The 115,343-nt window shown below is 40.4% G+C and carries 100 protein-coding genes, 2 tRNA genes and 1 riboswitch (1 of these 103 only partly in view); of the genes, 44 read left to right on the top strand and 58 right to left on the bottom strand.

Annotated features, from left to right (window positions below):
* On the top strand, positions 1-875 hold the 3' portion of the coding sequence (locus SAE01_RS16270; protein WP_147204847.1) for an NAD(P)/FAD-dependent oxidoreductase. The gene continues 715 nt to the left of window position 1, outside the view; only the last 875 of its 1,590 coding nucleotides appear in the window; its start codon lies off the left edge, out of view; it ends in the stop codon at positions 873-875.
* Positions 876-1,225: 350 nt separating this feature from the next.
* Here the strand turns inward: SAE01_RS16270 and SAE01_RS16265 are convergent, their stop codons facing one another.
* The 11 genes from SAE01_RS16265 to gap all read right to left on the bottom strand — a co-directional run bounded on the left by SAE01_RS16265 (position 1,226) and on the right by gap (position 12,958).
* Entirely contained in the window at positions 1,226-2,626 is a 1,401-nt protein-coding gene (locus SAE01_RS16265; protein WP_147204846.1) for an MBL fold metallo-hydrolase RNA specificity domain-containing protein, read from the bottom strand.
* Positions 2,627-2,704: 78 nt separating this feature from the next.
* Positions 2,705-4,108: an MBL fold metallo-hydrolase RNA specificity domain-containing protein gene (locus SAE01_RS16260; RefSeq protein WP_147204845.1), complete on the bottom strand. Its 1,404-nt coding sequence runs from the start codon at positions 4,106-4,108 to the stop codon at positions 2,705-2,707.
* Between the two features lie 28 nt (positions 4,109-4,136).
* A complete protein-coding gene (locus tag SAE01_RS16255; RefSeq protein WP_147204844.1) occupies positions 4,137-4,628 on the bottom strand; it encodes a hotdog fold domain-containing protein in 492 nt (163 codons plus the stop codon).
* Positions 4,629-4,735: 107 nt separating this feature from the next.
* On the bottom strand, positions 4,736-5,488 hold the full coding sequence (gene truA / locus SAE01_RS16250; RefSeq protein ID WP_147204843.1) for a tRNA pseudouridine(38-40) synthase TruA: 753 nt from the start codon (positions 5,486-5,488) through the stop codon (positions 4,736-4,738).
* Positions 5,489-5,519: 31 nt separating this feature from the next.
* Complete coding sequence (locus SAE01_RS16245) at positions 5,520-6,749, bottom strand: DUF4476 domain-containing protein (protein WP_147204842.1); 1,230 nt, start codon at positions 6,747-6,749, stop codon at positions 5,520-5,522.
* Positions 6,750-7,069: 320 nt separating this feature from the next.
* Positions 7,070-8,347, bottom strand: a complete 1,278-nt coding sequence (locus SAE01_RS16240; RefSeq protein WP_246113262.1) for a serine hydrolase domain-containing protein — start codon at positions 8,345-8,347, stop codon at positions 7,070-7,072.
* 172 nt (positions 8,348-8,519) lie between these two features.
* Positions 8,520-9,317, bottom strand: coding sequence for a TPM domain-containing protein (locus SAE01_RS25085; protein WP_147204841.1), 798 nt, complete (start codon positions 9,315-9,317; stop codon positions 8,520-8,522).
* 42 nt (positions 9,318-9,359) lie between these two features.
* Positions 9,360-9,818, bottom strand: a complete 459-nt coding sequence (locus SAE01_RS16230) for a TPM domain-containing protein (RefSeq protein WP_147204840.1) — start codon at positions 9,816-9,818, stop codon at positions 9,360-9,362.
* Between the two features lie 18 nt (positions 9,819-9,836).
* Complete coding sequence (locus tag SAE01_RS16225; protein ID WP_147204839.1) at positions 9,837-10,424, bottom strand: LemA family protein; 588 nt, start codon at positions 10,422-10,424, stop codon at positions 9,837-9,839.
* 99 nt (positions 10,425-10,523) lie between these two features.
* Positions 10,524-11,720, bottom strand: a complete 1,197-nt coding sequence (locus tag SAE01_RS16220) for a phosphoglycerate kinase (protein WP_147204838.1) — start codon at positions 11,718-11,720, stop codon at positions 10,524-10,526.
* Positions 11,721-11,944: 224 nt separating this feature from the next.
* The gene (gene gap, locus SAE01_RS16215; RefSeq protein WP_147204837.1) at positions 11,945-12,958 is read right to left on the bottom strand and encodes a type I glyceraldehyde-3-phosphate dehydrogenase; all 1,014 of its coding nucleotides are present in this window, start codon (positions 12,956-12,958) and stop codon (positions 11,945-11,947) included.
* 240 nt (positions 12,959-13,198) lie between these two features.
* On the opposite strand from gap, the gene SAE01_RS16210 reads away from it, so the two are divergent.
* From SAE01_RS16210 to SAE01_RS16185, 6 genes are all read left to right on the top strand, one after another.
* Positions 13,199-13,273, top strand: a tRNA-Glu gene (locus SAE01_RS16210).
* Positions 13,274-13,561: 288 nt separating this feature from the next.
* The gene (locus SAE01_RS16205) at positions 13,562-14,008 is read left to right on the top strand and encodes a hypothetical protein (RefSeq protein WP_147204836.1); all 447 of its coding nucleotides are present in this window, start codon (positions 13,562-13,564) and stop codon (positions 14,006-14,008) included.
* Positions 14,009-14,078: 70 nt separating this feature from the next.
* Entirely contained in the window at positions 14,079-14,534 is a 456-nt protein-coding gene (locus tag SAE01_RS16200) for a hypothetical protein (protein WP_147204835.1), read from the top strand.
* A 285-nt stretch (positions 14,535-14,819) separates the two neighbouring features.
* The gene (locus SAE01_RS16195) at positions 14,820-16,361 is read left to right on the top strand and encodes a YifB family Mg chelatase-like AAA ATPase (protein WP_147204834.1); all 1,542 of its coding nucleotides are present in this window, start codon (positions 14,820-14,822) and stop codon (positions 16,359-16,361) included.
* A gap of 99 nt (positions 16,362-16,460) precedes the next feature.
* Positions 16,461-16,682 carry a hypothetical protein gene (locus SAE01_RS16190; RefSeq protein ID WP_147204833.1) on the top strand — a complete coding sequence of 74 codons (222 nt, stop codon included), beginning with the start codon at positions 16,461-16,463 and terminating at the stop codon, positions 16,680-16,682.
* A complete protein-coding gene (locus SAE01_RS16185) occupies positions 16,676-16,981 on the top strand; it encodes a type II toxin-antitoxin system RelE/ParE family toxin (protein WP_147204832.1) in 306 nt (101 codons plus the stop codon). Before SAE01_RS16190 ends, SAE01_RS16185 begins: the two co-directional genes overlap by 7 nt.
* A gap of 6 nt (positions 16,982-16,987) precedes the next feature.
* Here SAE01_RS16185 and SAE01_RS16180 read toward each other — a convergent pair whose 3' ends face one another.
* Positions 16,988-18,025 (bottom strand): linear amide C-N hydrolase, encoded by a 1,038-nt coding sequence (locus SAE01_RS16180; protein WP_147204831.1) that lies wholly within the window; start codon positions 18,023-18,025, stop codon positions 16,988-16,990.
* Between the two features lie 271 nt (positions 18,026-18,296).
* Between SAE01_RS16180 and SAE01_RS16175 the strand changes: the two genes are divergently transcribed.
* The 4 genes from SAE01_RS16175 (at position 18,297) to SAE01_RS16160 (ending at position 23,970) form a co-directional block, all read left to right on the top strand.
* Positions 18,297-20,084, top strand: coding sequence for an ABC transporter ATP-binding protein (locus SAE01_RS16175; protein WP_147204830.1), 1,788 nt, complete (start codon positions 18,297-18,299; stop codon positions 20,082-20,084).
* Positions 20,085-20,285: 201 nt separating this feature from the next.
* Positions 20,286-22,067: an aromatic amino acid hydroxylase gene (locus tag SAE01_RS16170; protein WP_147204829.1), complete on the top strand. Its 1,782-nt coding sequence runs from the start codon at positions 20,286-20,288 to the stop codon at positions 22,065-22,067.
* A 3-nt stretch (positions 22,068-22,070) separates the two neighbouring features.
* Positions 22,071-22,778: an SDR family NAD(P)-dependent oxidoreductase gene (locus SAE01_RS16165; RefSeq protein ID WP_147204828.1), complete on the top strand. Its 708-nt coding sequence runs from the start codon at positions 22,071-22,073 to the stop codon at positions 22,776-22,778.
* Positions 22,779-22,995: 217 nt separating this feature from the next.
* Positions 22,996-23,970: a phosphatase PAP2 family protein gene (locus SAE01_RS16160; RefSeq protein WP_147204827.1), complete on the top strand. Its 975-nt coding sequence runs from the start codon at positions 22,996-22,998 to the stop codon at positions 23,968-23,970.
* A gap of 12 nt (positions 23,971-23,982) precedes the next feature.
* Here the strand turns inward: SAE01_RS16160 and SAE01_RS16155 are convergent, their stop codons facing one another.
* Positions 23,983-24,939: a CvpA family protein gene (locus SAE01_RS16155; protein WP_147204826.1), complete on the bottom strand. Its 957-nt coding sequence runs from the start codon at positions 24,937-24,939 to the stop codon at positions 23,983-23,985.
* A gap of 110 nt (positions 24,940-25,049) precedes the next feature.
* Positions 25,050-25,258: riboswitch (cobalamin riboswitch) on the top strand.
* A 105-nt stretch (positions 25,259-25,363) separates the two neighbouring features.
* On the opposite strand from SAE01_RS16155, the gene SAE01_RS16150 reads away from it, so the two are divergent.
* From SAE01_RS16150 to SAE01_RS16135, 4 genes are all read left to right on the top strand, one after another.
* Positions 25,364-27,289, top strand: coding sequence for a TonB-dependent receptor plug domain-containing protein (locus tag SAE01_RS16150; protein ID WP_170234174.1), 1,926 nt, complete (start codon positions 25,364-25,366; stop codon positions 27,287-27,289).
* A gap of 102 nt (positions 27,290-27,391) precedes the next feature.
* A complete protein-coding gene (locus tag SAE01_RS25205) occupies positions 27,392-27,676 on the top strand; it encodes a cysteine-rich CWC family protein (protein WP_147204824.1) in 285 nt (94 codons plus the stop codon).
* A gap of 60 nt (positions 27,677-27,736) precedes the next feature.
* The gene (locus tag SAE01_RS16140; RefSeq protein WP_147204823.1) at positions 27,737-28,315 is read left to right on the top strand and encodes a MarC family protein; all 579 of its coding nucleotides are present in this window, start codon (positions 27,737-27,739) and stop codon (positions 28,313-28,315) included.
* Positions 28,316-28,336: 21 nt separating this feature from the next.
* Positions 28,337-28,408, top strand: a tRNA-Arg gene (locus SAE01_RS16135).
* A gap of 81 nt (positions 28,409-28,489) precedes the next feature.
* Here SAE01_RS16135 and SAE01_RS16130 read toward each other — a convergent pair.
* From SAE01_RS16130 to SAE01_RS16105, 6 genes are all read right to left on the bottom strand, one after another.
* Positions 28,490-29,014, bottom strand: coding sequence for a hypothetical protein (locus SAE01_RS16130; protein WP_147204822.1), 525 nt, complete (start codon positions 29,012-29,014; stop codon positions 28,490-28,492).
* A 117-nt stretch (positions 29,015-29,131) separates the two neighbouring features.
* Positions 29,132-29,719 (bottom strand): hypothetical protein, encoded by a 588-nt coding sequence (locus SAE01_RS16125; protein ID WP_147204821.1) that lies wholly within the window; start codon positions 29,717-29,719, stop codon positions 29,132-29,134.
* 436 nt (positions 29,720-30,155) lie between these two features.
* Positions 30,156-31,580 carry a carboxylesterase family protein gene (locus SAE01_RS16120; RefSeq protein WP_147204820.1) on the bottom strand — a complete coding sequence of 475 codons (1,425 nt, stop codon included), beginning with the start codon at positions 31,578-31,580 and terminating at the stop codon, positions 30,156-30,158.
* 187 nt (positions 31,581-31,767) lie between these two features.
* Complete coding sequence (locus SAE01_RS16115) at positions 31,768-32,259, bottom strand: DinB family protein (protein WP_147204819.1); 492 nt, start codon at positions 32,257-32,259, stop codon at positions 31,768-31,770.
* A gap of 129 nt (positions 32,260-32,388) precedes the next feature.
* The gene (locus SAE01_RS16110; protein ID WP_147204818.1) at positions 32,389-33,357 is read right to left on the bottom strand and encodes a helix-turn-helix transcriptional regulator; all 969 of its coding nucleotides are present in this window, start codon (positions 33,355-33,357) and stop codon (positions 32,389-32,391) included.
* A 188-nt stretch (positions 33,358-33,545) separates the two neighbouring features.
* Entirely contained in the window at positions 33,546-34,634 is a 1,089-nt protein-coding gene (locus tag SAE01_RS16105; RefSeq protein ID WP_147204817.1) for an NAD(P)-dependent alcohol dehydrogenase, read from the bottom strand.
* Positions 34,635-35,035: 401 nt separating this feature from the next.
* On the opposite strand from SAE01_RS16105, the gene SAE01_RS16100 reads away from it, so the two are divergent.
* Positions 35,036-36,292, top strand: a complete 1,257-nt coding sequence (locus SAE01_RS16100; protein ID WP_147204816.1) for an esterase — start codon at positions 35,036-35,038, stop codon at positions 36,290-36,292.
* Positions 36,293-36,371: 79 nt separating this feature from the next.
* Here the strand turns inward: SAE01_RS16100 and SAE01_RS16095 are convergent, their stop codons facing one another.
* Positions 36,372-37,133 carry an energy transducer TonB gene (locus SAE01_RS16095; protein ID WP_147204815.1) on the bottom strand — a complete coding sequence of 254 codons (762 nt, stop codon included), beginning with the start codon at positions 37,131-37,133 and terminating at the stop codon, positions 36,372-36,374.
* A gap of 196 nt (positions 37,134-37,329) precedes the next feature.
* Complete coding sequence (locus SAE01_RS16090) at positions 37,330-38,484, bottom strand: glycoside hydrolase family 43 protein (protein ID WP_147204814.1); 1,155 nt, start codon at positions 38,482-38,484, stop codon at positions 37,330-37,332.
* A 492-nt stretch (positions 38,485-38,976) separates the two neighbouring features.
* Here SAE01_RS16090 and SAE01_RS16085 point away from each other — a divergent pair, with 492 nt between their 5' ends.
* On the top strand, positions 38,977-41,811 hold the full coding sequence (locus SAE01_RS16085; RefSeq protein WP_218029172.1) for a M16 family metallopeptidase: 2,835 nt from the start codon (positions 38,977-38,979) through the stop codon (positions 41,809-41,811).
* A gap of 86 nt (positions 41,812-41,897) precedes the next feature.
* On the opposite strand, the gene SAE01_RS16080 is transcribed toward SAE01_RS16085, so the two are convergent.
* Both SAE01_RS16080 and SAE01_RS16075 read right to left on the bottom strand, forming a co-directional pair.
* Positions 41,898-42,089, bottom strand: coding sequence for a hypothetical protein (locus SAE01_RS16080; RefSeq protein WP_147204813.1), 192 nt, complete (start codon positions 42,087-42,089; stop codon positions 41,898-41,900).
* A gap of 183 nt (positions 42,090-42,272) precedes the next feature.
* Positions 42,273-42,812 (bottom strand): RNA polymerase sigma factor, encoded by a 540-nt coding sequence (locus tag SAE01_RS16075; protein ID WP_147204812.1) that lies wholly within the window; start codon positions 42,810-42,812, stop codon positions 42,273-42,275.
* Positions 42,813-43,171: 359 nt separating this feature from the next.
* On the opposite strand from SAE01_RS16075, the gene SAE01_RS16070 reads away from it, so the two are divergent.
* On the top strand, positions 43,172-43,663 hold the full coding sequence (locus SAE01_RS16070; RefSeq protein ID WP_147204811.1) for a c-type cytochrome: 492 nt from the start codon (positions 43,172-43,174) through the stop codon (positions 43,661-43,663).
* Positions 43,664-43,788: 125 nt separating this feature from the next.
* A complete protein-coding gene (locus SAE01_RS16065) occupies positions 43,789-44,046 on the top strand; it encodes a hypothetical protein (RefSeq protein ID WP_147204810.1) in 258 nt (85 codons plus the stop codon).
* A gap of 36 nt (positions 44,047-44,082) precedes the next feature.
* Here the strand turns inward: SAE01_RS16065 and SAE01_RS16060 are convergent, their stop codons facing one another.
* From SAE01_RS16060 to gpmI, 4 genes are all read right to left on the bottom strand, one after another.
* The gene (locus SAE01_RS16060) at positions 44,083-45,018 is read right to left on the bottom strand and encodes a 1-phosphofructokinase family hexose kinase (RefSeq protein ID WP_147204809.1); all 936 of its coding nucleotides are present in this window, start codon (positions 45,016-45,018) and stop codon (positions 44,083-44,085) included.
* An 11-nt stretch (positions 45,019-45,029) separates the two neighbouring features.
* Entirely contained in the window at positions 45,030-46,175 is a 1,146-nt protein-coding gene (locus SAE01_RS16055; RefSeq protein WP_147204808.1) for a lycopene cyclase family protein, read from the bottom strand.
* A 169-nt stretch (positions 46,176-46,344) separates the two neighbouring features.
* Positions 46,345-46,839, bottom strand: coding sequence for a heme-binding domain-containing protein (locus tag SAE01_RS16050; RefSeq protein ID WP_147204807.1), 495 nt, complete (start codon positions 46,837-46,839; stop codon positions 46,345-46,347).
* An 8-nt stretch (positions 46,840-46,847) separates the two neighbouring features.
* On the bottom strand, positions 46,848-48,377 hold the full coding sequence (gene gpmI, locus SAE01_RS16045; protein ID WP_147204806.1) for a 2,3-bisphosphoglycerate-independent phosphoglycerate mutase: 1,530 nt from the start codon (positions 48,375-48,377) through the stop codon (positions 46,848-46,850).
* Positions 48,378-48,499: 122 nt separating this feature from the next.
* On the opposite strand from gpmI, the gene SAE01_RS16040 reads away from it, so the two are divergent.
* The 4 genes from SAE01_RS16040 (at position 48,500) to SAE01_RS16025 (ending at position 51,422) form a co-directional block, all read left to right on the top strand.
* Positions 48,500-48,877, top strand: a complete 378-nt coding sequence (locus SAE01_RS16040) for a DUF4783 domain-containing protein (RefSeq protein ID WP_147204805.1) — start codon at positions 48,500-48,502, stop codon at positions 48,875-48,877.
* A gap of 177 nt (positions 48,878-49,054) precedes the next feature.
* On the top strand, positions 49,055-49,996 hold the full coding sequence (nadC, locus tag SAE01_RS16035) for a carboxylating nicotinate-nucleotide diphosphorylase (RefSeq protein WP_246113261.1): 942 nt from the start codon (positions 49,055-49,057) through the stop codon (positions 49,994-49,996).
* A 39-nt stretch (positions 49,997-50,035) separates the two neighbouring features.
* On the top strand, positions 50,036-50,380 hold the full coding sequence (locus tag SAE01_RS16030; RefSeq protein ID WP_147204804.1) for a translation initiation factor: 345 nt from the start codon (positions 50,036-50,038) through the stop codon (positions 50,378-50,380).
* Entirely contained in the window at positions 50,352-51,422 is a 1,071-nt protein-coding gene (locus SAE01_RS16025; RefSeq protein ID WP_218029171.1) for a C-terminal binding protein, read from the top strand. The genes SAE01_RS16030 and SAE01_RS16025 overlap by 29 nt, the downstream gene beginning before the upstream one ends.
* 22 nt (positions 51,423-51,444) lie before the next feature.
* On the opposite strand, the gene SAE01_RS16020 is transcribed toward SAE01_RS16025, so the two are convergent.
* The 3 genes from SAE01_RS16020 to SAE01_RS16010 form a co-directional block, all read right to left on the bottom strand.
* Positions 51,445-52,548: an Ldh family oxidoreductase gene (locus tag SAE01_RS16020; RefSeq protein ID WP_147204803.1), complete on the bottom strand. Its 1,104-nt coding sequence runs from the start codon at positions 52,546-52,548 to the stop codon at positions 51,445-51,447.
* A gap of 34 nt (positions 52,549-52,582) precedes the next feature.
* Positions 52,583-53,128: a hypothetical protein gene (locus SAE01_RS16015; protein ID WP_147204802.1), complete on the bottom strand. Its 546-nt coding sequence runs from the start codon at positions 53,126-53,128 to the stop codon at positions 52,583-52,585.
* Between the two features lie 231 nt (positions 53,129-53,359).
* Positions 53,360-54,814 carry an NADP-dependent isocitrate dehydrogenase gene (locus SAE01_RS16010; RefSeq protein WP_147204801.1) on the bottom strand — a complete coding sequence of 485 codons (1,455 nt, stop codon included), beginning with the start codon at positions 54,812-54,814 and terminating at the stop codon, positions 53,360-53,362.
* 327 nt (positions 54,815-55,141) lie between these two features.
* On the opposite strand from SAE01_RS16010, the gene apaG reads away from it, so the two are divergent.
* Positions 55,142-55,528: a Co2+/Mg2+ efflux facilitator ApaG/CorD gene (gene apaG / locus SAE01_RS16005; RefSeq protein WP_147204800.1), complete on the top strand. Its 387-nt coding sequence runs from the start codon at positions 55,142-55,144 to the stop codon at positions 55,526-55,528.
* A 123-nt stretch (positions 55,529-55,651) separates the two neighbouring features.
* Here apaG and gldB read toward each other — a convergent pair whose 3' ends face one another.
* A complete protein-coding gene (gene gldB / locus SAE01_RS16000; RefSeq protein ID WP_246113260.1) occupies positions 55,652-56,638 on the bottom strand; it encodes a gliding motility lipoprotein GldB in 987 nt (328 codons plus the stop codon).
* Positions 56,639-56,749: 111 nt separating this feature from the next.
* Between gldB and SAE01_RS15995 the strand changes: the two genes are divergently transcribed.
* On the top strand, positions 56,750-58,432 hold the full coding sequence (locus SAE01_RS15995; RefSeq protein WP_147204799.1) for an NAD+ synthase: 1,683 nt from the start codon (positions 56,750-56,752) through the stop codon (positions 58,430-58,432).
* Positions 58,433-58,527: 95 nt separating this feature from the next.
* On the opposite strand, the gene SAE01_RS15990 is transcribed toward SAE01_RS15995, so the two are convergent.
* The gene (locus SAE01_RS15990; protein WP_147204798.1) at positions 58,528-59,373 is read right to left on the bottom strand and encodes a universal stress protein; all 846 of its coding nucleotides are present in this window, start codon (positions 59,371-59,373) and stop codon (positions 58,528-58,530) included.
* Positions 59,374-59,596: 223 nt separating this feature from the next.
* Between SAE01_RS15990 and SAE01_RS15985 the strand changes: the two genes are divergently transcribed.
* The 4 genes from SAE01_RS15985 (at position 59,597) to uvrC (ending at position 64,330) form a co-directional block, all read left to right on the top strand.
* Positions 59,597-60,175 carry an RNA polymerase sigma factor gene (locus tag SAE01_RS15985; RefSeq protein ID WP_147204797.1) on the top strand — a complete coding sequence of 193 codons (579 nt, stop codon included), beginning with the start codon at positions 59,597-59,599 and terminating at the stop codon, positions 60,173-60,175.
* Between the two features lie 19 nt (positions 60,176-60,194).
* Entirely contained in the window at positions 60,195-61,646 is a 1,452-nt protein-coding gene (locus SAE01_RS15980; protein WP_147204796.1) for a hypothetical protein, read from the top strand.
* Between the two features lie 280 nt (positions 61,647-61,926).
* On the top strand, positions 61,927-62,508 hold the full coding sequence (locus tag SAE01_RS15975; protein WP_147204795.1) for a hypothetical protein: 582 nt from the start codon (positions 61,927-61,929) through the stop codon (positions 62,506-62,508).
* A 10-nt stretch (positions 62,509-62,518) separates the two neighbouring features.
* Complete coding sequence (uvrC, locus tag SAE01_RS15970; protein ID WP_147204794.1) at positions 62,519-64,330, top strand: excinuclease ABC subunit UvrC; 1,812 nt, start codon at positions 62,519-62,521, stop codon at positions 64,328-64,330.
* Between the two features lie 320 nt (positions 64,331-64,650).
* On the opposite strand, the gene porN is transcribed toward uvrC, so the two are convergent.
* The 7 genes from porN to SAE01_RS15935 form a co-directional block, all read right to left on the bottom strand.
* Positions 64,651-65,808 carry a type IX secretion system ring subunit PorN/GldN gene (gene porN / locus SAE01_RS15965; protein ID WP_147204793.1) on the bottom strand — a complete coding sequence of 386 codons (1,158 nt, stop codon included), beginning with the start codon at positions 65,806-65,808 and terminating at the stop codon, positions 64,651-64,653.
* Positions 65,809-65,822: 14 nt separating this feature from the next.
* Positions 65,823-67,349, bottom strand: a complete 1,527-nt coding sequence (gene porM / locus SAE01_RS15960) for a type IX secretion system motor protein PorM/GldM (RefSeq protein ID WP_147204792.1) — start codon at positions 67,347-67,349, stop codon at positions 65,823-65,825.
* 55 nt (positions 67,350-67,404) lie between these two features.
* Complete coding sequence (gene porL / locus SAE01_RS15955; protein WP_147204791.1) at positions 67,405-68,175, bottom strand: type IX secretion system motor protein PorL/GldL; 771 nt, start codon at positions 68,173-68,175, stop codon at positions 67,405-67,407.
* A 118-nt stretch (positions 68,176-68,293) separates the two neighbouring features.
* Positions 68,294-69,577, bottom strand: coding sequence for a T9SS ring complex lipoprotein PorK/GldK (gene porK, locus SAE01_RS15950; RefSeq protein ID WP_147204790.1), 1,284 nt, complete (start codon positions 69,575-69,577; stop codon positions 68,294-68,296).
* A gap of 568 nt (positions 69,578-70,145) precedes the next feature.
* Complete coding sequence (locus SAE01_RS15945; RefSeq protein WP_147204789.1) at positions 70,146-70,940, bottom strand: uroporphyrinogen-III synthase; 795 nt, start codon at positions 70,938-70,940, stop codon at positions 70,146-70,148.
* Between the two features lie 26 nt (positions 70,941-70,966).
* Complete coding sequence (locus tag SAE01_RS15940) at positions 70,967-72,019, bottom strand: DUF4271 domain-containing protein (RefSeq protein ID WP_147204788.1); 1,053 nt, start codon at positions 72,017-72,019, stop codon at positions 70,967-70,969.
* Between the two features lie 122 nt (positions 72,020-72,141).
* The gene (locus SAE01_RS15935; RefSeq protein WP_147204787.1) at positions 72,142-73,935 is read right to left on the bottom strand and encodes a BamA/TamA family outer membrane protein; all 1,794 of its coding nucleotides are present in this window, start codon (positions 73,933-73,935) and stop codon (positions 72,142-72,144) included.
* A 37-nt stretch (positions 73,936-73,972) separates the two neighbouring features.
* Here SAE01_RS15935 and hemW point away from each other — a divergent pair, with 37 nt between their 5' ends.
* Positions 73,973-75,097 (top strand): radical SAM family heme chaperone HemW, encoded by a 1,125-nt coding sequence (hemW, locus tag SAE01_RS15930; protein WP_147204786.1) that lies wholly within the window; start codon positions 73,973-73,975, stop codon positions 75,095-75,097.
* Positions 75,098-75,295: 198 nt separating this feature from the next.
* Here hemW and SAE01_RS15925 read toward each other — a convergent pair whose 3' ends face one another.
* From SAE01_RS15925 to SAE01_RS15900, 6 genes are all read right to left on the bottom strand, one after another.
* Positions 75,296-76,294: an NAD(P)H-dependent glycerol-3-phosphate dehydrogenase gene (locus SAE01_RS15925; protein ID WP_147204785.1), complete on the bottom strand. Its 999-nt coding sequence runs from the start codon at positions 76,292-76,294 to the stop codon at positions 75,296-75,298.
* 74 nt (positions 76,295-76,368) lie between these two features.
* Entirely contained in the window at positions 76,369-77,754 is a 1,386-nt protein-coding gene (locus tag SAE01_RS15920) for an efflux RND transporter periplasmic adaptor subunit (RefSeq protein ID WP_147204784.1), read from the bottom strand.
* A 47-nt stretch (positions 77,755-77,801) separates the two neighbouring features.
* A complete protein-coding gene (locus tag SAE01_RS15915) occupies positions 77,802-79,223 on the bottom strand; it encodes a TolC family protein (RefSeq protein ID WP_147204783.1) in 1,422 nt (473 codons plus the stop codon).
* A 292-nt stretch (positions 79,224-79,515) separates the two neighbouring features.
* Complete coding sequence (locus tag SAE01_RS15910; protein WP_147204782.1) at positions 79,516-80,694, bottom strand: thiolase family protein; 1,179 nt, start codon at positions 80,692-80,694, stop codon at positions 79,516-79,518.
* Between the two features lie 99 nt (positions 80,695-80,793).
* A complete protein-coding gene (locus SAE01_RS15905; RefSeq protein WP_147204781.1) occupies positions 80,794-81,117 on the bottom strand; it encodes a DUF5615 family PIN-like protein in 324 nt (107 codons plus the stop codon).
* The gene (locus tag SAE01_RS15900; protein ID WP_147204780.1) at positions 81,098-81,334 is read right to left on the bottom strand and encodes a DUF433 domain-containing protein; all 237 of its coding nucleotides are present in this window, start codon (positions 81,332-81,334) and stop codon (positions 81,098-81,100) included. Before SAE01_RS15900 ends, SAE01_RS15905 begins: the two co-directional genes overlap by 20 nt.
* 51 nt (positions 81,335-81,385) lie before the next feature.
* Here SAE01_RS15900 and SAE01_RS15895 point away from each other — a divergent pair, with 51 nt between their 5' ends.
* The 5 genes from SAE01_RS15895 to SAE01_RS15875 all read left to right on the top strand — a co-directional run bounded on the left by SAE01_RS15895 (position 81,386) and on the right by SAE01_RS15875 (position 87,203).
* The gene (locus SAE01_RS15895; RefSeq protein ID WP_147204779.1) at positions 81,386-82,414 is read left to right on the top strand and encodes a quinone-dependent dihydroorotate dehydrogenase; all 1,029 of its coding nucleotides are present in this window, start codon (positions 81,386-81,388) and stop codon (positions 82,412-82,414) included.
* A gap of 101 nt (positions 82,415-82,515) precedes the next feature.
* The gene (locus tag SAE01_RS15890) at positions 82,516-83,307 is read left to right on the top strand and encodes a TerC family protein (RefSeq protein WP_147204778.1); all 792 of its coding nucleotides are present in this window, start codon (positions 82,516-82,518) and stop codon (positions 83,305-83,307) included.
* A gap of 219 nt (positions 83,308-83,526) precedes the next feature.
* Positions 83,527-84,138 (top strand): DUF3109 family protein, encoded by a 612-nt coding sequence (locus SAE01_RS15885; RefSeq protein WP_147204777.1) that lies wholly within the window; start codon positions 83,527-83,529, stop codon positions 84,136-84,138.
* A 119-nt stretch (positions 84,139-84,257) separates the two neighbouring features.
* On the top strand, positions 84,258-85,637 hold the full coding sequence (locus SAE01_RS15880; protein ID WP_147204776.1) for a LutB/LldF family L-lactate oxidation iron-sulfur protein: 1,380 nt from the start codon (positions 84,258-84,260) through the stop codon (positions 85,635-85,637).
* Positions 85,638-85,889: 252 nt separating this feature from the next.
* A complete protein-coding gene (locus tag SAE01_RS15875) occupies positions 85,890-87,203 on the top strand; it encodes a DUF7033 domain-containing protein (RefSeq protein WP_147204775.1) in 1,314 nt (437 codons plus the stop codon).
* A 78-nt stretch (positions 87,204-87,281) separates the two neighbouring features.
* On the opposite strand, the gene purH is transcribed toward SAE01_RS15875, so the two are convergent.
* The 9 genes from purH to SAE01_RS15830 all read right to left on the bottom strand — a co-directional run bounded on the left by purH (position 87,282) and on the right by SAE01_RS15830 (position 98,203).
* Positions 87,282-88,808, bottom strand: coding sequence for a bifunctional phosphoribosylaminoimidazolecarboxamide formyltransferase/IMP cyclohydrolase (gene purH, locus SAE01_RS15870; protein ID WP_147204774.1), 1,527 nt, complete (start codon positions 88,806-88,808; stop codon positions 87,282-87,284).
* A 132-nt stretch (positions 88,809-88,940) separates the two neighbouring features.
* Positions 88,941-91,028 (bottom strand): ComEC/Rec2 family competence protein, encoded by a 2,088-nt coding sequence (locus SAE01_RS15865; protein WP_147204773.1) that lies wholly within the window; start codon positions 91,026-91,028, stop codon positions 88,941-88,943.
* A gap of 172 nt (positions 91,029-91,200) precedes the next feature.
* Positions 91,201-91,839 carry a carbonic anhydrase gene (locus SAE01_RS15860; RefSeq protein WP_147204772.1) on the bottom strand — a complete coding sequence of 213 codons (639 nt, stop codon included), beginning with the start codon at positions 91,837-91,839 and terminating at the stop codon, positions 91,201-91,203.
* Entirely contained in the window at positions 91,836-93,404 is a 1,569-nt protein-coding gene (locus SAE01_RS15855; RefSeq protein WP_147204771.1) for a SulP family inorganic anion transporter, read from the bottom strand. The genes SAE01_RS15860 and SAE01_RS15855 overlap by 4 nt, the downstream gene beginning before the upstream one ends.
* A 69-nt stretch (positions 93,405-93,473) precedes the next feature.
* Positions 93,474-93,782: a hypothetical protein gene (locus tag SAE01_RS15850; RefSeq protein ID WP_147204770.1), complete on the bottom strand. Its 309-nt coding sequence runs from the start codon at positions 93,780-93,782 to the stop codon at positions 93,474-93,476.
* A 129-nt stretch (positions 93,783-93,911) separates the two neighbouring features.
* Positions 93,912-94,661 (bottom strand): 3-oxoacyl-[acyl-carrier-protein] reductase, encoded by a 750-nt coding sequence (gene fabG, locus SAE01_RS15845; RefSeq protein WP_147204769.1) that lies wholly within the window; start codon positions 94,659-94,661, stop codon positions 93,912-93,914.
* Between the two features lie 140 nt (positions 94,662-94,801).
* Entirely contained in the window at positions 94,802-95,899 is a 1,098-nt protein-coding gene (locus tag SAE01_RS15840; RefSeq protein WP_147204768.1) for a hypothetical protein, read from the bottom strand.
* The gene (locus SAE01_RS15835; protein WP_147204767.1) at positions 95,896-96,528 is read right to left on the bottom strand and encodes an ABC transporter ATP-binding protein; all 633 of its coding nucleotides are present in this window, start codon (positions 96,526-96,528) and stop codon (positions 95,896-95,898) included. Before SAE01_RS15835 ends, SAE01_RS15840 begins: the two co-directional genes overlap by 4 nt.
* A gap of 142 nt (positions 96,529-96,670) precedes the next feature.
* Positions 96,671-98,203 carry a GH3 auxin-responsive promoter family protein gene (locus SAE01_RS15830; RefSeq protein ID WP_147204766.1) on the bottom strand — a complete coding sequence of 511 codons (1,533 nt, stop codon included), beginning with the start codon at positions 98,201-98,203 and terminating at the stop codon, positions 96,671-96,673.
* A gap of 157 nt (positions 98,204-98,360) precedes the next feature.
* Between SAE01_RS15830 and SAE01_RS15825 the strand changes: the two genes are divergently transcribed.
* From SAE01_RS15825 to ispG, 4 genes are all read left to right on the top strand, one after another.
* Positions 98,361-99,194, top strand: a complete 834-nt coding sequence (locus tag SAE01_RS15825) for a penicillin-binding transpeptidase domain-containing protein (protein WP_147204765.1) — start codon at positions 98,361-98,363, stop codon at positions 99,192-99,194.
* Positions 99,195-99,261: 67 nt separating this feature from the next.
* On the top strand, positions 99,262-100,272 hold the full coding sequence (locus SAE01_RS15820) for a VWA domain-containing protein (protein WP_147204764.1): 1,011 nt from the start codon (positions 99,262-99,264) through the stop codon (positions 100,270-100,272).
* Positions 100,260-100,895, top strand: coding sequence for a tetratricopeptide repeat protein (locus SAE01_RS15815; protein WP_147204763.1), 636 nt, complete (start codon positions 100,260-100,262; stop codon positions 100,893-100,895). Before SAE01_RS15820 ends, SAE01_RS15815 begins: the two co-directional genes overlap by 13 nt.
* Positions 100,896-101,001: 106 nt before the next feature.
* Entirely contained in the window at positions 101,002-103,071 is a 2,070-nt protein-coding gene (ispG, locus tag SAE01_RS15810; protein ID WP_147204762.1) for a (E)-4-hydroxy-3-methylbut-2-enyl-diphosphate synthase, read from the top strand.
* Positions 103,072-103,296: 225 nt separating this feature from the next.
* Here the strand turns inward: ispG and SAE01_RS15805 are convergent, their stop codons facing one another.
* A complete protein-coding gene (locus SAE01_RS15805) occupies positions 103,297-104,361 on the bottom strand; it encodes a saccharopine dehydrogenase family protein (RefSeq protein WP_147204761.1) in 1,065 nt (354 codons plus the stop codon).
* 186 nt (positions 104,362-104,547) lie between these two features.
* Between SAE01_RS15805 and SAE01_RS15800 the strand changes: the two genes are divergently transcribed.
* From SAE01_RS15800 to SAE01_RS15780, 5 genes are all read left to right on the top strand, one after another.
* Positions 104,548-106,524 carry a M1 family metallopeptidase gene (locus tag SAE01_RS15800; protein WP_147204760.1) on the top strand — a complete coding sequence of 659 codons (1,977 nt, stop codon included), beginning with the start codon at positions 104,548-104,550 and terminating at the stop codon, positions 106,522-106,524.
* A 146-nt stretch (positions 106,525-106,670) separates the two neighbouring features.
* Entirely contained in the window at positions 106,671-108,914 is a 2,244-nt protein-coding gene (locus SAE01_RS15795) for a RelA/SpoT family protein (RefSeq protein WP_147204759.1), read from the top strand.
* A 265-nt stretch (positions 108,915-109,179) separates the two neighbouring features.
* On the top strand, positions 109,180-110,442 hold the full coding sequence (locus SAE01_RS15790) for an adenylosuccinate synthase (protein WP_147204758.1): 1,263 nt from the start codon (positions 109,180-109,182) through the stop codon (positions 110,440-110,442).
* A gap of 104 nt (positions 110,443-110,546) precedes the next feature.
* The gene (locus tag SAE01_RS15785; RefSeq protein ID WP_147204757.1) at positions 110,547-110,972 is read left to right on the top strand and encodes a hypothetical protein; all 426 of its coding nucleotides are present in this window, start codon (positions 110,547-110,549) and stop codon (positions 110,970-110,972) included.
* Positions 110,973-110,991: 19 nt separating this feature from the next.
* Positions 110,992-112,287 (top strand): anthranilate synthase component I family protein, encoded by a 1,296-nt coding sequence (locus tag SAE01_RS15780; RefSeq protein WP_246113259.1) that lies wholly within the window; start codon positions 110,992-110,994, stop codon positions 112,285-112,287.
* Positions 112,288-112,339: 52 nt separating this feature from the next.
* Here the strand turns inward: SAE01_RS15780 and SAE01_RS15775 are convergent, their stop codons facing one another.
* From SAE01_RS15775 to SAE01_RS15765, 3 genes are all read right to left on the bottom strand, one after another.
* Positions 112,340-113,395, bottom strand: a complete 1,056-nt coding sequence (locus SAE01_RS15775) for a transglycosylase SLT domain-containing protein (protein ID WP_147204756.1) — start codon at positions 113,393-113,395, stop codon at positions 112,340-112,342.
* 79 nt (positions 113,396-113,474) lie between these two features.
* Positions 113,475-114,860 carry an Asp-tRNA(Asn)/Glu-tRNA(Gln) amidotransferase subunit GatA gene (gene gatA, locus SAE01_RS15770; protein ID WP_246113258.1) on the bottom strand — a complete coding sequence of 462 codons (1,386 nt, stop codon included), beginning with the start codon at positions 114,858-114,860 and terminating at the stop codon, positions 113,475-113,477.
* A 65-nt stretch (positions 114,861-114,925) separates the two neighbouring features.
* Entirely contained in the window at positions 114,926-115,156 is a 231-nt protein-coding gene (locus SAE01_RS15765) for a Sec-independent protein translocase subunit TatA/TatB (RefSeq protein WP_170234171.1), read from the bottom strand.
* Between the last annotated feature and the right edge of the window lie 187 nt (positions 115,157-115,343).

Below are 115,343 nucleotides of genomic sequence, written 5' to 3'. Positions count from 1 at the left end.
TTGAAGCGGAAGCCGTTATATTGGCAACAGGACATTCGGCAAGAGACATTTTTAAACTGCTACACCGCAAAGGAATTTTAATAGAAGCGAAACCTTTTGCGCTTGGGGTCCGAATCGAACATCCCCAAAGCATTATAGACAACATTCAATATCATTCTAATAATAGGGGGGAGTTTTTACCTCCCGCCTCATATGCATTGGTTCAGCAAGTAGAGCAGAAAGGGGTTTTCAGCTTTTGCATGTGTCCCGGGGGAATTATAGCGCCGGCATCGACAGACGCGGGAGAATTGGTTGTAAACGGCTGGAGCCCTAGCAAGCGAAATAACCCTTTTGCCAATAGTGGGATGGTAGTAACCGTGGAAAATAACGATTTGGCAAGTTCAAAGGACTTTAAAGAGTATACAAAGGATAATCTGGTGGAGTATGACTCACCCTTAAACATGATGTTTTTTCAGGAGATGGTTGAGCGGAAAGCCTACGTGGGCGGCGGCGGACACTTTGTTGCTCCGGCTCAAAGAATGGAAGATTTCTGTAACAACAAGACTTCGGGCTCTTTACCCGTTTGCAGTTATTTGCCCGGAATAAGTAGCACAGATCTAAGAGGCGTTTTACCTCCCTTCATACATCAAAGCTTGCAAGAAGCTTTTAAGTCGTTCGGAATAAAAATGCGAGGTTATTTAACCAACGAAGCTGTGGTAGTCGCCACTGAAAGTCGCTCCTCTTCACCTGTGCGTATACCCAGGGATAGCACTACTTTACAACATCCTCAAGTTGAAAATCTTTACCCATGCGGTGAGGGAGCAGGTTATGCTGGCGGAATTGTGAGCGCGGCTATGGACGGTGAAAGAGTAGCATTGATGGTCGCCGCGAGATAGTATTTTCCCCGAGAGCAATACGATGGTAGAAGGCATAAAAAAAGCCGCCACAAAAATGTAGCAGCCGTTATTGCTTACACAATTTATTTTTCTATAGGATCCTTGAATTTTAAAAACAAATCGGGTACATCCTTAAACAGTATAAAGGTAGTTAGTCACTTAAGACGAACCGCAAGCATAAATACTCGTTTTGCTTGTTCAGAAAACCGATGATGGAATGGTATAACTACTTCGTAGGAAGTAGTATAAACTCGAAAGCTGGACGGGGTAGTTGCTATCGCCATGAAGGCAAATAACAAATATCTTAATAGCGAAGTAGCAATAATTGTTTCGACATTGACGGTCTGATCCTATTCAAGTTCGAATTCCTGGTGCATAGAAGGCATTTCTATTTTCTCAAAACCCTTCCTGTTTAGCCTTGCAGCTAACTCTTGTTGCACCAAATATTCGCCGTGGACTAAGAATACTTTTTTGACTTTTTCTCCATCCTGGCAGCCAATGAACCTTGCGAGATCATCCTGGTCTCCATGAGCACTGAGGCTTTTCATTTGACCCACTTCTGCCAACACGTCGCAACTGTCGCCAAATATTTCAACCTTTCTTGCCCCATTTAATAACCTGCCTCCCAACGAAGAGGTTGAGCAATAACCAGACATTAAAATAGTATTAGGCTCTTCATCAACACAACTAAAAATGTGGTGTTTAACCCGGCCGGCATCAGCCGTTCCGCTGGAGGAGATGATTACACATGGCTCTTTGTGCTCGGTTAATTGCCTGCTCTCCTCAACCGACTCAACATGTTTTAAACCCTTAAAGTGGAAGGGGTCTTCGTCAATTTTTAAAATGTTTTGCAGTCGCTCGTTGTATTCATTTGTATAACTCTTGATTACCGCCGTAGCTTTTTCGCTCAAGGGGCTGTCGACGAAATAATTCAGTTCTGGCAGGCGGTGCTCAAGTTCCAGCTGGTTTAAAGAATACAAAATTTCCTGGGTACGACCGACACTGAAAGCCGGAATAACCAGCTTGCCGCCCCTGTCAACGCAGGTCTTTTTAATCCAGCGATAAAGGTTATCTATCGTATTCGATGCAATGTCATGCGTTTTATCACCGTAGGTGCTCTCTAGAATTATATAATCAGCTTCAGGAAATTCGGCGGGAGGTTGTAGCAAAGCACTTCTGTAACGCCCTACGTCTCCACTAAAAGTGATCGAAGTAGTCTTCCCGTTTTCCGTCACTTTAAGGTTGATAGCTGCACTTCCAATCAAGTGGCCAGCATTTGAAAACATAATCTCTACGTGTTCATCAACCTTCAACCATTCGTTGTATTCGACAGTTTCAAATAGTTGCATTGCTTTCGCAACGTCTTCCATCTCGTACAAGGGAGCAACAGAGTCTATTGCCACACTACTTTTCTTATTAATAAAATCAGCATCGTGCTTTTGTATTTCAGCGCTGTCTGCAAGCAATATTTCTGAAAGATCTTTTGTTGCCGGGGTACAGAATATTCTTCCTTCGAAACCCTCTTTTACCAACTTTGGTATTAAACCTGTGTGGTCGATGTGCGCATGTGACAAAAACAGAAAATTAACTTCTTTTGGATCAAAGCCGAAGTCAGCATTTAAAGTTTCTGTCTCGTTTCCCATTCCCTGGAACATTCCACAGTCCAATAAATATTTCTTTCCGTCGTCACATATAAGTAGATGTTTTGAACCTGTCACTGATCTTGCCGCCCCATGAAAAGATAATTTCATAAATACTTGTTACTGGTAAGAAAAACATAAGAATTGAGAATTTGGTTTAATCCTATTTTGCTCTCAAAATCCTATAAACTAAACGGAAAGGTTCAGTGCATAATTCATACCCGGAATTTCTACTTCAAATCCTTTTTCTGTCAGTCTTTCGGCAAAGGCTCTTTGTACATCATATTCCCCATGTACAAGAAATAATTTTTTAACTTTTCCTGCGTCCTGCGAAGACAAGAATTGTAATAAATCCTCGTAATCGCCGTGCGCGCTCATGCCTGGCATACTACCAACTTCTGCATTTACAGTACAATCATCACCGTAAATATCTACTTGTTTTTCGCCCTTCAATAGTTTGCCGGCGAGCGAAAAAGGAGATGCATAACCGACCATCAGGATCGTATTTTTTGCATCTCCAATATTGTTTTTAATATGATGCTTTACCCTGCCTGCTTCGGCCATTCCACTTGAACTTATGATGACGCAAGGATCGTTGTAAAAATTAATCTGCTTACTTTCTTCAGCGCTTTTAATATAGTTTAATCCTTTAAAGTCCAATGGATCTTTATCGTGTAGCAAAACGTTTTGCAGCTCTTTATTAAAATTTTCCGGATGACTCTTTATGACATCGGTTGCCTCTTTGCTTAGGGGACTATCAACAAAATACTTTAATGCCGGCAGCCTGTTTTCATTGTCCAACTTGTTTAAAGCATACAGAAGTTCCTGCGTTCGGCCTACACTAAAAGCAGGAATGATTAGCTTACCTTTTTTTTGTAAGCACGTTCTTTCGATCCAGCCTAGAAAAGTTTCCGGAAGGTTTATTACCTCTTCATGCAATTTATCTCCATAGGTACTTTCCAATAAAATGTAATCTGCCTGCGGAACTTCTTCGGGAGCTTTCAATATCGCATCATTGTATCTTCCTATATCTCCGCTAAATGTGATGCGCGTTGTTTTTTCGTCTTCGACAACTTGCAGGCTTACCGCTGCACTGCCAATAATATGGCCCGCATCTGTAAACAGCACCTTTATCTCGTCGTCGATGCTAAACCATTTTCCATATTCTACCGTTGTAAAAAGCTCAAGACAACGTTTCGCATCTTCAGTTGAATACATAGGTTTAAAGAGGGGCAGGCTAAGTTTTGCTCTTTTCTTATTAATGTATTTTGTGTCTGATTGTTGTATTTCTGCACTGTCCATGAGTAATATTTCGCACAGATCTTTAGTAGCAGGCGTGCAAAAAATAGGTCCGCGAAAACCTTCATTATATAGTTTTGGTATTAAACCAGAATGATCGATGTGTGCGTGCGATAAAATAAGATAAGAAACATCTTTTGGGTGAAAACCTAAGTTGCTGTTTAGCTCGTCCGTTTGGCGTCCCATTCCCTGGAACAATCCACAATCCAGTAAAAGCCTTTTACCATTTTTTAAAGAAAGCAAATGCTTTGAACCGGTAACAGTGCGTGCTGCTCCGTGAATAGATAGTTGCATAAATGATTTTGAGGTAGAAGATAAAATATTAAGCCCTGCTTCTTGATTTGAAGCTCCAGGTACAAAAGAATTGCGCTACGATTTCACCAGATTCATTTTTTCCTGTGCTTTCACAGATTACAGATTTACTTTCATCTGAAACCAATGCGTCTTCTACTGCCTGTTGTATTTTCATCCCATCAGGGCACGTAAAGATTATTTGGCCTACAGCTTTTTTATAGAAATTTCCTTCAATCCTTACAATCAGCATACTCACTGATGGTTTTCTTTTGTACAATGCAGACATACACAAAATCCCTGTGCTTGCCTCGGCCGCCATTGATAACACAGCGAAGTACATTGATCGGAAAGGATTTTTATTGAACCATTTATAGCTGACGCCTATAGCAGCTTCTTCAGGGACTAATCTAATTAATTTCAATCCCGCAAAGAATGCAGATGGAAGTTTCGTAAGTAGAAACAGCTTGAAAGAAAAAGGGTTTGCTAGTTGCTTTTTAAAAGCACTGAATTCCGGGTTCAAATTTTAATAATTGATGAGTTTAAAGTTACTGTATTCTTTATTTGTAAGGAGCTATTCCACTGTAACCCATACGGATAACTTCACGAAGTCTTTTACCCGTGCTTGGTTTAACTGTTACCATTGTCGTCGGTAAGAAAAGGGTATTGAACTTTCACAAGAAAAAGTCCATGAGCCGGAGTTGCAAAACTTGCTTTGGTGCAGTCTTTTGCTTGAATGATTTCCTCGAATTCTTGTAAGGTGATTTTCTTTCGACCCACCAATAACATCGTTCCTACGAGGCCTCTAACCATACCGCGAAGAAACCGGTTAGCCTCGACAGTATAGGTGAGATTGCGATCCGTTATACTCCAATTGCTCTTAATGATTTTGCACTCTTTAGTTAAGACCTGCGTATTTCTTTTTGAAAAGGAAGTATAGTCGGTATGATTAAACAACGTGGCTGATGCGTGGTGCAAAAGATCTATGTCAACAGAAAAAGGATAATACCATGCCGTCTCAGTTGTGAACGGATCTTTGGTGGTGGTAATATGATATCGATATTCACGTGAAGTAGCCTGGAACCTTGAATGAGCATCTGTTGAAACAGGAAATACAGATTTAACAACGATGTCTAAAGGGAGCAGGGCATTTATGTTATAAATCAAAAAAGGGTCAAAAATGCTTTCAAGGTCGAAGTGAAAAAAATTTTGCAGCGCATGAACACCGGCGTCAGTTCGGGAAGATCCGGTTAGGTTAATGGGGGAACGGCAGACCGTTGTAAGTGCTCTTTCTACCTGGCCTTGAATAGTGTCTCCATTCTGCTGTACCTGGAACCCGGCATACCGTGTACCCTTATAACTTACCTCAAGAAAGTAACGCATGAACCGCCATTAAAAGATGAAGTGCATACTGCTACTGAAGTAAGCCTTTGAAACGATTTACAAAAGTCGGATCGATGAACTCGTCTTGTAAAGTATAGTATTGGCCCGCATCTGCCACTGAGACAAAAGAGGTCTCAAAAAACTTAAACCTTCCTTCGTCAGATAGAAATAAGGTAGAAAGTCCTTTTATCTGGCTGGTAGTAAAACACTTATTACGGTAAAATTTTCTAGCCTCAACAATCATCTTATCATCAGACGTTTCGGATGCCATCTTTTTTCTAAGCTTAGCGTAGTCTTCATCAGTAGCTATATTTTTGCAATTGCTGTTTTCCAAAATCCTGCGCTCGTCGCCAGTTGTCTTTACCGATTGAACCGTATCTTTTTTAGCACCAGACATATTGATATCCAAAAACTTTACATCGCTTTTGTTTGCAGCAGAAGTAGAAGATTTGGCTTGAGTAATTGTTTCAGTATCAGTTTTAGTGCTGCTTGTGTTAGCAGGAGATGAGTTAGCAGTATTGCTAGACGCAGGCGAAGATGGGATGATAATGTTAACTGTATCTCTTGCCTTTCCGGTTCCCTCAACATAAGATAAATGCACACCTTCTTCGCCGCTAACTTCTGACACTTTCTTTATATCATTATCCTTACCTGCTTTTGCTACTGGCTCTGGCTTTTTAGATGGCTGATCCGGAGTTGAAGTTGCTTCTGCTGTTACTTGTTTAACGGGTGGAGGATCAGCTTTTGCTATCGACTCTTTCACCTCAACATCTCTGGTAGGATTGCTAACTAAAGTGTCTACAGGCGGCTTGCTTACCGCTTGAGCAGTGTCTTTTTTCTTTTCGAAGGAGATCACTGGTGGAAGCGCTTTTGAATTTGAACTTGCATTAAGAGCCTGCGAAACAACATTTGAATTTGCTGCGGATGCCATGGTTATGTCCAGCGATTGCAAATTAAATAAGCCCCAGCCTTTTTCGTTGAAGTTCTTTAAATCAAAGCCAAGGTCTTTATTCTGAATAGCAAGATTGAAGGTCTGTTCAGGAAAGGCGTTTTGCGCAAAGCCCACTGTAAGACTATAGTTGCCATCTGCAAGCTTTGGAATGATTAAATATCCACTAGCTGTTGAACTGTACAATTTGCCATTAACAGAAACGTAAAAAGGTTGTTTAGCATCGGATTGAATAAAGACAAAATGTTTTTCCTGTGCGGAAACATTGCCCAAAAAGAAACAAAGGAAAAATATACTTAAGAAGTACTTCATCTACGTAAATTGAATAAGCGGTTTATATTGACTTATTAGTAACAAAGCTATGAAAAACCTTGTTTTTATAGTATAGCTAATAGTTAATACTCGCGGTGCTGCGTTATAGCAAAAACAGTGCTTAGGACTTATTTTGAACAAAATTTGATAGGAGCAAAAATTTCTGTTACAAAAACACAAGCTTTAGTTGTGCTTAAATAGTGTCATTTATATGTAGCATGATGCATTGCTATGAATGATCCACAGAGGTGTAAAGATTAAACGGAGCGTCGCAAGAATGTCTCTTAACGAAGATTATAGCTGGTTGAGAAAACACAACATTATTTGTTCAAACTAGCGTAGACCAGTGATTCGAATTTTGCTCCTATATCTCCGTGGGAGTTGGGACTTTGCTGAGTCATAATAAGGCAAACAAGGTGCGTTTTTGGATCGGCCCAATAAGTAGTTCCATAATAACCACCCCATGCAAAAGAGCCTTCGCTTCGTGCATTACGGCTGGCAGATTTAGCAGAAGTGAGGCCGAAACCCAAACCAAAATTATCGCTACCGTTATATAAAAAGTCAAGCTGTGGACTTGTCATCATTTCTACTGAGCGAGGTGAAAGAATTCTGTGTCTATTATAGACGCCCTTATTTAAAAGCATTTGCATGAAGACTGCGTAATCAAATGCTGTAGAAGATAAGCCGGCACCTCCCGAAAAATACTTTTTATTCATTAAAGGATAGTTGGGATCTATGTGACGAAACGTAGGACTCCATTTGATGATCCTGTGCAAAGAATCCTCTGTATAAACTGAAGCAAGGCGATTGGCTTTTGATTGAGGAAGGTTGAAATAAGTGTCCTTCATGCCTAGAGGATCGAAGATATTTTTTCTGAAAAAGTCCTCGAGGTTCGTTCCGCTGATTACTTCAACAAGGCAACCAAGAAGATCGCTGTTTAAGCCGTACTGCCATTTTTCGCCCGGTTGAAAAAGAAGAGGTTGCTTTGCAAGCACTTTCATCTTTTCTAATAAGTCTGCATTAAAGTAGCCAAGGCCAGATGGAATACCGGCTTTAGCGTAAATCGCATTTCCCCTGGCAGACCCGATATCTGCATAATCTAAACCCGAGCTATGTGTAAGTAAATCGCGGAAGGTAATATTTCTTCTTGCAGGTACCGTTGTGTAAGTAGTGTCGGCACTATTGTATTTATCTATTACAACGGGATTTCTAAAGGCTGGAATAAAGTCGGCAATCGGTTGGTCAAGTAGCAGCTTTCCCTGCTCGTACAATATCATGATGGCCACACTTGTGATTGCTTTTGTTTGGCTCATGATGCGAAAGATTGCATCACTTTTCATTGGGCTTTTTGTTTCGGCGTTTACATAGCCGTAGCCTTTATACTGCACCAGCTGGTTATCTTTTACTACCAGCGTGACCGCCCCTGTTAAATAATTTTTGCGGATGTAATCATTAAGCAGTGTATCGATTCTGTTTAAACGACTATAATCAATGGAAGAATTTTGCTTAACGACTGTTTGAATTACCTGCGCTTGTACTGATGGCAATAGAAACAGTATAGTAATGAAAGAGGTACAGATAAAAGAAAGAATTTTCATGTGGCTTGCATTATTTGATTGAAGATACTATCTAAACTAATCTTTTTGCTACCCTGATCTGAGAGAAACGGACAAGTGACAGAATCGATGTTTTTTGCACAATAACTTGTGATAGTATAAAACAAAATGCAGATGATTGCTCACCTGCATTTTATATATTTCTGTCAGATTGTTACCAACTTCCCCCGGAGCCACCGCCGCCGAAACTTCCACCGCCGAAACCACCGAAACCACCACCTCCACCACCGGAGTCTCCGCCTCCGCTCCAGCCACCACCACCTCTTCCGCCTCCGTTAAGCAGGCTACCTAAAATAGCGCCTTCAACGAAACCACCATATCCACGGCGACTAAACATTCCGCCTCCACCACCGCGGCCGCCACCTCTTCCAATAAACATTAGTACAATAATGATGATAATGATTATTCCAAAAATACTTCCTCCACCTCCGCCTGGCGAACGTTTACCTCTGTAACCTTCCGGCGCTTTGTACTCACCTGCTGCTGCTTTAAAGATGGCAGTAGTTCCCAAGTCTATTCCCCGATAGAAATCCTCCTGTTTAAAGTTTGGCTTAATTACATCTTCAATAATTGATTTACAAGTGATATCAGGTAAAGCTCCTTCCAAACCATAACCGGGAGCAATAAAAATGGTCCGATCTTCTTTCGCTATCAGAAGTACAACTCCATTGTTGGTTTTCTTGTTACCGACTCCCCACGTTCTTCCCAGTTTAGTAGCATAATCAACAGGAGCATAGTCGTTAAGTGTAGGAACTATAACCACGACAACCTGGTTGCTGGTACTATCGTCGTAAGCCACCAACTTTTGCTCAAGCGTGTATTGCTGATCCTGGGTTAGTGTCTGCGTATAATCGTTTACCAGCCTGGGCGGGTTAGGGCGAGCAGGAATATTTTGAGAAAAGGCAAAAAGAACGTGTACAAAAAAAAGTACTGTAAGTAGAAAACGCTTCATGTATTTAATAAGAAAAAATAATCCCGCAATTGCGGGATTATTTTAATTTCCAAAAATTATTTCATCCGGCAATTCATTTTTATCACTGCTTTCATAAGGGAACTCAGTTTTGAGTGCATCGCCTATGTCATAAATAACTGAACAAATGCCCCCGGTATAATCGTCTTTGGTAAACGACTTAATTATCTTTTTAACCTTGTCGTTCCAATAGCTTTCTCCAAGCCTTCGATAAATGCCCTCATCTGCAAATAGCGCCAGTTGCCTATCGTCCATTGCTAAATAAAAGAGCACTGCATTCCTGTCTTTGGTTTGATCCATTTTAAGACTAAAGAAAATTTCTTTAGCCCTGTCAACGGCGTCAACGTAGTTGCATTTGCCTTCAACAAACAGCCTTACTTCGCCACTGGTATTTTTTTCAGCTTCCTGTATGGCTTTCACCATCAACTCCTGCTGTTCAGGAGTGAAAAATTCTCTTTTTTTCGATGATGAAAACAATGACACTGTTAAAGATTGAATGTTTTAAAATTTAACTTCAGGAGCTCTTTCGGCACCGGCTTCAGCAGCAAAACCTGGTCTTTGTTTAAAGCCCATCATTCCTGCGAAGATGTTTGTAGGGAACGAACGTACTTTGGTATTGTACGTTTGCACTGCGTCGTTGAAATCATTACGCGATGTTTTGATCCTGTTTTCTGTTCCTTCTAACTGAGCCTGAAGTCCACGGAATGCATCGTTAGCCCTAAGGTTAGGATAGTTTTCTGTAACTACTAACAACCTGCCTAAAGCTTGCGACAACTGCCCTTGAGCCGCCTGGAACTGTTGCACCTTTTCTGGGCTTAGATCATTCGGATCAACCTTCATTTGAGTAGCAGATGCCCTTGCATTAATTACATCAGTTAAAGTACCACGTTCAAAGCCTGCTTCGCCTTTTACAGTATTCACAAGATTTGGTATCAGGTCTGCACGCCTTTGATAGTCACTTTGAACTTTATTCCAAGCGTTTTTAACGGTTTCATCTTGAGAGACCAAACTGTTATAGCTACCACAACCGCAGCCGCCTAATATTAAGATGGCTACAAGAATGATTATGAGTGTGAGGTTTTTTGTCATTGTTTAAATTGTTTTTTTCAATTAAGTTTTAGCGAGTTATAAATAAACTCGTCAAGCTATTGCAAAATATCTGCCATCAAAAAAATCTGCCGTTGTGTCTTAGTGTTTAATCGCTGCAATACCTGGCAACTCTTTTCCTTCAAAATATTCGAGCATAGCGCCCCCGCCTGTACTTACATAGCTTACTTTATCTGCAAGTCCGAATTGATTTACTGCTGCAACACTGTCACCGCCGCCGACCAGCGAAAAGGCTCCTTTAGATGTAGCCTCAACTATATAATCTGCAACTGCTTTCGTTCCCTTTTTGAATTTCTCCATCTCAAAGACACCCATTGGGCCGTTCCATAAAATAGTTTTGCTTTCAAGAATAACCTGCCCAAAATCCTTTATAGCTTGGTCGCCAATGTCCAGTCCCATCCATCCTTTTTCGATGTTGTCGTTACTTAGCATCTTTGTGTTTGCGTTCGCATCAAACTTGTCTGCAACAACACTGTCCTGAGGCAGATGAAATGCTACGCCTTTTGCTTTAGCTTTAGCTAGAAGTTCATTCGCAAGATCAAGTTTGTCTTCTTCACAGAGGCTGCTTCCAATTTCTTTTCCCTGTGCTTTTAGGAAAGTATATGCCATACCTCCACCGATGATAATGTTGTTTGCTCTTTCCAGGAGGTTTTCTATAATCAATATTTTATCACTCACTTTTGCTCCACCAAGAATAGCAGTAAAAGGTCGTTCGCTTTTATGCAAAACTTTTTCAGCACTTTCGACTTCATTTTCCATCAGTAGGCCGAACATCTTTTTATCGCCAGGGAAAAATTTAGCAATAATAGCTGTAGAAGCGTGTGCACGATGCGCAGTACCGAAAGCGTCGTTTACGTAAACATCTCCCAGTTTGCTTAGCTTTTCTGCGAAGGCTTCGTCGCCTTTCTCTTCTTGCTTGTAAAAGCGGAGGTTCTCTAACAAAAGCACTTCACCAGGTTCCATACCTGCAGCTTTTTTCTTTGCTTCCTCGCCGATGCAATCATCAGCAAATAAAACTGTGGCGCCATCAAGCAATTTGACTAGATGAGGAATCAAATGGCGCAACGAATATTTATCAGTTGGCCCTTCCTTTGGTCGGCCAAGGTGGCTCATCAATATAACACTGCCTCCATCACCTAAAATCTTTTTAATAGTAGGGACCGCAGCACGCATCCGATTATCGTCTGTTATTTCGAATTTGTCATTTAGCGGTACATTAAAGTCCACTCTTATTAAAGCCTTCTGGCCAGAAAAGTTATGGTTTTGGAAATTGCTCATAAAGGTTTTTTAATGGTAAAAGAAAAACCACAAAGAATACAATGAAATTTAAAAGGTTCACTCAGAATAATCTTTGTGCTCCCTTTACTCATTTCTTTGTGTCCTTTGTGGTTAAGAATTAAGAACTATCAATAATTATGTAAAAAGCCGAAGTGAGAACATACTGTTCAAGTGTGCGACGCAACAAATGTTAAATAGAATTACAAATGTTGGCTCAAAAAGGCTTACTTATTTATTAAACCCGCGAAAAACTTAACTGTGCGAACCAACTGGCTTACATAACTCATTTCGTTGTCGTACCAGCTAACAGTTTTAACTAGTTGCTTGTCGCCCATATTCATCACTTTTGTTTGAGTGGCATCGAAGAGAGAACCATAGTTGATACCGATAATATCGCTACTTACAATTTCGTCTTCAGTATAACCGAAGCTTTCATTGCTTCCGGCTTTCATTGCAGCATTTACTTCTTCAATAGTAACGGGCTTGTTCAACATTGAAACGAGCTCAGTTAAAGAACCCGTAATTACCGGAACACGTTGAGCGCTTCCATCTAATTTACCTTTTAACTCAGGCAATACAAGGCCAATTGCCTTTGCAGCACCGGTACTGTTGGGAACAATATTTTGAGCAGCAGCTCTTGCACGACGAAGATCTCCCTTTGGATGTGGAGCGTCCAGCGTGTTTTGATCGTTTGTATAAGCGTGAATGGTTGTCATAATACCACCAGCAATACCGAAAGTGTCATTTAAAACCTTCGCCATTGGAGCGAGACAGTTTGTAGTACAAGATGCGCAGCTGATGATAGTTTCGCTTCCATCAAGTATCTCGTGGTTTACGTTGAAAACAATCGTTTTCAAATCACCGGTAGCCGGAGCAGAAATAACCACACGCTTTGCACCTGCGGTTAAATGCGCCTCAGCTTTTGCTTTATCTGTAAAAAACCCTGTGCTTTCAATTACAACATCTACACCATGCTGTCCCCAGGGAATTTGAGCAGGATCTTTCTGTGCATATATTTTTACTTCTTCACCATTTACAACTATAGAATTTTCGGTGCTGGTAACTTCGCCTGTAAAGCGACCCTGAGCACTATCATATTTTAGCAAGTGAGCCAATACTTTCGGACTGGTAAGGTCATTGATAGCTACAACATCAATACCTTCCATATTATAAATTTGGCGGAAGACTAAACGGCCAATACGTCCAAAACCGTTGATAGCAACTTTAACTGTACTCATATTTTTGATTTTTCTATTTTAAAAAACTCTGCAAAATTACATTGAAAGGTGGGATAAATAACGATATTTTTTTGTCATCAACATTTGTTCCAGCCCATGCTTTTGTTGCGTCGCACAGTTGTACTTCAAATCTTTATGCATCAAAAAATAAAGTGCAGAGAAAGTATTAAAGAAACTTTTGAAAAAAATTTTGGCTGGAAAGGTGCCCCCTCCTATTTTTGCACTCCGATTACAAAAAATGGAGCGTTGGTCAAGGGGTTAAGACACCTCCCTTTCACGGAGGAATCACGGGTTCGATTCCCGTACGCTCTACCAAGTTAAAAGCCGCTGAGAAGCGGCTTTTCTGTTTAGTTTCTCATTCATTATTTTGGCAAGCTCTTCTCATTCTCTTTACACGCTAAATTTGCAACCTAATTCATTTTCGAGCGGTCTTACAAATACATTTTGTCCATTCTAATCCAATAGGGAATACCTGTTTTGCTTTTTAATCTGAAGACAGATCTCTCACTTCTCTACTGACTAACCTCTTTTATTCGCTTGGATTTTCTATTAATTGCCAACCAACACGCAACTGCAATGAAGTTCTTAATCCTCTTAATGCTTATGGCATTATCAATTATCGGTCATGCACAAACTTTTAAGGAATATTTGCCTTCATTGGTTTGTACTTTTTTAGGTGGTTCAAGTGATGGATTACGAGATGCATCAATGTATAGAATGGACGGATACGGTAAGTTTTGGAACGGTAAAAACAGTTGGAACAATAAGTACAAAAATAATGACATGAGGCAGGGACCTGCTTATTTTGGCAGCACCTCATTTCTTGCATTTACAACCGACGGTCCACATCTTACAAATATGGTTACTCACCAGTTTAATGGTATGGCAATGGCCTTTATGCCCACAGACGAAAACAAAAAACTCGGACACGTGTTTCTAAAAGTATTGGCTTATAATGCAGTTCGGCAAGCGGGACATTCTATTGTTTATGGTTTAATTTTTAAGCCCAAATACCCTGGAGACAACCCTCTTCCTTACTACAGTCACTGATTTTTCTTTCCATATTCTATAAAAAAGCGGGTTTACTTTTTGATCTACTAAACACAGATACTGATAGAATATGAAATTTATCTCCTTTATAGTTTTTATGGTAATAAGCTTTAAAGCTCCGGCACAATTCTATAACAATTTGAATGTTGCAACAGGTGTTGCGATGGGCTTAAGCGGAGGATATTCAAGTAAACAGTCGGCAATAGGCACTTTATCCGTTGGCGCCATGTTGGCAACGAGTAATCACCTTTCGCTAAACATGATTTTATTAGGCAATACAAAAAATGTCGAAATTCCTAGTATTGCGGAAGCAAGGGTTGGCCATTTCTTTAGCACTTGGGAACTATATGGCGGCGTAGGTTATCATATTGCAGGAGCTGACGATAAGGTTACCTCTAATCCTAACACAGGTATAAGACCTGCCCTTGGAATAACTAAACATTTTACCAGTTCCCCCTGGACTATCTCCGCCGGAGCCAGTGGAAAAATTTTTTCACTTCAGATAGGTTTATTTGGTGTGCGCTAAAAATTTAGATTTTTATTAATCAGTAAAAAAAAAGTGGTTGAAGGCCACCTTTTTTTGGTTTAAGATGTAGTCATCTTTATTCCACATTCAATAATATTCTTACTTTATTAATCATTGTGTCTTCGCTCTCACTCATTTGCTTTAAGATATTTAGATAAACAGGAATTATGCAACATTCGTTTTGCTGTAACAGGCCTGAACTTAGAAGCTCGTGCTTGTTTTTACAAGTAAGAACATACTGATTAGTTTTAACTACTTTGAGCTTACATTATTAATTCTCAATACATGCTGGTAAAAACGTTTGGAAGTGCAGTGTATGGAGTGGAAGCAATTAACATAACAATCGAAGTAAATGTTAGTGAAGGTCAGGGATACTTCGTGGTAGGATTGCCCGACGGAGCTATAAAAGAAAGTCAGCAAAGAATTGACAGTGCGATAAAAGATAACGGGTTTAGAATGCCGCGCATTAAGATTGTGGTTAATATGGCTCCGGCCGATATTAAAAAAAGTGGTTCTGCCTTTGACCTTCCGATTGCTATCGGAATACTTGGAGCAAGTGACCAGATTGAAAAGGCAGAGTCCCTTAAAGATTATGTAATAATGGGAGAACTAAGTCTCGATGGCGCTATTCAACCGATAAAAGGCGCTCTGCCAATTGCCATACAAGCGCGAAAAGAAGGCTTTAAAGGTTTGATTGTTCCAAAGGCAAATGCGCGTGAAGCTGGAATGGTAAATAATCTTGCAGTCTACGGAGTAACTCATCTAAAGGAAGTAATTGAATTTTTTGCTGATGAAAGTTCATTTACGCCTGTTGATGTAAATACAAGAGAAGAATTCTTCAATTCTCAATACGAGTTTGAGCTCGACTTTACTGATGTGAAAGGGCAGGAAAATATAAAACGAGCGCTTGAGATTGCAGCGGCAGGAGGGCACAATGCTATTTTAATCGGGCCACCGGGAGCAGGAAAGACAATGCTTGCTAAAAGGCTTCCAACAGTTTTACCGCCACTTAGTTTACAGGAAGCACTTGAGACAACTAAAATTCACAGTGTTGCAGGAAAATTGCCCGAGAACGCATCGCTGATAAATAAGAGACCTTTCAGAAGTCCCCATCATACAATTTCAGATGTAGCACTTGTTGGCGGGGGAGGAGTGCCGCAACCAGGTGAAATTTCCTTGGCGCACAATGGTGTGTTGTTTCTTGATGAATTGCCGGAGTTTAAACGAACGGTCTTAGAAGTGATGCGCCAGCCGATGGAAGAAAGGCGGGTGACAATTTCAAGAGCTAAAGTGGCTTTGGACTTTCCGGCAAACTTTATGTTGATCGCTAGTATGAACCCTTGCCCTTGCGGTTACTATAACCATCCCGAAAAAGAATGCACCTGTCCTCCCGGTGCTGTTCAGAAATATTTGAATAAGATTTCAGGTCCTTTGCTAGATAGAATTGATTTACACGTGGAGGTAACTCCGGTTTCATTCACTGAACTTAGCAACATAAGTAAAGGCGAGGCATCCGCATCTATCCGTGAACGCGTTATCAAAGCCAGGGATATACAGGCGGAACGTTATAAGGAAACCCCGGGAACCTATGCAAATGCTCAAATGAGCAGCAAGCAACTTCGTGAAATTTGTGTCATCAACAAGGCAGGCGAAGGTTTACTAAAAAAGGCTATGGAGAGATTGAACCTTTCAGCAAGGGCATACGATCGAATTTTGAAAGTCTCAAGAACGATTGCTGACTTAGCTGCAAGCCCCGACATAAAAGTAGAGCATTTGGCAGAGGCAATTCAATACAGAAGTTTAGATAGAGAGGGATGGGCGGGGTGAAGAAAGGATAGATTTATAAGAATTACAGTATTGCAAAATCTAATGCTTCGAAAAAAAATGTAAGGTGTAATTGAAGTAAATTAGCATAAAGTATAAATTATGGATAGCTCAGAAGTAAAAGAAAAACTTCATCAGTACATAGATAACGGGGATGACGCTCTGATACATATGATGTGGGAAATGGTGACATCCTATAACACACCAAATAATTTTTCTACTATTGAACAATATAATAGAGATATTGAAGAAAGCCTGGAGCAGTTTAAGAAAGGAGAGTTTATGAGCCAGAAAGAGGTGAAAGAACAGTCAGAAAAATGGTAAATAACCATTTTAAAGTTATTTGGGCTCGAAAAGCGACAGAACAACTGAAACAAGCCTATTTATACATTAGAAAAGACTCTTTTCAAAATGCGGAGAAAGTCAGAAAAGAAATACTAGAAGCAACTGAAAAACTAGCAGTTAACCCTGAACTAAATCCTCCTGATAAATATAAAATCAATAATGATAATTCTTTCAGGGCTTTTGAGTTATTTAGGTACCGGGTATCTTATAAGATAACAAATGCTGAAGTTATTATTGTGAGGATAAGACATACAAGCATGAGTCCTAAAAATTATTAATCTCAACTACCCGCACTTTACACCTTCCGCAAACTCCCCTACTGCGTCCTGCAGTTCATCTTTAATATTTAATCCCTCGCTTTCCTTGAAAGCTTTTTTTACCATTTTCTTATTTTCTTCAATATTAAAACTAACGAACCTTTTACTGATGTCACCCTTATCATCTCGGTTTAAGTTGTACGACCTGGCTTGAGAGGAGCACGCATAATCAAACGCATTCATAGCAACTATCTTCTGTTGTGGCCGGTTACTTGTCTTAAAAAAGATCTTCTTGTTTGTAAGATCATACACGATACTCCATTTTGTAAATCCAGGCTGTGCTACTTTGTTCAAAATATCAAAAGAGTAATCCACCAAAGGCTTGGTTGTTTTTGCTTGCTTGTATTGTTGAAGCATTGTGCATGCATTTGAAAACCTATCAAGAGAGTTGTCGTTTGTCCTTTTGTTTTTCATAGCATTTATTGACTCTTCGTAGGTACTGTTAGCTAACGCCGCATAGGGCAATTTATCATTTCGGTGAACTACCATTTTGCCTCCTAAAAGTTCAATAGTAGCAACGGCGCCTTTGCTGTCTGCAACCAGGTAATGTTGTGGTGTACCTGTCGAAGTAATTCTAACTGTTTTGTCTGTTGCCAATACTTCATCGACTGTAGCATTATTGTCAAGCTGATATTGTATCCATTGAAGTACGCTTAGTCCAGGGCGGTCATCTTTCTTTGGGTACTGACTTTCGCTAAGCCACATCAACTCTACAACGAGGCCCTTTTCATTCATTCCGCCATTTGGAAATTCTTTGCCATATTGATTGAAAGTAGTGCTTCCATATTTTGACACCCATTTCAAAATTTTTCCATCATCAAGCCGTAAAGAAGATTTAGCAAGACCGCGAAGATTGGTATTGATAGAACCTGTTCCGGTCATCCAATCGTAATTTTTACCAAATGCCATCTGGCCACTTTTTTCAAGAAAGAATGTAGTGCAAGCAGTAGTTCGTTCGATAGAAAAAGCAGCCGCTAGCATTAATACACAAACCAATTTTTTCATCGTTGAAATTAAAAAGAGTTAGTCATGTTGGACTTTCACTAAATATCAAAGTATCCTTAAAATATGTTTTTGTAGCTGAAATGTTTCAAACTGTAAAAGTGTGCGACGCAACGAAAGAAACATAGTAGTAATAAAGCCGGGCACATTAAATCTAAACATAGGTAACCATAGCTCTTGCGAAAGCGGGAAAAACAGAACGATTTGGGCGCGCTCGTTGTTCTGTTAATATTTTATTAGCTTTAATTGCAGACTTTCGCCAATTATTATTTTTATGAAACTTCTACTTCAATATCTTAAACCATTCAGGTGGTTCATTCTTCTCGCACTTTTTCTGGCCGCTGTTAACCAGGTTTTCTCATTGTTTAGTCCAATGATTATTGGTAAGATTATGGACCAACTTGCCACCCATCCCCACGCTGACGCAGCAGGAAAAACCCGTACTGAGCATGCTTATATCATGGGCGTGCTTTACTTTTTAGGGCTACTTATTGGCACCGCCATGGTTAGCCGTATTGCAAAAGCTTTCCAGGATTATGTGGTCAACGTCATCATTCAAAAATTTGGAGCTAAAATATTTACAGATGGTTTGCGGCACAGTATGCGTCTTCCTTACCAGGATTTTGAGGACCAGCGCAGCGGCGAAACGCTTTCTATACTTTCCAAGGTAAGAGCCGATACAGAAAAATTTATTGGGTTTTTCATCAACGTGTTTTTTGGCATTATCGTAAGCGTTGTATTTGTTTCGGTCTACGCGTCAAGCAAACATTGGAGCATTGTGCCGACGTATGTAGTGGGCATGTTAATACTTGCGGTAGTTACGAGCATTTTGAGCCGAAAAATAAAAGTGATACAAAAGAACATTGTGAAAGAAACGACCGTGTTGGCTGGTACTACAACTGAAAGTCTGCGGAACATTGAACTGGTAAAAAGCTTAGGACTTACTGAGCAGGAAGTAAAGCGCCTCAACAATAACACTTATAAAATTTTAGGGCTTGAATTGCGCAAAGTAAAAAGCATCCGTACCCTAAGCTTTATACAGGGCACGCTTGTAAACTTCTTGCAGCAGGTCATCAGCTTCGTGTTATTGTATCTCATTTTCCGCGACATCTTAACACCGGGACAATTCCTAGCGCTACAGTTTTACGGCTTTTTCATTTTCGGCCCAATGCAGGAGATGGGTAATATTATTATCAGCTATCGTGAGGCTGAGGCAAGTTTGCAAAACTTTCACGATCTGCTTAACAGGCCGGTAGAGGCTAAACCGGCGCAACCTTCTATTGTTGGTGGCATTAACGAGTTGGAGTTCAGAAACCTCAGTTTCAAACATCGTACAGCACAATTTAAAGCGCTTGACGATATAAGTTTTGATGTAAAAAAAGGTGAAACCATTGCTTTCGTTGGCCCTTCCGGGTCAGGAAAAAGTACGTTGGTGAAGTTGCTTGTCGGCTTGTACCGTCCGCAAGAAGGACATATTTATTATAATGGTGTGAGCAGCGACGATATAGATTTTGATGAGTTGCGGGGGCAGATTGGTTTTGTAACACAAGACACCCAATTGTTTGCCGGAACGATCAAAGAAAACCTTCTGTTTGTTAACCCAACCGCTACCGACGATGAACTGTGGGATGTACTTAAAAAGGCCAGCTGCAATTATATTCTTACCCGTGCAGAGCAAGGACTGGAAACAGTTATTGGCGAAGGTGGATTGAAACTAAGTGGTGGCGAGAAGCAACGTTTGTCGATAGCCCGGTCTTTACTACGTCATCCACATTTGCTCATATTCGACGAGGCTACCTCGTCTCTCGACAGTATTACTGAAGAAGCAATTACCAGCACGATTAAGAAAATCTCTTCGGAAAGAGAGCAGATTACGGTTTTGATTGCACACCGCCTCAGTACCATTATGCATGCCGATCGCATCCATGTTTTGGAGCAAGGCAAGGTTGCGGAAACCGGAAACCACTACGAACTGCTCGAAGAAAAAGGCTTGTATTACGCGATGTGGCGCCAGCAAATTGGAGAAAGAAAAGCTGCGAGTGCTAGTGTAGCTACGGCATAACAGAACCGGTTTTGTTAGATAGATAAGGTTGGTGAGAATATTTTAAATACCAGCTTTATCACTCCGATTGGTCATTGTTGCGTCGCATTTCGTTCATCTTATAGTAATTCTATGTAGCATTTCTCACCTCCTATTGTAAAGATCAAGGCACGCAATTTTTATACTTCCGTAGCCGGTTCTTTCAAAACCGTTTGTATTTATATGGACGAATTCAAGGATTTTAACAACGCCCAGGTTGCAAAGCTGCCACGACATCTTAAGCAATTTATTGTAGAGCAGCATTATGAAAAATATTCTTCTATCGACAATGCTGTTTGGCGGTATGTGATGCGGCAGAATTATAGCTATTTGAAGGACGTTGCTTATTATCCTTATATCCCTGGCTTGCATAAAGCCGGACTTACAATAGAAAAGATTCCAAGCCTGCAAGAAATGAATGATGCGCTTGGCAAAATAGGATGGGGTGCAGTAACGGTAGATGGATTTATACCGCCCGCAGCTTTTATGGAATACCAGGCTTACAGGGTTTTGGTAATTGCGGCAGACATCCGCCAACTGAGACATATTGAATATACCCCGGCTCCTGACATCATTCATGAATCTGCTGGTCACGCTCCTATCATTGCTGATTCTGATTATAATAAATACTTAAGTTATTTTGGTTCCATAGGTGCGAAGGCTATGTTTTCGTCGAGAGACTTCGAACTGTATGAGGCAATTCGGGAGTTATCAATTTTAAAAGAAATGCCTGACGCAGACCCTGCCAATATAGCAAAAGCACAGAAAAATGTTGAGTACTGCCAGGAAAATTTAGGCGAGCCTTCAGAGATGGCTTTGCTGAGTCGCTTGCATTGGTGGACAGTGGAATATGGACTTATCGGAACCCTTGAAAATCCTAAAATTTATGGTGCGGGTCTCTTGTCTTCCATTGGCGAGAGTGCAAGTTGCATGAAGCCGGAAGTGAAAAAAATATGGTACACCAGTGATGCAGTCAATTACACGTACGACATTACTAAAGAACAACCTCAACTCTTTGTTACCCCGACCTTTCAAAATTTGGTAGATGTGTTGGAGGCTTTTGCAAACACAATGGCTTTTAGAAGAGGCGGCGCAGAAGGCTTAGAAAAAGCTATTGAATGTAAAAATGTTTGTACGGCGGTTTATAGTTCGGGCTTGCAGGTTTCCGGTGTATTTACTGATTTTGTTTCAAAGGAAAATCATGTTCAATTCATTAAAACTACCGGCCCAACTGCGCTTTCATTCCGAAACAAGCAAATGCCAGGGCAAGACAAGCAATATCACAAAGACGGATTTTCATCACCTGTTGGCAAGTTAAAAGGATACACAAAACCTCTTGAGAGTTGGACTGCTGCAGAATTGGCTGAAACCGGAATTATTAATGGACAGCAAACAACTTTGTTTTTTGAAAGCGGTATTTCAGTTGAAGGATTGGTTTCAAACATCACAGTAGAAAACCAGCAAGTGCTTATTATAACTTTTACAAATTGCACTGTAAAAGATGAAAAAGGAAAAACGTACTTTGAACCTGCATGGGGAAATTATGACATGGCTGTAGGTGAGAAAATAGTATCAGTCTTTTGCGGTGCTGCTGATAAAGACTCTTTTGAAGAAATCCCTTTAATGTCTGATACTAAAACTTATCATCACGATTATACTAATGAGGAGAAGTTGTACCAGCAGTTATTTCAAACGGTGCGGAATGTAAGGGAGCAACATAATAACTACGAAAAGTTACCAGTGGTCTGGAGCAGTTTAAAAGACCAGTTCCGGGATGATTGGCTTTGTTCGCTAGAAGTACTCGAATTGTTTGAGCAGGAAAATATTTACACTGATACTGCTAAAGAAATAACTACTTATCTCGATCAAAAAGCCAGTACTGAACCCGGGTATAAGAAATTGATTACCGATGGTTTTTATTTGATTAAACATCCTGTAACTGAATTAGCAACACCTAAAGTGTAACGTATGAATATTGTGATAACAGGTGCAAGTAGCGGGGTAGGTTTTGAAGCTGCACTTCAGCTAATAGAAGACCCGGCAAACAAAGTGGTAGCTCTCGCGCGATCGGGAGACAAGCTGGAACAGTTGGCAGACATAGCGCAGGTGCGCCACCCTAATGGTTTTTTATTTCCAATAGAGTTTGACATCATTCACGGTGACTATGACCTGGAGTTGATACCTTATTTGACCAAAAGCCTTGGTAATGTTGATATTCTGATTAACAATGCGGGTGCCCTAATAAACAAACCATTTACTGAGTTAGACCAGCTTGATTTTGTATCGATGCTTCAAAGCAACTTTCTCGGGCATATAAAAATGATCCAAAATTTGCTTCCCCTAATGTCGATGCAGGGCGGCCACATTGTAAATATTGGTAGCATGGGCGGCTTCCAGGGAAGTATAAAGTTTCCGGGTTTGGCAGCATACTCGGCAAGCAAAGCCGCTCTTCATACTTTGACCGAATGCCTGGCTTTAGAGTTAGAGCAAAGTAAGATCAAGGTAAATTGTCTTGCGCTTGGATCTGCACAAACAGAGATGCTGGAAAAAGCTTTTCCGGGTTACCAATCGCCTGTAAAAGCATCGGAGATGGGAAAGTTGATTGCTGATTTCGCTTTAACCGGTCATCAATTTTTTAATGGCAAAATTTTACCGGTGTCTGTCACCACTCCATAGTTTGCTTTCAAGCCGCGTATAAATAACAGCACAGTATCGCGGCGTTTAGTAAAAGTTGAATAAAAAACTTACTGTACAAGTGAGTGACACAACAATGTTAAGAAGGGATTTGTCGTTTGAACAAAAATGGCTTTTAAAAAAATCTTTTTTATATTGATGCCTGCAAAAGCTACTGCTTGTGCTGGCATCTGTTTTGTAAAAATTTAGAAAAAAATTTATGAGGCTCGTTGTACGATTTATTATTGTTTTTCTTTTCATTACTCCTTTTATTGGCTTTGCACAACGGACAGACACAATAATTAACAGACTCGACAGCCTTAAAAAACAAACAGATACAACAGGGCAACATAACCAGACAGAACCTAGCTTTTACGACGAGCGTACAAGCATGGATGCGAGAGTATTTGGAACATTATTACTAGATGACTTTAAGCAACAAGCATTATCTCCATTAGATATCAACAACAAAAGAGCGTGGCTAACAGGGGCTACACTTGTTGGCGCTACGATAGGGATAAGTTTTGTTGATAAGCCAATTCAGAGATGGGCGTCGGGGCTGCGAAGAGGAAACCCCACTTTAGGCAACTACAGCAAGACAATTACGGACATAGGTGGAGTATATGAGGTAGGAACTTTTGCCGGCATCGCCGCCTATGGGTTTATTTTTAAAAACCCAAAACTTAGAACAACGACCGCTCTTGCAACGCAAGCTTATATTACTTCTACCTTCTGGTCAACACTCTTTAAAACCCTTTCGGGCCGGTTGAGACCGCATGATATAGACGCCAACTCAACTATGAATTCGTCTCGTTTTCATGGGCCTTTCTATACTATCCCTTATGGTAGCAATAGCGCTTTCCCTTCGGGGCACGCAACACTTGCTTTTGCTGCTGCACGGGTGTATGCGATGGAATATAAAAATGTTCCTGCTATTCCTATTATATCTTATAGTATGGCTACTTTAGTCAGCTTTAGCAGAATTATAGAAAATCGTCATTGGGCGACAGATATATTTGCCGGAGCTTTATTAGGATTGGCGTGCGGTACACAGGTGGTTAATAACTATCACCGTTATTCGCGCCTAATAAGGACGGGAAAGGTTAAGAAGAAAAAAGGAGACATTTCCTTAAACATCCAATACATGCCGGGTGCAGGAGGGTTGATGCCTGGCCTTGTATATAAATTCAGGTAGCTGGGGGAGTACCTAATTTCTGAAGTTTTGCGTAATCATCAATCCATAAAATCCTCCATCTAAGATGCCTATTCCTAACCGGCCAAAAGCTGGATTGAGAATATTGGCGCGATGGCCGGGAGAATTCATTAAACCCCGATGGCAAATATTTAGGGTTTGACCTAAAGCAAGGTTTTCGCCTGCAGCTAAAAATCTCACTTTCGCTTTTCTCATCCTGTCAAATGGTGATGACCCTTCCGGCGTTATGTGAGAAAAGAATCCTCTTGCAAACATATCACGCGAATGTGCGCGTGCTACCTCCAACATTTCAGGGTCGAATTTTAATGGTTTTAAACCAGCCTTTTGACGCTCCTCATTTACCAGTACCAGCATCTTTGCCTCAAGATCTTCACGAACTTTTGGGTCAGCATCCTTAAAAGGTAGCTTGATCGATTTTTCAGACTCAGGTTCTACCGTCAGTTTGTTAAGTGTCTTGTTTACTGCCTGGTCAAAAACCGGCGAGAACTTTTCATCCAGCCATTCTACTTTGTCGGCCATCTTTTCTGCAAATACGCTGTCACGAGTTTTTGCAGAAAGGCCATCTGAAAAAGGTATGGATAATAAAAGGGCAGAAATGATAGTCGCCCAAATAATGCCGTTGATTGCTCCAGGCAAAATACCTAATGCATGGTTTGCCGTACTTGCATGAGCAGTGGCCGGTACCAGCTGTAAGAGTTGGTTTACGATAATTGAGAGAAGTATTCGAATAAGTATCAAACCTATAATAAATGAAAGCGGAACTGTCCAGATGCCCAGACTTGGAGCATGTTTTTCGAGAAAGGCGGCAATGTAAGGATAGGTTAATAGTGCCAGCACTATCCCGGTTGCAAACATGAGCAGTTCAAGTGTGCCGATGATAAATCCCTTTACCCAGCCATTATATAGAGAAAAGAGAATGACGATTATAAGAAGAATGTCAACAATATTCATTGCACTTTTTTTATCAATTAAAATAAATAAAATATGATGCCGTAATTTTTTTGTGGCAGTAGAGCACGATAAATAATAGAAATAATTTTTTCCTTCCTCAAACTCGTTCCTATACATTTGCAGCGAATGGTTCCCGTATAAAAACCGGGATTAAAAGGGAAGCCGGCGAAATTCCGGCGCTATCCCCGTAGCTGTAAAGGTCCTTCAAACCCTAGTAGAGGTGTTTAAAACAACCTGATATTAAAAGCCACTGTGTAATCATGGGAAGGCTATCAGGTTGAGACCAAGCCAGAAGACCTGCCTTTCAAATTATTTAATCATCGGGCTTTCGGGTGAAAAGCAAGAGATGTAATCGCCTGGTGCGCACGGGCCTTTCCATTTCTCATTATTTCTTTTCCGAAGGTTCATAGTAAATCAAATGACTATGGCGAAGAAATTACTTACATCATTTTTTATTCTGGCAGCAATTGCCACTAACGCTCAAACAGACACACTCCACGGAAATAGGCTGGACGAGGTTGTTGTGACCGCAAACAAATACCCTCAGAAGCAAAGCACTACCGGCAAGGTGATCACTGTAATTAATAAAGATCAAATTGAGAAGAGTAGTGGTAAAACACTTTCGCAACTTCTAAACGAGCAGGCGGGAGTTACCATAAACGGCGCACTTAACAATGCTGGTGCGGTGCAAACGATCTACGTGCGTGGTGCAGCATCGGGCCGTACTTTAATCCTTTTAGATGGCATTCCTGTAAATGACCCATCTATGATTAATAACGAATTCGACCTTAATCTTTTCTCACTCGACAATATTGATCGCATCGAAATTTGTAAGGGTGCGCAGTCGACTCTCTATGGCTCCGATGCTATCGCCGGAGTAATTAATATTATCACTGTCAGCCAGGATGTGGCGAAAGCGGTAAACGTAAAGGCAACGCTGAGCGAAGGCACGTTTGGTACTTTCAAGGGAAATGTGCAGTTATTTGGAAAAAAGGATAAGTTCACTTATTCAGTTCGCCATGCGAGGCTTTTTACAAATGGCTTTTCTTCTGCTTACGACAGCACCGGCAACAAACGCTTCGACAAAGACCGTTACGATGGAAACGTGACAAATGCACAACTGTTATTTCAGGCGTCGCCAGCTTTGTCGCTGAAGTCTTTTATAATGTACAGCAAGTATAAAGCAGACATCGACGCAGGGGTTTTTACAGATGAAAAAGATTATTCAATTAGTAATAGCAGCTTTACCAGTGGCGCCGGTTTTACATACAAAAAAAGTATTGCAACTATAAACGGAACTTATCAATTTAGTCAGCTTACACGAGACTACCTTAATGATAGTATTTATAAAACAAGCACAATCTTCGAAGACAATAGATACTTTGGTAAGACACAGTTTGCCGAATTGTATACAAGTCTGAAAGTCCTTAAGCCTCTTACTTTGCTGGCTGGTGCAGACTACAGGTTTTCATCTTATGACAATCATTATTATTCTGTTTCGAGTTTTGGCCCATATAGCCCTAAACCTTTTGATGCGTCACTTCACCAGGAAGCGGTATACAGTTCAATAAATTATAGCAGCGCTAATAGTAAATTAAATATCGAATTGGGTGGAAGGATAAACAAGCACTCCAGGTATGGAACCAATAACACTTACACATTTAATCCTTCTTATGCTTTTACAAATCAAATGAGAGTATTTGCAAGTGTTGCAAGTGGTTTTAAGGCGCCGACACTTTACCAGTTAAGCATCAATGAAAACCTTAAAGCAGAGAAGTCTGTAAATTATGAAGGCGGCCTGCAGTTTAACAACGAAAAGATAAGCAGCCGTGCAGTCTTTTTCAACAGGAAAATAAACAACGGGATAGACTACAATTACATCAGCTTCAAATATTTCAATTACGTAAAACAGGTGGTAGATGGTCTTGAACTTGAAACTACTGTAAGGCCGGTTAAACAATTTACCCTTTCTGCAAACTATACCTGGATTGCTGCAGAAGAGACGACTCAAAATCGCGTTACTAATAAGGATACTGTTACCTATGATTATTCTTTACGCCGGCCTGCTCATACAATCAATGCAAGCATTGGGTGGCAGCCATCTAACCAGTTATACGTCTCCATCACGGGCAAGTATGTAAGCAGTCGCAAGGATGTAGGCGGCTATCAAAAAGCTGACGTTTTATTAAAAGACTATTTCATTGCCGGGGCTCATGCTGACTTTACTTTAAACAAGTACGTGAAGTTTTTTGCTGACAGCCAAAATATTTTCAATACAAAGTTTTTTGATGTCAGGGGTTACAATTCTATACCTGCCATGTTCAATGGCGGAGTAGTACTCAGCTGGTAATAATAGGCATTTAAAAAAGCTACCTGGTAGCAAGAGCGATGAACGAATTGCGACGCAACGCTGAACCACAAGGATTGTCTGCACGGCCAATAAAAGAAGTTTATGAGCCTGGCAGCAAACAACAATGAGGCATCGTTGCGTCGCACTCTTCAACTAAACAACTTCTTTCATCAAAAGCTTTGTATGATGCATGAAACCAAAACATGCCCTTGCTGCAATAAATCGTTTGAATGCAAGTCGGGAAGCATCACTATTTGCCAGTGCATGGAAGTGTATGTATCACAAGCAACGAGGGAATTTTTAGCAAAGCAGTATGATGAATGTCTATGTAAAGCGTGCTTAATCGAAACCGAAGAAATTTGTAGCCGAACAGGGTCGGCATTGTAATTTGAAAAATCAAAGCTTCCTCTTGCATAGGTGGTTTAATTTTGTTTCAAACAGTGGATTATGCAATTCAACCTACAACATTTTCTTACCGTCAGCTTTACCCTTTTTGCTGTTATAGATGCAATTGGATCTATACCTATACTCATTTCTCTAAATACAAAAATGGGTGGAATAAGAGAGTTTAGGGCAACCATTATTTCAGGGCTTTTTATGGTTGGATTTCTGTACCTGGGCGAACCGTTTTTAAAATTATTGGGTGTAACAATCCAGTCTTTTGCTATTGGTGGCTCTATCGTTATATTTTTACTCGGGCTCGAAATGGTGTTAGGTCACGAAATATTTAAGAGCGAAAAAGATGCCCGGGCAGGAACAGTGGTTCCTATTGCATTTCCGGTAATTGCGGGAGCCGGTACACTAACTACTGTAATGTCGCTGAAAGCAAATTTTGAAGAAATTAATATTCTGCTCGGAATTCTTGCAAACCTCGTTCTTGTGTATATCGTTTTAAAGTCATTGAAATTTATAGAAAGAGCACTTGGGGAAGCCGGCCTGATAGCAGTTAGAAAGTTTTTCGGAGTAATCCTGCTGGCGATAGCTGTAAAGATATTTGGCAGCAATATAAGTGCTTTTGGTAAGTAACTATTACTTTTGCAACCCTCCGGCCTTGTAGTACAATGGATAGTATAAGAGTTTCCGAAGCTCCAGATCCAGGTTCGATTCCTGGCGAGGCCACTACGAAAGTATCAAAACTGACAAACCCCTATAAAGTGTACATTTTATAGGGGTTTTGTGTTTTATACAAATGATTTCCTGCTACTCTTTATTAATCTCGACAACGAACTTGGGTATATTGGGAGGAAATGGGATGTTGTTTATTTCATCCAGCGCTTTTTGGTCATCTTTAAGCAGTTCCCGCAAGTGTTTCTTCCAAGGGCATAGTACGCAAGGCTCAAACTTTACAAACTCTCCTGAGGGGTTATATAAAACATATATAGGCGATAGAGAACTAAACATTCCGGATGATGAGGCAACCTGGTGGCTATACAGTTGGTACTTTCCCCCTTTAACTATGCGTAAATAAAACCCGTTGTCTGTTTTAGGTTTGACGTCCATGTACAGGTAATCATACTTTCTACCGTTCTGCGTTAAACCAAAAGCAACTAATTTCTTATCACTTGCATGATAAACCTGCTCTTCTCCCTGGTCGTTTATGACCGTTAGTTTATTGAAAAAGTTACTTGCAAGTATAAAACCTCCCGTCTTAAATTTGCACTTCACTGTATCATTATTGACTAATACAATGTAGCCGGGTATGGGATCTGCAGCCTTAGCTGCCATTGAAAAGGTTGTTAATATAATAAACAGACCGACAAATCTCATAAAGTTAGCAGCGTTCGATTTCTTAAAAGTAAGTTTGATAAAACAGTCAAACCTAAAAGATGTAATGGATGTATTTTACCTATTTGGTATAACCAGAGAAAACGATAAACCTATCGCATTTGCGGAGTAGCTGTGATTTGACTGGTCTTCATATTTCATCGCCGTGTAAGTAAGACCTACCCCCGCATACGCTATCTCAAACGTTGGTCCATTAGCTCCTTTAAAGTGATAATCTTCACCGACCCCATCAGTATTAAAACTTATGCTTTTATGCATTGATAAACCTGCACCCAAACGCAGTTTCGGAGACGCCATAAAATTTGCGGTCACAACTATTGGTACCCTTGTTAATCGGATATGTGCATTGTCAGCTGCAGTAGTAACATACTTAAAACCGACAGTGGAACGTAACAAAAATTTTTCCGCCCCCGGCATTTGAAACTGGCCTCCGACTCCGATTGATATTCCTTGGCCCGTCCGCACACCTTGCTTGTTACCGTTGGTAAAATAGACCTCCGCTATTTTATCACCTCCAACTTCTAAAGCACCATTAATCAAAAAACGAAAAGGTGACGATTTCTTTCCGGGCTGTTGCGAGAAAGATTTGGTAATAAGGGACAGGAAAAAAAGGAAAAATAGGGTTGTTTTAAAAAGAAGCCTCATAATCTCTAAAAAGTGGTATTGGTTAGTTTTTGTATCGACACGAAATTGTTATCAATGATGATCGGTTGAATCTCTTTCAACTACAACGCATATGATACTTTAATAACGCAAGACGAAAGCAATTTAGTGTCTGGAGGTATATCAAATTATAATGATGACACGGAATTAAAAAGAAGCTTTAAAAACGAGATTACTCCCTATAATTGCTGCTAAATAAGCCTTAGATTACAACCCAATTATTAACTTGATGTACGCTAACATTATCTACTATTATAGACGGGCTATTGAGTGGCTAAGGGCTAATATACAATTATAGCTAGCCCCACTTTTTCTTGTAAAGAGCTGTGTTTATTGGTTGCAAACCAAGTTGAGTTATGAATACAACGAACTTGACGGCTAATAAAGACATACCCCTCTCCCTGTTTGTCTTACTGCGCTAATTACGCTTTTGCGCAAATAGCCAATCCCATAACCCCGGTGTTTTACTAACCTGGTACCAGATATCATGACCTTCACCCTTATATTCAGTGTACCGTGGTCGTCCACCTGCTTTTTGAATCGCCGAGATCATATTGCGGGAACCGTTTACGGGAACATTCTTATCTTTTTCGCCATGAAAAGCCCAAACAGAAACATTCACAATGTTTGGTGCAAGCTGAGGATCACCTCCTCCGCAAACAGGTATGGCGGCCGCGAACATGTTGGGGCGGTTTGTAATAAAGTGCCATGTTCCATATCCGCCTCTTGATATTCCTGTTACGTAACACCTTTTTACATCTATTCCTGATTCTTGTTGCATTAGCGCATCTAGGGTTTGAAACACTAAGGTATCAACGGTAGGATAATTGGGAACACCACCCCAGCCTGCTCCGTTGGGCACATTGGGGACAAAAAGAAATGCCGGATATTTTCTCCTATTGCTGTCTTCTGAAAGTATCTCGGCTGCAGAAGCTCCTTCAATTTGCCTGATAGTATCTGTACCAGGTTGACCTCCATATGGCAGGCATACTACTAAAGGGTACTTTTTTTGAGGGTCATAGTCAACTGGCTTCAACAATCGATATCGCAACTTTTCACCTGCCGCATTAACAAAGTTTCGTGCCTGAAATTGCTCGGCCATCTTCCGGGTCTTTTCAAAATTTCTACTCGCCCAGTATACTGTTGAATAAGCCTTTCCGGCAAAGATTACTCCGAAAAACACAATTAATACAAATGCTACTACCGAAACAAAGCCAAGCAAATTGTAATAGAATTTATATTGGTTGTCATTTAAGTTTTCACCGTCTATGTCTTTTATTTCTTGTCTGAAGTTTATATTAAATAAAATAGGAACTAAACTACCGATCATGGAAAGCCAGGGGCGCACCTTATCCAAATTTGCCTTAACGATGTTATCATCAGATTTAAGATACCAGATCCCGTCGACTAAGTGCAAAACGCCTAGAATTAATATCACAATTCCGGCGCTTTTTAGCCACACTCTTTCACTGGCTCTGGAAAATATAAGACTCATACCATATAAAACACCGGCTGCCAAAGAAACAAAGACAGACGGCAAGTAGAACTTGTTGATTGCTCTTGCAGCTACCATATTATAAAAGACAATAGAAAGAAAAAGGACGGCAATAATGTGAATGATAGATGCGTAGAAGGTGAAGTGATACCTTTTTGAGTGATAATATTTTAGAAAGAATATGGATGCAATCAAGTAAGTCATATTGCTAACCAGAAACCATCCCGTAAATGACTCAAGCCCGTACATTTGACCATTAAGGATTAAATAGATGATGCTTTGTAATAAGCCGGCACCAGTTATTAAACCTGAAAAAAAACCGCCATAGAGGTAGAAATCTCGATTCATAATTTTCAGTTTAAAAGATGGTTACGTAAATAGGTTTATTGCAGCCCCAATCTACGCACAAATCACTCTTTGATGTTTTGCAGCTAAGAACCGTCCCGCGTTCTGATTTAATCATTTAAAAAAAGAGCTCGTAAAACATTGTTTCTACGAGCTCTTTCCGTTAGCGGTACCAGAAGGTTATCTAGTTCTATCTATCCCAAAAAGCAGGAGGTTCTATACCAAGTGATCGCAGGTATACATAAGCTTGTCCACGATGGTGTATTTCGTTGTCAATAAAGTAAAGAATAGATGAATAAACAGTTCCTTCATACTTACCAAAAGCAAGGATGGTCTCATGAAATCTTTCGTCAGAAAGTTGTGACCAATAATTATTTAGTTCCTCGGTAGACTTATCCCACAGCGAAAGAACCTTTGCCTTACTGTTCACTTCTTTGAGGTCTTCATCTAGTTGTTCTGTGGCACCGCGCACTATCTCTCTTATCCCCGGAACTGCAATAGCAAGAAGCTCTTTAATCATTGCTGCAAATGGGCGCATACCACCAATAGAATATTCAAAAAATTCCTTTTCCGGAAAAGCTTCTATGAGTTTGCGGGTCAGCTTTCTGTGGCCTTGCCAATGTGCTAGTAGTTCTTGAGAAGTGATAACCGAAGCAATTTGATCTGTTGTTGCAGTGTACATACTTTAAGCTTTTTTGAGGTGAATTATTTATTTACAGCAAAACTAAAAGTGGGCAGTGACAACAGTATGTCAGTAGGGTTCAACAACTTTTTTCTAATGTAAATAAGCGTCTACGTAAGAAGGAAGAGGTTATGCTATCACCATTTGCTCTTGTTCTATGTTACTTAAAATGCCGCGAGCTATCTCCACAACCAGGTTATTCAATTCTATTGGTTCAATAACCTTTGCCCGGTCACCAAACAGCATAAACCACCGTGCAAAACCTTTTAGGGAGCCGCTCAAAAATGTCATTCGTACTTTATTACCTACGACCTCCTCACTCACAAAACCGTTGTAATACTTCTGTTCTCCCAAGTATTTGAGCACGCGATTATCTACCTCAATCAACACTTTTTGCAACTGCCTTTGTTCGGTAACCCGACAGATAAAAGTCTGCAAAGGAGGATGGGCTTGCTTAATTTTTTCGTTCGAAAGCGTGATCTTATTAATCTTGTCAGTTCGAAAGTTTCTGTAATCATTTCTTAACTGACAGAAAGCGATTAAGTACCAATGACTGCCCTGGAAATAGATGCCTATTGGTTCGACATTTCGTTGTACCGATTCCCTTTTTTCTATTGAGGTATAATCGATTGTTAGAACTGAAGCGGATGCAATTGCCTTTAGGATTTTTGCAAGGTGTAATTCAGGTGGCTTTCTTTGCGCAATTGCGGGATGTGAAACCACTGCAATATGGTCGTCGATCTCCTGCAGATGATCTTTTTCTGCCAGCCTTAATACAGCTTTTATCTTATCAAGGGCAGTAGTGTAATGTTTGGACGAACTTTCATCACTCATTGATTGCATTAGCTTAGCTGCGGTTAATAGCGCAGTAGCTTCATCTTCATTAAACATAACCGGTGGAAGCTTATAACCTTCCATCAGGCGGTAGCCAACTCCGGCTTCACCTGTTACAGGCACGCCTGCCTCCTCCAAAGCCTTAATATCTCGATAAACTGTACGAAGACTAAGCGAAAATTTGTCAGCAATATCCTGCGCCTTCACCAATCGCTTCGATTGAAGTTGTATAACAATAGCAGCGAGACGATCAATACGATTCATACAGAAGTTGTACAATAAAGATAATTGTAAACAGTATGTAAGAGTTAGCTAGCCACCTTGTAAATTCTTGAAAAATTTCTTCATTCGTTGTTGCTGTTAATTGAAAACTGCAACAGGCACATTAAGGGTAATCTATAATTTACAGCTCTACCATTGCTGAGCTTGAAGGAGTAGAAATCTGGTCGCGCTTACAAACTAGCCATATCAATCACAAAACGGTATTTAACATCCTTGTTTACCATTCTTACGTACGCTTGATTGATGTCTTTTATATCAATCAACTCTACATCGGATGTTATATTATGTTCAGCACAATAGTCTAGCATTTCCTGTGTCTCTGCAATTCCACCAATGAGGGAACCGGCCAAGTTTTTACCTGAAAAAACCATTGACACCAAAGCTATTTGTGATGGAGCAGGATCAATGCCGAGGTAAACAAGTGAACCGTGAGTCTTGAGCATACCGAGATAAACGTTCAAATCATGCTGGGAAGAAATTGTATCCAATATGAAATCAAAATAGCCTGCTAGCTTTTGCACTTCTGCCTCGTCTGTTGTAACGGCGAATTTATGAGCTCCTAATGCAAGTGCATCCTGCTCCTTTGATGGTGAAGTACTTAGCAGGGTAACCTCCGCTCCAAATGAACGTGCAAATTTTATAGCCATATGTCCTAAACCGCCCAGCCCTATGATAGCAACTCTGTGATTTTTTCCTATGTTCCATCTTCGTAGGGGTGAATAGGTAGTGATGCCAGCGCATAAAAGAGGCGCTACTTTGTCCAACGGTAATTTATCAGAAACTTTTAAAACAAAATCTTCGTTCACAACAATCTGGTCTGAGTAACCACCGTAAGTGTTGTTGCCTGTTTCTTTTTCTATTCCGTTGTAAGTGTACACGGCGCCATTAAGACAATATTGTTCTTCTCCTTCCATGCAATTCGCACAAGTCCTGCAAGATTCGACGAGACACCCTACACCTACAATGTCTCCCGCACCAAACTTTTTTACCTGGTCTCCTATCCGCGTTACAATCCCAACTATTTCATGTCCGGGTACTAATGGATAAACTGAGAAGCCAAGATCATTTTTTAAAAAGTGAATATCGGTGTGACACACGCCACAATATCGAATTTCTATTAGAACGTCGCGAGGCCGAAGTGCCCTTCGTTCAAAATTCCATGGTTCTAATTGTGACGTCGAACTTTGGGCAGCATAAGCCCGGGTAGGCAAAGTTTCTGAAATTACTTCCTTAATGTCGATAGCTGAAGTTTCAAGCATGTTACTGTTTTTTTTTGTGAAGAATAAAGTTTCGGTGGTGGGTATCAGGAAGGATAGCAAGCGAGAGAAAAACAAAGTACAAAACAATAATGGCAAACGCAATTGCACCTGGAACACTTGCCGCTCCAACCTCAGAAATGTCAGAGTGATTAAGAGACCTTTGAAAGTTAAATCGAAGAACTACCGATGAACGAAATGCGACGCAACAATGATCAATCGGAGTTACCTAGGTCTGTATCCTAAAAATTTACCGTCTATTATCTGTTCAAGATACCGATGACCAAGTCTTAATACTAATGATTACAGCAGTGAGTTTCCCCCTAACTTTATTATGGTGGAATAAAAAATACTTTCCTTTCCATCCATAAACAATTTGAATTTTAAAAAGTAAGTTTCTAAATATGATAAATCCACTAGAACCAGCCTTAAGAAAACAAGCCCGTTTTAATCTCCCAAATCGATTTTTGGCTTTACAAAAATTGATTACGAAAAAGGTGCTAACTATCATCTTAACTGCAATCGTGAGTTTTGGAGTACGGGCACAGCAAAACACCGGCTTTAGGCAGGGAAGCCTTGTTTCTCCGCAGATAAGTGAAGGGAACAGTGTGACGTTTAGGTTAAAAGCGCCTCTTGCACAATCGGTGTCAATCAAAGGTGATTGGGAGGCTGACGGAGGGAAAGGCACAATGACAAAAGATGCAAGTGGTGTGTGGAGTTTTACTGTTGCCAGCCTGCCTTCAGACATGTACTTGTATACGTTTACCGTTGATAGTGTTCAGCTGCTTGATCCGGTTAATCCTTTTGTCTGCAGGGACGTTGGTAATCTTTTCAGTGTCTTAATCACGAATAATGGAAAGGGCGATTATTACAGCGTAAAAGAGGTCCCGCACGGTAGTGTGGCTCGTACGTGGTATCCTTCAACAGCATTTAAAACAAGCAGGCGGATGACTGTCTACACTCCGCCAGGATACGAAGAGAGCAAAACTAGATACCCGGTTCTGTACCTGTTACATGGCAGCGGCGGGGACGAAGAAGCGTGGGTAACGCTAGGCGCGGTACCAAGGATTTTGGACAACTTAATTGCTGAGCGGAAAGTTGAACCAATGATCGTGGTGATGCCAAACGGAAATCCTTCGAAGCAGGCAGCACCGGGAGAAACAAAAGAAAACCTGGCTTATCGACCTGTTATGAGCAATACCCTTCCCGGCTACAAAGAAGGAAGCTACGAGCTGTCTTTTAAAGAGATCGTCGATTTCGTTGATACGCATTATCGTACCCAGGCCATGAAATCTAAAAGAGCCGTTGCGGGCCTTTCGATGGGGGGATTTCATTCGTTGTTTGTTTCTGCCAACCATCCTGATCTATTTGATTATGTCGGACTTTTTTCGCCAGGCATTAATTTCAAAACAGTGAACATGAACCTTCCGGCTTACAATGATTTGGAAAACAAGCTGGCTGCACAGATGAAGAAAGGTATCAAGCTTTATTGGATGGGAATAGGCAAAACGGATATGCTATACGAACCGTTGCAGGAGTATAAAAAAATTCTAGACAAAATACATTTTCCCTATAAATATGTTGAAAGCTCGAGGGGTCATATTTGGAGCAATTGGAGAAGCTACCTGCTTGAGTTCACGCCTCTTCTATTTAAAAAATAAGTCAGTCAAAACGAACTGCTTTTCTATTATGATTTCATCAGGTTATTGCAATGTCAGCGATAGTACCAACGGCATTGCATTACCCTTTCTTTACACCTTCTACAGGTTGGAAAGTAATGGTTTGAGTCGTTTCATAAATAACAGGTTCATTATTCAATATTGCGGGATCCCATTTCGGAGACTCTCTAAGGACCCTTAATACTTCTGCTCCGCATGCCTTGCATTTGGGTGGTACTGAAACAGCTTTCAGGTTTGTAGGTATTCCGTCTTTATCAACTAAGAATTGTACCTGGACTTCATAATTGCCAGGAGGTGCGCCAACAGCTGTGGGGATTGAAGGATTTAAATTCTTTTCTAAATATTTTTTCCAACCTTCGGTGCCGCCTTTAAACTGGGCTTCGCGCTCGACGACAAAATCCTTTAACTCCTTGCCGCTTTCATCCCAGCCCTTTTGAAGTTGTATCCCTTTATCCGAATACAATGTGTATGATTTCTTATCGCCCGATTTGTGGAAATATGTTTTGTTTAAAGGCTTTCCATCCGCGAACTCGGTCGTGTAGTCCAGCTTTCCATCTTCCTTGTAATAGTTCACACTTCCAACGGCCGTTTGCAAATTTGTTTCGTTATAGTCCCCTTCCGATTTCAACACGTTCCTTTTTGTATAGTATTCCATTCCGTGCCACAGGTTCGATTGCCTGAAAAATTTTACATAACTCGCCGCACTATCTTTCGTTGTTTCCTTGCCATTTTTCGAATAATACTTGATGGTTGTATCAGACTGCGAAAAAGAAGGAGCGTAGGCAAAAGCCATCACAAAGGCAACTAACAATATTCGTTTCATAGTTCTAAAATGAGAAATAAATATAGCAAACTTTCATTGCGGCTACCCGCCTTTAACATCACTTTTGAAGTTGCTTCAACTGCTCGTTTAACGATTTAAAAACGCTTCAAGCAATAACAATTGGAACAATTCAACCGGAGCCGGAAACTATAGTAGGAGGAAAAAATGCACATTTTACTTTATATGAGAATTGCCGTTATTTCTTTTTAATCCCTGATGGTAAAGGTTGCGGTTTGGTGGTTGGACCTTCTACCACCAGGCGACCATCTTTTAAGATTTTCATACGATCAACAAAAACCACACGATTATCTCCCGTGGCTGTTGTTCGGCCATGATAAACACAAAACATTTCTTTACCATCCGGTGAATAGGTAATGCTATTGTGCCCCGTGCCAGTTACAATTCCACCCTTGTCTACATCTTTACCAAGGATAGGGTTATCGTCAGATTTTTTAAAAGGTCCCAACGGGCCTTTCGATGTTGCATACCCTACCGCATAATTTCTACCGCCGAAATAGTTGGCGGAATACATGATGTAATAGACATTGCCCTTCTTAAATATTACCGATCCTTCAGTCCACCGCCGATTGACTTCCTTCGATGTTACAGAACGACTCTCCCATTCCGCTTGTTTATCTTTCATTGTCACCGGCGGACGCAACAACAATACGGGCTCACCAATCACGCCGCTAAAATCTGGTTTTAATTCGACTCCATATACCCAACTTTCTTCGATTTCATTAAACCAGCCTTTGCTCTTTGCCCAATCAGCGACCTCACTTTTTACAGGATGTTTGTAAGCAGCGCGTGAATAATAGAGGTACAACTTTCCGTTTTTATCAAACAGCACATTTGCGTCAATAACAGGATACCCGGGATCAAATATGGGCCTGTCATTTAAGTCGATAAAAGGTCCGGTAGGTTTGTCGGCAACAGCAACCCCTATCCTGAAGTTTTCATATTCCTTCGTTGGGTTAACTTTCCATTGTGCGCTGTAAAACATATAAAACTTGCCACGTACCTCATACACTTCCGGCGCCCAATAAGCACCGTTCCATCCGGCCGTGCTATCACTCCACCCCTTCTTATTATTTGCAAACCAAACCTGTCCTTCACTTTTCCAATTGACGAGGTCGATAGACGAATAAGCCGCAAAGCCATTCTTGGCACCACCCGTTCCGTACATGTAATATTGATCACCTTTTACATACAGTACATATGGATCTCCAAACGTAACCCGCAACGGATTTTTATAAGTAGTCTCTTCTGATTTCGCTATTGGTTGAGCGAACACGCCCGCATTATTTCCTATCATAAAAACTGTCAATAAAAGTCCTGTAATTTTTTTCATTTGTTCTTGGTTAAGCTCCGTTTACTTTCAGATCAGATTGGTTTCTCGCTCTGGTTTTTACAACTGCTTCCATTCAATTAAGCCATCTCAATTTCTCAAGATGAGCTACACGAAGTTATCGCAATAGGCGCTTTAATAACAACAGCCTGAGTCAATCGTCACTGATGTACTTCACAAATACTTATTGCGCCAGCTTTCGAGCTGTTCTCAACATCATTGTGTCACTCCCTTGTACTTTCGTGCGACTATCAACAGCAGGCTTTGTCTCAATAGTCCTGTTAATTCTCTAAGCACTTCTTCCCAAACAGGAAAACAAGTGCAACGGTATTGAAGGATCAATTCAACTATTACAACTCACCAAGGTTTAAAGGATAATAAGACCGATTTCTTATTTTACTAAAAACATCTAAAAGTATACAGCTTGTATTATGAACCAACGAAAACAATAAGGCCGATCTTTTCAACTAAATTCTTTCATCTTTGCCCTCAATTATGAAGAAAACAATGCGTACATCTTACCTTCTTTTTGCTTTTGCATTGGCACTTACCTCAACTCTTGCCAGTGCACAAAAGGCTGCTGCTCCTAAAGCTACTTTTAAAGTCGATTACGAAAAGTTCACTTTGCCCAATGGGCTGCAGGTAATCTTTCATATCGATCGTTCTGACCCCGTCGTGGCTGTTTCATTAACCGCCCATGTTGGTTCTGCGCGCGAAAAACCCGGACGCACAGGTTTTGCTCATTTGTTCGAGCATCTCTTGTTTCTCGAATCAGAAAACCTTGGCAAAGGCGGGCTCGATAAAATGACGGCAAGAATTGGAGGCTCGGGCGCTAATGGATCTACTAACACTGACCGGACAAATTACCTGCAAACTGTTCCCAATGACGCGCTGGAAAAAATGCTTTGGGCCGAGGCCGATAAGTTGGGCTGGTTTATTAATACCGTTACTGAACCTGTGCTGGCAAAAGAAAAACAGGTAGTAAAAAATGAAAAGCGCCAGAGCTACGACAACAACCCTTACGGCCATACTTCGTATGTCATCGACAAGCACTTGTACCCGGAAGATCATCCATATAACTGGCAAGTGATAGGCTCATTGGAAGATCTGCAAAATGCCACACTGCCCGATGTAAAAGAGTTTTTCAGAAGGTGGTATGTACCTAATAATGTAACGCTCGTAGTAGCTGGAGACTTTGATAAACTGCAGGCGCGTAAATGGGTTGAAAAATATTTCAGCGAAATAAAAAAGGGGCAAGCGGTGACTCCTCTTGCAAAGAAACCCGGCTTAGTGAAGGAAACAACAAAGCTCTATCACGAGGATAACTTTGCGAGGTTACCTGAGCTGACTATGGCCTGGGTAACAGTTGAAGATTATCATCCGGACGCGTATCCTCTTGAAATTTTAGCTCAATATCTTTCTGATGGTAAAAAAGCTCCCCTCTACAAAGTGCTGGTAGAAGACAAAAAAGTTTCTCCGAACGTAAACATGTATAACCAAACGGCGGAGCTGGCGGGGCAAATGCAACTTTCGGTGAGGGCTTTTTCAGATAAGGATTTGGATGAAGCTGCGGCAGCTATCAACGAAGCTTTTGCAAAATTTGAAAAAGAGGGTATTTCTGATAAAGACCTTAGCCGGATTAAGGCAGGTCTTGAAACCCGCTTCTACAATTCGCTTTCCAGCGTATTAGGTAAAGGAGCTCAGTTAGCGCAGTATAATATTTTCGCGGGTAACCCGGGTTTTATTGAAAAAGATATAAACAACACACTCGCCGTGACAACTGCAGATGTAATGAGGGTGTATAACAAATACATTAAGAACAAAAATTACGTAGCAACCAGCTTCGTACCGAAGGGCAAGACTGCACTTGCCTTAGAAGGATCTAAAAAAGCAGAGGTGTCTGAAGAAGCAATTGTGCAAGGCGCCGAAGGTACCATTGATCCTTCTGCACAGGCAACGTACGAGCGTACACCTTCAAGTTTCGATAGGAGTAAAGAACCTCCCTATGGCCCTGCTCCCCGGGTAAAAATTCCGGTTGTGTGGAGCGAAAAACTAGCGAATGGGGTACGTGTTCTTGGAATAGAAAATAATGAAGTTCCGTTGGTTCAATTTGAGTTGGTTATTGATGGAGGTTTGTTACTGGAAGATCCAAATAAAGTAGGCGTATCGAACCTGGTGGCGCGAATGATGACACAAGGGACAATTAAAAAAACACCCGAGCAACTGGAAGAAGCGATTGATCAATTAGGTGCCAGTATAAATGTATTTGCCGGTGCCGAGGATATACGGATCAGGGTAAATACTTTGGCTAGAAACTACCAGGCCACACTCGGATTGCTACAGGAGATCCTACTCGAGCCACGTTGGGATATAAAGGAATTTCAATTGTTGAAGCAAAGCATGATAAGTCAAATACGGCAGCAGGAAGCCAATCCAAATGCTATTGCTCAGAATAACTACAACCAGTTGATTTTCGGAAAAGAGAATATTCGTTCAAAAAACATCTTAGGTACTATTGAAAGCGTTAACGCAATTACGCTCGACGACCTGAAAGCATTTTACGACAAAAGCATTTCCCCATCAGTTGCCCACATGCAGGTCGTCGGGTCTTTAGGCAAAACAGCCATCACGACTCCATTATCTGGTCTTATCGCAAAATGGAAAAGTAAGCCTGTAAACATTCCAGCCTATACTACGCCTAAAGCTCCGGAAAAGTCGCAGGTGTATTTTTATGATGTACCTGATGCAAAACAATCCGTCATCCGTTTTGGCTATCCTGCGCTGGCAGCTACCGACAAAGATTATTACCCCGCATCTGTTATGAATTATATACTTGGCGGAGGAGGTTTTGCATCGCAGCTCACCCAACAGTTGCGCGAAGGGAAAGGATACACTTATGGTATCAGCTCCGGCTTCTCCGGTACAAACGGCGTAGGACCTTTCACCATTGGAAGTAGTGTGAGAACCAATGCCACGTTGGAGTCTGCACAATTGATAAAGGAAATCCTGCAGAATTATGGGAAGAATTACAGTGAAAAAGATTTGGAGACAACAAAGTCGTTCCTGATAAAAAGCAATGCGAGAGCTTTTGAAACTTTGGGATCAAAACTGGCCATGCTCGAAAACATCAGCAAGTTCGGCTGGAAGCCGGATTACGTAAAGGAGCGTGAAGAGATTGTAAAAAATATGACTGTGGAGCAGATTAAACAACTGTCGCAAAAATACCTTGATGCCGATAAAATGTTCTGGTTGATAGTAGGTGATGCGAAAACTCAACTATCTAGATTGACAGCCTTAGGTTTTGGCGAACCTATACTTTTAAATAAGTAAGGCCTATTATGAATGGATGTATGAAAAAGGTGAATGCTGGTCATTCGCCTTTTTTATTAAACCCAAATCTGCATCAGTCACAAAACCTACACAGCTTCCACCAAAGCATACTCATCAGAAAAGTCCACTACCTGAGCATTAGTTGCAAGCTGTCGATATTCTTTTGCTTTCGGTAACCCTTTGATTTCCTTCTGGCTCTTGCTGGTAAGATAGTTTAAATAGAGAAAGAGAGAAATTGACGAGATCGTCATAATTGATAAGGCAAAAGTGAGTATCATAAAAAGTTTATTATTGTTTTTGTGTAATGCTTACCATTATAGCCCACATTGTAAAAATTTATGCCAACACACCTCCACCTCAAACGCCCCACATAGCTTTAAAGCATTTTCTATTCGATAACGAGAAACTTAAAAAGTTTAAAAGAGCTGAAAAAAAACTTAAAATAAAGAGAACGCCAACTCCTATCTGCTTTGAATGATATCTCTCAGTTTCACCTTTGCCCTTGTGTACTGCGATTTACTTGTGCTCTCTTTTATTCCCAATTTTCGCCCTATTTCCTGGTGAGTGAAACCGCCCACCGCATATAAATTAAAAACAGTTTTGCATCCCGGACTTATGGTATGAGAAGCTTTCAATAAATCCTTGGCATAAAGTGTTTCGAGTACGTCGAAGTGCTTTGCTACCAATAAATTCTCCAATCCTTCTAATTCCACCACATGCACCTTTTTTCGCTTAACATGCTCAATGGAGATATTTATAAAAATCCTTCTTACCCAGCCTTCAAAAGATCCATCTCCTCTATACTTGTGCAGGTTATTAAATAACCTGGCAAAACCGTCCTGTAAAATGTCTTCCACGTCGACATCGTTTTTTGTAAACCGTAAACATGTATAGCGCATCTTTATGAAGTACTTGTCATAAAGCATTTTCTGACTTTTTCTATCCCCGCTAATACAGTTCCTAATCATTAGTGTCTCACACATTCCAAAATCCTTTGTCATAATAATATTTTAGCAACTACAACAACCTCTTAAAATTTTTTTTAATTCGAGAAATATAGAGATAAAAGAAAGTGACTAAGGTTTAATAGAGCCTTCAATTATAAATGTTAATGCTCTTGGCTTTTTTAAAATCCACTTCCTGAACCTCGACCGCACAACTAAATGTTTTTCACGTGTAAAAAAAGAACCATATGTCTAAAATAAATATTACGGGGATACAGAGACATTAAATTTTGTTAAGGAAATAAGAGTTGAAGAATAAAAAAAATTAAACGGACTACCCTTTTAAAGATTCTTTTTAGTTTTTCCCTTACTTTTAAAATTATTAATAACCAATCCACTAACTAACTATCATCTTAATGAAAAAAACCCTTCTAATCGGAACACTGGTTTGTTTAATCAGTTTATCCTTTGCCTTTCAGCAGACACAAGTGAAGTATGAGAACTTGAAAGTTTTACCTAAAAACACCACGAAGAAAGAGATGGATAGTATTATGAGACACTTTTCAATGTCGCTTGGTGTAAGATGTAATTTTTGTCACGTGCGTGGTAACGATGCTCAAAGAACTATGAACTTTGCCAGTGATTCAAGCAAAAACAAGGTTATCGCCCGTAGTATGTTTAAAATGATGAACAAGATTAATAAGAAGTACTTCAAGCCAGACAATGATAATAATCAGAGCATGGCCGGTAATGTAAACCGCATTCCGGAGGTATCTTGTTACTCATGCCACCACGGAAAGGAGCACCCTGAAAACAGACCTCCCGCACCACAAGCAGCCCCCCCTGCCGGCACAGCGCCACAAGGTGCTCCAGGCGCAGCACCTGCATCAGGAGAGCGAAAGCCTTAATGAATGTTTTATAAAAAGATTGATAAAAAAGCCTGGATTGTTCAGGCTTTTTTTATTTGCCTTACCGGTTCTACCAACATCGAGGTGGCATAGGCTTTGAAAGTATCCTAGCCAAATTGCTCCTTATGGATACACAGCCTTTCTTTATTGAATATTTATACCAGGGTGATTCTGAGATTGCAGAAGTAAGGCCTTGTTGCCAGGAAAATAACGTTTTCTATTATGATATTTATATCCGAAATGAATATCAATTTACGGTAACTCCTTCGGCGGATGAAGATAAAAGCCTGTCGTGGAAAATCTCCTTAAAAAACGCTGATAAGAACATCGAGCCCGGGCTGATAGATACAATAGGCCAGCAGATTGAAAAACATTTGTTGTAAAAGCTAGCAGCAATTAAGCTCGGGTGTATATACTTTTTACACCTTCTTCGCTTTTAAACACTCGTACAATTTTTCGACGTCTTCTTTTTTACATAATTCAGTACCGGGGTTCATTGTGGTGGCAGTGCCAGCAGCTATCCCGTATTGCAATACCTCCAACCAAGTCAGCCCTTTGGTGAGAGCAAGCACCATTCCCGCAACCATACTATCTCCTGCACCAACAGTGCTTCTTTTTTTAACTGTTGGAGATGGAGACTCTATCACCTGGTCTTTTGTTATCAGCATTGCGCCTGAAGCTCCCATCGAAATGACTATTACCTCTGTTCCTCCTTTGTCGATAACGGATCTTGCTGCGGATATTACATCTTTCTCTATCAATTCTTCAACCCCGTGTAGGTTACTCAGTTCCCCCAGGTTTGGCTTTATCATAAAAACGCCTTCACTCATTGCATATCTCAATGGCTCTCCTGAAGTGTCAACTATAAGCTTTGCGTTTACCTTTTTTGCAACGCAAGCTAGTTGTCCGAAAAAATCCTCAGGCACGCCTTCCGGCAGGCTACCGCTGGCTACAATATATTCAGCACCTGAAGAATGTTGGAGTATCTCTAAACACTTTCGCCACTCAAACTTATTTAACGCAGGGCCTGGCATACCAAAACGGTATTGAGAATTGGAAGACTCGTCAACAACTATCAGGTTTTCTCTTGTCTGTCCATCGAAGGCTACCACAGAAGATTCAATTCCTTCTAACCTTAGCAGATCCTCCAAATGCTTTCCGCTATAGCCGCCCGATATATAAATAGCAGTGGATTCTCCGCCAAGCTTTTTAATGGCTCTTGAAACATTTACGCCACCACCCCCGGGTTCGAATACAGGGTTAGAGCAGCGGAGTTTTCTATCAGGTACAATCGTATTTACAGTCGTGCTTTTGTCGATTGCAGGATTCAGAGTAAGCGTCACAATTTTTTGCATCAACCTTATTTTTATTTAAATATTTCCTGCCATGCAGCTTTCATAAACACCCCTTGAGGAAGTGTTCCCATCAGGTTTATTTCGTCTTCAAAGGTCGTCTCATTATCTAGAAATCTCAACACTCTTTCTGCCGGATTTTTACCAAACAGGTCTGAAAAGATTTTGTCTCCCGCAAGTTTTTCGCCCGACAAAATGTTGAGCAACGTACTATCGTAAAAATTAAAACGCTTTTGCAACAACGACTTATTTTCGGAGACATCACCATACTGCAACAGGTCTGCTACAATCTTGTCTGAGTGCTTTTGAATGAACTGAAAAGTATATCCGCTGCTTCCTTTTGTTTGTCCGCCGGCTGTGCCGATATTAATTACCTTACCTACTCTCTTTACAAACTTCATATTTGTCATTGGTATGACTCCGTATTCCTGCTCAAGAATAGTGTAGTCCTGTAAACCCATCACGGAAGAAATATAATTCTTTAAAGCAGCGGTGTAATCCTCGTCGTTAAGAAGTTGTTTTGAAAATAAGGTATACTCGACCAAAGCTTTGGTTGGAGTAAAAGGCAGGACATAGGCGAAGGTTGTTCCATTCTTTTGATCAACCCTAAAATCCATTAGAGTTGCCTCAGTGGGTTTGAAAAAAGATTCTTTAGTTTCAATGAAAAAACCCTTAAAATGCTGCAACAGGTAATGTGCCTGCCCAGGCTGTTCAGGTTTTTGAAAAAGGATACTATTAAATACAAAATCAGCGTAGTACTGGTTTCCATCAACCACTACAAGTCCTTTACTCCCGGCGTTTCCGGCAGCTTCTACCCTTCCATAAATGAATTCGATGTTGCGGTGCTTACCGGCTTCCTCGTATACGTGCTTATAAAAGTCGATACTCCGGATCATCTTGTAGGTGTAAGGAGCAAGGTCAAGAAGGGAAGAAAACTGGCTTGAAAAGAAATTTACGTGCTGCCAACGATGGTGAACAACCGGCTCAAATAAACCTGCCTGTGTTTCCCAGAAGCACCACGTGTGGTCGTTTTCAGTCTTTGCGGCTTTATCAACTACCAATATGCTTTTGGTGTTAAAAGCAGGGTTGGTCATAAAGCGCATCAGTAGACTTAAGCCTGCCAACCCTGCACCAGATATGATATAATCGTATTGCTTCAAATTTGTTATTCCTTTTTTTGAAAAAAGCAGGCTAAAAGGTTTAGACTACGGTTGATTTCTTTTTAAAAGTACAAGTGTGCGACGCAACAACCGCTCAGCCCCAGCCCTATTGATCACTACAAAAACGTTTTTATGTTATGAATACTGTTGATATAGGGTACAAGAACTATCACTTCTTTTTTCTTACAAGGCTATCGGCCGGATACTTCATTTTCATCATATCCCTGATAGAACCGGCCCAGGCAATCAATGAAGACTTTTCCTGTTCTGTTAACTTAGCTTCTGTATGAACCAGGGTATATGACCCTAACGGCATTTCATCTTCTTTAACCAGCTCGACAATGTCTTCCATGCGGTGATACTGTTTTGAGATACGATAGGTCGCAAATTCATCGAAATTCAAACCCCTTTTTCCTTCGCGAACATGGTCGTCTAACCACCACGCTACCGGCTGAATATTGTTGTACCAGGGATACCGGGTATTGTTACTGTGACAATCGTTACAAGCCTTTTTAAGAATGGTGTCGACATCAGCAGGAACAGCGTATACAGCAGCTATACGATTGGGAGACATAGCCGATGAAGTGTTTTTGGCAGGATGAAAAAACTGTATGATAATCAACAGAACTAATAAGCCTACCAACACTTTTTTGAAACTCTTCATAAAATACTTTACACAGTGATCAGGACGTGGCCCGACATTTCTTTGGGAATAGGAATCTGCATCATAGTAAGAATAGTTGGAGCGAGGTCGCCCAATTTGCCATGTTGAATCTCGCCCTTAAACTCGTTGTCAGCTATAATAAATGGCACAGGGTTTAAAGAGTGTTGGGTGTTGGGTGTTCCATCTTCGTTAATCATGAAATCTGCATTGCCGTGATCGGCAATTATGAACACGGTGTAATTACTTTTTAAAGCTGTAGTTACCAAACGCTCCATACATCGGTCGACTGTTTCAACGGCTTTTACAACGGCGCTAAAAAAACCGGTGTGACCAACCATATCCGCATTGGCAAAATTGAGACAGATAAAGTCTGCAGTTTGGTTTTCAATTTCAGGTATGATAGCATCGGTTATTTCGACAGCACCCATCTCTGGTTGCAAATCGTAGGTAGCCACCTTTGGAGAAGGAATTAAAATGCGTCGTTCACCTTCAAACGGAACTTCGCGACCACCGTTGAAGAAAAAAGTGACGTGAGGATATTTTTCTGTCTCTGCTATACGGATCTGCTTTTTTTGATTTGCAGCCAATACTTCACCAAGTGTATTGTTTAGATTATCGGTTTGAAAGACAATATGAACGTCTTTAAAATTCCTATCGTACTCAGTAAGGGTTGTGTAACGCACCTTCAACTTCTTCATCTCGTACGCCGGAAAGTCCTCTTGTGTAAGCACCTCCGAAATTTCCCTCGGCCTGTCTGTTCGATAGTTGAAACAAAGCAATGCATCGCCGTCGTTAATTGTGGCTAAAGGTTTCTGATTAGCATCCGTTATGACCGTTGGCTTTATAAATTCATCTGTTTCGTCCCTGTCGTAAGACTCCTGAACTGCAGCTGTCGCTGATGTTGCTGTGTGTCCCTGACCTTTTGCCATTGCATCATATGCTTGTTTTATTCTTTCCCACCGCTTATCGCGATCCATGGCATAATAACGACCTATAACAGTAGCGATCTTTCCAACGTTAGCATCAAGATGCTGTTGAAGCTCGTTAATAAAACCAACGCCACTCTTTGGGTCAGTATCACGGCCGTCGGTGAACGCATGGATATAGACTTCGTTCAGTCCTTGATTTTTGCACAATGAAATAATTGCCTTTAAATGATTGATATGGCTATGAACGCCACCATCACTTACAAGGCCCATTATGTGCAAAGGCTTTTGATTGTTTTTTGCATGATTTATTGTTTCGAGCAAAACCTCGTTCTCAAAAAACTCACCATCGCGAATAGCAACGTTTATCCTTTGAAGTTCCTGGTAAACGATACGACCTGCACCAATATTCATATGTCCTACCTCGCTGTTTCCCATTTGTCCTTCGGGTAAACCCACGTCTTCACCATAAGTAACTAAAGTGGTATTTGGATACTTGTGGTACAAAGAAGAGACAAAGGGCACGTTCGCGTTTTGAATAGCATCTGCCAACTTCACCTTTCCAATTCCCCAGCCATCCATTATAACTAAAATCACTTTTTTCTTTTCCATTTTATAAAACTATTGCTTTTTAAATAATTACCTGAACTGCAAAAGTCAACTATCTTTTTGAAATTCCTCAATTTGGCATATTTTTCGCCTATAGGTGATCAATTGAATTTCAAACCTAAAATATGAAAAAGCTACTTGTAATATTCATGGTGTTTTTTGCTTCAATAGCAGCAAAAGCACAGGACGGAAGCAACCTCGTAAACGCTTTAAAATCAGCTAATGCCGAAGAAGTTTCAAGCTATTTTGATAAAATTCTGGACATAAAATTTCCTGAAAAAGACGAAATAAAAAGCATTGGAAAAAACCAGGCTGGTATAGCGTTAAAATCTTTTTTTGATAACAATAATATAAAAGGTTTCGAGCTTTCTTCTCAAAGAGAAATGGGGGGTACAATGTATATCGCGGGCAAACTCATCAACGCTGGCGAGGGATATAAACTTTCTATTATGATGCGAACCAAAGAAGGTAAGCCCCAAATAATTACGGTTAGAATTAGTTAGACTGTTGCTTTTTCAACTCTTAAAGCCTCGTTTTTATAACGGGGCTTTTTTTATGGCAGTCAGTTAGCGCGAGTAATTTTTTATTTTTTCGAGGCATCACAAGAACAGACTTCAGCATTGTTGTGTCACTCACTTTTATAGTTGATTCTTTATTCGACTTCAAGCTTATGTGTGGAGATGCTTTGTCAAAGTAGCCGCATCGCTTCTTTTATCTCTTCCGATCCCACCGTTCATGTTCCAACAGTTTGTAGCTTTGTTTTTATGAATAGTTATGATGAAATGCTACAGCATTTAATTATTGAAGCATTAAACGAAGACATAGGCGATGGAGATCATTCAACACTTAGTTGTATAGCCCCGAATGCGAGAGGAAAAGCAGTTTTAAAAATCAAACAAGATGGCGTTTTAGCAGGCCTTTCCGTTGCGGAAAAAATCTTTACACTCGTAGAGCCTTCAGTAACTTTCACTTCGTATAAAAAAGATGGCGAGTTGATGGTGTATGGCGAGAAAGCTTTTGTTGTAGAGGCAACAGTTCATACCATTTTAAAGTGTGAAAGGTTGGTGCTTAATATCATGCAAAGAATGAGTGGTATAGCAACTTTAACCCGGCAATACGCTGATACTATAAAAGATTATAGCACAAAAATTCTAGATACCCGAAAGACAACACCTAACTTCAGATTGCTTGAAAAGGAAGCCGTAAAGATTGGAGGCGGTACAAACCACCGCTACGCTTTGTACGATATGATCATGCTAAAAGATAACCACATCGATTTCGCAGGAGGTATTGAAAGCGCGATCAATAAAGCATGGGACTATGTGCAAACTAAAAAGCCAGGTCTGAAAATAGAAGTAGAAACCCGCAGTCTTGCCGACGTAAAAAAAGTAATACAGATGGGAGATGGAAAAGTATTCCGGGTAATGCTCGACAATTTTAAACCATCAGAAATAACGGAGGCAGTCGGCCTGATTAATAAAAGATTTGAAACGGAAGCAAGCGGCGGAATCAATTTGCAGAACATAGTTAAATACGCCAAAACAGGAGTTGATTACATTAGTGTAGGAGCTTTAATTCACCAGGCAAAAAGCCTTGATTTAAGTTTGAAAGCTGAGATATAAAGACTATCAGGGCCAAACAACCTTTTCAATTAAACATCAATGAACAAGAAAAATAAACCAGATAAAAGTGGTTTTGTTTTTAGCACCGATCCTAATTTTCGGTTCGAAGAAGAGCCTGAACAGGTGCAGGAAACGTTGCCTCCAAATCAACAGAAGCTCAAAGTGCGCCTTGATACAAAGCAACGTGCCGGTAAAGCAGTTACCTTAGTTGACAACTTCATTGGCAAAGAAGAGGATGTAGAAGACCTGGGCAAAAAATTAAAAAACTTTTGCGGTACAGGGGGGAGCGTAAAAGACATGGAAATAATAATACAGGGAGATCAAAGAGAAAAAGTATTGCAATGGCTAATCAAGAATGGCTATAAGAATACTAAGAAGATCTAAAAAATTCATTGAAAATATTTCAGAACGCATACGAGGACCGAAGACCAAAATGGACAAAAAGTACAAGGTTATCATCACAGACTTTATCAATGACTCTTTAGATATTGAAAAAGAAATCCTCGGCGAAACAGCAGAAGTTGTTGCATTAGACGTAAACAATGAACAGCTTTTAGAAGGTGCAATTGAAAGTGCGGATGCAGTCATCATGTATCACACCCTTTCTTTAAGCCGCGCTACAATAAACAAGCTAAAACAGTGTAAACTAATCCTGAGAGCAGGGGTTGGTTTTGACAATGTCGATCATGAGTATGCAAGATCCATCGGCATTCCTGTAGCTAACATCCCTGACTACGGATCGGAAGATGTTGCTGATACTGCCATCGGCATGATGCTCGATCTAACGCGCGGCATCTCCTTTCTCAATTCACGTTTAAGGGCGGGTATAGGAGAATGGAATTACACACAGGTCCAACCTCTGACAAGATTACGAAATCGAAAAATTGGAATTGTAGGTCTTGGTAGGATAGGAACAGCCGCTGCCCTTCGGGCGAAAGCAATCGGAATGGATGCTATTTTCTACGATCCTTTTAAACCCGACGGCTTCGATAAAGCTTTAGGAATTCAACGAGCAGCCACTCTGGAAGCGCTGCTTAAGCAAGTACAGGTTTTAACCCTACACTGCCCATTAACCCCAACTACCCATTACCTGATAAATCAAAATACCCTCGCTTTTCTTCCAAAGGGATCCTACCTGGTCAATACTTCCAGAGGTGCTGTTGTCGACACATCTGCTATTCCGGCAGCTATCGAAAGTGGCCGTCTCGCTGGAGCTGCGTTTGATGTACTGGAACAGGAACCACCGGTTGATGATGCATTAATACAAGCATGGAAAGATCCTAATCATCCCGCTTATCATAAAGTAATTATTAATCCGCATTCAGCTTTTTATAGCGAGGAAGGACTCAAAGAGATCCGGGTAAAAAGCGCTGAGGCGTGTTTAAAGGCGTTGCGTGGAGACGAGATCAGGAATGTAGTGAATTGAGAAAACAGCTGCAAGCTTTAAGCTATGAGTTTTGGGCCAGCTCAATTCCTGTTTCTTCTGCTATTATTCGCAAAGACTTTAGGACTTCTTTATCTACGGGGATGCCTTCTATTATTCTTTTCTGGTAAGCAATCCTTTCAGGGTCTCCGGGTATCAATACTTTTTCTGCTCCTGGTTGAGGTTTGGTATTTCGCATGGTGACGATCCATTCATCTATTTCCTTTTTGAATTCTGTTCTGTCGCGAAACCCATCGATGTCGTAAGCACCAAAGAAGTGGCCTATCCCTTTGCCTACCTGCTTTTCAAGAGGCGCAACATGAATGGCAAAGGGAATAGCAAACGGACCCCAATTAGCACCACTTAAAACTGATGTTAGAATATCGACCATGCTTGCAAGGCAATAGCCTTTGTGTCCGCTACCATTTGCATCGCTACCTAAAGGCAGAAGCGCACCACCATTAATCATCTCCGAGGGATCACTGGTAGGATTACCATTCTTATCGATGCACCAACCCAAAGGAACCTCTTCACCTTTTCGGTTTGCAATTTCTACTTTTCCATAGGAAACAGTACTGGATGCAAAATCAATAAGAACCGGCGGTTCGTTGAATCCGGGGAAAGCAATTGCAATAGGATTTGTACCGAGCATCTTTTCGGCACCAAGAAATGGAGCTACTCCGGCGGTTGTGTTAGTCATCGAGAGACCAATCAGGTCGTGCTTCAAAGCCATAACAGGGTAGTATCCTGCTGCACCGTAATGATTAGTATTGCGCACAGAGAGCCAACCTGAACCAAACTCTTCAGCCTTTTTCATTGCCATTTGCATGCACTTTGGACCCACCACCAATCCTAATCCATTATCGCCATCAACGGTAGCGACACTTGCTTTTTCCCTTACGATACTAATAACAGGATTGGGATTTATACGACCAATTTTCAGCAGGTCATAATAAGTTTCCAAACGAGCGATGCCATGTGAATCTATGCCGTGTTCGTCGCTATAAGCGAGTACATCAGCAGCTAAGATTGCATCCTTACGAGGTACGTTGAAGTGTTCAAAAACCGAAGTTGTAAACCGACGTAAAGAGGCAAATGAGAAAATACCGTTGCTACTTTCGTCTTTCATTGTAATTAAATAAATCCTCTAAAAACATCTAAAGTTACCGGTTAGCGGAGATTACCGGATTTGACCTTGTACTATTTATTTGACTATAAATTGGCATTGGATAACTGCTTCTTTCAACGCCTATGCTGCCCGAGATAGAGAAAGTTTTCTCATCATTCACATACTGTAACCCCAACTCTGCTCTTGAATAAATACCTAAGCTGCTTGACTTAAAGAAAGGATTATTCTGATTTGCTTTATTAAAATCAGAAGTCATAAAAGACTGGTTGAAGTTTATATAAGAGGGAGCAACAGAAACGCCTGCAAAAGCATATAGATTATTGTTTAGTCTACGATTGAGTTGTAGACCGAGTGGAGCCGAAACAACCGTGGCATTTCCACCTTTAAAAAAAGTAAAACTTGTAGAGATGCCGCTGTACTTGCTAAGTGACCATTTCTTGTTAGCAGTGCTATCGTTGAGGTTGATGTTGTTTGCAAAACCTCCCCTGTAACCGTTATCAATAAAACTTCCAGGCAAAAATCTCTGTGCTTGTGAGGCTGATACTGATAGCAACAAGATAAAAAATATGAATAAACGCATTCTACTAAATTAGGTAATAAAAGTACATTTTGTTGGCTTACTAAAAACGGCTATAGCAAAAGTTAACAACTCATAACCCGGTAAAAGCTGATAAGAATTCCACCGCTAAAACGGAGCGTCGCAACGATGCTACCTTTATGCTCCATTGCTGGTTAAAATAAACAACAAGCTCAAACAACAACAGAAGACAACAAAAACTGAGAGCTCGAGGTTCGTAGCCCGCAGCCTTCTCTACTGTCCCGCTGCCAGCGAGTAAGCTTTCTTACCATCCCAAACATTTAAGAGCTCTGTAGAGCAAATTTTAAAGTCTTGCGCGAGATGGCGGTACAGCTCTATAATGTCAGTCTGGGTAACAGAAACTTCGCCTACGCTTTCAAAGCGACAAGCATAAGTATTTACAAGATTGGTGTACATACTTCCTGTCGGCCATACCTGTGTACCGCGGTTGCTGATGGTAACCAGTTTAAAAAGTCCGAAAGTATGCTGAAGGCATTTTTCCGCTATCACCATAGGCTGCTCATTGCTCTCGATAAACATATCGACACCAATAATAGTCTCGTTTATGTTTTCACTGTTCTCCAACATCGGGTTCTTATCCAGCTTAAAAACAGTAGGTGTGATAGGTTGATTTTCTAGCATAGGCTTTGGATTATTTTCAGGCACTTTTCCGAAATTGGCAATAATGGCCTCAGAAAATTCGGTAGTATTTAACGACTGAACGGCTTTGTCGCCAAAGTCTCCTGTATGCACGCCTTGCTCTAAGGTATACAACAAAGCATTTTCGATTGTTGCTGCACTTTCCATCAAACCAATATGACGAAGCAGGGCAAGACCGCTTAATAACAATGCTGTAGGGTTCGCGATATTCTTTCCCATAATGTCGGGAGCTGTTCCGTGTACTGCCTCAAAAATAGAAATATGGTCCCCGATGTTTGCTGAAGGGGCAAAGCCTAAACCTCCGACTAACCCGGCACAAAGGTCAGAAACAATATCGCCTTGCAAATTGGTCAATACTACTACGTCAAACTGATCAGGGCGGGTCACCAATTTCATACACAAGTCATCAACAATAATATCATCTGCCTTAAGCTCAGGGTAATCTTTTGCAACATCGTAAAAAGTCTGTAGGAACAACCCGTCGGTCAGCTTCATAATATTTGCCTTATGACCGCAGGTAATTCGTCTTGTGCCTTTCTTTTTGGCCATTTCGAAAGCATACTTAATTACCTGCATACTACCAGGCTGGGTAATAAACCGACGGCTTAATGCTACGTCGTGCGTAAGCATGTGTTCTATACCGCCGTAAGTATCCTCAATGTTTTCGCGAACGACTGTTATGTCTATTGGAATGCCCGCTTTAGAGAAGACTGTATCTACCCCGTGAAGTGTTTGAAAGACACGCTTGTTTGCATAAGTGTTCCATGTTTTTCTCGCTGTAACATTTACACTTTTTACCCCTTTACCCTTCGGAGTTTCCATCGGACCTTTAAACAAAATACCGAGACTTTCTATCGTTTGCTGTGCTGCCGGAGTCATTCCATTGCTGTATCCCTTATCGAAAACCCACTTGCCCATATCCACATACTCATACTCGAGAGGAACATTTGCAGCATTAAAAATTTTGAGGACAGCTTCCATTATTTCCGGACCGATTCCATCTCCTTTAGCTACAGCAACTTTATTCATATGTAATGTTTTAAAGTAATTATTTTCTGGTGGCAAAGGTAAGTTATGTATACTCACTACATATCTAAATTCTCACATAGTAATGCTTTAGTTGCCAGCAATAAATATGAACTCAGCATCGTTGCGTCGCACACTTGTACTGAAGTACAAAAATGCTACCGGCACACGCTTGTTTCCCGCACCAACTCTTCTTAGGCAACCTATATAATAAAAGCCAAAAAAGGACATTTTTCGTACTAAAGCAGCGAAGAACAATTTGGTAAAGTCTTTGCATAAATAGTATAAGCACATTTAAAAATTTCTTTATTTTTACTAAAACTGCCTCACATGATTTCAAAACTTTCTGAGGGAGTACAAATAAGCGTAGAAACTTTTTACCAACCCGACTATAGCAACCCGGTTAATAATGAGTTCATGTTTGCTTATCGTATATCCATCGAAAATCACAATAGCTTTCCCGTGCAATTGCACAGAAGGCACTGGCACATATTTGACAGCAACGGCGAGTATCGGGAGGTAGAAGGAGAAGGCGTTGTAGGTCAGCAACCATTACTAGAGGCAGGGCAACAATTTCAATACGTAAGCGGTTGTAATCTTCGTACCGAAATGGGTAAAATGTTCGGGAAGTATGTGATGGAAAACATGAACAATAAAATGACTTTCGAAGTCAATATCCCCGCTTTCGAAATGATCGTTCCTTATAAAATGAATTAGGGAAGGTTTGGACGTTTTTGAGTTCCAAGTTTAAGGTTCACAAATTTTGTTATAAAATGCGTGCTTTAAGAACTAGTAGAACTGACAACCTAAAACCCAAAATCCTTAAACTCAAAACTTTCCTCAAGGCTTATACTTCGCCTGCTCAAAAATAGTTTTAGGATTAGTTTCTATTAACTGCTGCAACGTTACCTTATCATTTTTACCCATCCACTTTTTTACAATTTGCCACCCAACAAACTGCCCAATAAAACCGGGAGATTCTGCACCAAAGGCTTGCGTGGTAGGAGCATCATTCATATAATCTTTAATAACAGACGGATCTGAAACATACAACAAGTCGTTCTGCACAAAATATGACCAGATAGTTTCTTCATTTTTATAACACCCGTCCAATTGAGTTTTCGTATAGCCCGTTTTTAAGGTATCCTCCGCCTCCGGCACAAATTGATCGAGCATATAAAGTCTTTTACCAGCCTGAACCATTTGTTCAATAAGAGGTCTGCCTGCGTCATTATCAGGAAACAAATCGTTGACGATAGTTTTAATACAATTAACAGGAATATACTCCTTTTGAAAACGTCGGGAAATATAAGCAGGGTACAACTCCTGCCCTGCCTCGCTTTGATACAACGAATAGTTGCTACCCATGTATAACTGCAATCCGACTGCTAAAGCATCGGTTGTCAAAATATTGCCATAACTATTTATTGGGCCAATAAAGGTTATAAGCTTGTTGGGTAACTTATATGACGGAAAATAGTGCTTTACAAATTGCAACCCGGTTCTCACCTGCTTTTGAATATCAGCGGAATTTGCGAAAATTTTATCGGCAGAATCTTTCAAAGGTTTGTAAGAATTTACAAATGCAACGACCTGCTGCTCTACAGCTTTTGTGCTATCTGGCTGGGGTGGAAGCGCGAGAATATTAAAAATAAAATCCCTTAGAAAACCGGGGTACTTGTTGTTCAACTGTTCGAGTGATTTATCTGTATGATTGGGGTCAATTGCAAAAAAATCCTGCTCAAATCTTTGCATCTGCAAGTCTACTTTTACATCAGAAACATCAGGAATTTTTCTGCCTGTACAACCCGTCAGTATTGATATCATTAAAAAAAGGAACCAGCAAAAACGCGCCATACAAATAATCTTTATTGGGCAAATTACATTAAGGCACGAACTTTATGCTGCAGTTAGACATCAATTAGCAAAATTTGAATTATGAAGATTGTATTGGCCCAACAGAATTATCACATAGGCAATTTTGAAAAAAATACCGAAAAAATAATTTCTGCGATAAACGAAGCTAAAAGCCAGGGAGCAGACCTGGTGGTTTTTAGCGAGCTGTGCATATGTGGTTATCCTCCCCGGGATTTTGTGGAATTCAATGATTTTATAAACAGGTGCTACCAGGCAATTGACGAGATAAAACAACATGCTGATACGATTGGAGTATTGGTAGGCTCCCCGGCAAGAAACCCTGCCATAGAAGGTAAAGACCTTTTTAATGCTGCTTTTCTTTTATACGAAAAAGAGATTAAAGGCGAAATACATAAGACGCTGCTACCCACTTACGACATCTTCGATGAGTACCGTTATTTCGAGCCTGCCTTTGAATGGCATGTACTTGAGTTTAAAGGAAAAAGACTAGCCGTAACCATCTGTGAAGACATTTGGAACATCAACGACAACCCCTTGTATCGCATCTGCCCGATGGATAAATTAATGGAGCAGCAGCCAGACCTCATGATTAACCTAAGTGCTTCTCCTTTCGATTATATACACGAAGAAGAAAGAAAGTCGGTCATAAAAGCAAACGTCATTAAGTATAAACTGCCGATGTTCTATTGCAATGCAGTGGGAAGCCAGACAGAAATTGTATTTGATGGCGCTTCTCTCGTATTTGACAAAGAAGGAAACCTTAGCAAGTGCTTACCGTCTTTCCAGGAAGCAATTGCCGGAGCAACTTTACACGATGATGGAACTATCGAAGAAATTGCTGTTGATAACATCAAACCTATTTCTCACATTAAACCAAATCCTGCCCAATATGATCCAAACCTTAATATCAAGGGCATTTATACAGCACTCGTTCATGGCATAAAAGATTATTTCACCAAGATGGGTTTCACGAAAGCAATCCTAGGTTCATCTGGTGGAATTGATAGTGCAGTAACCTTGGCTTTGGCATGCGAAGCGCTGGGAAAAGACAATGTTCGGGCAATCCTAATGCCTTCGCCTTATAGTACTGAACATTCTGTGAACGATGCTGTCAGGCTAAGCGAAAACCTTCAAAACCCTTACGATATCATTAAGATCACACAGGTGTATGAGGCTTTTCTTGCTACGCTAAAACCAATTTTCAAAGACCTCCCTTTTAGTATTGCAGAAGAAAACATTCAAAGCCGTAGCCGCGGTAACCTGCTTATGAGTATTGCAAATAAGTTCGGCTACATCTTACTCAACACATCAAACAAAAGCGAACTGGCAACGGGGTACGGAACGCTCTATGGCGATATGGCTGGAGGGATTGGAGTGTTAGGCGACTGCTACAAATTGCAGGTGTACGCCCTTGCGGAATACATAAACCGGGATGGAGAAATTATACCTGATAATATTATTCATAAGGCCCCCAGTGCCGAGCTAAGACCGGATCAAAAGGATGCGGATAGTCTGCCCGAATATTCTATTCTCGATAAGGTGCTGTATCAATATATCGAGCGGCGAAAAGGACCTTCAGAAATCAAGGAACTTGGTTTTGATGCTGCAGTAGTTGATCGGATCCTGAAGCTTGTAAACAGCAATGAATATAAACGAAATCAATTTTGCCCGATAATAAGAGTTAGCCCTAAAGCATTCGGAGTTGGCAGACGGGTTCCTATAGTCGGCAAGTATCTTTCGTAGTTATTTTTTTGTTACCAACGTCGTTGAAGGTATCGGCATTGTTGCGACGCTCCATTCATCTGTTTACATCAATGTTGCTTTTAATAGCTCAAACTTTATAGATCTTCTTGGTGGATAAACATTAAGGGCACATGACTATGAAACGCAAGTTTTTTAGTATGGCGCTCTTTAAATAAACCTTCGAATAGTTTGTGTTTTCTTGGGATGGTGATAATTATATCTATGGCGTGAGTTTCTACGAAGTGATTAATTCCTTCAATAAAGTGCTCGTTGTTTTCAAAATGAAACTCCGGATTGTAATCTTTAAGGAGCGAATGTAGAAGCTCTTGCTGCCTGGTTTTTTCGGGGGTTATTTCTTTGTCACTTTCGTAGACATTCACAATATGCAATAAAGCTTTCGTTGCGTCTAAAACATTTTTGATCGGCTGTACCGGGGTTGTTTCCACCACCTTTTTAAAGTCGCAGGCAAACATTACATTTTTAATAGACGTATATGTGGCATCCGCGGGCACAACAATCACAGGAACCTTAGTTTGTTTCACCACACTTAGTGCTGTGCTTCCTATTAAAACCTCTTCGATTTTGCTCGTACCTGTTATACCCATTACAATGAGTTCCGCTCGCACTTCTTCACAAAGATCATTTATATCATTAGCTAGTATAGAATAACCAGTCTTGTGTTCTATCTCTATTTCTCCTTTTCCGTATTCTCTTATATTATTAATAAAAACCTTCATTCCTTCCTCACTAACATCTTTTAATGTTTCAATGTCTATAACTGGTATTGCCGGTAAAGCATTCTCAGTCATAACAGGAGGAGACTGGTAGGCATTATAAAAAATAATTTTTTGGGCCTGTAAATCCTCTGCAATAGCAAGAGCGTATTTTGCTGCATTTTTTGCATTCTCCGAAAAATCGGTTGGAACAAGTATAGTCTTCATTTGATAATTATTTCTTGGTGGGTTTGCATAAAAATAATGTGAGTTACGAAGACCGCAATAATATCTTTTGCTCAGTCCTGTTCTCAATCAGCATTCCGTTTTTTACAAATGACCTTTTCTAAAAATTGCGTCGATAGCACTATAAACTTGCTATAAAATTATTTCAACATAAGCAGCATCCTATTGAATTAATTGTCTTATTTTAGGGTACTTAAATCGCTTCATGACAGAGGAATATATAATTGCAGGTTGTCTTCATAATCAGCCTTCGGCCCAAAGAGAGTTGTATAACAGGTTCAGCCCCAAGATGCTATCTGTTTGTTACCGATTTGGACAAAGCCGTGAAGACGCAGAGGATATGTTGCAGGAGGGTTTTATAAAAGTCTTTACCCAAATACACACCTTCCAAAACAAGGGTGCGTTTGAGGGTTGGATTAGGAGAATAATTGTTCATACCTGTATTAACTTTCTTAAGAAGTACAAGAAATTTAATGACAGCGTTGACATAGACCAGGCAGTTTCTGCACACGTAAAGGAAGAAACAATGCCTTCGATTATGCAAGCTAAACAGGTAACAGAGTGTATTCGACTATTACCTATTGGTTACCGTACTGTACTTAACCTGTACGCAATAGAAGGATATAGTCACCGGGAAATTGCTACTATGTTAGATATCGAGGAGAGTACCAGTAGAAGTCAGTATACAAGGGCTAAATCAATGTTAGAGAACATTTTAATTAAGAAAAATATAGTTGAAAAACCAAGAGCACAATTCACTCTACTAGCTGGAGTAAAAAAGTGACAAAAAGAATTTGAGTTAGATGGAAGACAATTTTAATTACGACGATTTCGAAGAGTTTCTTCAGGATCAGGTAAAAAACCACCGGATGTATCCTGCCGATGCAGTTTGGAGGGAAATAGACAAGAAACTACATGGAGAAAAAAGATGGCCAGCCTTAACGATTGCCGCCGCAATGCTAGTAAGTGCTACCGTTCTGATTTGTGTTTATTTTTCACCTAAACCCGATTTATTTTCAATACCAACTGCCAATGTAAATACATCTACAAAACAAGCTTCTCAAAAAGATAACATCTTAAGCCATTTAACCCCTTCTGATCCTTTTGCAAAAGGAAATCAATCAGCCGAAGTCTTAACACAGAAAGCTGCCCAATTGCCAGTAGCAACTACAGTTATTTCTTCCAACCAAACTATTGCTAATAATGTTGCAAACAACACCACATCTTTCACGTCTGTTCGCGAAGCTGTAGTATCAACCAAGCATCCATCTAATGCAAGAGTTACTTCGCTCTCAAACAGTTCAATTGGAAAGCAAGGCTTAAGCGGAGTTAGCAGTACAAAAGATGCTTTGGTAGAAAATACTAATGACGCCAATTCTGGTTTAAACAATAGCGAAACTTCTAAGGAAATAAAATTAGCTGAGGCTTTGCCTGCAAAAGATTCAAAAAAGGATATTTCGCTTGATAAAACTCCAGTCTCTACTCCTGCTAGCGTAACATCACACCCTGTTTTTGCAAAGCAAAGTTTAAAGCATAAGTTTTCATATCAACTGTATATAGCTCCGTCAGTTAGTTATAGAAAATTATTAGAAGACAACTCCATAACAAAAGAAAATACTGCAGGCCCTGTAGGTGTAAACTATGTCACTGACGTAAACAAGGTTGTCAGGCACAAGCCTGGAACCGGCATAGAAGCGGGCGTTGCCATTATGTATAATTTGTCTGATAAAGTACGTGTCAAATCTGGCTTCCAGTTCAATATGCGCCAGTACAGTATCCAAGCATATCGTTCAAGTACTGAATTAGCGAGCATTGCTTTAGTAGGAAGCAACAGGATAGATACCATCAACACATTGGCTATTTATAGAAATAATAACGGCTATTACTCTGCACAACTTGTTAATCGTTATTATCAATTGTCAGTACCGGTGGGTATTGAATGGGAGGTGATAGGCAACAAAAAAATCCAGTTGAATGTTGCCGGAACTATCCAACCAACCTACCTTCTAAATCGTAATGCTTACCTTCTTTCAACAAATTTTAAAAATTACACTGAAAATCCTGGCATGGTTAGGCAGTGGAATATTAATAGCAATATTGAAGCCTTTATGAGTTTTAAAGCCGGAGACTTTAAATGGCAAATTGGTCCGCAATTGCGCTATCAACCGTACTCCACCTTTATTCCCGAATACACTATTAAAGAGCACCTGATGGATTACGGAATTAAACTTGGCCTATCAAAGACAATCAATTAAAGATTTGAATACTAACAAAGCCAGTTTCCCAAACTGGAACTCGCTTTGTGTTATAGCTAGTCCCGGTTATTGTGTTTCTCACTCTACTTTCTTATTAAAAATCTGGTAATCTCATTAGCTAATTCCCTTCATACTTTTGACGTTTTAGGACTAAAAACTCGAAAAGCTAAAATGGCTTTTCTTCTTCACTTGCAGTCAAATATTTTCATCTGAGCCACAGCAGCCATTTCTTTAACATCCTGCTTTTTCAAGCCATTATTAGTTGTATTATTTTTGCCTTATGAGATTGATAAGTTTTCTTATTCTGGCTTCCATTATTTACACATCCTCCTGTAAGAACAAAGCCAATAATTTAATTAGCAAAGCAGATGAAAATAACACAACCAAGTTTTTCCAGTTGACCCAATTTCTAGAAGGTCAGATTAAAGAGGTTAATGCCACTCCTTTTTTTATTTATAAAATTGACATTCATAATAATAAGCAAGACTCTACTCCAATCAATACTGCCATTTTCAACCAGGTGTCCAAGCAGTTCCTTGCTCTTGATATTAATGATGAGAAAATTAAACGGTACTATACCGAAAGTATTTTTGAAGATCAGACCACAAAGAGTTTTACTATAAGCTATTCGACAACGAATAAAGAACTCGCACTACAAAACGTGGACATTTTACTTGATGAGGATGGCCAAACAGTTAAACGCGTTTTACTTCGCAAGTATTATAATTACCCTGACAGTTCTGCCATAGAACAATTAAGCTGGAAACCAGGCGAGAACTTCCAGATAAACCGATCTGTTCAAAAGACTGGAAATAGTGAGAGTTCACGACAAACAATTGTTGTTTGGAACAAAAAGGGTTAAGGAGTAAGTCATGACACCAAAGGAATTTCAACAAATAGCACATACTATACCTCATCAGCCAGGCATTTATAAATATTTTGACTTTGAAAATGTCTTACTGTATGTAGGAAAGGCAAAGGATTTGAGAAAGCGCACGAGCAGCTACTTCACAAAAACTTTTACAAATTACAAAACCCATGAACTAGTCAATAGGATTAGAAGAATTGAGTTTACCATCACAAATAGTGAGGCCGATGCTTTTCTTCTTGAGAATTCACTCATTAAACAGTTTAAGCCTAAGTTTAATATAGACCTGAAGGATGACAAGTCCTTCCCATACATCGTAATAAAGAAAGAACCTTTTCCGAGGATATTTTTAACACGGACAAAAATTAATGACGGGTCGGAATACCTCGGGCCTTTTACATCAGTCGCAAAAGTGCGCGAACTGTTGACATTCATAAAGCAGAATGTTGCCTTGCGAACTTGTAAATTGAATCTTACTCAGTCAAACATTCAGAAAGCGAAGTTTAAGGTTTGTCTCGAATATCATTTAGGTAATTGTAAGGGTCCGTGTGAAGGTCACCAGTCCGAACAGGACTATGCGGATGCACTGAACCAGGTTCGTAACATTTTGAAAGGAAATTTGCAACCTGTCATTTTACACTTTAAAGCAGAAATGCTTCAATTTGCTTCAAACCTTGATTTTGAGAAGGCCGAATGGGTTCGCAAGAAGATAGAACACCTTGAGAACTTTCAGGCAAAGTCAGTAGTCGTTGGTAGGCATCTGTCTAATCTCGATGTATTTTCAATTTTAAAAGATGGAGACACCGCCTATGTCAACTATCTGATGGTTGCAAATGGATCAATTGTACAAACGCATACAGTAAGGATTGAAACCAAACTGGAAGAAAACGAAGAAGAGGTTTTACCTCTGGCTATTCTTCAATTACGTGAAACATTTAATAGTCTTGCACACGAAATAATAGTTCCATTTGAGATTGATTTTGCCCTGGAAGAAATTACTGTTACTGTACCAAAAGGCGGCGATAAAAAGAAGCTCTTAGACCTATCAGTGAAGAACGTAAATTATTTTACGGAAGAACTGAGAAAGAAAAAAATACTGCAATTGGAAGGCAAAACAGATGTACAAAAAAAGGAGGTTCTTCATCAACTTCAGCAAGATTTACAGCTGTCAGGGATACCTACCCACATCGAGTGTTTTGATAATTCCAATTTCCAGGGAAGCTATCCCGTTAGTGCAATGGTGTGTTTTAAGGAAGGCATACCCAGCAAAAAAGATTACAGGCATTTTAATGTAAAAACGGTAATTGGCATTAATGACTTTGCTACCATGAAGGAGGTTGTTTTAAGACGATATTCACGAGTAATAAAAGAAAATCAGCCACTGCCACAACTAATTATAATAGACGGAGGAAAAGGTCAGCTTAGTGCAGCAATGGAGAGTATTCAGGAATTGAACCTGGCAGGCCGGGTTACGGTTGTTGGACTGGCGAAAAATGAAGAAGAGATATTCTTTTATGGAGACAAAGAATCAATTAAACTTAGCTGGGATAGCGAAAGTCTTAAACTGATACGAAGGATAAGGGATGAAGTACATCGGTTCGGAATAACTTTTCACAGATTAAAACGAAGTAACGGCACTTTTAAAAACGAGCTCGAAAACATTAAAGGTATTGGTAAGTCAACTGCCGAGCAATTGCTAAAGGAATTTAGATCGGTTAAGAACATACAGTTGAAGTCTGAAGAAGAGCTGACAAAAGTTATAGGATTATCAAAGGCTAAAATGGTGATGGAGCACTTTACGCATAAGAACGTCTAGAAAAAACAAAGGGGCCAGGATAAACATCCAGCCCCGTTTTTAAAATCCAATATCCTATGAAAAACCGAGGTAAAGATATATAAACTGAATAACACTCCAACACGCTACCGGTTTTTTTAATGTTTTTTCACATTCAAAAATCATTTTGTTTAACTTTTTCTCATTTATTTATAAAAAATCTGCATGTTTCGGAAATACTAAAGAGAGACGTACTTTGAAGAATTTTGAATGGAATTTACAGAATTGTGTAAGAGAACAAACGTGGCCATAAAACAAAAAAGCTTGTCTGGACAAGCTTTTTTAAAACAGATCAAAATAATCTAGTACGACCAAAGATCTTGTTCGTAGTTAAAGATCTTTTCTTTAATATTTTCTCCCTCCAACAAACGGAATAAAGGATCTTTAATGAATTCTCTCAGGCTCTTATCGTATGGATTATCAAGGGTTGATTTAGTGATATAGCTGCTGAAGAACCGGCTTTCAAACAATTCTTCCCAACTCATTCTACCGGCATAATTCTTTCCGTTAAACACCTCGTACTTTGCAAGAGTCGGTCTCAGGTCAGGATAATAAGCCCAAAACAAAGTTCTATCGCCTACCGCAACCCCCGAGGATGTATATTGAGTCATAACAGGGGCGATACCTAAGATCCTTACAAACATCCTCGAAGACTCCTTATCAAATATCCATTCTTCTTTTAAGCGAAATCTGTAAATTGAGTCAGGCTCTACCATTCTTTGCCTGGCCTCGTAGCTACTAACTTCCCCGTTCATATCAACAACAGGGACTGTATCCATACCACCAGTAATATTTTTGGCAACGTCTTCTTTTGTCAAAGGAACAGTGAAGCGATCATCATCTCCACTGAAAACTGTTACATCTCCAGCCTGGATAGCACTATAAAGGATCGAGATGAAACGTTGGTTTCCGTTATCCTCATTTGCTGCATAGCGAAAAGGAAGATTAATTTTTTCACGAGTATCAATCTCTCTCCAAACCCTTTGCTTATAAACCGCATCATCTTCACGAATATGCTCATAAGGCAAAGGTGTTCTATCTTTTACTAACTGTCTGTCAATAGCATTATCAGTACGAAGCGATGGAGCAATAGAGTCACCAATACCACTACCGCTATTTTTAATAACCTTTATTGGCAAGTTAGCATTTACCGCCCCGGAACCAGTTGCACCAGCACCTGACGGAGTAGTACCATAGCCGCTACCTGCAGTATTACCATAGCCACTACCTGGCGTAGTAGTACCATAACCAGACTTAGGTGCAGTAGTTGTGGTTTTCTTCTTAGTTGTATCTTTTCCTGCATTTGTAGTTGTATACCCACTGTTGCCATACCCACTATTACTAGTGCCATATCCAGATCGGGCTTTTGCATTCCTAGTCGCTCTCTGAGCGCTAAGTTGAGCAGTGACAATAAAAGCCGACATCATCAATACTACTGTTTTAAACCGTCTCGTTTTCATAACTACTATATTTATTAGAATAAGTTAAAAGCCATCGGAGGAAGGGGACGAGGCGTTCCGTCTGGTCCTTTAGCTCTGATTTCATCTATTACAACTGTAGATCCTGGCCTGCATCTATCAATAATCTTCTTAGAAGCCTCGTTGAAGTAAGCACCTCCGTTCTGGTTAAACGCCGCATTTTCTGTAAAACCAGTTCCTGTAGCGTAAACTAAAAACGAGGTAATCTCAAACTTTACACCTTCGAAAACAAAGTCTCTTAAATCTGCCCTAACGCCTTGTTGTGCTTTGAAGGCGTTAGCCGGTATTCTTCCTCCTGAACTCTGACCAACCATTGCGACAGGGTCCGGAACTCTTTTAACTCTAAATTCAAAAGGGGTCGTTTTTCCTTCAACAGTTACGTTAATTGTAGTCGTGCCGGGAGTAGATACTTTTGCAATGTATTTTCCAGCTCCAACCTTGCTCAAACTACCATTTGTCATACTCGCAGACGTCTTCTCGTCGCCGGCAGAACCCCCTGTGATAGTCAAAGGATTTTCAAGACCAATATAGAGAACTTTAACCTTGTCGGCACTAACGCTCGCACCAGTTGGAGAGCCTACGGTATATTCTACCTTCTTAGGGATAGTAGCAGTAGAACCATCTGGTTTTACGTAAGTAATGTTTACAGTTTTAGTATAAGTGCCAGGGCCGCCAACTTTTGTTTTATATTCTGCAACACCTTCTGCATTTAACCCAACTCCTGAACCATCTACCGTAATAGAAGGCTTGGCAGCTTTACTAAATGCTCCAACACCCGCAGTAATTACCAACTCTTGTCCGGGCATAAGATACTGTGAGTTTGTTCCTGCAAATGCCTGGAACTCATCATAAACCACTTGTACTTCACCAATCTTCCGGTGGCAATAATCAAGTACTAAAGACTCACTGTTTTTAACATCATTTTCAAACTTACTAAGCATAGTAATCGCGGCAATAGTAGGCGTCATATGAAAATAAGCATAAGCCCAATCTTTTCTACCAGCCTGGTTATTTGTTGCAGGAACGGAAAGATCAATAGGTAATGAATTTTGAAACTCCTTATTAATATCAGGATGAATACCTAACAATCCGTTTTTGTATTCTGTCAATTTCGAAATCAACTCTTTACCTTTTGGACCATCAACTATCAATCTTGTAGCAGCATCCAGGTTGTCTTCTTTGTAAGCTCCTCCAGGTGTTGTTTGACCTGCTTCCTTCATTAATTCAACTTTGAGGTTTTCAATGTATGAAAACATGCCATCTGCTAACCCTTTGGCTTGATCTGCTTTTGGTTTCCAGAGACTAGCAAGTTGTGCAGTTTTAGGATCCTTAAGCTTATTTTCAAAGGACTTTATGATGCTCTCATTTTTAGATTCAATGATGCCGTTGGCATTCACTAAACTATTATTAACTGTTTTAAAGGCGTTAAGGATTTCTGAGGACACATTTAGCGCTAACAAGGCTGTTAACACCAAATACATCAGGTTAATCATCTTCTGCCGCGGTTCTTTAGGTAAAGACATACCGGAGTATTATTAGTTTTTTTTAGAATTCGAAATAATTTTTTAAAGAACAGAATTATCTACCCTGCATAGCGGTTAACATGTTACCATATACAGAGTTTAATCTGCCAAGGTTATTAGCTAAAGCACCAATCTCTTTTTGAGCTTTTTTAGCATCTTCAACGCTTCCTTCCATGGCTGCAGAAGTTTGCGCCAATTTTCCGTAAAAGTTATTTAGAGCTTTCAGGTGATTGTTGCTCTCCTGTAATTCCAATTCGTAAATTGTATTTAATGAAGAAAGGTTTTTAGTTAACACCTGCACCTGGCTGTGGAATTGTTTAGTGCTTTCGCTAGCCGCATTAAAAGATGACAAAGATGTTGCTGTATTCTTATAGGCATCAGTTACAGTTTCTAAAGCGGCGCTCGCAGCTTTAGTTTTCTGGGTATAATCGCCGGTAGACTTAACGATATCTCCAATCTCGGTCATATTGCTTACAGTTGTACCAAGCTTTTGGAAACCAGAACTTAATTTAGAAAGATTTGCAGGAGTGATGTCTGCATCCGCCAACATTTTTTCCATACTTTGAAGAGCCGGGTTACCTTTTGGCTGAGGTGCTGCTTTAGGATGATCTTCACCGTGTCCATCTGATACCGCTGGGTAAATTATATACAGGATTCCATACACCAAAAATACAAGAGCTTCTGTACCTAGACCGATCTTCAACCACATGTCAGCAGATGGAGTATGAAGAATTTTTTGAAGAGCTCCCCAGATAACGCCTGCAGCGGCGACGGATACGAAAATATCAACTACTTTACTAACTTTTGAAGGAATTGCAACTGCCATTTTTAATTTTTATTTTTTTATAGAATAATAAACGGATTGTATGTAGGAATAGTATTGCTCCTACACACTTAAATTGAAGTAATAAATTTTTAGAAAATTCTCTTTATATGCCCTTGGATTATCTTCTTTTCGAATTTGAAGCCGGAAGATCAATTACACAACGAAAGCCAATATAGGATTTAGAAGTATCCTGGTATTCATAAGAGCGGGTGCCGGTTTGTAAAAAGTAACCAACATCTTTCCAACTTCCTCCACGTAAAACTTTACGCTTCATTCTTGGAGGATCGGTATCTTTTGCATCCCAACGGATATCAGGGTTCATGTCATGCTGGAAGTTATAACTTCCTTCATAATACAGCGAAGTTGTCCATTCCGCAACGTTGCCTGACATATTGTAAAGGCCGTAATCATTAGGCCAATAAGCGTCTGCTCTCACAGTGTAAAAGCCACCATCTTCAGCATAATTACCGCGCCCAGGTTTAAAGTTTGCTAATAAACAACCTTTTTTATTTCTTAAGTAAGGACCTCCCCATGGATAAGGAGATTGCGTACGACCACCTCTTGCAGCGTATTCCCACTCAGCCTCTGTCGGTAAACGAAAGTCACTTTCAACAGCCATTTTCTTTCTTTCAAGATAGCTGTTCATGTAGTTTGTTCTCCATTTGCTAAAGGCTACAGCTTGTTTCCAGTTTACCCCTACTACAGGATAATTTCCAAAAGAGGGATGAGCGAAATAACGCTTAGCCATCGGCTCATTGTAAGAATAAGAGAAATCTCTCATCCAAACCAAAGTGTCAGGATAAACTTTCTCATCATACTTCACAACAAACGAATTTCTAGGCTTTCCCTTATTTTCCAATTTCGCGGCTTCTTTCATATTGAAAGACTCCACTCGGAAAAGTAGCTTTTCAGGGTCAATCTCATTCCTTCCGTACAGTCTATTGTCAGGAGTTAATGTCAGCTTTGAAATTTTTTCCAAAGTTGCTTTATCGCTATATTTTATTGTAGGTACTTTTTTCCAATCAACGGCAAAGCTTCCGTCAACTTCTTTTCCATATCCCAATTCTTTCGCTGTAAGAGAATCTCTTACCCACCAAACAAACTGCCGATATTCATTATTTGTAATTTCTGTAGCATCCATCCAAAAGCCGTTGATGGATACTTGCTTGTTGCGAGCGGTGAAGTTGAAGTTTACGTCCTCGTCACTCGGACCCATATGAAAAGTCCCAGGTGGAACATATACCATACCTATGGGTTTACCCATACTCTTAATGTTTCCATAGGATGCTCCCATTAGCTGTCCATTGTCTAGCATACCTTTGGACTTTCCTTTATTGCCACAACCAATAGATCCGACTGCCAGGGTTGTTAGAGCTGCAAAAGCAAAGAGTTGACTTCTCATTTATAATTAACGATTAATAGGTATAAAGCAAATGTAATAAAATAGTTTACTCAAATTTGTCATAAGATAGCGTATTAGAATTCTTTAACAACGCTAGCTTTGATGTGTTAAAACGAGCCACGTTTCAGTTTATTGTATTTGTTCGTTCTATAAATTATAATTATACAAAAAACTAAGACGCCAGTTCAATAGTAACGAGTAATGTGTAGAAGTCTATCTGATAGGAAGATGTTATGAATTGAAAACAAATGAAGCACAATTTAAAGTACGTTTTCAATATAACCGGTATTTTAACAAACTTTTTGTTTGAACAAATTTGCGTGCTTTTTCCCTAAAATAAAAGAAGAGCAAACACTGGATTTAAACGACGAGATTTGGCCAGTCTTTAGCTTTAATAACGCTTTTTCGTGGTACAAATTGGTTAACCAAGGATGTGATGTAATTGCAGTAATCGGACTTTTTGAAAAAAAACTATTCGAAGTAAAGTGACAAAGTCACGAAGACTTGAATGCTTATAAAATGAAATGAGAGAAAACGTCAATTGCTCTTACTGATAATTAAAACGGACTTATTTCTTTTTTGCTTCGGCAGACAAAAACTGTTCTAGAGCCGCAACCATGCTAGGGGACTGTGGCGCCGGAGCCTTTATTTCTAAAGTTAATCCAGCATCTTCTACAGCTTTACCTGTGTTGTTGCCAAATGCGCCTATAAGCGTGTTGTTTTGTTTAAAAGTTGGGATATTATCAAAAAGACTCCTAACTCCACTTGGAGTAAAGAAGCAGATCACGTCGTACTCCGACTCCATTATTTGGCTTATTTCGTTGCTTACAGTGCGGTACATAAAAGCAAGGGCAAATTCACACTTGTTGTTCTTAAGCCAATTCACAATTTCATTATCCTGCTGGTTCTCGCTACACACATAAAGGAATTTTTCGTTCTCTTTATGCTTGTTAATCACGTCGAACATACTCTTATTAGTGCCGTCTGCCCCATAAAAAACTTTTCGTTTCCTATAAAGGATAAACTTTTGCAGATACAAGGCAACTGCCTCAGTGATGCAAAAATATTTTGTATCCTGGCTAATACTAATCTTCATTTCGTCACAAATACGAAAGAAGTGATCGATCGCATTCCGGCTGGTGAAAATGACAGCAGAATAATAAGAAATGTCTATTTTTTGTTTGCGGAAGTCTTTTGACGGAATGCCTTCTAACTTAATAAAAGGATGAAAAACAAGGTCAATATTGTATTTCCTGGCAAGCTCAAAATAGGGTGACCTGTCGTTTTCAGGTTTAGGTTGAGTAATCAGGATTTTTTTCATAGTGTTACCGGCATTGCCGGATGTAGCCCCGTTTTTAAACATGCGTTATCTGCTCTAATTGTGCAAAATTAAAGACTCTTGTTCAAATAAAGCATTAACGTCTTGTAAATGAGTAAAAGGGGGGTTATTTCAAAAGCTAATACGTAAAAGAAAAAATGTAATGGGCTTACTTTTACTTCCCTCCGTACCGGGTTATAGGACACAACGTAGCGATAAAAAAACAAAAGCATGATAAGCAATATGGAGAGTGTAATGGAAATATTTTTAATATTTGACTGGGAAAAAGCAATAACAAGGGTAAAAGGAATAAGAATGACACCGAGTATTTTATTGATTAGGTAGACAGCAAAAATGTAGGAGCTAGTAGCTTCTTTGACATTAAAAACCCATCCTGCAAAGCTTAAGAATATAAACTTCCCTGTGTACAAAATAGCCAATGAAATAGCACTGTACGACAACAGTAACCAAAAGTTAATAGTAACTATTTCATAGTATACAAAAAGAAAAGAAATATAGGCAGCTACGGAAAGTATAAAAAATAGATTTAGCAATAACGAAGGCAGGTTGCCTTGCTGAAGTTGTTCGCGGGTTTGCTTCTGCCGGAAGGATGGCTGAAAGAATAACCTAAACAAATTTTGAAAATACTTGCTAAAAAGAAGTTTTATAAAGGCGAGAAAAAACAATAGTCCCAAAAGAAGATAAAAGACTTCGTCTTTTGAAATTCTTTGCCGTTCATTAATAACAAGATAAATCGGTTTTGATTTGGATCTTAAAAACGGATTGTCTAACAACTTCCTGTAAAAAGTATCTATTGGACGTTTGACAATTATGGGCTTAACAATTGCTCTAGTGGTTTCTGCAATGGCGGTACGATTACTGTCGGTAATAGGAGCAACAATAGAGTCTTTTCTAAATGTTGTATCAGCGTTGCGCAAGCTGTCAGCAAATCGTTTCCTTCTTAAAGAGTCCAACGAAATTCTTCTTTTCGGTGGTTTTGGTTTTACTACCGGCTTTACGGTTGCTGCTGTATCTGGCTGCTCCTTCGGCAATGTCGTATCAGTTTGAGCAAAAGCAGTGAAACCGGCAAAAAAAAGAAGTAGTATGAAAATTATTTTTTTCAATCAACAGGATTAGTGGGCAAAAATATCTTAGTGAGTCGACAGCGAAAAATATTACTTGGCTGATAAAAGGTCGCTCTATTTAGCAATTTGAAGGCATATCCAAAGTAAACTCTATTATCTTTTTAAAAAATACTTACATATCCAAAATGGATCTTCGACTGTTTTATGTCGAAGTTGAGATCATTGCGTTTTCCGACCGCATAACTGATATTAAAAATTCCGCCCTTAGTTTGGAAGGATAGTCCGCCTCCAAACCCGGCATAGCTGTTTGATTGTTTTCGAATACTATTATTGCTAACGCCAAAATCAGAGAATACAAAGAAGTTTGAATTTAAACCGATCAGGTACCGGTACTCGATAGTACCTACAGCAAATCGATTTGCATAAATACTTTCTTCATCAAAGCCCCGAAGTAAGCGATAGCCCCCAATCTGAAATAGCTCATTTCTAAAGTAACTAGGGCTTTCGTACCAACCGGCATTGAAACCTGTTTTTAGCACGGTTTGCTTACCCGTTTTGAAAAAGTGTGCTCCTTTAACGGTAAGCCTAAGTTGAAATGTTTTCAACTTAATAGAGTCATATAACCGGTTATAGTTGAAAGAAGTATCCTTTATCTGGGTAATGAGGTTGTTCTTTTTTATCGTCTTATTTCCGGCCGAAGCAAAAATTGTTAACTCATTGCCTCTCCGTGGATTGAAGCGATAATCGGTGTTCGAAACATCGTAATTAATACCCAGGTTCAAAGAGCTAACGTCTCCGATATCGGGTAATTGCTTACGCGCCTTCACACTAAATGTATCTACCTGCAGTATGTTGGTCTGCTGCGTTTGGAGCACTACCTTGCCAGTTTGGTTTGGCGACAACATGTACAACAAACCTATTTGCCCATTTATATTCAAAAAGCTAGAATCCCTCTTATTTAATTCAAAGAGAAAATCAACGCCAAAAGGGGAATTGAACATATAGGGCTGGGTAAATTGAAGATGAAGTTTTGGCGACTTAGGCTGGATCTGCTGCCAAACCAATCCTACACTTTCGCCCCCTCCAAAAGCATTTTGTAGCTGTAGGTTAGCATCTACTGTCAATAATAACTTCCCCCCAAGTTGCTGGTTTGATGGAAGAAAGCCCGCCAGTACATTTATCTGGTTACTTTTCTTTTGTTGCAAATAGAGGTTAACCAGGCTGCCGGTGTTCAACATTGTTACGTCCCATGGTTGCGATTGTTCCAGGTAAGGAAGTTCCAATAAGCGCTGGTCTATTTTCTTAAACTTGGTTTTATTATAAAGAGACCCTCTTTCTATATTAAGATAACGGTGAATAAAGTTTCGTGAAATTTTTGCAGGCCCATACATTCTTATACTATCTACCCGGTAGGGAAAGCCTTTTTCTACGTTCAGTACTGCCTGTATTTCGTTCCCCATTATAGCAACACTGTCAAGAGAAACTTTGGCAAATGGATACCCAATGTCCTCAAAGAAATCCAGCAACTTATCATTCATCATTCTATATTCGGAAAACTGGATAAGCCGCTTCTTCAAGCTTTTGTCATCCCATCCTGTTTGCTGAACATACGGCTTGTCCTGGTCACGAACTCGAAGGTTAAGCGATTTATACTGCTCACCCACAAACAGGTAAATAACTGTTTGATCACCAGCAACATTGAGACTGTCAACAGACGAAGAGATGTATCCCTTTGATTGCAAGAGCGCAGGAAGATTAACGACGTATTGATTGCATTCCAACTCGCTTAGAAAGGATGTTTTTATGCCAAGATTGCCAGTTACGAAAATGCTGTCTTTATCAATTGGATGAACAACAAGACGATAATTACCTTGAGCTTTTAAAGCGCCAGAACCGATCACACACATTAACACGCTTATCACTACAGTCACTCTATATCTGGTTAACTTTGCCATCTTTAATTAAACAATTTTACAAAAGTTCCGGCTTAACATGGCAGGTGTTTATATTCATATCCCTTTTTGCAAGAAAGCCTGTCACTATTGCAACTTCCATTTCTCCACTTCAAAAGGTTTACAGGAAAGTTTTATAACGGCTCTTCTGCAAGAGATCGACTTGCGAAAAGATTACGTGACTGAACCCGTTTCTACCATTTATTTTGGAGGAGGCACGCCTTCTATTCTGCCATCTAGCGAAATTGATGCGGTGCTAAGCCAGCTGTCGAAAACATTTACGATAGAACCTGGCGCTGAAATTACACTCGAAGCAAATCCTGATGACATTACCCCGGAAAAGCTGCAGGAATGGAAACAGATCGGCATCAATAGGTTAAGCATCGGAATACAATCTTTTTTTGAAGAAGATCTCGCGTGGATGAATCGGGCTCACAATGCTGAACAAGCTCAAAATTGTATCCACCTTGCACAGGACGCTGGCTTCTTCAATCTAACTATCGATCTGATCTATGGTACTCCAACCTTGAGCGACGAACACTGGAAAAAAAACGTAGACACGGCGATTGCTTTACAAATCCCCCACCTTTCCTGCTATGCTCTTACGGTAGAGCCTGCAACTGCACTCGACAAACTAATTCGTCAAAAAAAGTTAGCGGATATTGATACAGAAAAGCAGGCCAGGCACTTCGAGCAACTGATGGAATGGATGAAAGCGAGTGGGTACGACCACTACGAAATTTCAAACTTTGCAAAACCGGGCTTTAAAAGTAAGCACAACAGTAGTTACTGGCAGGCAAAACAATATATTGGGCTTGGCCCATCAGCTCATTCTTTTAATGGTCGTAGTCGCCAATGGAATATTGCAAACAACGCTTTATATATTCAAAGCTTAGCTCAAGGCACTATACCGGCTGAAGAAGAAGTATTAAGTAGCGAGCAGCAGCTGAATGAATATATCATGACGAGCCTTCGAACTATGGAAGGTATCTCTTTGAACAAATTGCTGGCAGATTTTGGAAAAGACAAATATGACACGGTTTTGAAGACTGCCCATTCGCATCTTACAAGTCAACACCTTGCTTTGGAAAACAATTTTCTGAAAACAACTGCGAGCGGCAAACTATTAGCAGACGGTATAGCCGCCGATCTGTTTATTCTCTAATTATTGTCCAAGCCATCCAACTCATTCCGGCATTGTTGTGTCACTCACTTGTACCCTACATCTTTATTGGGCTTTTCAGCAGTTGTCGTAAACGGGGAACCTCCAGTTCTACGTGGAAAAAAGCCGATAAGAATTACAACTGATAAAGGGATTGCGACGCAACGATGACGCTATGAGAACAATTGCTGGTATGAACATTTACAGCAGGATTTCTTCAATTCTTCTAAAGCCTTCTTCAGCCGGAACGTGCTCCCACAGAATCTGGTAAATGGTTTTTGCAATAGGCATGTTCGCACCAACTGACTGGTTAGTTTTAAACATACACTTGCTGGCATTGTAACCTTCTGCAACCATATTCAGCTCCAGTTGGGCGGAACGTACTGAATATCCTTTTCCCAACATATTTCCAAAAGTTCGATTTCGACTGTAGAGGCTATAACAGGTAACCAACAAGTCGCCAAGGTAAACGGACGAAGCGTAGTTTACCTGGTTGCAGACCTCGTTGCCAACGACCTTTTTTAGAAACGAAACCATCTCATCTGCGGCATTCGCAATGTAGACACTTAGGAAGTTGTCGCCATACTCAAGGCCGTGCGCGATGCCGGCACCAAGTGCATAAATGTTTTTTAAGACTGCGGCATACTGCACCCCGATGACGTCGTGATTAACAACCGTGTTTAAATACTCAGTATGAAAGTGGGCGCCGATACGCTTAGTCATGTCCTCATCAACCCCAGAGAAAGTCAGGTAAGAAAGCTTTTCGGACGCCACCTCTTCAGCATGACAAGGTCCGAGCACAGTGAAGTAGGCGGCTATTTCGACCTTAAACCTATCGTGCATGTAGTCGTTCAGCAACTGGTTGCAGCTAGGCAAAATTCCCTTTATAGCAGATATTACCTTTTTTCCTTCAAAGCTATCGGCAGGAAGATTCTCAAAAGCGCTTTCAACAAACGCTGAAGGAATTGCTATGACCAAAACGTCTGAGGCATCAATTACTTCAGCAATGTCGTTTTGTAGAGTAAGTAAAGAAGTATTGAAATAGGCCGAACTAAGGTAGTGGGGATTGTGCCTTCTTTGGAGTATCTGTGTAATAGTACCGGTATTACGAATCCACCAATTGATTTTATTGTTGTTGTCGGTGAGGATTTTTGCAAGAGCTGTTGCCCAGCTTCCGCTGCCTAAAATTCCAAATTGCATTAATGAGCTTTAAATATTAGACAAACATACAAAAGACGGTTAATTATCGCTTCTTAGGCAGCAGCGCTTCATGTTTATTCTTTCGCTTTATCACCCTCAAAAAGTTGTTCTTTAGGAACTACTTTTACTTTGTCGCCTTCTTTCAGCGTTTTACTAACAACATTATAGGGACCGGTAATCACCTCCTCACCGCCTACCAGTCCGCCTAAGATTTCTATATAATTAATGTCCTGAATGTCTGTTCTTACTTTAACCTTTTTTACGGTTGTTTTGTCTGGTTGCAATAAAAATACAACCTCCTCAATTTCATCAGCATTGTTAACAGGAGTTGAAGAAGAGCTGTTCTCTCCGGTACTACTACTTTCCTTACCCGGCTTGGCTTTATCGCTATTCTTGTCCCTGGTGGTTACTGCATTAATGGGAACGGCCAAAACATTTACATGAGTTTTTGTCTGGATGTCTGCACTGGCATTCATGCCCGGTCTGAAAGGAGAACTTCCACCTTTGCGCTCTTTCATCAAGTCCTGGTAACTTTCAGGAAGCAGGCGGATGCGCACTTCGTAATTGGTAACATCAGTACTTGAAGCAGCCTGGTTGGCGGACGCAGCTGTCGTATTGCTGCTTGCAATCTTTGTTACTATTCCACGGAACTTGCGGTTTGCATAAGCGTCTACTTCAATCAAAGCGCTATCATCTAAGTGTACTTTAGGTATATCGTTTTCACCCACGTTTACGCGAACCTCCATTACCCTCATGTCAGCTACCCGGAGCATTTCGGTTCCCGCCATCTGCGCTGTACCCACTACCCTTTCACCTTTTTTAACTGCCAACAAGCTTACCACCCCATCCATAGGAGCAATTAGGGTTGCTCTGCCTACATCTTTATTTGCTCTCATCAATTGAGCGCGCGCACTTTGCACAGAAGCTTGTGTGCCTTTAATTCCCTCTACGGCTGCATTGTAGTTTGCCCTTGCTGTTTTAAACGTCTGGTCTGCCTGTTCAAATTCTGCCCTTGAAATGACCTTATCATCCAACAATTGTTTTTGTCTTTTATACGTTACTTCTGCCTGGTCTAGTGTTGCTTTAAGCGCTCCTAATTGTGCCTGTGAGTTTGACACTTGTGCCTGTGATTGGGTAACGACTGCGGCAGCCTGGTCTCTTTGACTATTATAAATATCGGCGTAAATACGTGCTAACACCTGGCCCCTGCGTACACTGTCTCCTTCCGCAACATTTAGCTGAACAATCTCTCCACTGATATCAGGACTCACCTTTACTTCTACTTCAGGGTACACTTTGCCGCTTACGTTTACTGTCTCAATGATAGTTCGCTTGCCCACCTTTTCGGTAGTTACTTTAATACCCGGAGTCTCTCCTATTACACCCTTCTTTTTTAAAACCAATACTATTAAAATAAGCAAAATCAGTCCACCAATTATTAATATCAGTTTTTTATTCATACCTGGAAGTTTGTGTTATTAAGGGTTGGGATAAGCACTAAGCTTAATTATAATTTTATTCCTTGTCCTTTGTAGAACTCAAGGACTTTCATTTTAAAAACATAATCGTATCGACTGCTAATCTCATCGATTTGAGCAAGATAAAGATTATTCTGAGTGATTATAAAATCAAGGGTGCCGAGCAGGCCGATGTCGTATCTTTTTTTAGAGATGTCAAATGCTTTTTGAGAATACTCAACAGTTCTATGAGCGGCGTTATATTTTTGAAATGAGGAGAATGCGTCCTGGTATGCATTGTATATGTTAGTCTTTAAATTCAGATTCTCCTGTTCGTCCTGCAGTTGCAATTGCACTACGTTTACCTTCGCCCGTTCCCATTGAGTACGGGATGTGTAAGCATTGAAGATTGAAAAATTAACACTTAAACCTATACTTTGACCAAAGTTCTTGCTCAGCTGCCTGAATAAAGGAATACCTACTGTGCCCAATTGCCTTACCGATGGTGCAAACACTTTATATTGGGTAGTACCTATCGTAACAAAAGCGTTTGTTGAGTCAGGCGGAGCAAAAGCCATCACCGGGTATTTTGCATTAACAGCGCGGGTATTCATTCCACCGAAAGCGGAAAGACTGGGATACATTAAACCCCTTGCGGCCTTCGCCTCCTTTTGAGCTGCTTCAATTCTTAGCTTGTACATTTTCTGAATTGGCTGGGTAGCTACCGCTAACTGGTATACCGCGGCCGGTTGCAAGTCAGCAATGTTTTCAACAGGTATACTTTCAACCGCCGGAGATTGAATATCAAAAGGCAGAGAAAAGTCATAATTCATATAAGCCTTTAAGTTGATCAGGGCCTGCTGTTCAAGCGCCTGCGCCTGCAACAAACCTGAACTGTCTTTTGCCAGTTGCGCCTCCAATTGAATCGCGTTTAGTTCAGGCTGACTTCCAGCGTTTACCAGCTTACGTGTATTTCCTAACTGCGACCTTGACTGATTTAATTGCACTTCGCTTATTCTCGCCTGTTCACGACGCAGCATTACTTGTAAAAAAGCATTGGCGACAGCTAACGAGATATCGTTGTGTGCCTTGTCAATTCCGATTTCGTCAGCTTGCGCATACAGCTTATTTGCAGCGATGCTGTTTCTCCTGGCATTCCAATTAAAGATGTTGTAGCTCGCCTGCAGATTAGCGCTTCCCGAAATGAAGCTTGAGCTTACTAACGTGCCGGTTGTGGGATCCTCTGTCAGACCATGTTGGTAACCGGTACTCACTCCACCACCAACGTTAGGATAAAGGGTCATTTGGCTTTGCAAAGACGATAACCTGGTAAGCCGCGCCTGTACATCTGACTGCTTTATAGATACATTATTTTTTATTGCGTACTCCACACACTGTTGCAAGCTCCATTTCTCCTGCCCATAAGAAAGCAAGCTGCACAGAACAATAAAAACGACCATTCGATATTTCATGAAAGAAATAATAATTAATTACTCAATAAATCTTTTACACCTGAAACGAGCCCATCAAAATCGCCCAAAAGTTATCGGATTTAAAATAAAAATTTCAAATCTTTTTAAAAAGACCCCTTTTTTGTTCCAAACATTCGTTCTTCTATGACGCACCTGTTGCGACGCATTTCGTTCGTCTGTGCTAACTCTATTCAACTTTTTTCCGTGTCTGACTTATTTGCCAATTCTGGCTTTATAGTTAAAAAAGCTTCGTTGTTGGCGAAGCTTTTTTGTGAGGAACGGGTACGTTAGTTTAGTCAATATTTTCGATGATTCCTGCAATGCCTTGTCCTCCGCCTACACAAGCAGTAACGAGCCCAAATTTCTTTTTGAGCCGTTTCATGTCTTGTAAAATTTGTACAGTCAATTTACTTCCTGTACATCCTAAAGGATGACCGAGCGCAATGGCCCCTCCATTTATGTTTACTATTTCGGGATTTAAATTTAACTCCCTTATCACGGCTACAGCCTGCGACGCAAAAGCTTCATTCAATTCAACAAGGTCTATTTCGCTTTGCGCCATCCCTGCAGACTTTAATACTTTCGGAACAGCTGCTACAGGTCCAATACCCATTAGCCTCGGATTTACACCGGCATTTGAACAAGCCACTAATCGACCAATCGGTTTCAGTCCCAATTCATTCATCATTTTTTCGCCCATCACAATTACGAAACTTGCTCCGTCACTGGTTTGTGAGGAGTTGCCTGCCGTAACTACTCCTCCGGCGGCAAAGACTGGTTTTAATTTTGTCAGGGCGTCGATACTGGTGTCTGCGCGGGGACCTTCGTCAGTGTCAACAGTATACGCCTTCTTCTGTTTTTTACCTTTTTCATCCAGGTAAACTTGCTCCACACTTATGGGTAAAATTCCCGTTTTAAAAAACCCGCTCGAAATAGCTCTTATCGCTTTTTGATGCGACTCGTAACTATACTGATCCTGCTCCTGCCGGGTAACATTGTATTCTTTCGCCACAGCTTCTGCAGTCAGGCCCATATTCAAATAATAATCTGGCTCGTCAGAAGCGATAGAAAATGCAGGCACCGTTTTCCATCCTGCCGTTGGAACCATACTCATACTTTCCACTCCACCTGCAATAATGCAGTCAGCTATTCCCGTTCTTATTTTTGCTGTAGCAATAGAGATTGTTTCCAGCCCGCTTGCGCAATACCTGTTAACTGTCATACCCGGAGTATCATGGCCTAAAGCTCTTGCAGCAATGATGCGCCCAACCTGCAATCCCTGCTCTGCTTCCGGAACTGCATTTCCTACAATTACATCATCGACCATTTTTGCTTCCAGCTGTGGAACGGAAGCCATTAACCCTTTGATAACCTCTATTGCGAGATCATCAGGTCTTGTAAAACGAAACCCACCTTTTTTACTTTTCGTGACTGCAGTTCGGTATCCTGCAACTATATAAGCTTCCTGCATATTTAAAAAATTATGTCTTCCAAATGTAATAAGAATAAAAGTAGTTCTTTGACAACCTGAAGCATGTTGTATCACTTCAATCGTTAACCTGTTACTTTTCTACTTTAGAACAATTACTTTGTCTATCGGGTTGGTCTCTAAGACGGCAAGCAGTGGTCTAATAAGCGGCCGTAAATTTTGATATTTGTTAATTACGACATTCAATACGACAATTATAAAGGAGAACTTTAATACGTTTTGTTGAAATTGGAGGTTAGTATCAGTTGTTACAAAAACTTCGAAATCGTTTGCTTCAACTAGCTTCATCAAAGCTCCATTTTTTATTCCTAACCAACCCCGATCTCTAACAGTAAACACTTGATGTCTCAAACCAAAGTCATTTTTCAAACTCACGGGCAGATTTTCATCTAGCAGAATTTTCATCTAGTAGAATTTTTTCTGAAACAACTACCCTACCCGCAAATTGAAGAACATCTAATGCCTGTTTTTCTTGCACTGAAGGAAAATCTTGTAAAAAATCCTTTAAACTTTCGCCCGTGCCGATGTAATCAAATAGTGTTTTTACTGCCACCCTGGTACCCTTGAAGACAGGCGTTCCACTTAAGATTTCAGGATCAATATTTATAGCATCGACTTGCATATTTATTCTCTTTTACCAAATTTAAACATTTTCCAACATTACCTTCGCAGCATGTATTCTCTGTTACGCAATTTACTGTTCAACTTCGATGCAGAGGCTGTTCATCACCTTTCAATGAACTCTTTAAAACGCCTAACTAACATCCCTGCTTTTCAAGAAATACTTGCAAAAAACTTCCAGTTCAATCACCCCTCTTTACATAAACAAGTATTTGGTTTACCGTTCAAAAATCCGGTGGGCTTAGGAGCAGGGTTTGATAAAAACGCGCTTTACCTGAAAGAACTCGAAACTATAGGATTTGGATTTATTGAAATCGGAACGGTTACTCCATTACCTCAAGCGGGAAACGACAAACCCCGGTTGTTTCGCCTGCATAAAGATGAAGCTATCGTAAACAGGATGGGTTTTAATAATGATGGGGTAAAAGCAGTTGCTGCAAGACTACGGTCGGCAAAAAGAAACATTATTATAGGTGGAAACATTGGCAAAAATAAGGCTACCGCAAACGAAGATGCCTGGAAGGACTATGAAATCTGTATGAACGAGTTGTTTGATTGCATAGACTACTTTGTTGTAAATGTTAGTTCTCCCAACACACCGGGTTTAAGGGAATTACAGGAGAAATCTTCTTTAAAGAAAATATTAAGTCAGCTACAAAACATCAACCAGGGACGTATAAACACAAAGCCCTTGCTGTTGAAAATTGCCCCTGATCTTACCGTTGGCCAATTGGATGATATAATCGAGTTGGCGCAGGAAGTTAAGTTGAGCGGGCTTGTAGCAACGAACACTACTATCAGTCGTGAAGGCTTGCGAACAGAAGAAGAAAAGGTAAGTGAGATTGGTATGGGCGGGCTGAGCGGCAAACCGCTAAAGCAAAAATCTACTCAAATAGTTCAGTACGTTAGTAAGCAGACAAATGGCAGGCTTCCGGTTATTGGAAGCGGTGGAATTTTTACCCCAGAAGACGCGAGAGAAAAGCTGGCTGCAGGCGCATCGCTTATACAGGTTTGGACCGGTTTTATTTATGAGGGTCCGGCTATAGTAAAACGCATTTGTGAAGACCTTGCAAGAAAATAAGCAGGTCCGATTATTTCTAACGGTGTAACGGCTTCCTACAAAAATTAGAAGAAACGACCATATATTCTTCTCTTATATTTGCCATTTTTAAATTGGAATTTATGGAGTACTTGTTCTCATTAGATGCACTAATAAGTCTGCTAACCCTTACAATTCTGGAAATTGTTCTAGGGGTTGACAACGTAATTTTTGTATCGATAATAATGGGTAGGATGCCCCAAAATCAGCAATTAAAAGCACGCCGGGTCTGGATGATAGCGGGCATTACTGTACGTGTTTTATTGCTAATGGCCTTGGGCTGGTTGATCAAGCAAAAGGGTAGCCCGCTTTTTAGTCTGTTTGGAAAGGGTTTTGATTTGGCCAGCCTCGTGATGATCGCGGGAGGTCTGTTTCTATTGTATAAAACCGTAAAGGAAATACACCACAAACTAGAGGGTGAAGAGGATGAATTTCAAAACGTTGGAAAAAAGCCGGCATCTTTTATCAATGCAATAGGACAAATTATCGTGGTTGATATGGTTTTTTCATTCGACAGCATCATTACAGCAGTGGGTATTGCGAACCATTTGGAAGTGATGATCCTTGCGGTGGTAGTAGCTATGTTCATCATGTTTATTTTTAGTCAAAGAATCGCAGACTTTATTAATCGTCACCCAACTTTAAAAATGTTGGCGCTCTCATTTTTAGTTATGGTAGGTATGGTACTAATTGTAGAAGGATGGTCGGGTGAGAAGGCCGAAGAGTTGCACCTTAAGAACTATGTATATTTTGGAATGGCTTTCTCGTTTGCAGTAGAATTATTAAACATGAAAATGAGAAAAACTGTTAAGCCAGCCACGCTAACCAAGCCTAATTTAGACGATGCCGGTTTGGGCGATATCGTAAAGAAATAACCCATTAGCATTTTAACTTTTAAACAAATCCGTTCTAATAAGACAGATTTTTTATGCGCTGGCTATTCTCTCTCTAATATTAATCGTTTTTGATTTTCTCCTACACCGGTAGTTCTCCGAATAATTACTTAAAATGGTACTACACCTACATTTTATAAGCATCTTTTTGCAACTATCTTTGTAATCGAACTTCGAGATTAAAGTGCAGAAACAAAGGTTATGATAGCAATTGAAAATATACTGGTTAGCGACCAGGTAGTAGAAGAACAATTTGTGTGTGACTTGACTAAGTGTAAAGGTGGATGTTGTGAAGATGGCGATGCGGGAGCTCCACTTGAAGTAGAGGAACTGGCTCATCTTAATAATGCTTATCCGTTTGTTAAATCATACATGACTGCTGAGGGTATTAGGGAAATTGAAAAAGCCGGCAAATATGTTTATGACCAGGAGTTTGGGTGGGTAACGCCAACTATTAACAGCGAGATTTGTGCGTATGGTTACAAAGACAAACAGGGCATTGTAAAGTGTGCCATTGAGCAGGCTTACAACGACGGCAAAATAACGTGGAAGAAACCTATAAGTTGTCACCTCTTCCCAATACGACTGAAAAAAAGCAAACATGGAGACACTGAGTTTGTAAATTATGAACCTCGAGAAGATTTATGTTCCGCTGCTTGTAAGCTTGGGAAAAAGTTGAAGGTGCCTGCTTATATCTTCTTGAAAGAAGCGATCATAAGAAAGTACGGAGAAGAATTTTTTGAAACGCTGGATGCTACAGCGAAATATATGCGGGAGTCGCAAATAGTTACGGGCAAAGGCAGAAGAAGATGAGTAAAGATTTAAACGTACAAGAGTGCGACGCAACGAAGCTTAATAGAGCTTCGAAGGGTTGGCACCAAAGAAAATAAAACGAAAGAATTAGTATTTATAAATTATTAATGACTTAAATCATGACCGAAACTGCCGAGTCGTTTAAAGCAAAGAGTACTATAAAATCTGATGATCGCGAGCATAGGCGTAAGATCAATTTTAATATCAATAAATATAACGCTGTTGTTCCTGTTGCCAAGCACCAGTTCTCTGAACTAATGGTGGCAAGGGAAAGAGCTAAAAACGCAAAGTGGCGGGCAATAGAAACGCTTGACCAGCAGTTGGAAGAATTTGAGCGGCAATTTACCAAACGGGGCGGAAAGGTAATTTGGGCCGAGACCGCCGAACAAGCGCTGGAAGCTGTAGAAAAGATTTGCAAGGAAAAAAATTGCAAGACGTTGGTGAAGAGTAAAAGCATGGTTACCGAAGAGATCCACCTGAACCAGTTTTTAGAAAAGCAGGGTATTGAAAGCGTGGAAACCGACTTGGGCGAGTACATCCAACAACTCGACGGTGAGGCTCCTTACCACATTGTTACCCCCGCGATGCACAAAAGCAAAGAAGACGTTGCAAAGCTGTTTGCTGAAAAGCTGGGAACTCCATCGGACCTTACACCGGAACAACTAACACTTGTAGCACGCGTAAAACTTCGTGAAAAATTCATCCAGGCCGAGGTGGGTGTTACCGGTGCAAACTTTATTATATCAGATATTGGCGCAATTGCTATTACAGAAAATGAAGGCAATGCAAGGCTAAGTTGTGCTTTCCCAAAAACACATATTGCTATCGTTGGCATCGAAAAGGTCATTCCTACTTTAGGTGACCTTGGTTTGTTTTGGCCACTGCTTGCCACTTATGGCACAGGTCAGAAAGTAACGGTGTACAATACTATCGTTACAGGCCCCAGACAGGAAGGCGAAACAGATGGCCCCGAGGACATGTATGTAATCTTCCTCGACAACGGCCGAACTAATCTTCTTAATAACCCAAAGACCAGGGAAGCGTTGTACTGCATCAGATGCGGCGCTTGTTTAAATGCTTGCCCGGTTTATAAAAACATTGGTGGTCATACTTATGAAACAACTTACAGCGGACCGATTGGCAGTGTAATTACTCCGCACTTGAAAGAGATGGACGATTACAAGCATTTGAGTAATGCGTCCTCTTTGTGTGGAAACTGTACCGAGGTTTGTCCGGTAAGAATAAACCTGCATGAGCTATTGCTCGAAAACAGGCATGAGGCAGTTGAGTTTGGAATGGCGACGTACGGAGAAAGGATTGCCTGGAAGGCCTGGAAAACCGGCAGCCTCAACCGGAAAATGATGAACCTGGGCAATGGCAAATTGAAGAATTGGATGATCAACAAAGTTTTTTCTGCGTGGACCGCACACCGAGGAAAGCTGAACTTTAGCAATAAGACTTTCAACGAAATGTGGGATGAAAGGAATGGCAAAGGTTAGGATGTTTTGTGGCAGACTTTGCAACTTTGGTTAATCATCGTTGCGATGCTCCGTTCGTCAGTTGAAATGCTATTTTGCTTTCTACAATTGTTATTGAGAAGAACATTAATAAATTTGGATAAAGGGAGTTGTTATGAAAGTAATACAGTTGCATAAAGAAATGTCTAATGAAGTAACATTTACGAAAGATGAACAGCTTATAATCTTTCCTAAGCTCGATATTTCTCTTAGCCTAAAGGATATCTACAATCCTTGAGTAGATTGTACATTTATACTCAAGCTCCTTCTTCCCGTGTAGATTATATTTTCTCTACATTACTAAGCGCTTTAGGCATTCAAGACTTCAGCTTCACTACCGATCAAACATTTTTTTCCCAGCTGCCTCACCCCAAAATAAATTATTCCGCTGAGCGGATAACAGCCGATGAACTTTGGATATCCCCTGCGAGGCTGCTATTTGAAACCCGAATAATTGAGCAGCAAATCATTTGTTTTGATTGCAATGGTTCCAAGGCCTTTTTTAAAACTTCTTACAGCGATTTTCCCTTTGACATTTTTGCCGCTTCGTTCTACCTGATCTCCCGGTACGAAGAATACTTGCCGCACAGAAAAGATATGTATGGCCGGTACGCACATGAGAACAGCCTGGCGTACAAAGAGGACTTTCTAAAACTGCCTCTCGTAAATATTTGGTTGCAGGAATTTCGTAAGACATTAGTTCAAAAATTCCCTTCCTCAACCTTCCACCCTAAACCTTTCACCTTCGTCCCTACCTACGATATCGACATTGCCTATAGCTATCTACATAAAGGGTTAGCAAGAAACTTCGGCGGTTTTATAAAAGCTATGTGGGCGAGCGAATGGGCCCGGGTAAAAGAAAGAATGAACGTGTTATTTGGAAAACAGCCCGACCCTTTTGATAGCTATCATTGGCTCCATGAATTACACCAGGCTCAACAATTAAAACCGATCTACTTTTTTTTGCTTGCCAGCCAAAACAAAGCTTATGATAAAAATATTCTTCCGTCAAAGCATGCGATGAAACAATTGGTCCGTCAACATGCAGAGCGATATGAAGTGGCCATTCATCCCTCCTGGCAAAGTGGCGATAAAGAAGAATTATTAAAAGAAGAACTTAAAGCGCTTGAAAAAATATCGGGCAAAAAAATCACTAAAAGCCGGCAGCACTATATAAGAATGAATTTGCCCGAGACTTATAGAAGATTGCTTGATACCGGACTTACAGAAGATTACTCGATGGGTTACGGAAGTATAAATGGTTTTAGAGCTTCTTATTGTTTGCCCTTTTTTTGGTACGATTTACAACAAGAGGAAATAACAAAACTTCTCATCTACCCTTTTTGCTACATGGACGCCAACTCCTACTATGAGCAACACTACAATTGCGATGAAGCTTTGAAGGAAATGGAGCACTATTTTAGAATAACGAAAGAAGTCAACGGACTACTAATTACAATCTGGCACAATCACTTCCTGGGAACGGATAAGATGTTTAGAGGTTGGCGAGAAAGCTATATAACAATGTGTCAGAACCTGAATTTTTAGGATTAAAGGATTTGGAGGATAGAAGTAAATAGGCACCCTTTCCTCCAAATCCTTAAATCTTTTAAATCACGGTTCAGACTAATGCTTAAAATGCCTCATACCGGTGAACACCATCGCGAGGTTATTTTGTACACAATACTCTATGCTGTCTTTATCTCTTATTGAACCACCTGGCTGAATAAATACCTCTATGCCTTCAGCATGTGCGATTTGCACCGAGTCATTAAAAGGGAAAAACGCATCAGAGGCTAACACCGCTCCGTGTAAATCGAAATTAAATTGCTTCGCCTTTTCTATTGACTGCCTTATAGAATCGATGCGGCTTGTTTGGCCACACCCTTTGCCAACAAGTTGTTTATTTTTTATCAGGGCGATTGCATTGCTCTTTAAATGTTTGCAAACAAGATTAGCAAATTCTAAATCTGCTCTTTCAGATTCTGTAGTTTCTCTGCCGCCAACCTCTTTCCATTCTACAAAATTTCCCTTGTCGCGGTCTTGTCTTAAAATACCATTTGCTACAGCTTTAAACTGCTCAGTTGCTTCGAAAGCACCTTTCAACTGCAGCAAAATCCGGTTCTTTTTCTTCTGCAAGATCTCCATTGCATCGCTATCGAAACCGTACGCAATTAATACTTCAAAAAAGATTTCATTAATTGCCTCAGCCGTTGCTTTATCAATTGTTCCGTTACAAACCAAGACGCCACCAAATGCACTTTCCGGATCACCTGCTAAAGCAAAGTCCCACGCCTCCTTTATAGTTGCCCTCGATGATACGCCGCAAACATTGGTGTGTTTTATAATTGCAAATACAGCATCAGTTTCTGCGGAAGAATAAGCAGGAAACTCATTGATGAGTTCTATCGCCGCATCAACATCTACGAGGTTATTGTACGACAATTCCTTGCCATGCAACTGTTGAAAGATCTTACTCAAATCGCCTTCAAAAACAGCCTTTTGATGCGGGTTTTCACCATACCGTAAAGATTGTTTTGCAACTCCATCCGCGCCAACTGCACTCGCCGGATTAAAATAATTGCTAATAGCAATATCATAATTCATCACAATTTTAAAAGCCTTTGCGGCAAATTGTTTACGTTGCTCAAGCGTTGTTTCACCCTTTTGCTCAACCAGCAATTTTTCTAGTGCTGCATAATCATCTTTTGCCGCTACGACCAAAAGGTCCTTAAAATTCTTCGCAGCAGCACGTATCATCGATGGGCCGCCAATATCAATTTTTTCTATGATTTGCTTTTCATCCGTAGTCGATGCAAGCGTCTCTTCAAAGGGATAGAGATCAACAATCACCAAATCAATTTCAGGAATATTGTATTGTTTCATCTCCTGCATATCCTGGTCAAGATCACGTCTTCCAAGAATGCCACCAAAAACAGCAGGATGCAAAGTCTTCACCCGCCCGCCTAAGATAGATGGGTAGGTCGTCAGGCTTTCAACGGGTACGCAATCAATACCAAGATCCCTGATAAATTTTTCTGTTCCACCCGTTGAGTAAATAGTTATTCCTAACCCCTGCAAGCGTTTCGCAATGGCATCAAGGCCTTCTTTATAAAAAACTGAAATCAGTGCAGATTGAATTTTCTTTTGCATGTTTGGTAAGATTAAAAGCAGTGTTTTTTAAATTGACAAACGATAGCAACAACGTTCAGCATCCTTGCGACGCTCCGTTCAACTCTTATAATTCTATTGTTGCTTTTTCAACGCGTATTATTTCAACTCTAATTATAAGTCCAAAACAAAAGCGCCATTATCAGAAGTTGAATAATTTGGCAAATGTAATCGCTCGCAATCTTTTTTCCACTGATTGATTTTCCACGCACTGTTTGAACCATCGAAAACAAATTGCTTACAATTAAAAACTCCTACAAGATCATCAATACTGAAACGGGGATTGTGAGAGATGATGATAACATCCACGAAAATTCTGGCAGCACTTTCAAACCGAAATGACTTATCAACTACCAATATTCTTTTTCCGCCAAACCAGAAAAATGGCTTGCTTATATACAAACCTTCAAGGTCGCTTGCTGAACCAACTTGATGCAAAGTTCGCGATGGTTTTAAATGAAAGTTTTCCAGGTATTTATCCGCCAGTAACGCTGCATCGCCCGTAAAGGCATACTGCTTTCCAGCAACGAAATCGATGGCATTGCGTTGTGGGATATTATAAACAATCATTTTTTCCTGCCCCCTTCGGCCGTAGTCCTCGTAACTATCTATCGCGATAAAAAGCAGCATGGAAGTCAAACCTATAAACAAGGCTCTTTTTGTCTTATTTAATAGCCACCAGCCAATACTGATAATAAGGATGTACAGTAAAATAGTTTGAACGAGGCTATTTTGAATACCATCATAAACAGCGTAAGGAAAGCTGTTGACACGTTCAATAAAACCATTCATTATAGCGAGCATTCCCGAAGTCACAATACCAACAAAGTTTGCAACGGCCGGGGCAAAAGAAACAATCAGCAAGGTTAATTCAGCAAATAAAACAAGAGATGATAACGGAACGATTACCATATTTGTTAGCAGGAAAAAGGTCGGAAATTGATGAAAGGCGTAAAAGATAACTGGTATCGTTAGTACCTGGGCCGCTATAGTAACCGACGTTAGTTTCCACAAAAAATCAAGACTTTTATTTTTTAGGTAAAACCAGTTATACACTGGTTTTTGAAAAGTAATTATACCAATAACAGCAGCATACGAAAGTTGAAATCCCGCATCCCACAAATAGTATGGGTTTACGCAAAGCATTACAAATGCAGATGAAGCAAGCGTGTTATAAATAGATGATTTTCTATTGAGCGTTTCGCCCAAAACGATAAACGAAAACATAACTGCAGATCTAAGAATGGAAGGAACTCCACCGGCCAGCAATGTAAATACCCACAAGACAGTTAGAATGATAATTGGCTTTACGAGGCGGATCCACTTAGTTCTCCTGAAAGGTCTCATCAACCAGACAAGTACCATATATATCATTCCCAAATGCAAACCAGAAATAGCAATGATATGAACGACTCCTGTGTTGCTATATGCCTGCACAAGGTCTTTATCAAGATCATTTCTGTACCCGATCAAAAGTGCTTCTGCAACCCCTGCTTCCCGGTCGGGTTTTATGTATTCCTGCAATTTCTTAATCACCCATCCACGAACGTTGAAAAGCCAATTTTTAAAAGCACTTCCATTTGTGGAAGAAGCGACCCTGTACTCATCACCCTTTAAAAATACCTGGTGAAAGATTCCCTGGAAAGCTGTGTATTGTTTGTAATCGAAGCCGCCCGGGTTACCCGAGTTTTTAATTTGCTGCAACCGTTTATCGAACAATATTTGGGAGCCATACGTCAACGTTTGAATGTTGTCTTTGCTGAAATAAACCAACATCCTTCCTGTGGCTTCTTTCCAGTCTCCGCTTGCGTACACTGCGTCAACTGTGGCTTCAGCTTTATAGGTTTTTGCTTTTTCGATTAATGGCTCCTGTAATGTTATAAGTACTGTTACACTGTCTGCCCGGCAGTTTCCTATCCAGTTCTTTTTATTGCTGCTGTCTTGTTTGTGCACTAGTAATGCACCTGATATAATCAGCGCAAAATGTATGGCAACACCTGGGAGCCATCTGAAAGAATATTTAGCAGAGAAAGTAAGGAGGTAATAAATGCAACCTATAGAAGCGGTGAAGGCGGCAAGTATTAGGAGTTGTGTGACGGAGAAAGGAAAGATAAATTGAATAAGTATCCCTGCTATTAATGGAATTATCAGCCTGAGAAAAGGTATCTGCTTCCATAAATAAGGGCGGGTACGAAGAGGCATTAAATATGACGGCTTTTATAAATGTAATAATAAAGAAGAAGGCCCGCAAGGTTTAAATGTTTGCGGACCTTCTTTTAAATATCACGATAAAAGCTTCCTACTGTTGCTACAGATGAACGTACTGCGTCGCAAGAGAAGCTTCATAGAATAACTTCTGCCTGACCCAAAAAAACTAGCGAAAGTTCTCGTATTCATAAACAGGATCTATATGAGTTCCTGCTTCCATCTCGAAAATTGGATTTATCAACCCATTAGAAAGACTGTACACCCAGCCATGTAGGTGAGGCCGGTTTTCCTCCTTCCACGCTTTTTGTACAATGGAAGTTTTTGCAAGGTTCATTACCTGCTCTTTTACCGTTAATTCAATTAGCCGGTTAACCCTTTCGTCTCCTTCACCCAGCTTGTCAAGTTCTGCCCGGTGCAGACGATACACATCTTTTATGTTTCGTAGCCACATGTTAAGAACCTGCTTATGGTCGTTATTTGTAAGCGCAGCTTTTACGCCGCCGCAACCATAGTGCCCGCAAATAATTATGTGTTTTACTTTAAGTACCGACACTGCATATTCAAGTACGCTCAATAAATTAACATCGGTATTGATTACCAGGTTGGCAATGTTGCGATGAACAAAGATTTCACCTGGCTGCGTTCCGGTAATTTCATTTGCAGGAACACGGCTGTCGCTGCAACCGATCCACAAGAACTCGGGTGTTTGCAAATGCTCTAACCGTGAAAAGAACTCAGGATCATCTTCTACCTTTTCCGTTGCCCATGCTTTATTTTCTAATAATAATTTTTCGTATGATGTCATCTTACTAGCAGTTTAGGTTGTTCGTTAAATAATGTATGCATGCTTTTGTACATGCTTTTTTTAATCTCTACTTTTATATTCTTTAAGTGGGCATGCTTCAGGAAATTATTGATTTCTTCAATAATGTCTTTATCAATAAAATCGGCTCGTGTTGCATCAATTATGATAAAGGAGTTGGCAGGCACTTCCTCGAGCTTTTGCTTTACAATTGGTTTGTTTAAAAACGAGACATCTTTTCGCAAACGTACAAGATACCTGTTTTCGTCATTCACTACAAATACAGAAGACCTGAAATTACTTCTTATCATGAAGAATAAACCCACCATAACGCCTATCACAATACCTATCAGCAAATCAGATAATAGTATTGCTACAATGGTAACAACAAAGGGAATAAACTGATCCCAGCCTCTCACATAGAACTCTTTAAACAAACCGACTTTTGCCAGCTTGTACCCTGTAAATATCAGGATAGCTGCTAAAGCGGACAGCGGTATAAGGTTCATCACCTTTGGAATGAAGAAAACGGAAAGAAGTAATAACGTCCCGTGAAAAATGGTAGACATCTTGGTCTTCGCACCGGCCATCACGTTGGCTGAACTTCTTACAATAACAGATGTAAGTGGCAAGCCACCAATTAATCCAGACACCATATTTCCCACACCCTGCGCTTTTAATTCACGGTTGGTTGGTGTTACTCTTTTAAACGGGTCAAGCTTATCCACCGCTTCAATACCTAACAGAGTTTCAAGACTTGCCACGATTGCTATCGTTAAACCGCTGATCCAAACCTGTGGATTCTTAATAAAAGAGAAATCGGGGAAAGTAAAGAAAGAAACAAACATTGCAGGAGTGTCGGCAATTGGCAGTGTAACTAAATGTTTGTCCTCAAGTTCAAAACCCGGGGAGTATGACTTGAAAAGAATATTTAAAACTACCGCCACTAAAACGACCACAAGCGGACCGGGAACAAGAGTCAGCGCTTTCTTTGCTTTAAAAGCCTTCGTTTCCCACAGTATCAAAATAAACATTGACACGAAACCAATAATAGCAGCAGCAGGAGTAATTACGTTGAAGATCTTGAATAGCTCAGAAAATGTATTTTCATTATCAGCCTGAACGAAAGACTGATCCCCTTCATAATCTTTGTCATAACCAAAAAAGTGTGGCAATTGCTTCATAATAAGGATCAATCCAATTGCTGCCAACATTCCTTTGATTACAGAGTTTGGAATATAATCGCCTATGACTCCTGCTTTTAAAAAGCCGAAGATCGTTTGGATAACGCCTGCAATAACAACGGCTACGAGAAATGCTTCATATACCTGTAGCTTAGTGATTGCTGCAACAACAATTGCAGTCAGTCCGGCAGCTGGCCCGCTCACGCTAAGTTGTGAACCACTTAATGTTCCTATAACAATGCCGCCGACAATGCCGGCAATAATACCCGAAAAAAGAGGTGCACCGGAACCCAATGCAATACCTAAACAAAGTGGCAGCGCCACCAAAAACACGACGATAGCAGACGGTAAATCCGACCCTACGTTCTGTAAATACTTTTTCATGCAGAAATAGATAGATTATCTAATTAATTAAAATCAGAAGTAAACAATAAAATAAAATAAGAGGCCTGTTTAGCAAACAGCGTCTGGCGGAGGAGTAACTACTTCTGTAGAATGATTAGATGGTATCTGCTCTGAATGATGAATATAGGCAAGGGCCTTGTTATCAGATGCGAAAGAGTCTGGAGTTGTATAATTTGCCGGGGGCAAGAAAGGATGATTAAATTTTACGCTAGGGTCTTTTCCAAGGTCATCAGCGTCATGAGGTAATTCTTCTGTCCATTGATTACTTGCAAGCACCTTTCCAATTTGCTTTATTGGCAACATTTGCATTACCATCAGCAAGCACAGAAAAAACGATATGACCTTTAGTTTTATCATCCGGAGGTGCAAAGATAACCGATGGCATTTATTAATCAATAATAGATATCAGTTTAACAAGGAAATGACAAACTAACACATGATAGCAATTGCCTTCACAAATTTTTCTCGTTCCAAAAGAATTTGCCCTTAAATATTCAAACCTCCGCAAACGCTGATTACCTGCCCGGTAACATACGAGCTCATATCGCTTGCAAGATATAAAGTGGTATCAGCAACTTCTTCTGCTTTGGCAAAACGACCCAAAGGTATTTTTTGTAAGAAAGCAGTAGAAGCTTCTCCTTCTTTTAGGTAATGTGTCATGTCGGTTTCAACAAAGCCGGGTGCAATTGCGTTGCAACGAATATTTCTACTTCCTACTTCATGCGCCATCGATTTTGTAAAACCAATGATGCCTGCTTTTGATGCTGCATAGCTGCTTTGCCCTGCATTTCCACGCATTCCAATAATGGAGCTCATGTTTATAATGCTGCCTTTCCTTGCTTTCATCATCGGCTTTATTACCTGCTTGGTCATATTAAATACACTCTTCAGGTTGGTGGTCATTACATCATCCCATTGCTCGGGGGTCATACGAAGTAACAGGTTATCCTTACTTATTCCGGCATTATTTACACACACGTCTATTGTTCCAAATTCTTTGATCGCAGCGTTCACCATTGCCTCACATTCTGCAAACACACCGGCATTACTTTTATAAGCTTTTGCCTTTACACCAAGACCTTGCAAACGCTCTTCAAGTGCCTTTGCTTTATCGTCACTGCTTACGTAAGTAAAGGCAATGCTTGCTCCGTGCTCCGCTAATTTTAGAGCAACCGCCTCACCAATTCCACGACTAGCGCCGGTAACAATAGCCACTTTTCCTTCAAGAAGTTTCATATGTGTGTTTTAATTATGAAGTGAGCAAAAGTAAATAAATTGAACATCGTTGCGTCGCACTCTTGTACATTTTATTCTCTCATCAGCAACCCTGCAAAACCATTATTGTCTCCGGAACAATAAACACCAAAAGCACATTTTCATTGTTTTTCGTATTGATAAAAATAAGAGCTGTAAAGAACAAAAGCTAAAGCCAAAATCATCGCTGCAAGCAAAACACCCGGGTCGTAGAGTATTACAAAAAAGCAAGCAGCACTAATGGCAAAAACAATTCTGATGAACTGCTCCATGTTCGTTTTCTCTAATAGCAACACTACATGAAACATACAGATCAGGGCAATTAACATTAATACTAGTTGTGGGTAATTATAGATCGAAAACTGGGTATGAATTCCCTTAAGCAAGAAAACCATTTCCGGCAAAAGCAGGATTAGATACAAGGCAATCGATTTAAAAAAACGACCAATCAACGTTATTGGCAGGTTTTTGCTGAATTGTAAATATTCATCCTCAAACATTCTTACCTCAAAAACGATGGCACAATGAGCGGCGGCAGTAATTAGAAGGCAAAGCTGAACGGGTCTTATATCAGCTCTTTCAGGCTGGTATAATTGTATGAAGCCATATAATAACAAGAGAGAAAAAATCTTTGTTATTAATAGCATTTGCTTTCGATCTTTTAGAAGAAAATACAGAGGATATAAAAAATACGGCTTACGTAATTCTAACCCCAATGATGGAATTGCGAGCCCTTTATAGTTTAAAGGTTTTCGTTGCAAAACCTTCAGATATAAAAAAGGTGTCAGCACCAGCACCATCAAGTTAAAGAGTATTACTTCGATAGCAGCTAAATAATGATGCTGTTTAAGAGCTATCGCTACAATAGCTATAGAATACAGCAGAACAGGCATGTACACTTGCACCTGTACATACAACTGCAGGAGATAATTTTTTTTATCGGGCAAACAATTGAGGCAAAACAAAAAAGACTGGTGTTGATGTTTTAACTGTTTACTTATGTAGTCGACGCACTTGATATTATAAAGCAGCCAAACCACCATTACCAGCGCCAAAAATGTTTGGCTCTGAACGACACCTGTAATCAAAGAGTAATGAAACGCAAGCACCGAATAAGGCAGCCCGAATAAAACGAAAAATGCAAACATGAATAGCCCTGCGTTAACTCGAAAGAAATAATTTACTAAAACCTTTTGCAGTATAGCAAGCGCTTTCCTCATTCGCTGTTTTTGTGAATCGTTCTGTTTTCAACTAAAAGCTTTCCGGTAAATCCTAGTTGCTCACTTCGTACTGCTTGGTGAGAGGTAATGATGAAAGAGACGCCCTTTTTATAACTATCATTAATCATTGTACAAATTGCATTTACTGCACTTGCATCAATCGTTATTAAGGGCTCGTCGAGCAGTATTATTTTAGGTTGTCCGATAAACGCAAGTGCGAGACTTACCTTCTTTATCATGCCACTTGAATAGGTTCCGATTGATTGAGTATATGCGTCAAAAACATGAAGCTGTTTTAATAATTCCTGCGCAAATAATATATCCCCGCCTTTTGTTTGACAATACAGTTCGACTAGATCTCTTGCCGTGAGAAATGAAGGATACAATGGTTCCGCTTCTGCATAATTAACCAGCTTTACAAATTGCTGGCGTTGCTTTGTGATCGTTAGATTGTTGAGAGAAATCGTTCCATTAAAAGGATGGAGACCGGCAATCATTTTAAGGAAAGTGGTTTTACCGGAACCATTTTCTCCCTGCACCCACCATAGGCCTTCCTCAATAAATAGTGAAGGGATATCTATTGCTAAAAAACCTCCGTAATATTTCTGAACGTTAGTAAGTCGAAGCATTAGAATTGGTAAAATTAGCTGGAGTGAAAATGCCTTATGGACAAGCTGCACAAAGGTTTACAGACGAACGGAATGCGACGCAAGAATGAGGCTATGGAAAACTTCTGCCTGTACCATTACAAATATTGCAACGAACGCTTTATCAAAAACACTTGTTTGCTTTTTCGCCGTTGGCAATCGCAAGAATCTCTTCGATATACTTTCGATCGTTACTTAGCCGTGGTACCTTATGCTGACCGCCGAGCTTGCCCTTGCTTCTTAACCATTCTTCAAAAACGCATTTATTTAAAGCATGAACAACCGGCATTTTCAAAGCAATGTCCTTATGTCGCTTTGCTTCATAATCGCTGTTGACGTTTTTCAAAGCGGTGTCTAATTCGTAAGTAAACAAGCCGAGATCTGAAGGTGCTTTTTCAAATTCAACCAACCATTCGTGGCCCCCGTTTCCGCGTTCGCTAAAATAGATGGGGGCGGCAGTATAATCTTTTACGATTGCCCCCGTTTTTTCACTTGCCACGGCAATCGCACGGTCAGAATTATCAACGATTACCTCTTCGCCAAAAGCATTAATGAAGTGTTTGATGCGGCCTGACACTTTAATTTTAAATGGAGCCTTCGATACAAACTGAACAGTGTCGCCAATAAGGTAACGCCATAACCCACCGTTGGAGCTTATAACCACAGCATAGTTTTTTCCGAGCTCAACTTCATCGAGTTGCAAGGTTTGAGGGTTTTCCTTGCCATATTCTTCCACGGGCATAAACTCGTAAAAAATGCCGTGTTGCAAAAACAGCAACATGCCTTCTTCATCCGGATTATTTTGTGCTGCAAAAAAACCTTCGCTTGCATTATAAAGGTCAATGTAGTTAATGGGAGCTCCTATCAGTTTCTCAAATTGCTCTCGATAAGGTGTAAAAGACACACCGCCATGAATATAGAGTTCCAGATTTGGCCAGACTTCTTTCAAAGTTTGCTTTCCTGTTATTTCAAGTATCCTTTTTATTAAAACCAAAGTCCAGGTCGGGACGCCGCTGATGCTGGTAACGTTTTCAACAATGGTGGTTTCGGCAAGTTTTTCGATCTTAGTTTCCCATTCATCCAATAGGGCAATTGACAACTCAGGGGTGCGTAACCAATGGCCCCAAAAAGGAGTGTTCTGCATTAGCACAGCGCTCAGATCTCCAAACTGGGCTTCTTCATTTAGTTTACTGACCTGGTGGCTGCCACCAATGACAAGGCCCTTGCCCATCAAAAGATCACTATCAGGGTTGTAATTGTAGTATAAAGTCAGGACGTCTTTTGTACCCTGGAAGTGGCTTTCCCCAAGGCTTTCCTCTGAGACAGGAATGAACTTGCTTTTTTCACTTGTAGTGCCACTGCTTTTAGCAAACCAGGTAATGGGTGTGTTCCATAAAAGATTCTGTTCGCCCTGCATGCACCGTTCGATGTAAGGTTTCAGGTCATCGTATTCGTGGATAGGAACAGCTTCTTTGAAACTTTTAAGGGTGTACAATTTTTCAAATCCATACCTCCGACCGATTTCTGTGTACTGGGCTGAAGTGATCAAATCCTGCAATAATTCGAATTGAACAGAGACCGGATTATTCATCCAATGTTCAATTCTCCAAAGCCTAAATCTGGCTAATCTCGATATGGCAGGGCTTAAAAGTTTCATTAGATGTATGAAGAGCAAATATATAAATGATACGAAAATTGGACCGATTATTTTAAGCTTCTATATATATCCTACGAAAGGCTACTTTAAAAAGAACGAGGCCTGAATCAAAACAAATGCATCGCATGTCGTGTTCTATCTTTGCAAAAATTTTTACATGAGGAATTGGTTTTGCTTTATCATACTTGCACTTACTATTGCATCGTGCGGACAAAATAACGTGGTGGTTGATAACAGCCTTAAGAAGTTCTTTGATGACAATCATGTAGAAGGAACTTTCGGCCTGTTTAATAATGGAAACGGAGAATTTACCATCTATAATTTAAACCGTTTTAAAGACAGTACTTACCTGCCTGCATCTACCTTTAAAATTGTTAATTCTCTTATCGCCCTTGAGAGCGGAAAAATTACTGACGAAAAAATGGTGATAAAGTGGGATGGAGTCGTTCGTAGATATCCCTTAGGTGACACCGCTACTGCATGGAACAAAGACCTCACAATGGAGGAAGCGTTTAAAGTCTCGGCCGTTCCTTATTACCAGGAAATTGCCAGGCGAATTGGAAAAGACATGATGCAATTCTGGATTGATACTTTAGGATATGGCTCACGGTACCAGAAGCATAAGATTGGAAAGATCGACACGTTTTGGCTCGACAACTCTATAAAAGTCACGCCGGACGAACAATTGGGATTGGTAAAAAAACTTTATTTCGACCAGTTGCCTTTTCAAAAAAGAAGCATGCGCATTGTTAAAGAAGTAATGGCAATGGAAAAGAATTCTAATTATACCCTTGCATATAAAACCGGGTGGGGATTTCGCGAAAACGGAAACTCTTTAGGTTGGATGATAGGTTGGGTTGTTGAGAACCAACACCCTTATTTTTTCTCCCTCAATATTGAAGGTGCTCATGACCTGCCAATGCCTGATGTAAGAATGAAAATGATGAGAGGCATCCTGAAACAATTAGGTTTCCTTGAAGGCAAAATGTAATTGGTTCATTTTTTGTTTTCCTTAGTAAACATCTCTGTAGCTTGCGCTAAATGCATTATTTCATTTAATGGTATCCTTTCAAAATACTGACTTTTTATTGGGCCTGCTGGTCCTCGTTCCGATTACTTTATTGTTTGTACTGGTTCTTCGATGGAAGAAAAAAGTAAAGAAACAAATTGGTGATGAAGAGTTGGTGAATGCACTCACGTCTGATTATTCACCCAGGTATTTCAATTATAAATTTCTTCTAATCATTGCTGCCCTTGCCCTGTGTGTTGTAGGAGCCGCCAACATGAGAACGCCAGCACCAGGAAACACTGGCAACAGAACAGGCGTGGACGTAATGGTTGCGCTTGATGTAAGTAATAGTATGCTCGCGCAAGACATAAAGCCAAACCGTTTAGAGCGGGCCAAGCAAGTGCTTAGTAAGATCATCGATAAAATGGGCAATAACCGGCTAGGCATGGTCGTTTTTGCCGGGCAAGCTTTTTTGCAAATGCCTCTTACAACTGACCTTGGTGCAGCTAAATTGTATGTGTCTAATGCAAGTCCTGATGCTGTGCCAACACAGGGTACTGTAATCGGCGATGCATTAAGGCTCTGCAATACTTCGTTAGATACGAAAGAAAAAAAATACAAAGCAGTCATACTTATTTCGGATGGTGAAGACCATGATGAAAAAGCCACTGCAGTTTTAAAAGAACTACAAGACAACGGAGTAGTAGTTCATACAATTGGAATTGGCTCCCCTGACGGTGCACCAATTTTCGATCCTGGAACAAATGACTTTAAAAAGGATGAAAGCGGTAATACTGTTGTGTCAAAATTAAATGAGCAGGATTTGCAAATGATAGCAACACAAACGGGTGGTGAATACAATTTGTTTTCAACAGCAGATGAAGTTGCAAATCGTGTGGCGGCTTCGATAGACCAGATGGAAAAGAAACAGATCGGTGGAACCGGAATAAGGGTTTACAACTCTTACTTTCAATGGTTTTTACTCGTTGCTGTTATTTTCCTTATCCTAGAAATAATTATTCCTGAACGAAAAATGAAGTGGCTGTCATGGGGAAAATAGCGTTAACGATATTATTTTCAATCATAACTGTAATTGCAAATTGCCAGCAGGAAAAGCCTTTGGTAATAAAAGGCAACGAGCTTTATAAAAAGCAGCAGTATGATAAAGCCGCTGAAGAATATCAGAAAGCAGCCGATATAAATGAAAAGAACCCGTTGGCGATGTACAACCTCGGCAACGCATTGTATAAAAGCAAAAAAACGGAAGCAGCTGAAAAAGTTTATGATAATGCTGCAGAAAATGCAAAGGATCCAAACGGAAAATCAAGGGCAGTATATAACAAGGGGGTTGCACTAACAAGGCAGCAGAAATTACAGGAAAGCATAATGGCTTATAAGGATGCTCTTCGGTTAATTCCAACGGATGAAGAAGCTCGCCAGAACCTGCAAAAGGCATTGAATGAATTAAAAAAGCAACAACAGCAGCAGCCCAAAGAGGATAAGAAAAAGCAGGATAAGGACAAACAGAAGCAAAAGCCAAACGACCAACCCCAGAATAAAAGTAAGCTCAATCAAAAACAAGCGGAACAGATGCTCAATTCCCTAAGACAGGAAGAGAAAAAACTTCAGCAAGGCATCCAGAAAAAGAATAATACCGGCGGCGCAAATGGCAAAGATTGGTAGCAGCCCAATTGGGAGGTTTTGAACCAGGAATCATCAATTCGAAAGTACTCATTCCTAATTCGTTATTTCTAATTCCTAATTTCCCATTTCCTAATTTAATATCATCATGCAACTATACTGTAACTCATTAACCGAATATAAAAGATTAGCTACCCGCGAAGTCAAAGTTGGAGATTTAGTCTTAGGCAATAATCATCCAATAAGGCTTCAAACTATGACGACTACTGATACCATGGATACGATTGGTACAGTAGAGCAAACTATCCGTTGTATAGAAGCTGGTGCTGAGCTGGTTCGCATAACAGCACCTAGTAAAAATGAAGCGGAAAATCTTCGCAACATAAAGGAAGAACTAAGAAGACGTGGCTACACAACCCCTCTAATTGCAGACATACATTTTACACCTAATGCAGCCGAAATCGCCGCACGAATTATTGAGAAAGTGCGTGTTAATCCCGGTAATTACGTTGACAAAAAGAAGTTTGAATTCATCGATTACACCGATCTTGAATACAACGAAGAAATAGACCGTATCAGGGAACGTTTTACTCCGCTTGTAAAAATTTGTCGCGAGTATGGAACAGCTATGCGGATCGGCACCAATCATGGCAGTTTAAGCGATCGTATCATGAGCCGCTACGGCGACACGCCGATGGGAATGGTTGAAAGTGCGATGGAGTTTTTACGTATAGCAAGGGCAGAAAGTTATCATAGTATTGTGCTTAGCATGAAGAGCAGCAATCCCCAGGTCATGGTCCAAGCTTACCGGCTGCTCATTCAGCAAATGATGCAGGAGTTTAACGAATGTTATCCTTTACACCTTGGCGTTACCGAGGCCGGTGATGGAGAGGACGGAAGGGTTAAAAGTGCTGCCGGTATTGGCACTTTGCTCGAAGATGGAATTGGCGATACTATTCGCGTCAGCCTTACAGAAGATCCTGAATTTGAAATACCGGTTTGTCGTGATCTAGTTAAGAGATATGAAAACAAGATGACGGATGACAGAAGTAAGATAACAGACAGCAACACTAATCTGTCATATAACAACAATCAACTGTCAACTGTCCCCCCTGTCATTCCCCCTGTTGAAAAAATTCCTTACGACCCTTTTGTATATAAGAGAAGAGCTACGTTTGCTGTTGACAATATTGGCGAAAAACACGTCCCCGTTGTAATTGCTGACTTTAGTAAAATTGATAAAATAACTCCGGCCCATTTACAAAGCATTGGTTATACCTATAATGAAGCAACGGATAAGTGGGCTATCAGTGATGCTGCTGCAGACTATGTTTTTACCGGCAGCCAAATTTTGTCTTTCGCGCTACCAGGCACTTTAAAGGTAATAGTGTATCCTAACGCGTGGCTGCAGGTTGAAGACAAAACAAAGTACTTCCCAATATTTCAAGATAGTGGTTATGTAAAAGCCGATGTAAAAAGCAATCTCAATTTTGTAATGATTGACTGCTTTAACGACACCACGTCTGTAAATGACTTTACGCATTTAGATGCACTGGCTAATGATCCGACTGTCGTGCTTTGCCTTAGCAGCACTCATCCTCATGCGATGCCCGCAGTTCGTCGCATGTTCATGGAATTAGAACTTAGAAACGTTCTCAATCCCGCGGTTATCATCTGCGACAGCTACTGGCAAACTGCAGATGAACATCTCATTCATTATGCAACCGAATGCGGCGCCCTTTTGCTCGACGGTTTTGGTGACGGCGTTTGTCTTGGTATGAACAGCAATGCATACAACAGTGCTTCAGCAAACAATGCTTCTGGAAGAAATTACCTAAACAACGCGACCATTGAACAGTTTATTAATTCAACCGCTTTCAGCATTCTTCAGGCGACACGTACCCGCATTTCTAAAACCGAATACATCTCGTGCCCTTCCTGCGGCCGTACCCTTTTCGAGTTGCAGGAGACTACAGCTAAGATTCGTGCAGTAACCAATCATTTAAAGGGTGTTAAGATTGCTATCATGGGTTGCATCGTTAATGGTCCCGGTGAAATGGCTGATGCAGATTTCGGCTATGTGGGTAGCGGTGTTGGAAAGATTACTTTGTACCGGGGTAAAGAGGTGGTAAAGCGAAATGTAAACAGCGATATAGCTGTATCAGAATTAATCATGCTGCTAAAAGAAAGTGATGCATGGGTTGAGCCGGCTGTCTAAACATTTCTAAAAATTTGGATGTTTCTTTTTGTACCAGCGTTTGTCTTTCAATTAATCATCGTTGCGTCGCACACAGCAACTGCATGTTTTCTATTGATCGTTTGAACCCCATTCCTTTATACGTGGAAAGAAAAGGAAAGTCGCAAAATGATATGCTGACGAACTGATTGCGACGCAATGATGCTGCTATGAAAACAATAGCTGGAATAATTTCATCCCCATTTTTTAATTTACGACTTCCCTTTTCACCCCCTTTATCTCCATAATCAAATCTTCACCATAAGCTCCTGCCGGTGTTTGATATCCCGGAGCAAAGTGACCGTCTAATATTTTTCTGGCAATAAGCAACGTGCAATAAGCAGTGAGTGTATAAGCATCAGGTCCTGATAGTCTTGCAATTCTTTTGTTTCCGGCTTTATCAGTCACTTTACCCCAAACTAAGCTGGTTGATTTTTCTCTCTTAGAATCCTCCAAACCTGGCGGTGCCTTGTCGATTTTCTTTTTAACAAGACCTCTTACAAAGGCCGTCCGCAAAAGCCAATTGAACAAAAACTGGAATTTTAAAAGCCAATAAGCCGCTGCTGGTACAGCAGTATAACTTTCTATGTCAGGGATGCCCGTGGTAAGATAAGCGGTATACACGTCGCCCCACGGCAGGCTCATTACAAACAACTTTTGGCCTCCTCCGAAATCAACTTTCATTCCTTTATGACCTACCGGGACCGGTATTAGTTTTCCATCTTTCCTAACTGCTCCGGGATCGCCTAATTTCTGCACCGTTGTGGTAGCTGTTCCATGTGACAATCCCCCTCCCGGCGTAGCAAACGCTAATTGCAAAGAAGTAGCAGAGGGAAGTAATTTTTTAAGAAACAATGCCGTACAATCAGTCGGAACAACGTCAAATCCTGCCCCTGACATAATCATCACCCCCGCCTTTTTTGCCGCCTCGTTGTATGAATACAACAAGGCATACACATCCATATCGCCGTTGATATCCAGGTAATGTACCCCTGTTTTTAAACAAGCATCTGCCATTGGCTTAGCTGTATGGTCGAAAGGACCTGCACAGTGAACCACTACTTTCACTTCTTTGAGCGCTGCTTCCAATGCGGCCGTATCAGCAAGGTCAAACACTTTATAGGGCATATTTAGCCTGGTGCCTAAAGCTTTCAACGCCTCCTTACGCCTGCCCGCTAGAATAGGTTGCAGGTTATATTCAGAAGCAAACCTCGCGATGAGTTCACCGGTGTAGCCATTTGCTCCGTAGAGTAGAAATTGGTTTTGTTGCATCAGTGAAAATTACAAACAAAACTTGAATTGTTTTTTAAAGACAAATAGCTAGATCGAAACATTTCGGCAGCTTTTTTCCATTAATTAAAATCTAAAAAAGCGGCCCTATTTACAAATGGAAGGATATTTGCCTAACTGAAGATCTATCAGGTAAATAAAAAAATACTTTAAAAAAGGTTATAACCAATGAAATTATTAAGTACTCTCTCCCTTTGTGGTGCGTTGTTTTTTAGTAGTGGCCTGTCTGCACAGACGACGAACAGTGCTGCCGCTTCGACTTCCATTTTTGACGCGCACCAGGCTTTTAATCCTGAGTTTTATCCAAATTATGGAGATGATGTGCGCACCTCTGCAGGAACTCCCGGCCCCAAATATTGGCAGAACGCCGCCAATTACAAGATTGATGTGACACTCGACGATAATAGCCATTCGGTCGCGGGAACAGTTTTAATTACCTACAAAAATAACAGCCCGCAAAGCCTGCCATTTTTATGGTTACAAGCTGATCAGAACATTTACAACGTTGAATCTAGAGGGGTTGCTCAAACCGCAACCGCCGGCGGAAGATGGGCTAACCAAAACTTCAACGGAGGATACAACATTCAGTCAGTCAGCATAGTGAAAGCGGGAAAAGAAACAAAAGCTGTTTACCTGATTTCTGATACCCGTTTACAAGTTCAATTACCACAAGCTGTAAAAGGAAACGGAGATTCGGTGAAAGTAAAAATCACTTATTCTTTCACCATACCAGAATATGGCACCGACCGGCTTGGAAGGGTACAAACAAAAAACGGATGGATTTACGAAGTAGCACAATGGTATCCCCGGATGTGTGTTTTTGATAATGTGCAAGGATGGAACACGTTGCCTTATTTAGGGCAAGGTGAATTCTATCTTGAATACGGCAACTTTGATTACAGCATTACTGCACCTGCCGGCCACATCATCGTAGGATCAGGCGAATTACAAAACCCATCAGAGGTGTTAACGGCCGCGCAAGTAAGTAGGCTGGCAAAGGCAAAACAAAGTGACAAAACAATAGTGATCAGGGGTGAAAACGAGGTAACAGACCCGGCATCACGTCCAACTAATAAAAGCCAGCTTACCTGGAGATTTAAATGTCAGAATGCAAGGGATGTTGCCTGGGCAGCAAGCAAATCTTTCATATGGGATGCTGCAAAAATGAACCTTCCAAATAATAAGACAGCATTGGCAATGTCAGTATACCCGGTAGAAAGCGCAGGAGATACAGCATGGGGTAGGTCTACTGAATTTGTGAAAGGCTCTTTAGAACATTATTCAAACCAATGGTATCCTTACACTTACCCCGTGGCGGTAAACGTGGCAGGCCGCGTAGGTGGAATGGAATATCCCGGGATCGTCTTTTGTAGTTATAGATCAAGGAAAAAAAGCCTTTGGGGCGTTACGAGCCACGAGTTTGGGCACAACTGGTTTCCAATGATCGTTGGCAGCAACGAACGTAAGTATGCCTGGATGGACGAAGGTTTCAACACTTTTATAAATACAGTCGCGAACGCAGCTTACAACAACGGCGAGTTTGGCAATGACACCACCGGCAGGTACCGCCTTGCCAAGCAATATTTTTCCGATAAAACCGAAAGCATCTTCAATCTTCCTGATGTGAACTCTCCTGCAAACTGGGGCATCAATAGCTATAACAAACCGGCTCTGGGCCTCCTGTTATTACGTGAAGAAATCCTGGGCCAGGAAAGATTTGATAAGGCATTCCGCTATTACATAAATAGTTGGGCTTTCAAACATCCTACACCGTGGGACTTTTTCAGGGCGATAGAAAATTATAGTGGAGAAACCCTTGACTGGTTCTGGCGTGGTTGGTTCATCAATAACTGGAAATTTGATGCAGGTGTCGCAGATGTTAAGTATGTAGAGAACGATGCTGCAAAAGGTGGCTTGGTTACAATAGAATTATTGCAAATGATGCCGCTGCCCGTAACAGTACAGATTACACAAGCAAATGGAAAATCAGAGCTTGTAAAACTACCGGTTGAAGTTTGGCATCATGGCAGCAAGTGGACGTTCAGGGTAAACTCTACCGATAAAATAACTTCGGTGGTAATTGATCCATCAAAAAGATTACCTGATATCAATGATGCAAATAACACCTGGTCGGCTAACCTTTAAAGTAGGCGGGCATTTATAAACACATTTAAAATCGGAGTTAAAAGCGGGAAAATTTTCCCGCTTTTTTCAATTCTCTTAACCATCATTTCCCGGCATAATGCTGCTTCCGCGATCTTGATTGCAGCTGTTTTCGTAAATTCGTACATATGGAAGAGCAAGAAATAGTAGCGGCACCGTTAACGCCGAAATATAATTTAAACGAGGAGCAGGAAAAGAAGGAAATTTTGCGCCATTACCGTGCATTGCTTCGGGCATTGCGCGAAAAATTAAAAAAAGGCGACAAGGAATTGGTGCGCCATGCTTTTGAGATGGCTGCCGAAGCCCACAAAACCATGCGCAGAAAAAGCGGTGAACCTTACATCATTCATCCACTTGCCGTTGCCATGATTTGCGTGGAAGAAATTGGCTTAGGTGTCCGTAGTACTATTTGTGCACTGCTTCATGATACTGTTGAAGATACTGACCTGACATTTGAAGATGTTGAAAGAGAATTTGGCCATGAGATAGCCAGGATTGTAGACGGACTTACAAAAATCTCTACCGTCATTGATAATAATACCAGTCAGCAGGCGGAGAATTTCAAGAAGATTTTGCTCACACTTACAGATGATCCGCGGGTCATTTTAATTAAGCTTGCTGATCGGTTACACAACATGCGTACGCTTGACAGTATGAAGCGCGAAAAGCAGCTTAAAATCTCAAGTGAAACAGTCTGGGTCTATGCACCGCTTGCTCACCGGATGGGATTGTACAACATCAAAACAGAGCTCGAAGACTTATCGATGAAGTACATGGAGCCAGAGACCTACAAAGACATTGCCCGTAAACTTGCAGAAACTAAGCGCGAACGAACAAGGTATATCAACGAGTTCATCAGGCCGGTGAAAGAAAAACTGATCAGTGGTGGATTTGATTTTGAAATTTACGGCCGTCCAAAAAGCATCCATTCAATCTGGAATAAAATAAAGAAAAAAGGTGTTGCCTTTGAAGAGGTGTACGATTTGTTTGCCATTAGAATCATTCTGAATTCGCCTCATGCCCGCGAGAAAGAGCACTGCTGGAAAGTCTACTCAATTATCACGGATGAATATACTCCCTCCCCAGAAAGATTAAGAGATTGGTTGAGCAATCCCAAAAGCAATGGCTACGAGGCGTTACATACTACAGTAATGGGGCCGCAAGGCAAATGGGTCGAGGTGCAGATACGATCTAAACGCATGAACGAAATTGCAGAAAAGGGTCTTGCTGCCCACTACAAATACAAAGAAGGCTCAGCAGATGAAGACCGCTTTGATAAATGGTTTAGCCAGATACGAGAGGTTTTAAATACACAGGACACAGACGGGGTCGATTTTCTGCAAGATTTTAAGACCAGTTTTCTTGCCGAGGAAATTTACGTATATACCCCGAAAGGTGATGTAAAAATGCTGCCGATTGGAAGCACAGCATTAGACTTTGCTTTTAGCATACATAGTGCCATCGGTACAAAATGTATTGGCGCGAAGATCAACCACAAGCTTGTTCCGATAAGTCATAAACTCCGCAGCGGCGACCAGGTTGAAATCATTACAAGCAGCAAGCAAAAGCCAAGTGAAGATTGGCTCAGCTTTGTTGTTACCGCCAAAGCCAAGAACAAAATAAAGGATGCCCTTAAAGAGGTAAAACGAACCATTGCCGAAGAAGGAAAATACATACTTCAGCGAAAGCTGGAAGGTATAGGTGCTGCCTATTCACAGCAAAACATTGATACGCTGGTTGCATTTTACAAATTCCATTCGCAGCTTGATTTTTACTACCAGGTTGCGGTTAAAGCAATCGATCTAAAAGAATTAAAAGAGTTCCAGATACTGGGTGACAGGCTCGAACCGCCCAAACCTCAGAAACCCGTTCAGGAAGTACCGGCAGAGATTACCCCACACTATTCAAAAAAGGACTCTGAACTGATCATTTTTGGCGAGAGCAGCGATAAGATCATGTACACTTTGGCCAAGTGCTGTAACCCTATTCCCGGCGACGACGTTTTTGGTTTTGTAAGCACCGGCAAAGGTTTAATCATTCATCGCACAAGCTGTCCCAATGCGCCTAGTTTGCTTTCTAATTATGGACATCGCGTAGTTAAAACCAAGTGGGCAAAAAATAAGGAGATCAGTTTCCTTACCGGGCTAAAAATCATCGGCATGGATGATGTCGGTGTGGTAAACAAGATTACAAACGTAATATCAGGCGACCTCAAAATAAATATTGCCGCCCTTGCCATCGAATCTCATGAAGGGTTGTTTGAAGGAACCATAAAAGTATTTGTGCACGACAAAGAAGAGTTGGAAGAATTGGTGGAGCGCTTAAAGATGCTCAAAGGCATTCAAACTGTCGATCGTTTCGATGCAGAGTAGTTTAGAACTTTTTATTGCCTTTTCTGAAATGAAGGAAGATATGGTGTTTGCCGTCAATCGAATCTATAAGCGACATTGTTGTGTCACTCACTTGTACTGCATCTTTGGGGCAGCAAATTGATCCGGAGCAACTCGTGGTAGTTTAAAGCTTTTTAGGGCAAATTCTTTTGCGGGCATTTTTCCGCATCCTCTTGCGACAACACAATAAATAGCCGAAGTAAAGTCAGTTCCATTAATTTTGCCGGAAACGCAAATACATTTTACAATGGTTGATGTTATTCTTGGTTTACAATGGGGCGACGAAGGAAAAGGGAAGATTGTCGATTTTTTCGCCCCGAATTATGACCTTGTTGCCCGCTTCCAGGGTGGTCCAAATGCGGGTCATACTCTTTATGTAGAAGATAAAAAAGTAGTGCTGCACCAGATACCTTCAGGTATCTTTCATCAAAACACAATCAATCTTATTGGTGGTGGGGTTGTTTTAGATCCGGTTACTCTAAAGAGAGAATGCGACCTTGTCGCCTCTTTTGGTATCGACGTTAGAAAGAACCTTTATATTTCTGAAAGAACAAACATTATTGTTCCTACGCACCGCGCTCTAGATAAAGCCTCTGAAACCTCGAAAGGAACAGAAAAGATAGGTAGTACATTAAAAGGTATCGGACCGGCTTACATGGATAAAACTGGTCGTAACGCCATTAGGGTTGGCGATATTTTAGATAAAAGTTTTATTACTAATTATATAAAACTTCGTTTAAAACATCAAAGGCTACTAGACAATTTTCACTTTAACGAAGACATATCAGATTGGGAAGACGAGTTCTTTGATGCAATAGAATTTTTGCGCTCATTGAACGTGGTGAACGGTGAATATTTCCTCAACAATAAAATTTCAGAGGGACAAAAAATTCTGGCAGAAGGAGCACAAGGCAGCATGCTTGATGTAGACTTTGGAACTTTTCCTTTTGTGACATCCTCCAACACCATTTCTGCAGGAGTTTGCACTGGTTTGGGAGTAGCTCCCCAAAAAATAAATGAGGTAATTGGTGTTTCAAAAGCTTATTGTACCAGGGTAGGAAGCGGGCCGTTCCCCACAGAACTTTTTGATGAAACAGGCGAAGAGTTACGTAAAATTGGTTCAGAGTTTGGGGCTACTACAGGTCGTCCTCGCAGATGCGGCTGGATTGATCTTGTAGCTTTACAATATGCTTGTATGATTAATGGCGTTACAAAAATTGTGATGACAAAAGCAGATGTTCTCGACTCCTTTCAAGAATTAAGCATGTGTACCTCTTATCTTATTAACGGAGAAGAAAAGAAAGAAGTTCCATTTGCCATTTCAAAGGTTAAGATTGAGCCCGTTTACAAATCTTTCAAAGGTTGGAATACTGATACTACGGCGATCAAAGAAAGTGCAAACCTTCCTGCCACAATGAATGAGTATGTTAAGTTCATCAACAGCTTTGTCGGCGCTCCTGTTAAATATGTATCTAATGGTCCCGGTAGGGAGCAAATTGTCGCACTTTAAAATTTTTATCAAATTTCATCGTTTACATTTTTTATAATTTTTCAATAAAAATTTTGGACGGATAGAAAACAGTTCTAAATTTTACGTGACCAAATTCTATAGTTATGGCAGCAAAATCTGATCAAGAAAAGACCCCTAAGAAAGCAGCTCCTAAGACTGGTGCGGCGGCAAAAAAAATCGCATCAAAACCGAAAAAACAACTTGAAGACGATGATGACGATTTAGATGCTGAAGATGAAAAGCCTGCAAAGGGAAAAAAAGTTGCGGCGGTAAAAGGTAAGTCGGAAGAAGACGGGGACGACGATAGCGATGTTGATGAAGTTGATGATACATGGAATAAAGCGGAAGAAGAGGATGATTGGGACCCTGACTTTGATGAGTTTGATTTACCTAAATCGACAGCAAAAAAAACAGGTACGACAAAGAAGAGCGCTAAAGATGATGACGATGATTTTAAAATAGACGATGAGTTCAAAGATCTTTTCGACAACAAATCATCGAAGTTCGACGATGATGACGACGATTATTAGCATCATCTCATAAACCTTTGTGGCCAGAGCTTATCATACTTTCAAAGTAGAAAATAGCGATCTTATAAAACAGCAGATGTTAACCTGGGCCAACCAGTTTAACATCTGCTGTTTGCTTGATAACCACTATTATAAATCCAATTACAATTCTTTCGAATGTTTATTAGGGGCGGGCGCTGCCTCAATCTTTCAACCGACAGGTGATTTTTTATCTTCCCTTACTAATTACATTGGCAATCACCAGGATTTCATCTTCGGACACTTTAATTACGAAGCTAAAAACATAATTGAAGGGCAAACTTTTTCTTCATCCTCCAATAAAGATGGCTTTCCAGACTTTTTTCTCTTTGTTCCTGAAACTGTTCTTGAACTGAAAGAAGATATTCTAACAATTGGTGTACTTGATCAAGACGCAAATAAAGTTTTTTCAGAAATAACAAAACTGCCTGTAAATCAGCCAAAGCTTAGTAACGTTGTTTTTACACCTACAATTGAAAAAGAGGAATATTTAAATAGCATTGAGCAGCTTCAGCGACATATTCAGCACGGTGACTGTTACGAGATAAACTTCTGCCAGGAATTTCGTGCGACTTGTCACATTGAACCCGCTGCCGTTTACGCTAAGCTGAGTGACATAGCTCCAAACCCTTTCTCTGCATTCTACCGCGTTCGTGAAAACTATCTCCTTTGTGCAAGTCCCGAGAGATATCTCAAGAAGACAGGGACGAAAATTATATCTCAACCCATCAAAGGAACATCTGCAAGGAACAGGTTTGATCAAAAGGAAGACGAATTGAATAAAACAGAATTAAAAGACAGCTTGAAGGACCAGACCGAGAACGTCATCGTAGTTGACCTGGTAAGGAATGACCTAAGCAAGATTTGTAAGGAGGGCTCAGTAGTAGTGGAAGAGCTTTTTGGAATATACTCTTTCTCGCATGTCCATCAAATGATTTCTACAGTTAGCGGAAGTGTTGAAAAAGATACGGGACTTTCAGATATTCTAAAGGCAACTTTCCCAATGGGCAGTATGACCGGCGCGCCTAAAAGAAAGGTAATGGAGTTAATTAAAAAGTATGAACACGATAAAAGAGGCATTTATTCAGGCACGCTTGGCTATATAACGCCAACAAAAGATTTTGATTTTAATGTGGTAATTCGAAGTATCGTCTATAATGCTACCACGACTAATATTTCGTTCCATACGGGCAGCGCTATTACCGCTTCAAGCGAACCTGAAAAAGAATACGAGGAATGCCTATTAAAAGCGGGAGCAATTCTGAATATATTTTCAGAAAATAAGAAAGCGGAGTAAATAAAAACTGACGTTTTCATTTACTCCGCTACATATAAAAATATCACCCAATTTACATCTGCAAACTAGCTTGAACGCTTTCGTTCAGGATTGCATTCTTGCTACTATAAAACAAACTAGCTTTTTCGTTCGGTAACCTCATTTGATAGGTCTCGCCCATTGCTACCAACTTATCAAAATTTGGATTAAGCTTATTAAATATGGTAAGATCGATACCCAATTTTTTTGCTACAACAGTCGATCGGTATTTACCAGCAACTTCAATTAGCGTATTTCCTACTTCTCCCGCAACCGACAAATTCCTGTTATTTACTGCTGCTGTTTTAAGGTCGTAATCCAAAATCTCCGAGGCTGTCATAGTAGTCAAACCGCCGTTTCCTTCAAAAACGAAGTGTGTCCCAATAAATCTTTTCACATGATTTCTTGTTTCCGCAGGAAGAAAAGCTTGCAGCTCCCAAAAATTCCTCGTTCCACTTTTTCTAATAGCTTGCCTTAACCGGCCAGCACCACAATTGTAGGCAGCAACAACAAGTAACCAATCGTTGAATTGCTTGTGCAGCTCTTTTAGAATTCTTGCCGCTGCATAAGTACTCTTATAAAAGTTCGTTCTTTCATCATTGCGTCCCCCTACCTTAAGACCCATTCTTCTAGCTTCTCCGGCCATAATTTGCCAAGGGCCAACAGCTCCGGCAACTGAAACACTATTTGATACTAGGGAAGACTCAATAACTGAGAGATATTTTAATTCCAAAGGCAATCCGTGCTCACGCAGAATGGCATCGTAGACATCAAAATACGGCTTACCCCAAACTTTCATTTTCTCAAGGTCAGCACCTTCTTCGCGAATATAGTTTTGTACGAACGGTAAAGCTTTAGGGTTTAGTTGTGTAACATAAGGTTTTGTGGGATCGAAGTATGAAGCTGAAAAAAGACTTTTGAAACCACTTTTGTCATTTAATGAAGTACTTACCAAAGACTTCACGGGATCACCAACTTTCGGAAATGATTTGAAGGCACTACCGGCAACAAATACAGATGGGATAAAAAAACATAGAGCCAAAGATTTCACAAGCCGACGAAGCTTGACAACAAATTTTACATTTTTCATGATTTACACTAGAAATGTTTAGTTAATGAAACAGGTTATAAAGCCTCGTCTTGGTCGTCGGTAAATCTATAGGTGTGGATTACTTCCCTGAAAACCGTAGGTTTATTAACAATTTTGAAAGGGAGAGCAAATGTAGCTCATTATTCTGAGACGACATCAATTGTAACCCAAAAGGGAGCCCTTTATCGTTCTTAAAAAGTGGAAGAGAAATAGCGGGAATGCCAACGAGGTTAGCATAGACAGTGTAGATATCGGCTAGAAAAATTTCTACCGGGTCTTTCTTTTCGCCTATTTTGTATGCTGGAGTTGGCACAGTTGGTAGAATAATAGCATCATATTCTTCGAAAATTTTTAGAGTTTTGTCTACCAGCAATCTTCTTACTTTTTGAGCTTTTGTAAAATATGCATCAAAATAGCCTGCACTAAGAACAAATGTGCCCAACAAGATTCTTCTTTTAACTTCTGGTCCAAAACCTTCACTCCTAGTTTGTTGATACAACTCGTTTAAGTTGTTTTCTTTATTCGAGTTCCTGTAGCCATACTTAACTCCGTCGTACCTGGAAAGGTTACTGCTGGCTTCAGCAGTAGTTAAAACATAGTAGGTAGGAACAATGTAATCAAGCAGGTCAAAAGCGACTGGTTCTACGGTGTGTCCTTCTCCGGTTAATTTCTTTATAAACCCTTTTATCTCTTCGGAAATTGTAGGATCGAGACTAGAATGTTCCAAAGCATTTTGAAAGTAACAAAATCTATAGCTCTTTTTTAAAGCAGGGATATGAGAAGGTTTTTGCTTAACTGTACTATCAAATTCATCCGCACCGGCAATTACATCGAGAACGAGTTTCACATCGTCCACATTCTTCGCTAGGATACCAATTTGGTCAAAAGAAGAAGCGTAAGCAATCAGTCCGTAACGGGAAATTGAACCATAGGAAGGTTTCATTCCAACTATACCACAGAAGTCGGCCGGCTGTCTAACCGACCCGCCAGTGTCACTCCCAAGGCTAACCATACACATTCCTGCTTGCACGGCTACTGCTGAGCCACCTGATGACCCTCCTGGAACTCTTTCTTCATCAATGGCGTTACGGACAGGGCCATAAGCCGAATTTTCATTGCTACTACCCATAGCAAATTCGTCACAGTTTTGACGTCCGATTATAATTGCTTCATCTGCAAGCAACCTGTCCGTAGCTGTAGCACTATAGACTGACGTGAAATTTTCGAGGACTCGAGAAGCAGCAGATACTTTATGGTCCTTATGGCAAATAACGTCCTTAATGCCTACTATCACTCCATGAAGCCTTCCTAAAGGTGAACCGCTGTGCCTCTGCTTGTCAAGCAACGCGGCCGTTTCCAAAGCTTCGACTTCGTAAACTTCTAACCAGGCATTGAGATGAGAGGAAGCAGATATTTTATCCAGATAATGACGAACGGCCTCCACACAAGTGGTTTGGCCGTTCATTAATAAATTATGATATTCCGAAATAGACTGAAAACTTACCAAAAGGAGCTGCTTTAACTAAAGGTTTACGGCTGAACAGATGAACCTTGAGAAGCTTTCTTTACCTCTTTTTCACTCATTCCCTCTTCAATTTCCTTCTTCACGTTGTCTTTAGCATCATTGAATTCTCGGATACCTTTTCCAAGACCTCTCATGAATTCCGGTATTTTTCTGCCTCCAAATAAGATTAATACGGCAAGAACAATTAAAATCCATTCGCTGCCTCCTGGCATTCCGATTAATAAATTAGTGAACATCGCTTGTGATTTAGACTACAAAAATAGGTTTTATAATGTTGTGTTGATATAACTGACCTCTAAAATACGTGTAAAGTTTAGTAAAGGTTTAATATTTAAACGAATAATTAAATAGGTCCATTAAGTAGCTATAACCCAAAAACGGAAACCTTTTGGTTTCCGTTTTTAGAAATATTCTAAAGTAAAT

Origin of the sequence: Segetibacter aerophilus (genome assembly GCF_007991655.1) — a bacterium.
Classification (GTDB): domain Bacteria; phylum Bacteroidota; class Bacteroidia; order Chitinophagales; family Chitinophagaceae; genus Segetibacter; species Segetibacter aerophilus.
The sequence above is the reverse complement of the archived record's forward strand: the minus strand, read 5'-3'. Positions and strand labels throughout refer to the sequence as shown.

What these genes read in the sequence shown, in the direction of transcription:
- SAE01_RS16265 (WP_147204846.1), bottom strand. Translation starts at nt 2,626, where the DNA reads ATGAAATTATCTTTTCATGGGGCGGCAAGATCAGTGACAGGTTCAAAA.
- SAE01_RS16260 (WP_147204845.1), bottom strand. Translation starts at nt 4,108, where the DNA reads ATGCAACTATCTATTCACGGAGCAGCACGCACTGTTACCGGTTCAAAG.
- truA (WP_147204843.1), bottom strand. Translation starts at nt 5,488, where the DNA reads ATGCGTTACTTTCTTGAGGTAAGTTATAAGGGTACACGGTATGCCGGG.
- SAE01_RS16245 (WP_147204842.1), bottom strand. Translation starts at nt 6,749, where the DNA reads ATGAAGTACTTCTTAAGTATATTTTTCCTTTGTTTCTTTTTGGGCAAT.
- SAE01_RS16240 (WP_246113262.1), bottom strand. Translation starts at nt 8,347, where the DNA reads ATGAAAATTCTTTCTTTTATCTGTACCTCTTTCATTACTATACTGTTT.
- SAE01_RS25085 (WP_147204841.1), bottom strand. Translation starts at nt 9,317, where the DNA reads ATGAAGCGTTTTCTACTTACAGTACTTTTTTTTGTACACGTTCTTTTT.
- SAE01_RS16225 (WP_147204839.1), bottom strand. Translation starts at nt 10,424, where the DNA reads ATGACAAAAAACCTCACACTCATAATCATTCTTGTAGCCATCTTAATA.
- SAE01_RS16220 (WP_147204838.1), bottom strand. Translation starts at nt 11,720, where the DNA reads ATGAGCAATTTCCAAAACCATAACTTTTCTGGCCAGAAGGCTTTAATA.
- gap (WP_147204837.1), bottom strand. Translation starts at nt 12,958, where the DNA reads ATGAGTACAGTTAAAGTTGCTATCAACGGTTTTGGACGTATTGGCCGT.
- SAE01_RS16205 (WP_147204836.1), top strand. Translation starts at nt 13,562, where the DNA reads ATGGCATTATCAATTATCGGTCATGCACAAACTTTTAAGGAATATTTG.
- SAE01_RS16200 (WP_147204835.1), top strand. Translation starts at nt 14,079, where the DNA reads ATGAAATTTATCTCCTTTATAGTTTTTATGGTAATAAGCTTTAAAGCT.
- SAE01_RS16195 (WP_147204834.1), top strand. Translation starts at nt 14,820, where the DNA reads ATGCTGGTAAAAACGTTTGGAAGTGCAGTGTATGGAGTGGAAGCAATT.
- SAE01_RS16190 (WP_147204833.1), top strand. Translation starts at nt 16,461, where the DNA reads ATGGATAGCTCAGAAGTAAAAGAAAAACTTCATCAGTACATAGATAAC.
- SAE01_RS16185 (WP_147204832.1), top strand. Translation starts at nt 16,676, where the DNA reads ATGGTAAATAACCATTTTAAAGTTATTTGGGCTCGAAAAGCGACAGAA.
- SAE01_RS16180 (WP_147204831.1), bottom strand. Translation starts at nt 18,025, where the DNA reads ATGAAAAAATTGGTTTGTGTATTAATGCTAGCGGCTGCTTTTTCTATC.
- SAE01_RS16175 (WP_147204830.1), top strand. Translation starts at nt 18,297, where the DNA reads ATGAAACTTCTACTTCAATATCTTAAACCATTCAGGTGGTTCATTCTT.
- SAE01_RS16170 (WP_147204829.1), top strand. Translation starts at nt 20,286, where the DNA reads ATGGACGAATTCAAGGATTTTAACAACGCCCAGGTTGCAAAGCTGCCA.
- SAE01_RS16165 (WP_147204828.1), top strand. Translation starts at nt 22,071, where the DNA reads ATGAATATTGTGATAACAGGTGCAAGTAGCGGGGTAGGTTTTGAAGCT.
- SAE01_RS16160 (WP_147204827.1), top strand. Translation starts at nt 22,996, where the DNA reads ATGAGGCTCGTTGTACGATTTATTATTGTTTTTCTTTTCATTACTCCT.
- SAE01_RS16155 (WP_147204826.1), bottom strand. Translation starts at nt 24,939, where the DNA reads ATGAATATTGTTGACATTCTTCTTATAATCGTCATTCTCTTTTCTCTA.
- SAE01_RS16150 (WP_170234174.1), top strand. Translation starts at nt 25,364, where the DNA reads ATGGCGAAGAAATTACTTACATCATTTTTTATTCTGGCAGCAATTGCC.
- SAE01_RS25205 (WP_147204824.1), top strand. Translation starts at nt 27,392, where the DNA reads ATGAGCCTGGCAGCAAACAACAATGAGGCATCGTTGCGTCGCACTCTT.
- SAE01_RS16140 (WP_147204823.1), top strand. Translation starts at nt 27,737, where the DNA reads ATGCAATTCAACCTACAACATTTTCTTACCGTCAGCTTTACCCTTTTT.
- SAE01_RS16130 (WP_147204822.1), bottom strand. Translation starts at nt 29,014, where the DNA reads ATGGCAGCTAAGGCTGCAGATCCCATACCCGGCTACATTGTATTAGTC.
- SAE01_RS16125 (WP_147204821.1), bottom strand. Translation starts at nt 29,719, where the DNA reads ATGAGGCTTCTTTTTAAAACAACCCTATTTTTCCTTTTTTTCCTGTCC.
- SAE01_RS16120 (WP_147204820.1), bottom strand. Translation starts at nt 31,580, where the DNA reads ATGAATCGAGATTTCTACCTCTATGGCGGTTTTTTTTCAGGTTTAATA.
- SAE01_RS16115 (WP_147204819.1), bottom strand. Translation starts at nt 32,259, where the DNA reads ATGTACACTGCAACAACAGATCAAATTGCTTCGGTTATCACTTCTCAA.
- SAE01_RS16110 (WP_147204818.1), bottom strand. Translation starts at nt 33,357, where the DNA reads ATGAATCGTATTGATCGTCTCGCTGCTATTGTTATACAACTTCAATCG.
- SAE01_RS16105 (WP_147204817.1), bottom strand. Translation starts at nt 34,634, where the DNA reads ATGCTTGAAACTTCAGCTATCGACATTAAGGAAGTAATTTCAGAAACT.
- SAE01_RS16100 (WP_147204816.1), top strand. Translation starts at nt 35,036, where the DNA reads ATGATAAATCCACTAGAACCAGCCTTAAGAAAACAAGCCCGTTTTAAT.
- SAE01_RS16095 (WP_147204815.1), bottom strand. Translation starts at nt 37,133, where the DNA reads ATGAAACGAATATTGTTAGTTGCCTTTGTGATGGCTTTTGCCTACGCT.
- SAE01_RS16090 (WP_147204814.1), bottom strand. Translation starts at nt 38,484, where the DNA reads ATGAAAAAAATTACAGGACTTTTATTGACAGTTTTTATGATAGGAAAT.
- SAE01_RS16085 (WP_218029172.1), top strand. Translation starts at nt 38,977, where the DNA reads ATGAAGAAAACAATGCGTACATCTTACCTTCTTTTTGCTTTTGCATTG.
- SAE01_RS16080 (WP_147204813.1), bottom strand. Translation starts at nt 42,089, where the DNA reads ATGATACTCACTTTTGCCTTATCAATTATGACGATCTCGTCAATTTCT.
- SAE01_RS16075 (WP_147204812.1), bottom strand. Translation starts at nt 42,812, where the DNA reads ATGACAAAGGATTTTGGAATGTGTGAGACACTAATGATTAGGAACTGT.
- SAE01_RS16070 (WP_147204811.1), top strand. Translation starts at nt 43,172, where the DNA reads ATGAAAAAAACCCTTCTAATCGGAACACTGGTTTGTTTAATCAGTTTA.
- SAE01_RS16065 (WP_147204810.1), top strand. Translation starts at nt 43,789, where the DNA reads ATGGATACACAGCCTTTCTTTATTGAATATTTATACCAGGGTGATTCT.
- SAE01_RS16060 (WP_147204809.1), bottom strand. Translation starts at nt 45,018, where the DNA reads ATGCAAAAAATTGTGACGCTTACTCTGAATCCTGCAATCGACAAAAGC.
- SAE01_RS16050 (WP_147204807.1), bottom strand. Translation starts at nt 46,839, where the DNA reads ATGAAGAGTTTCAAAAAAGTGTTGGTAGGCTTATTAGTTCTGTTGATT.
- gpmI (WP_147204806.1), bottom strand. Translation starts at nt 48,377, where the DNA reads ATGGAAAAGAAAAAAGTGATTTTAGTTATAATGGATGGCTGGGGAATT.
- SAE01_RS16040 (WP_147204805.1), top strand. Translation starts at nt 48,500, where the DNA reads ATGAAAAAGCTACTTGTAATATTCATGGTGTTTTTTGCTTCAATAGCA.
- nadC (WP_246113261.1), top strand. Translation starts at nt 49,055, where the DNA reads ATGCTTTGTCAAAGTAGCCGCATCGCTTCTTTTATCTCTTCCGATCCC.
- SAE01_RS16030 (WP_147204804.1), top strand. Translation starts at nt 50,036, where the DNA reads ATGAACAAGAAAAATAAACCAGATAAAAGTGGTTTTGTTTTTAGCACC.
- SAE01_RS16025 (WP_218029171.1), top strand. Translation starts at nt 50,352, where the DNA reads ATGGCTATAAGAATACTAAGAAGATCTAAAAAATTCATTGAAAATATT.
- SAE01_RS16020 (WP_147204803.1), bottom strand. Translation starts at nt 52,548, where the DNA reads ATGAAAGACGAAAGTAGCAACGGTATTTTCTCATTTGCCTCTTTACGT.
- SAE01_RS16015 (WP_147204802.1), bottom strand. Translation starts at nt 53,128, where the DNA reads ATGCGTTTATTCATATTTTTTATCTTGTTGCTATCAGTATCAGCCTCA.
- SAE01_RS16010 (WP_147204801.1), bottom strand. Translation starts at nt 54,814, where the DNA reads ATGAATAAAGTTGCTGTAGCTAAAGGAGATGGAATCGGTCCGGAAATA.
- apaG (WP_147204800.1), top strand. Translation starts at nt 55,142, where the DNA reads ATGATTTCAAAACTTTCTGAGGGAGTACAAATAAGCGTAGAAACTTTT.
- gldB (WP_246113260.1), bottom strand. Translation starts at nt 56,638, where the DNA reads ATGATATCAATACTGACGGGTTGTACAGGCAGAAAAATTCCTGATGTT.
- SAE01_RS15995 (WP_147204799.1), top strand. Translation starts at nt 56,750, where the DNA reads ATGAAGATTGTATTGGCCCAACAGAATTATCACATAGGCAATTTTGAA.
- SAE01_RS15990 (WP_147204798.1), bottom strand. Translation starts at nt 59,373, where the DNA reads ATGAAGACTATACTTGTTCCAACCGATTTTTCGGAGAATGCAAAAAAT.
- SAE01_RS15985 (WP_147204797.1), top strand. Translation starts at nt 59,597, where the DNA reads ATGACAGAGGAATATATAATTGCAGGTTGTCTTCATAATCAGCCTTCG.
- SAE01_RS15980 (WP_147204796.1), top strand. Translation starts at nt 60,195, where the DNA reads ATGGAAGACAATTTTAATTACGACGATTTCGAAGAGTTTCTTCAGGAT.
- SAE01_RS15975 (WP_147204795.1), top strand. Translation starts at nt 61,927, where the DNA reads ATGAGATTGATAAGTTTTCTTATTCTGGCTTCCATTATTTACACATCC.
- uvrC (WP_147204794.1), top strand. Translation starts at nt 62,519, where the DNA reads ATGACACCAAAGGAATTTCAACAAATAGCACATACTATACCTCATCAG.
- porN (WP_147204793.1), bottom strand. Translation starts at nt 65,808, where the DNA reads ATGAAAACGAGACGGTTTAAAACAGTAGTATTGATGATGTCGGCTTTT.
- porM (WP_147204792.1), bottom strand. Translation starts at nt 67,349, where the DNA reads ATGTCTTTACCTAAAGAACCGCGGCAGAAGATGATTAACCTGATGTAT.
- porL (WP_147204791.1), bottom strand. Translation starts at nt 68,175, where the DNA reads ATGGCAGTTGCAATTCCTTCAAAAGTTAGTAAAGTAGTTGATATTTTC.
- porK (WP_147204790.1), bottom strand. Translation starts at nt 69,577, where the DNA reads ATGAGAAGTCAACTCTTTGCTTTTGCAGCTCTAACAACCCTGGCAGTC.
- SAE01_RS15945 (WP_147204789.1), bottom strand. Translation starts at nt 70,940, where the DNA reads ATGTTTAAAAACGGGGCTACATCCGGCAATGCCGGTAACACTATGAAA.
- SAE01_RS15935 (WP_147204787.1), bottom strand. Translation starts at nt 73,935, where the DNA reads ATGGCAAAGTTAACCAGATATAGAGTGACTGTAGTGATAAGCGTGTTA.
- hemW (WP_147204786.1), top strand. Translation starts at nt 73,973, where the DNA reads ATGGCAGGTGTTTATATTCATATCCCTTTTTGCAAGAAAGCCTGTCAC.
- SAE01_RS15925 (WP_147204785.1), bottom strand. Translation starts at nt 76,294, where the DNA reads ATGCAATTTGGAATTTTAGGCAGCGGAAGCTGGGCAACAGCTCTTGCA.
- SAE01_RS15920 (WP_147204784.1), bottom strand. Translation starts at nt 77,754, where the DNA reads ATGAATAAAAAACTGATATTAATAATTGGTGGACTGATTTTGCTTATT.
- SAE01_RS15915 (WP_147204783.1), bottom strand. Translation starts at nt 79,223, where the DNA reads ATGAAATATCGAATGGTCGTTTTTATTGTTCTGTGCAGCTTGCTTTCT.
- SAE01_RS15910 (WP_147204782.1), bottom strand. Translation starts at nt 80,694, where the DNA reads ATGCAGGAAGCTTATATAGTTGCAGGATACCGAACTGCAGTCACGAAA.
- SAE01_RS15905 (WP_147204781.1), bottom strand. Translation starts at nt 81,117, where the DNA reads ATGAAAATTCTGCTAGATGAAAATCTGCCCGTGAGTTTGAAAAATGAC.
- SAE01_RS15900 (WP_147204780.1), bottom strand. Translation starts at nt 81,334, where the DNA reads ATGCAAGTCGATGCTATAAATATTGATCCTGAAATCTTAAGTGGAACG.
- SAE01_RS15895 (WP_147204779.1), top strand. Translation starts at nt 81,386, where the DNA reads ATGTATTCTCTGTTACGCAATTTACTGTTCAACTTCGATGCAGAGGCT.
- SAE01_RS15890 (WP_147204778.1), top strand. Translation starts at nt 82,516, where the DNA reads ATGGAGTACTTGTTCTCATTAGATGCACTAATAAGTCTGCTAACCCTT.
- SAE01_RS15885 (WP_147204777.1), top strand. Translation starts at nt 83,527, where the DNA reads ATGATAGCAATTGAAAATATACTGGTTAGCGACCAGGTAGTAGAAGAA.
- SAE01_RS15880 (WP_147204776.1), top strand. Translation starts at nt 84,258, where the DNA reads ATGACCGAAACTGCCGAGTCGTTTAAAGCAAAGAGTACTATAAAATCT.
- purH (WP_147204774.1), bottom strand. Translation starts at nt 88,808, where the DNA reads ATGCAAAAGAAAATTCAATCTGCACTGATTTCAGTTTTTTATAAAGAA.
- SAE01_RS15865 (WP_147204773.1), bottom strand. Translation starts at nt 91,028, where the DNA reads ATGCCTCTTCGTACCCGCCCTTATTTATGGAAGCAGATACCTTTTCTC.
- SAE01_RS15860 (WP_147204772.1), bottom strand. Translation starts at nt 91,839, where the DNA reads ATGACATCATACGAAAAATTATTATTAGAAAATAAAGCATGGGCAACG.
- SAE01_RS15855 (WP_147204771.1), bottom strand. Translation starts at nt 93,404, where the DNA reads ATGAAAAAGTATTTACAGAACGTAGGGTCGGATTTACCGTCTGCTATC.
- SAE01_RS15850 (WP_147204770.1), bottom strand. Translation starts at nt 93,782, where the DNA reads ATGATAAAACTAAAGGTCATATCGTTTTTTCTGTGCTTGCTGATGGTA.
- fabG (WP_147204769.1), bottom strand. Translation starts at nt 94,661, where the DNA reads ATGAAACTTCTTGAAGGAAAAGTGGCTATTGTTACCGGCGCTAGTCGT.
- SAE01_RS15840 (WP_147204768.1), bottom strand. Translation starts at nt 95,899, where the DNA reads ATGAGGAAAGCGCTTGCTATACTGCAAAAGGTTTTAGTAAATTATTTC.
- SAE01_RS15835 (WP_147204767.1), bottom strand. Translation starts at nt 96,528, where the DNA reads ATGCTTCGACTTACTAACGTTCAGAAATATTACGGAGGTTTTTTAGCA.
- SAE01_RS15830 (WP_147204766.1), bottom strand. Translation starts at nt 98,203, where the DNA reads ATGAAACTTTTAAGCCCTGCCATATCGAGATTAGCCAGATTTAGGCTT.
- SAE01_RS15825 (WP_147204765.1), top strand. Translation starts at nt 98,361, where the DNA reads ATGAGGAATTGGTTTTGCTTTATCATACTTGCACTTACTATTGCATCG.
- SAE01_RS15820 (WP_147204764.1), top strand. Translation starts at nt 99,262, where the DNA reads ATGGTATCCTTTCAAAATACTGACTTTTTATTGGGCCTGCTGGTCCTC.
- SAE01_RS15815 (WP_147204763.1), top strand. Translation starts at nt 100,260, where the DNA reads ATGGGGAAAATAGCGTTAACGATATTATTTTCAATCATAACTGTAATT.
- ispG (WP_147204762.1), top strand. Translation starts at nt 101,002, where the DNA reads ATGCAACTATACTGTAACTCATTAACCGAATATAAAAGATTAGCTACC.
- SAE01_RS15805 (WP_147204761.1), bottom strand. Translation starts at nt 104,361, where the DNA reads ATGCAACAAAACCAATTTCTACTCTACGGAGCAAATGGCTACACCGGT.
- SAE01_RS15800 (WP_147204760.1), top strand. Translation starts at nt 104,548, where the DNA reads ATGAAATTATTAAGTACTCTCTCCCTTTGTGGTGCGTTGTTTTTTAGT.
- SAE01_RS15795 (WP_147204759.1), top strand. Translation starts at nt 106,671, where the DNA reads ATGGAAGAGCAAGAAATAGTAGCGGCACCGTTAACGCCGAAATATAAT.
- SAE01_RS15790 (WP_147204758.1), top strand. Translation starts at nt 109,180, where the DNA reads ATGGTTGATGTTATTCTTGGTTTACAATGGGGCGACGAAGGAAAAGGG.
- SAE01_RS15785 (WP_147204757.1), top strand. Translation starts at nt 110,547, where the DNA reads ATGGCAGCAAAATCTGATCAAGAAAAGACCCCTAAGAAAGCAGCTCCT.
- SAE01_RS15775 (WP_147204756.1), bottom strand. Translation starts at nt 113,395, where the DNA reads ATGAAAAATGTAAAATTTGTTGTCAAGCTTCGTCGGCTTGTGAAATCT.
- gatA (WP_246113258.1), bottom strand. Translation starts at nt 114,860, where the DNA reads ATGAACGGCCAAACCACTTGTGTGGAGGCCGTTCGTCATTATCTGGAT.
- SAE01_RS15765 (WP_170234171.1), bottom strand. Translation starts at nt 115,156, where the DNA reads ATGTTCACTAATTTATTAATCGGAATGCCAGGAGGCAGCGAATGGATT.